This is a genomic window from Cupriavidus sp. 05N38 (assembly GCF_056397345.1).
Window position 1 is genome coordinate 1 of the sequence record NZ_JBFTNF010000009.1, and the last position, 111,669, is coordinate 111,669.

Consider the following 111,669-nt stretch of genomic DNA (forward strand, 5'->3'; position numbering starts at 1 on the left):
GTGCAGATCAGCGACGACACCACCACCGCTATCGGCTGGGCTGGGGAAGTGGGCCATACCGGCATCACCCTGCATTCACCGCATGAGTGGGTGGACTTCAAGCTGATCGAGTCCAAGCCAACGGGCGAAGGCTACGGCAACATCTTCACGACCGCGGCCCAAATGGCTGCGTTCCAGGGCGGCGAGCTGGCGCTCACCGATGCGCAACTCGACGGCTCCATGCGCGAGGTCTTCGCCAGCCTCGATACCATCCCCGATCACCGCCTGACCCTGGGGGAACTGCGGGCTGCCCAGCGCAGCCGCGGCAAGCTCGGCGAGCTATCGCGGCTGATCATTCGCTACCCGAGCGAATGGAAGGCCGACCCGGCGAGCTGGGATGCCTGGGACAAGAACGTGCCGCGCTCAGCCCGGCCCGCGTGGCAGAGCGAGAAGGCGCGGATTGCCAAGCTGGTGTGGTGGGATGCCGTGGCGGGGAGGGTGGAGGGTTTTCCTGTCGATCCGTTTGTGTTTCACATCCATCCCGTGGCAGTGGTTGGGAACTTCATGCGATTTTCTGCAACGCGGCTTTCAGAGAAGGGGATGTGGTTCATTTACAAGCAGGAGTCAACTCCCGGGACTTCAGAGAAACTGCATTGGCCGGGCTGGGCGAGTGGGGTAACGCTAGGGCCCGGTTACGACATGAAAGAGCGCAGCACCTCCAGCATAAAGCGCGACATGGTCGCCATCGGTATTAAGGAATCTACGGCGATTGCAATCTCGGCTGCATCAGGCCTGGGAGGCAGTGAGGCTCTCAAATTTGCCAAGGATAATTCCGCTCTCATTATCCTGACGGAGGCTCAGGAGTTCGCGTTGCTACGTCACGTAGTTCCAGGCTACGAAAACATGGTGAAAACGGCAATTCATGTCGACCTTGATCAAAACGAATTTGATGCCATCACTTCTTATGCTTACAACCCAGGAGATAGTTGGGCAAAGGTTGTATCGTTCATAAATGACGGAAAAATTGAAGAAGCTATGGCGATCATAAGGAAAAATATCTACTCAGGCGGCAAGATTGCTACCGGCCTGGTAAAAAGGCGAGAAGATGAAACAAAGCTTTTTCTTCATGGCGTGTATGAATACCATGGAGCCCCAATAAGCTAGCACAAAACCAATAATGAAACACATACCATCAATCATTTTTTTTGCAAAATTAGTATTATGCGCATTAATTTTTTTCCGCATTTTGATTTTTCCTGCGGCTGCAGGGGGAAAAAAAAATGAGCCAATACCATCAAGCCTCGCCGGAAGATGGGAGGTATCAGAGGTGCACGTAAACATGGAATCCGGACGCACAATGCACTACGGCTGGAACTCTCCGTCGCTCCGATGGAGAATTTTTAATTTTAATGCCAAAAAGATCTCAAGTGACACCTCGGAGGATGTTGTAGCATGCAACAACCCCACTGCAACTCTCAGGCGATTGAGAGTCGACGACCTAATTAAGTTAAGTTTCGGTGGCTACGGGATTAATTCCGGCGACTCTCCTATCAAAGACTATAGATTGGGACTTGCAAATAACCTCAAAGCCGATGTTATCGTAATTCACTGCAAATCTGGAGTATGGAATGGCTCTATCGCTACGCCTCATCTTTCGCCAGACGGGGGGCCTCCTGGATCCTGGCTGTTTCTTCTCAGCAAGAAAAGGATGGTTATGCGCTGGTATGATCAAACAATATTGGTATTGTCGAAGCTCCCCTCCAACGCAAAACCCTCGCCGTCGTTCCATTGCGACAAAACCAAGCTCAATGCGGAGCTCGCGATTTGCCACTCGTTCGAACTTTCCGGCCTCGATAAGAGCATCGCCTTTGGATATCAGTTGCTCGTAGAACAGGAGCGGAGAATTTCAGGTGCCACGACCGAAATACGTCAACAACAACGCTCATGGTTAGAAGAACGTAATGCCTGCGACAAAAACGAAGCATGCATTCTTGCCACCATGAGGGAAAGACTTGAATGGCTCAGATCAAAGGTCCCTTGAGACGGCCGAACCGTAACAATCGTCCTTGTCACTCAGCCTGATAGCCTTCTCATTCGGGCCCAGTACTACGTCGAGTCCTCCGCTAACGGTCCCCCAGCATGCACTGAACGCTATTACTTGCTGAGTCAGAGTGCCGAGGCAGTCAGGCCAATCACTAAGGCCCACCGTTCTTGCACGGCACCAGAGCCTGGCATCAATTAGTCGCCGCCCCTGCATATGAATCCAGCATATTTTTGGAGTTGGCCCCACGAAGCCCGTCGTCCTTGCCGGCTATCGTCATTCCAATTTACGGTGCCGGCGCGGTCGTCAGCAGCGGTACCAATGTCAATTTCAGTGACAGTGCCGTGAGACAGCGGGAATACTGTGCAATAGAAAATTATCGCCATGACGGAAGACACTATCGCAGGATAGTTCGGCAATCGCGTCGACTACACCAAGGTCGAGGTACACCGCGACCAATGGAGGTTGAAAACAGATACTTGTCGACGAAATGTCGCCGCCAGCAGCAATAGCCACGCCCGCGAATTTCTGATTATTCTGATTGAAATGGGTCATCTGATGGCCTATATAGTTCATCTGAAATCCATTGCGAACGGAGAAGAGGAACGTCATGGCAGGATGTGGAAGCCCCGATTGTCTGACCTGCCGCGCCGTGCGGGTTCCCGTACAGCCCACGACAGATCCACCCCCCCGTCTTTGATGAGCAACTGTGGCTGTTAGGCAAAGATGGCGAGCCTGCCCTGTCACTTGCCTTACAGCGTCCTGCTTGATGATGGCAGCAGGCGAACCGGTGTCACTGACAGCAACGGCTGTACCGAACGAATCGTTACGTATCGCCCCAGTTCCATCCTCTCCCTCACGTTGACACCGCCGCTCATTGCGCAAGAGGCAGCATGTTGCGCCACAGAACATGGCGATGGGCGATCAACAGACAGGATATATATCAACAATCAGAGCAACTCGGTCGCAACAACCAATAACAACAATGTAGGGACGTCCAAAGTCACAGTGTCATTGCCGGAAGGTACCGAACGCGGCCTTACCGCGGAAGAAATTGCCATGGCACGTACGGTGTTCGGCAACGGGATTGACTACACCCAGGTCAGAGTTCACCACGGCGGCTGGTGGTTATTCATGGGAAAGCAAGACCCCACAACCGCAGTCACGCCGAACGGGGAGATGTACTTCCCTTCGGCCATTTACCGAGATGACTTCGCAGGCGCCGACGACAGGGGTCGTGCGTTGTTCATGCATGAGCTGGCGCATGTCTGGCAATACCAGATGGGCTATGGCATCAAACGCAATGCCCTCACTGTCACGAGCCGAGGCGCATCCGCCTATGGCTACAGCCTGACACCCACCAGTCGCCTGAGCGACTTCAACATGGAGCAGCAGGGCAACATCATGTCCGACTACTACATGATCTGCATACTGAGGCGGCCACAGCATGCATACAATCCACAGATGAGCTCAGAGTTGCTATACAACGTCATGACGCCCTTCGTGAACCCGCGCGACAAGAGCCACCTCCCGAAATAACCCAAGGCGCCCATGAACATTCATCGCATTGTAGTGAGCTGCCTTTTGGCTGGCGGTCCGGTCGTGAGCCATGCGGATACCTCCCTTTGGCCTCCATCACTGGACATCAAGCAGATGGGAGACATTCCTGTCGCCTGCTTGCCGAAGGAGGCTAGCACGAGCATCGGATTGCAGGTCGCTGCCGTTGCAGAGATAGCCTCAGGCTGGCCACCGAAAGAATGGGCCATTGAGCTAATGCCGGGTATGAAGCCTTTGATCTTGCGTCCCGGCGATTGCGTCTTTTATGGCCGGCCATTGAGAGGCTACAAGGAGATCGGCGGGTCAAAACCACTTGAGGCAGGAAACACGTATGGTTTTGCATTCCGTCAAACCGGGCAGACTGGCAGCAGATACGTTGGCATCTTCTGCGTTCAACCACGCCCTGATGGTCATCGCGTCTTCCTGTCCTACGTAGACCATCCCGACGGAACGACTACGTATCCCGCATGTGGTCGTTACATCGGTAACCCACCGGCCGCCGATGGCATTGTTCCGCCAGATACGCCTCAGCCATAACCAATTCTGCAAGCTCTCAGGGTAATGGGTGATATCGCGAGCCAGGAAGTGTGAGCACCGGATCGTCCTTGCTCGATGCGCCGGCTCGCGACAGCACAACCTCGCCACTAGCGTGCATGGTGTAGCGAATACAATCTCGTGCGGTGGTGGCCACGGGTCATCGAGCAGTCCGAAGGCATCAAAGGCGGTACAGCCTTCAAGGTTCCCTTCAATTTCTCGGGCAAGGGACAGTTCGAGCAGGTCAAGCTCTAGAACCGCGGCGACAAGCACCGACAGCACACCAACAAAAAGCCCCGCGGGTCCATCAACCCGCGGGGCTCCAAAGTTCAAGCGGCCTCTCGACCCAACCGCTCAAACCCAATCGCAAACCTCAATCCGTCGCATACCGGGGCGACCGAGGTCCGAACAGAATGCTCCCCGGATGCCCGGCCGACAGCAGTCGCGTGCTTGTCACGCCGGCTACCTTGTGCCCGGCTTCGGTGACGCTGTTGAGCACCTGCTTGACCGCCGCGGCCACCAGCGCGCCGATCAGCCCGCCGCCGCTGTTGCCCTGATCATCCGTCGCCGACGCGCTGCCGCTCCACAGCGTGGCGCCGGTCTTCAAGTCGACCAGCTTGGCGCTCGCGGTGACGACCGTGATGCTGTTGATGACCACGTACGAGGTGCCGTACTTCGATACCGTGACGTAGAGCGCGGCGTCGGCACCAAAGATCTCGCGCAGCTTGGCCGGTGCGACCTGGTGGATGTCGCCGGGAGTGGTGAGGCCGTTCTGCTTGAAGGTTTCGTCCACCAGCGTCACGGGCAGCACGTAGTAGCCGGACTCTGCCAGCGGGTAGGTGACCTGGGACAGCATGCTGTAGGTCGCCTTCACTTCGGGCGATTCGTTCAGCGGCGGCAGGACCACGATGGAGCGCGGGCGGCTGGCCTTGAACGCGGCGTAGTCGACGTTCTGTCGCGGCGCGGCGCAGCCGGCGGCCAGCACGGTGACCGCCGTGGCGGCAAAAAGGCGTTTGAACATGGGCTTCATTTCTTTTCTTCACCCCGCTTGACGTTCTTCATCAGGAAGTCGACATAGGTGGCCGACTCGGGGAACAGGGTCTTCTCGGTCTGGAATTCCTGCACCATCTGATCGTCTTTGCCGATGTCGGCGTACAGCAGGCCCAGGTGTGCGTGATAGCCCGGCGGCGGCGTGGCGCCGGCGGCCACGATCTTCTGCATGTCGCGCTCGAGCGCTTCGATCTGTGCCTGCTTGGGCTCGCCCTTGAAGTATTGGTAGACCTGGGGCTGGTAGCTTTCCCATTGGTACAGGGTCTTGGGCGACGCGCATCCGGCCAGCAGAACGCTTCCCGTCAAGGCCAGCGCCACCAGGCGCCACGGCCGATACTGCTTTGGCTTTTTGACTTCTTTCACTGCTTCTTCTCCTCTTCGACAATCAGACCGGCTTTACGGATTGCCGGGCTTCCACGCGCCGCTTTCGATGCCGGTGATCAGGTTGGTGACCGCTTCGCGCATGGCGAGGTCGAGCACCTTGCCGTTGAGCGTGGAGTCGTAGCTCTGCGTGCCGCCGAAGCCGATGATTTCGCGGCTGGACAGCGCGTACTCGCCGGCGCCCTGGCTGGAGAACACGACTTCCGAGGTGGTGATGTTGACCACGTTCAGTGCGACCTTGGCGTAGGCCACCTGCGACTTGCCGCGACCGAGGATGCCGAACAGTTGCTGGTCGCCGACTTCCTTGCGGCCGAATTCGGTCACGTCGCCCGTGATCACGTAGTCGGCGCCCTTCAGGCGCTGCGCCTGGCTTTTGATGGCTGCCTCGCGCCTGATCTCTTCCATGTTGTCGCGGTCGAGCACGTTGAAGCGGCTGGTCTGCTGCAGGTGCGTGATCAGCACGGTCTTGGCCTGGCCGCCGAGGCGGTCGATGCCGTCCGAGAACACGCCGCGCATGTAGCTGGAGCGGTTGTCGAACTTGCCCACGGCGATCGGGGTGCGCACGCCGGCGTATGGGCGGCTGGCGCTTTCCACCTTCGCCACGGGGAGCGCGGTCGATGTTTCCGTGGCGCAGCCACCGAGCAGAGCCAGCAGGGCCGCCGCCCCGAGCAGATGCATTGCATTCGCTTTTTTCACTAAGACTTCTCCTATCGATTGCCCCTTGAAACAAGGGATTTCCGCTTTGCGGGCCGGGTGCGGAAATCCAGTCACCCGAAAAGGGTAACGGCAATCGACAAGCAAGTACTCACCCTTCGACGGTTGGGTGTACAAGGGCAACGCGCAGCGCCTGCGGCCGCGCGGCTCTCTGCAAGCTGCGGTGAAATCTCTGCGTCGATCGCCTAGACTGAAGCAGCCATCAAGGCGCAAGCGGGCCGGGCTGCGATGCACCGGGCTCGCGGCCGGCGTGCAGCGTGGCGCCCATGTCTTGAAGACGATACCGATGATGGCCTGCTCGCATGGATGCGTTTTGTAGCAACGACGCGACACGCCGCGACGTGTCGTAAGAGCAGTCTTATGCAACGGACCAACCGAGAGAAAATACTCGTGGAACCTGCAAACCAGTCCAGCCATTCGTGGCTCTGGCTCATCCTGCTGCTCCCCTATATCGCCCTGCTGTGGCTGCCGTTCTACAACGATACGCAGCCTTCGTTCGCGGGCTTTCCGTTCTTCTACTGGTACCAGTTCCTTTGGGTGCCGCTCACCTCGCTGCTGATCTACATCGTCTACCGGTGCGTGAAATGAACGAGGTCCCGCCTGTCGATCCGGTGGCGATGACGGTCTTCGTCGCGTTCTTCGTGCTGGTCACGGTGGTCGGGTTCTTCGCGGCGCGCTGGAAGCGCGGGGACCTGACGCAGTTGCACGAGTGGGGGCTCGGCGGGCGGCAGTTCGGCACGCTGATCACGTGGTTCCTCGTGGGCGGCGATTTCTATACGGCCTACACGGTGATCGCGGTGCCGGCGCTGGTGTATTCGGTGGGCGCGTACGGCTTCTTCGCGCTGCCTTACACGATCATCGTCTACCCGTTCGTGTTCGCGGTGATGCCCAGGCTGTGGCAGATCGCGCATGCGCACAACCACATCACCGCGGCGGACTTCGTGTATGCGGAGTACGGCGGCAAGCTGCTGCCGGCCGCGGTGGCGCTCACCGGCATCGTGGCGACGATGCCGTATATCGCGCTGCAGCTCGTGGGCATGCAGGTGGTGATCAAGGGGCTGGGCGTGACGGGCGAGGCGCCGCTGATCGTGGCGTTCGTGATCCTGGCGCTCTACACGTACACGAGCGGGCTGCGCGCGCCGGCGATGATCGCCTTCGTGAAGGACATCATGATCTATATCGTGGTGATCGCGGCGGTGTGGCTGATCCCGTCCAGACTCGGCGGCTACGGTCACGTGTTCGAGGCGGCGGACCAGTTCTTCCAGGCCAAGGGCGGGGTCACGGGCATCATCCTCCAGCCGTCGCAGTACACGRCGTACGCGTCTCTGGCGCTGGGCTCGGCGCTGGCTGCCTTCATGTACCCGCACACGATGACGGCGGTGCTGTCGTCGTCGTCGGCCGCCACCGTGCGCAAGAACGCCATCCTGCTGCCGGCCTACACGCTGCTGCTGGGACTGATCGCGCTGCTTGGCTACATGGCGATCGCGGCCGGCGTGCACGTGAGCTCGCCGTCGGACGTGGTGCCCACGCTGTTCGGCAAGCTGTTCCCGGCGTGGTTCGTCGGCTTCGCGGCGGCGGCCATCGCGATCAGCGCGCTGGTGCCCGCGGCCATCATGTCGATCGGCGCGGCGAACCTGTTCACGCGCAACCTGTGGCGCCCGATGGTCTCGCCGGACATGTCGTCTTCCGCGGAGGCCTCGACGGCGAAGATCGTCTCGCTCGTGGTGAAATTCGGCGCGCTGCTGTTCATCGTGTTCCTGCCCACGCAGTACGCCATCGACCTGCAACTGCTCGGCGGCGTCTGGATCCTGCAGATCTTCCCCGCGATCGTGTTCACGCTCTACACGCAGCGGATGAACACGTGGGGGCTGCTGGCCGGCTGGGCCGTGGGCATCGTGCTGGGCACGTCGCTGGCCATGTCGCAGGGCCTCAAGCCGGTGTTCGCCATCCACCTGGGCAGCGCCACGTATCCGCTCTATATCGGCCTGATCGCACTGGTGGCCAACATCGTGGTCACGTTCGCGGTGTCGGCGGTGACGCCCGGCCAGCGTAGCGCCGAGCTATAGCGGCTGCAGGTTCTCGTCGCGCAGGCCCACCAGCAGGGCCTGGCCTTGCGGCCCCACGCGGAACTCGCCGTAGCGTGCTTTCCCGAAGCGCGCACCGTGCCCTTCCTGGAAGAAGTAAGCGTCCGTCGAGACCTGCACCTGCACGCCACCCCAGCGCGACGGCACGGTCTGGAAGCGCAGCAGTTGCTCGCCCGCGGCGAGCGGCGCGCCGGCGGTGTGCAGGCGCACCAGGCTGGCCTCGCCGTGCGCATCGCGGCGAACTACCGCGACCTGCTCGCGCTCGGCGGGCAGGCCCTGCCGCTCGCGCGCCGCGCGGATGGCATCGGCGATGGCGAAGTTGAGCGCCATGTAGTCGCCCTGCATCAGCGAGCGCGGATCGACCGGCGCCAGGCGCAGGTAGAGCGTATCGCCGCGCGCGAGCAGGTGTTCCTTGGTACCGATGGCGGCTGCCGCCACCCCGAGCGCGAGCACCCATGCGAGCAATATCCAGCGTTTCATGCCTGGCTCCTTGCGATGCCGCGCCGCAGTCCCGTGCGCAATGCCAGGACGGCGACACCGGCGGCGACCAGCGTGGCGGACTTGGCCAGCAGCGTCCAGTGCAGTGCGCTGTAGTACCAGATAAAGCCGGCGGCGAGCGTGGCCACGGCCAGGCCAAGCCAGGGCAGCGAGCCGCGGCGCAGCGCCAGGCCCAGCGCCAGCACGGCGGCCAGGACTGCCGGGGCACCGGCCAGCAAGGCGGCGAGGAGCGCCGCGCCCGCCACGGCGATCGCGCGTACCGGAGGGCGCAGGCGCAGGCGGCCGCTCTCGGCAAGCACCAAGGCGACGAGCACCACGCCGCACAGCGCGCCGGCCGTCCAGTACGGACCTGCCTGGTGCGCCGCGCCGTCATCGAACAAGAACGCATAGGGCAGGCCCAGGCCTGTCACCACCAGCGCCGCGCTCAGCGCAAACAGCAGGGTGGCATCGGCTGCCGGTTCGAGCCAGCCCTGCCGGCCCGCCGCGCTGAGCCGTCCCTCGGCCCACACGAAGCCGGTCAACAGGGCCAGCGCAAGCGGCGCCAGCCAGCCGAGCGAAAGCGCCATCGACTGCCAAAAGTGGCGCAGACCCGGCGTCATGCCAAGGTGCAGTGCCAGGGCAACGCCGGTCCATGCACCCAGCGCGGCCAGGCAACGATGCAGCCGGTTGGGCATCACGGCGTACAGCACGGCTTCGAGCATTGCCAGCGCCGCCCAGAAGGCAGGCGTCTCCAGCAGGCGGCTGCCGCCGTACGCCTGGCTCGCGCCGAACACCAGCAGCCCTTGCCCGCTGAGGCTGACCGCCAGCGCGAACTGTTCCAGCGCGGTTCCGCTGCGGCGCGCATACAGCACGGCGGCCAGCGCAATCATGGCGGCGCCGCACAGCGCCATCGCCGCGCCGTTGTCGCGCGCGGCCACGAAGACCGAGCCGAGCAGGAAAGCGAGGAAGAAGACCGCGCCCAGCCAGCCGGCCAGGCCCATCAGCAGCCGCACCGCCCAGGGCGTGCGGGCCGGGTCCTGCGCGGGCTGCCCATGCGCCAGCCCGCGCGCTGCGAGGTCTCGCCACAGGACCGTGACGACTTGCCGTTCGTCGCTCATGCCGGCTCTCCTTCGGCGCTGGCGCCGTCATGCTGGCGCCAGGCGCGCAACAGCCAGGTTGCGGCCACGGCGGCCAGGCCGATGATCAGCAGCCCCAGCAGCAGGAAGGCGCCGAATCCGCCATGGCTGACATCCAGCAGCAACCGCGCGACGGCGGCCACCACCACCACGATCAAGGTGAAGCTGGCCATGCTGAGCGCCACCACATCGAAGGCGCGCAGCCGGAACCAGGCCAGCAGCACGGCCGGCGCCAGCAGGGCAAGGCCGAACGCGGCGGCATCGACATGGTCATGCAAGATGCTGCCGAGTCCCAGCCAGCCGGCGTAAGCACAAGCCAGCGCGGCCAGGATGCGCGCGCCGGCCAACCCGCGGAAGCCCTGCGCGGGCCATGCCGCGCACAGCACGAACCACAGCGCCAGTTGTGCCAGCGTGGCGCCAAGCAGGAACAGGGGCGTGCCGCGCCCGCCCTGCATGCCGATCAGCAGTTCGAACATCCCGCCCGCGCCCAGCCGCACGCTGCAGTAGCGCAGCAACGCCACGTTGGCCAGCACGATCACCAGCCACCAGTGCGGCGCAGCGCGCGCGGCCAGCGCCCACGGCACCGCCAGCAGCGCCCACAGCGCAAACAGTTGCCAGGCGTCGGCGCCGGTCTGGTAGACCTGCCCGATCACCGCCAGCAGCACGCCAGCCACCACTTGCGCGCCGCACAGCGCGGCGCGGCCCGCCATATCGCCCGGCGGCCGCAAGAAGGCGAATGCCGCCAGCAAGGTCAGCGCGCCGGCCAGCAGGCCGAAGCGGGCGAATTTGTGCAGGTCCTGCCAGTTGAAGGCGAAGAAGACGATGACGCCGGCACAGAGCAGCGCCGCGCCCAGCGCCAGCAAGGCGCGGTCGAGCCAGTGCCGCCAGGCCGCCGCATCCGGCTCGGCGTGCGACCAGGCCGCGGCCACGCCGTCGGCAGCGATCGCGCCTTGCTCGCGCCAGTGCGCCAGCGCCTGGCGCATGGCGCGCCGGTCTTGCATGCTTTGCATCGAGGATGGCTGCATGGGTGTTCCGTGTGATGGATACGCCAGTGCACTGTAGCAAAGGCGGGGGCGCCTGCGCAGCTTTCGTGCGCATCCTCTGTGCTGCTTTGCGACGGTCCTGCGGGCCGGTATGCTGTGCGTTTTTCCGCATCCGCCCCGCCCGGCGCGCTCCAGACATGACCCTCGGTATCCTCGCCGCCATCCACGACGAAGTCGACGCCCTGGTGGCCGCCATGCGCCACGACGACGCCCGCGCCACCGTGCAGCGCATCGGCATGCGCGATTATCACGTCGGCCAACTGCACGGCCAGCGCTGCGTGCTGGTGCTGGCCCGCATGGGCAAGGTGGCGGCCGCGGCCACCACGGTGACGCTGGTGCGCGAGTTTGGCGTGGACGAGATCGTCTTCACCGGCCTGGCCGGCGGCATCGGGGCGCACACACGCGTCGGCGACGTGGTGGTGGCAGACCGCACGCTGCAGCATGACCTGGATGCCCGCCCCTTCTTCGGCCGGCACGAGGTGCCGCTGCTCGACCAGGCGGAATTCCCGGCCGACGCGGCGCTGACCGCCGAGTTGCGCGCAGCCGTGGAAGGCTATCTGCGCGAAGACCTGCCCAGGACCATCCCCGCGGACGTGCTCGCCCGCTTCGGCGTCAGCGCGCCATCGCTGCATGTCGGCATGATCGCCAGCGGCGACCAGTTCATCGGCTCGCCCGCCGCCGCGGCTGAATTGCGCGAGCGCCTGCCGGGCGTGCTGGCGGTGGAAATGGAAGGCGCCGCAGTGGCGCAGGTCTGCCACGAATATGGCGTGCGCCATGCGGTGATGCGGACCGTGTCGGACCGGGCGGACGATACCGCGCACGTGGATTTTTCCGCGTTTCTGACCAACGTGGCCAGTCATTATTCGGAAGGGGTTTTGGGCAGGTTCCTGAAGAACCGGGAAAAGGGGAATAAGCGAGATTAGGAAGGCAGATAAGGCGCCGGGATTAGTGGAGCCGCGGGTCCGGCAAGCCGGAAAATCCCGCCGCGGGAATCTCGCTCACCGCGCCCTGAACATCCCCCGGATTCCGACCAGTACGCCCGCGCCCAGAATGCCGGCAAACCAGCCGGCCATCTGGCCGTCGGCGAACCAGTGCATGGCGCGGCCGCCGTAGAAGGCAGCGAGCGCGCCGAGTGCCCCGAACACCACGGCGGCCAGCAAACCGACCCGCCCCGAGGGATGCAGCGACCGCGCCGCCAGACCGACCAACACGCCCACAACCAGCGTCCCCAGCATCACTTTTCCCCGATGATCTCGACAGTCGCGCGGTCTTCCCGGCACAAGCGCCGGCCGCGCGTGGTCCCGAGGATACGGTAAACCTGTCCGGGGACGGCCCCGGGCCCTCGCTTCGCCGGCAATTTTCGCGCCGGGCGTTATAATGTAGCCCGGTTCGGCGGCGCAATGCGCCGGAATCCGCCTCGTGGAAACCACGCCGCGGATTTGCCTTTTGAAGCCCGCGCGGCAGCCAGCCTGGAGCATGGCACCCCGCGGGGCCCGCGCCAAAAGACATGCCCTCCACCATGCAACTGCTTGCGATCGGTATCAATCACACTACGGCGCCCGTCTCGCTGCGCGAACGGGTGGCGTTTCCGCTTGAGCAGATCAAGCCGGCGCTGGGCGCCTTGCGCACCCACCTGGCGGGCCGGTCCGGCACCGAGGCCGCGATCCTCTCCACCTGCAATCGCACCGAGATCTACTGCGCCACCGACATCCTGGTCAACGGCGACGAAGGCTTCGATCACACGCTGCGCTGGCTGGCCCAGCACCACAACGTGCCGGCCGGCGAACTGGCGCCCCACCTCTACGCCCTGCCGCAGTCCGAAGCCGTGCGCCATGCCTTTCGCGTGGCCAGCGGGCTGGATTCGATGGTGCTGGGCGAGACGCAGATCCTCGGGCAGCTGAAGGACGCGGTGCGTACCGCCGGCGAGGCGGGCGCGCTTGGCACCTACCTGAACCAGCTGTTCCAGCGCACCTTCGCGGTGGCCAAGGAAGTGCGCGGCCAGACCGAGATCGGCGCGCATTCGGTGTCGATGGCCGCCGCCGCGGTGCGCCTGGCCCAGCGGATCTTCGAAAGCGTTTCGACCCAGCGCGTGCTGTTCATCGGCGCGGGCGAGATGATCGAGCTGTGCGCCACGCACTTTGCCGCGCAGACGCCGCGCCAGATCGTGGTGGCCAATCGCACCGTGGAACGCGGCGAGCGGCTGGCCGAGCAACTGGCCGGACAGGGCCTGACCACCGAGGCGATCCGCCTGTCGGACCTGGGCGCGCGCCTGCATGAATTCGACATCGTGGTGTCCTGCACCGCCAGCTCGCTGCCCATCATCGGTCTGGGCGCGGTGGAACGCGCGGTCAAGCTGCGCCGCCACCGCCCCATCATGATGGTGGACCTGGCCGTGCCGCGCGACGTGGAACCCGAAGTCGCGCGCCTGGACGACGTGTTCCTGTACACCGTGGACGACCTTGGCGCCATCGTGCGCGAGGGCAACGCCATGCGCCAGGCCGCCGTGGCCCAGGCCGAAGCCATCATCGAAAGCCGCGTGCAGAACTTCATGCACTGGCTCGAGACCCGCAGCGTGGTACCGGTCATCCGCGACCTGCAGGCGCAAGGCGAGGCCATGCGCCAGGCCGAGCTGGAACGCGCGCGCCGCATGCTGGCGCGCGGCGACGACCCAGAAGCGGTGCTCGAGGCACTGTCCGGCGCGCTCACCCGCAAGTTCCTGCACGGTCCTACCCACGCACTCAACCATACCCAGGGCGACGACCGCGAAACCCTGCTGCGCCTGGTGCCGGGCCTGTTCCGCCACAGCAGCCACTCCGAGCGCTAGCAGCGCTCTTCGTCCGGCGGTGCGCGTCCTGCGCACTGCCAGCCTTGCCTGCCGTGGCTTCTGGTCCGGGCATGCAATCCCGACGCCGCCCTAGCCGGCATCCGCCTCAACCCAGCTGCGACCCCGCATCATCGCGACCCTGYCCGGATACCCATGAAAGCCAGCATGCTAGCCAAGCTCGACCAACTGGCCGAGCGAATCGACGAAGTCAACGCCCTGCTCGGGCGCGAAGACGCCACCGCCAAGATGGACCAATACCGCAAGCTCACGCGCGAGCATGCGGAGCTGTCGCCGGTGGCCGAGCAATACGGGCAGTACCGCCAGGCGCAGGACGACCTGGCCACCGCGCAGGCGCTGCTGGACGATCCCGAGATGAAGGATTTCGCCGCCGACGAGATCGATGCCGCGCGCGCGCGCCTGGCGGCGCTGGAAATCAGCCTGCAGAAGCTGCTGCTGCCCAAGGACCCCAACGACGACCGCAACCTGCTGCTGGAAATCCGCGCCGGCGCGGGCGGCGAGGAAAGCGCGCTGTTCGCCGCCAACCTGCTGCGCATGTACACGCGCTATGCCGAGCGCCAGCGCTGGCAGGTGGAAGTCATGAGCGAATCGCCCTCCGACCTGGGCGGCTACAAGGAAGTGATCATCCGCATCGCGGGCGACGCGGCCTTCTCGCGCCTGAAGTTCGAGTCCGGCGGCCACCGCGTGCAGCGCGTGCCGGCCACCGAGGCCCAGGGACGCATCCACACGTCGGCGTGCACGGTGGCAGTGATGCCCGAGGCCGACGAAGTGGCCGAAGTCCAGATCAATCCGGCCGACCTGCGCGTCGATACCTTCCGCGCGTCCGGCGCGGGCGGCCAGCACGTGAACAAGACCGATTCGGCCGTGCGCCTGACCCACATCCCCACCGGCATCGTGGTGGAATGCCAGGACGACCGCAGCCAGCACCGCAACAAGGACAAGGCCATGAAGGTGCTGGCCGCACGGCTGATGGACGCGCAACTGCGCGCCGCGCAGGCCAAGGAAGCCAGCACCCGGCGCAACCTGATCGGCACCGGCGACCGCAGCGACCGCATCCGCACGTACAACTTCCCGCAGGGCCGGGTGACGGACCACCGCATCAACCTGACGCTCTACAAGATCGAAATGATCATGGACGGCGACCTGGAAGAACTGCTGTCCGCGCTGGCCGCGGAACACCAGGCCGATCAATTGGCGGCGCTCGGCGAAGACCATTAATGGCGTAAATCGGCAGCGAGGGAGCGGCATTATCGCGGGGCGGGATTACAGCGGCGAGGGGTAATAAACCGGCCCGCCGGAATCAAACTCATACCGCACGGCATAAATCGAGCGGGCCGAGGAAAACCTTTGTATCTGTTGTAAATGCTTGCAACAGCACTAGCGTGACATTTTTCGCTGTCTATAATCCATTTCGACTGAGCCGCCGCGCAAAGGACGGCGTGTCGACCCTCCTACCGGACAAAAGGACAAAATCATGAAAAAAATGCTCGCGCTGTTGATGATCACCGCTGCCCTGGCTGCCTGCAGCAAGAAGGAAGAAGCCCCCGCGACGCCTAGCGCCGACAGCGCCATGCAAAACGCGGCCGAATCCGCCAAGGCCGCCGCCAGCGATGCCGCAGCCGCAGCCGGCAATGCCGCCGACGCCGCCAAGGCCGCTGCCAGCGGCGCTGCCGCCGATGTCTCCGCCGCCGCTGAAAAGGCCAAGGTAGATGCCGGCAACGCAATGCAGCGCGCCAAGGAAGCCTCCAAGGACGCTGTCAACGCCGGCGCCGACAAGGCCAAGGACGCCGTCAACAAGTAATGCCATGCCGCTGCCGGCGGCGGGGCGGGAAAACCGCCCGCTCCCGCAGCGCGGACAAGCGCGTTACACTGCAAACCCCGCCCAGGCGCATGCCGGCGGGGTTTTCGCTTTTATCCCCGGCATATTTCCGCTAGCCAGCCTGCGTCCATGTCCAGCCCCTCCCCGCTAGTCCCGCCCGCCGTCCCGCCCGCCGTCCTGCCCGCAGCCGTCACGGTGCACCAGGCCCTGGCGCTAGCCACCGCAGCCGGCCTGCCGGCGCTGGAGGCGAGGATGCTGCTGACGCACGTGACCGGGCTGACGCGCACGCAACTGATCACGCGCGACGGCGACACGCTGGCGCCGTCCGACCGCGACAGCTTTGCCGGCCTGCTGACGCGCCGGCTCGCCGGCGAGCCGGTGGCCTACCTGCTCGGCGAGCGCGAGTTCTTCGGGCGCATGTTCCGCGTGACGCCGGATGTGCTGATTCCGCGGCCCGACACCGAGATCGCGGTGGAAACCGCGTTGCGGCTGCTGGCACCGCTGCGCGCGCCGCGCCTGCTCGACATGGGCACGGGTTCGGGTGCCATCGCAGTCACACTGGCCTGCGAGCGACCCGACGCCGAAGTCTGGGCCACGGATGTCTCGGCAGGCGCATTGCAGGTGGCGCAAGACAACGCGCGCGCGCTCGGCGCGGCCAATGCGCGCTTCCTGGCCTCGGACTGGTACGCCGCGCTGCCGGCCGGACTGCGCTTCGACTTGATTGTCAGCAACCCGCCTTATATCCCCGCGGGCGATCCGCACCTGACCCAGGGCGACCTGCGCTTCGAACCGGCCGATGCGCTGACGGACCACGGCGACGGCCTGTCCGACCTTGCCGCCATCGTCAGCGGCGCCGCCGGTCGGCTGCATGCGGGCGGCTGGCTGCTGATGGAACATGGCTACGACCAGGGCGAGGCGGCCCGCAGCCTGCTGGCGGCGGCCGGCCTGGGCGACATCTTCACCGCGCGCGACCTCGCCGGCCACGAGCGCTGCAGCGGCGCGCGGCTGCAGCCCGCGTMCGGTGGCGTCGCCTGAAGGCAACGGCCGATTCCGGTAAAATCCATTCCTTGATGGCGTGCACCTCGCATGCCTGCCGATTTCCCGATTGCGGCGTCCGGCGTGGACCGGCCCCGCTCAACCGAAAGAGACATCATGAGTGACGTGCAACAACGGATCGACCAGATCGTCAAGGGCAGCCCGGTAGTGCTGTTCATGAAGGGCACCGCCCAGTTCCCGATGTGCGGCTTCTCCGGCCGCGCCATCCAGATCCTGAAGGCCTGCGGCGTGGACGCGCCCACCACGGTCAACGTGCTGGAAGACGACGGCATCCGCCAGGGCATCAAGGAATACGCCAGCTGGCCGACCATTCCCCAGCTGTACGTCAACGGCGAATTCGTCGGCGGCTCGGACATCATGATGGAGATGTACCAGAACGGCGAACTGCAATCGCTGCTCAAGGCCTGAGCGCGAGATGTCCGCAGCGGGTGATGCAGGTGGCCCCGGTGGTCCGGGTAGCCCGGGGGGCGGCAAGCCGCGGCGCCTGATCGTCGCCATCACCGGCGCCACCGGCGCGGTCTACGGAGTGCGGCTGGTGCAGACGCTGCGCGCCGTGCCCGGCGTGGAGACCCACCTGCTGATCTCGGCCGCGGGCGTGATGAACCTGCAGCACGAACTGGACATGGGCAAGGCCGAAGTCGAAGCCTTCGCCCACGTCGTGCACAACGTGCGCGACATCGGCGCCACCATCGCCAGCGGCTCCTTCGCCGCGCATGCCATGGTGGTCGCGCCCTGCTCCATGCGCACGCTGGCAGCCGTGGCGCACGGCCTGTCCGACAATCTCATCACCCGCGCCGCCGATGTCACGCTCAAGGAGCGCCGCAAGCTGGTGCTGATGGTGCGCGAAACGCCGCTGAACCTCGCCCACCTGCGTAATATGACCGCCGTCACAGAGATGGGCGGCATCATCTTCCCGCCCGTGCCCGGCTTCTACCAGAAGCCCCAGAGCGTGGCCCAGCTGGTGGACCACACCGTCGGGCGCGTGCTGGACCTGATCGACATCCCGCAAACCCTGGCACCAAGCTGGGGCGGCCTCAACGGCCAGGCCTGAGGCCCCGCGCGGGCCGGGGCCCGCTGGCCTCAATGCCAGTAGCGGTAGCGGCGGCCACCGTAGTAGCCGCGATAGCCGTAGTACCCGCCGTAATAGCCCGGCGACACCACGACCGACGGCGCCGCGTACACCGGCGCCGGCGCCACGGCCACTTCGCCGCCGCCATAGCCGTAAGCCGGATAGGCCGGATAGACTGCGCACCCGCCGAGCATGGCGGCACCCGCCACTGCGATCCCAATCATCCACGTTTTCATTTTCATTGTCCTTTGCGGGCAGGTTGTTGCCTGCCCTTAAGAACGTTATACGGGGCTGTTTGGTAATACAGGGTCAATGTGCTGTAACCGTTGTTACGAATGGAAACGGGTTGGTGTCGGTATGTGGGGAATGGGACGGGGCCGGGCAAGCGGCCGCGGCCCCGGTCCGGACCCGATTCGAAGACAAAGCTCAGACCTCGAAACGAATGCCCTGCGCCAGCGGCAACGCATCCCCATAGTTGATGGTGTTGGTGGCCCGCCGCATATACCCCTTCCACGCATCGGATCCCGACTCGCGTCCGCCGCCGGTTGCTTTTTCGCCGCCGAACGCGCCGCCGATCTCCGCCCCGCTGGTGCCGATATTCACGTTGGCGATCCCGCAATCGCTGCCCGAGGCGGACAGGAAGCGTTCCGCTTCGCGCAGCGATTCGGTGAAGATGCAAGACGACAGGCCATGCGCCGCGGCGTTGTTCAGCGCGATGGCCTCCTCCAGCGTCTTGTAGGGCATCACATAGAGAATCGGCGCGAAGGTCTCGGTCAGCATGGTCTCATGCTGGCGGTCGGTCAGCACCAGCGCCGGACGCACGTACTCGGCATTCGGGTAGCGCTCCGCCAGCACGCGTTCGCCGCCGTGCACGACATTGCCATGCTGGCGGCAGCGCAGCAGCGCGCCGGCCATGGCGGCGCCGGCGGCACCGTCGATCAGCGGGCCTACCAGTGTCGACTCGGCGAGCGGATCGCCCACCGGCAGGTTGTTGAAGACTTGCATCAGCCGCGTGGTCACGGCGTCGAACAGATCGGCGTGGACGAAGGCGCGCCGCAGCGTGGTACAGCGCTGCCCGGCCGTGCCGGCGGCAGAGAACGTGATGGCGCGCACGGCCAGTTCGATATTGGCCGAAGGCGCGATGATCGCCGCATTGTTGCCGCCCAGCTCCAGGATGGCGCGCTTGAACTGCCCGGCGCAGGCGATGCCGACCTCGCGGCCCATGCGCGTGGACCCCGTGGCGCTGATCAGCCGCACATCGGCATGGCCGACCAGGTGCTGCCCCAGCGCCTGCGCACCCGCCAGCACGGTGGCGATGCCGGCGTGATGCGGCGCGGCGATCTCCAGCACGCCATCCAGCAGCCCCTGCACGGCCAGCGCGCTCAGCGGCGTCTTCTCCGACGGCTTCCACACCACGCCATTGCCGCACACCAGTGCCAGCGCCGCGTTCCAGGCCCACACCGCAACCGGGAAATTGAAGGCAGAGATCACGCCGCACAAGCCATAGGGATGCCAGGTCTCGCGCATGGCATGCTGCGGCCGTTCCGAGGCGATGGTCAGGCCGTGTAGCTGGCGCGACAGGCCGACCGCGAAATCGCAGATGTCGATCATCTCCTGCACCTCGCCCATCCCCTCCTGCAGGATCTTGCCGGACTCGAGCGCGACCAGCTGGCCGAGATGCTTCTTGTGCTCGCGCAGGACCTCGCCAAAGCGGCGCACCACCTCGCCACGTACCGGCGCCGGCACCAGGGCCCAGCTGGCCTGCGCCGCGCGCGCGCGCTCGATGCGCGCGTCGGCCTCGGCCGCGCTGCAGGCGGGCAGGTGGCCGAAGGCTTCTCCGTCGATGGGCGAGCGCACCGGCAGCGCACCCGCGGGTCCTTCACCCTCGCGCCACGGCGCGGACAAACCGAGGGCCTGCCAGCAGGCCGCGAATTCCCTGGTCTTCATGCCATTGCCTCCTGTAGCGGATGACGCGTGTAGTGTCTGCCGAAACGGTTGGCGAGGAAAGCGTCCAGCGACATCGCCTCCTGCGGCACGAAGCCCGCCTGCGGCAGCGCGCCGCCGGCCACCAGGTCCAGCGCGGTGCAAATGCCCGCGGCGGTGGTGAGCTGGATCGCGTTGACATGGCCGGCGTCGGTGTCGGCCCCGCCGATGCGCGCCGAGAACGAGGCCTGCATCAGGCGGCCGCGCGCGCCCTGGCTGCCGGCGGCATGGCCGGTGGCGTTGGCGAACACGATCACCACATCCTGCTGCGTGGCGGGAATCGCGCTGTCGAAGATCTCGCGCATCCAGTCGCGCCGCTCGCGCAGGCGCAGGTCGTTGAGCAGCAGCTTCATCACCGCGCAGTGGCCCGGATAGCGGATCGACTTGTAGTCCACGTCGCGCGCGCGGCCCGCCAGGGTCTCGGGCAAGGTGCCCAGCCCGCCGGAAGTATTGAAGGCCTCGTACTCGATGCCGTCCAGCGCAAAGCTCTCCAGCCCCTCCAGCGCCGGCACTTCCACCCGGCGCCCGTCGACGATGGCCTCGCASGGATTGCAGTATTCGTTGATCAGCCCTTCCGTGCTCCAGGTCAGGTTGTACTTGAGCGCGTTGCTGGGATAGCGCGGCAGCGCGCCGACCCGCATCTTGAGTTCGAGCAGTTCGCCGCCGTCCTTCAGGAAGCGTTGCGCCAGGTCGTTGCYGACCACGCCGATAAAGCCCGGCGCCAGCCCGCACTGCGGCATCAGCACCGAGCGCGCGCCGGCCGCCAGGCCGCGGATGGCATGCGTGGCGGCCACGTCTTCGGTCAGGTCGAAGTAGTGCACGCCCAGGCTGGCTGCCACCGTGGCCACGCCGAGCGCGGCGTGGAATGGCAGCGCGTTGAGCACCGCGTCGGCGCCTTGCAACAGGGCCGCGCAATCCTCGGCGCGGTCCGGCGCGCCCTGGCGCACGACAATGCCTTGCGGCAAGTCGTCGAGTTGCGCAGGCTCGCGGTCGACCAGGGTGACGCGGTAATCGCCGCTGTCATGGAGCATGACGGCGATGGTGCGGCCGATCTTGCCCGCGCCTAGCACCACCACGCGCAGCGGAACCTGCCGGACAGCGCCGGCGGCATACGTTGCGACGGCGGCACGGCCGGGTGGAATGGGTCTGGTCATGATGTCCCCTGGGTGGCAGTTGTTCGTTCGTCGGTCGTTCGTCGGTCGTTCGTCGGCATAAGCCCATGGCTGAAGTATGGTTGCGGGCACGGTCGGAATGAAGGGACAAGAATGACGAAAACACCGCATAATCGAGCGAATCGACAACGCCGGCAGTCGAAACGGCATCAACGCCAGACCTAGACCAGACCTAGTCCACCGCGAGGCCACCGCGCGCCATGACCGAACTCGACCAGACCGACCGCCATCTGCTCTCGCTGCTGCAGGCCAACGCGCGCGAGAACGCCGCCAACCTGGCGCGCAAGCTGGGCATCGCCCGCACCACCGTGGTGGCGCGCATCGCACGGCTCGAGCGCGACGGCGTGATCGCGGGCTACGGCGTGCGGCTCGGCCAGCAGATGGAGGACAATGCCATCCTGGCCTTCTGCGGCCTGTCGGTCATGCCCAAGACCGCGCCTGCGGTGGTGAAGGCGCTGCAGCGCTTTCCCGAGATCGAGGAGCTGAATTCCGTGAGCGGGCCGGTGGACTACATGGCGGTGATCCGCTGCGACACCCACGCCCGGCTGGACAAGCTGCTCGACGAGATCGGCGCGCTCGACGGCGTCAACCACACCACCACGTCGATCGTGCTGGCGCGCAAGATCGACCGGCGCCGCGCGGCGGGCTGACGGCAAAGGCCCTGCAAAGGCCTGAACTGCCCGGCACGCAGACCAACAACCAGAGGAGAACAGCACGATGAGCAATCGCATCCGAGTCGCCGTGGGCGGCGTGACCGGCTGGGCCGGCGGCGAACTGGCGCGTGGCGTGGCGCATGCGGACGACATGACGCTGGTGGCCGGGCTGTCGCGCGGCGCGGCCGGCCAGACCCTGGCCGAGCTGACGGCGCACAAGGGCACGCCCGGCCTGGCAGTGGCCAGCATCGACGAGCTGGCCGCCGGCAGCTTCGACGTGTATGTGGAGTACACCAAGCCCGACGTGGCCAAGCGCAACATCCTGCAGGCGCTGGCCAAGGGCGCGCATGTGGTGGTTGGCACCTCGGGCTTGTCCGACCAGGACTACGAGGAGATCGACGCCGCCGCGCGCCAGGCCGGCCGCGGCGTGCTGGCCTGCGGCAATTTCGCCATCACGGTGGTGCTGCTGCAGAAGTTCGCCGAGATGGCCGCGCGCCACCTGGAGCACTGGGAAATCATCGACTATGCCAAGGCCGGCAAGGTCGACGTGCCCTCCGGCACGGTGCGCGAGCTGGCCTATCGCCTGGGCCAGGTCCGCCAGGCCGCGCAAACGGTACCGGTCGACCAGGTAAAGGGCCCCAGGGAAACGCGCGGCGCGACCATGTCCGGCAGCCAGGTGCACGCGGTGCGCCTGCCTGGCTACCAGCTCGGCGTGGAGGTGATCTTCGGCGCCGACGGCCAGCGCCTTCACCTCAAGCACGAGGCTGGCGACGGGTCCAGGCCCTACGTCACCGGCGCGCTGCTGGCGATCCGCAAGGTCAGCGGGCTGCAAGGCCTGGTCCGTGGGCTGGACAAGGTGATGGAGGGGCTTTGAGGCCCCGTCCCCTGCCGGCTACCAGCCCTTCTTTTCCACCGGTTTTCCTGCAGGCGCCGCCTTCGGCGCGGAGGCGGCCTGCGGATTGAGCTGCTGCGCCATGGCCGCGTCCTGGCTGGCCATCAGCGCGCGTGCCTGCGGCAGCAGCAGTTCCACCGTGCCGGTGTTCGGGTCTTCGGGTATGGCGTACAGCTCCACCGTCAGCGGACGCTTGGTCCAGCCGGCGTGAATGGTCTTGACGGGCTTGCCGGCCTTGTCCTTGAGCTCCACCGCTTCAGAGCGGAAGGGCTTGCCGTAGCGCGCGGTCAGGCTCTGCACCACGGCCTGCTCGGAGCGCACGCCGTCGGTCGGCACGATCAGGCCCACCAGGGCGCTGCGGTCGACGAAGGCGACCACGTGCGGGCCGTCCATGAAGGCGGGGCGCTTGTCGCGCGGTACGCCGACCTGGCGCATCGTGCCGTCGCCGCGCACTTCCACGCACAGCGCGGTCACGTCCCGGCCGTCCGGCGTGCGCTTGTCGGCGCAATCGGGAAGCGTGGGCAGCGGGCTGCCGATTTCCAGGGTATCCAGCATTGGCGCCAGCGCGTCGGCGCTGTCCTTGGCCGCGGCGCCGGCCAGCGGCGACAGCAGCAGCAGGCTGGCGGCGGCCAGCCCGGCGAGGGGGTATTTCATCCAGACTCCTGAGAAAAGCTGCGGATTGGAGCGCCCCCCGCGCGCGTGGTTCCGCCAGGGGCTAATGCGTCATACGGAGCACCGCGTTGGCCAGCACGGCCAGCAGCAGCACCAGCAGGGTCCACAACAGCAGGCGCGGCACGCGGCTGGGCGGCAGTTGCCGCTGCGGCGAGCGGGCCGTGCGCGCGGTCGTCGTGCGCAAGCGGGTATGGCCGTGCAGGCCGCGCGTATGCCAGACGGTGTCCGGGCCAAGATCGCGCACGGCGGTGCTCTCCCGGCCGGGCGGCCTGGCCGCCTTGTGCGACATGTGCGGCCGCGGGCCCTGCGCGCCGGCCGGACGCCGGGCGCCGGTTGACGGTTGGGTGCCGCTACTGCCGTGCGGTCGTTGCGTGGCCATCTGTGCTCCCCGGTTTGTGGTGCCGGCGCGGATCATCGTGTGCCGCCGGGGCACAGCACCGGACCATGGCCCGGGCGCCGCCAATGGTAAGACAAAGCGGCACCGCGCACCATGTCCCGAACGCGCCTTATGTGGTCTGGGCCACTTTGCGCGTGGCGTCCAGCGCCTCGCGCCGGAATGCATGGGCCACATGGTGGTAGAACGGATTCGGACAGAACTGGCGGGCCACGAAGGAGGCCAATAGCGCTGCCGCCAGCAGGAACACCGTGAGATCCTGCGAACGCGTCATCTCCATCACGATCACGCTGGCGGTGATGGGGGCCTGGGTGGCGCCGGCCAGGAAGGCGGCCATCGACACCAGCGCCAGCACGCGCGGCTCGGCCAGCGGAATGGCGAGGTAGGCCACCACCTGCTCGAGCCCGGCGCCGATGCCCGCGCCGATCGCCAGGCAAGGGGTGAAGATGCCGCCCGGGATGCCGGCGAAGTAAGACACCACGGTCGCCACCAGCTTGGCCAGGCCGAACCAGAGCGTGGGCGGCACATCCCCGTTGATCAGTCCGTTGGCCTGCTCGTAGCCGGTGCCGAAGGTGGCGCCGCCGGTGGACCAGCCGATCGCCGCGGCCACCAGCCCGCACAGGAAGGCCACCAGCACCGGGTGCTCGCCCGGCCACATGCGCAGCTTGCCCGGCAGCAGCCCTTGCACGCCGCCGGTCAGCGCCTTGGCGAACACGCCGCCAAGCACGCCATTGACCAGCGCGCACAGCAGCACCGGCCCCCAGGCGTTGTGCAGGGCGAGGATCGGTGTCTTGACCGCGAAATACGGGTTGTTGCCCAGCAGCGCCAGCGAGAGGAAACCGGCGGTCAGCACGCCCGAGAGCACCAGCCGGTCCCAGCGCACGGCGGTACCGCGCCCGAGCTCCTCGATGGCGAACACCACGCCGGCCAGCGGCGTATTGAAGGCGGCCGCCAGCCCGCCTGCGGCACCCGCGGCAATCAGCGCGTTGGGATGGAAGCCGATGCGAAAGCGCAGCCGTTCCTGGCACCAGCGCCCCCAGCTCAGCATGGCCGCCGCGCCCACCTGCACCGACGGCCCTTCGCGGCCGATCGAGGCGCCGGCCAGCAGGCCGCCGGTGGTCAGCAGCACCTTCCACATCGCCTGGCGGAACGACACCAGCAGCGTCTGCGCCGGCCCGGACGGCGGCAGCGAGAAAGACGCGATGACCTGGGGGATGCCGCTGCCGCGCGCCTGCGGCGCCAGGCGCAGCGTCAGCCAGCGCAGCGCGGCCAGCCCGAACGGCAGCAGCACGAAGGCCAGCCAGGGCGTGGCCCCGGTGAGCTTGTGGTTCCAGCCCAGCGCCAGCTCGGCGACCCAGGCAAAGACCAGGGAGAACAGCGCCACGCAGCCGGCGCCGCACATGAATACGGCATAGCGCAGGGTGGTGCGGGAGATGCGCCACATCTGGCGCGACTTGCGGCCGGCGGCAAGGCGGGCGCGGCGGCGCAGCGCACGCAGGCGGTCGTGCGCCGCATTGGCGTGCGCCTCCGCCCGGGCTTCGGCCCGGGCTTCGCGCACGACGTCCTGCGGCCCGCCCGGGTCCGGGCCCGGACCGGAATCAGGCCGGGAAGGCGGCAGATCTGCTTCGGGACTCTGGTCTGGCGCGGCGTCTTTCATGAAAGCGGCGGTCGGGGCGACAAAACACCGTGAGCGGCCCGCGGGCCGGGCGCATCACGGCGTCCCGGAACTATACGCTTTTCGCCGCGCCGGCTTCAGTCGAGCGAGATATGGTTGGCCTGGATCACGCCGCCCCAGCGCGCGCGGTCCGCGTCCACATAGCGCTGCACCTCGGCGCTGTCGCGCGGGCGCTGGATCACCAGGCCGAGCGCGGCAAAGGTCTGGCGGAACTGCGCGTCGCCGGTGGCCTTGGCCGCCGCTGCCTGCAGGCGTGCGATGGCTTCGGGCGGCGTCTGCGCCGGCACCGCCAGCCCGAACCAGGTGGCCGCCTGATAGTTGGGATGTCCGCTCTCGGCCACGGTGGGCACGTCGGGCAGCACCTCCAGGCGCTCCTTGCTGGTCACCGCCAGCGCCTTGAGCTTGCCGGCCTTGATATGCGGCAGCGAGGTGCTSACCACATCSAYCATCAGCTGCACGTCGTTGGCCAGCAGCGCCGCCAGCGCGGGCGCGCTGCCGTTGTAGGGCACGTGGGTGAGATTGATGCCCAGCTCGGTCTTGAGCATCTCGGTGGCCAGCTGCAGCGGGTTGCCCAGCCCGACCGAGGCATAGTTCAGCTTGCCGGCGTTGGCCTTGGCGTAGCTGGCGAACTCGCGCACGTTGGCGGCCGGCACCTGGGTATTGGTCACCACCACCAGCGGGAGCTCGGCGGCGACCGAGATCACCTTGAAATCGCGCCTGGCGTCGTAGTTGACCTTCTTGTAGAGCATCGGGTTGAGCACCATGCTGGCATTGCTGGCCAGCAGCACCGTGTAGCCGTCGGCCGCGGTGCGCGCCACGCCGGTGGCGGCGATCATGGTGTTGGCGCCCGGGCGGTTCTCCACCACCACCGGCTGCTTGAGTTCGCGGCCCATGCCATCGGCCAGCGCGCGGGCCAGCTGGTCGGCCGAGCCGCCGGGCGTGTACGGCACCACCAGCTTGACCGGCCGGTCGGGAAAGGCGCCGGCCGTGGCCAGCTGCGCGCAGGCCAGCGCGCCCGCGCCGAGCATGGCGCGCCATGCGGGAATCCAGCGTTGCATATCGTCTCCTTGATTGTTTTTTTCCTTGCCGGCGGTGCCGGCTTGTCCTTCTCAGACGCGGCGTGACCGGCCTTCCCAGTACTTGTCGCGCAGGCGGCGCTTGGCCAGCTTGCCGGTGTCGTCGCGCGGCAGCTGCGCCTCCACCACGATGGTGCGCGGCACCTTGAAGCCCGACAGGCGCTGGCGCAGCCACTCGATGATGACGCCCTCCTCCAGGCTGGCGCCCGGCACCGGCTGCACCATGGCGAGCAGGCGTTCGCCGTATTCGTCGTCGGGCACGCCGAACACCACGCAGTCGGCCACGCCGGGATAGCGCACCAGCTCATGCTCGATCTCGGCCGGGTAGATGTTCACGCCGCCGGAGATCACCATGTCGGAGGCTCGGTCGCAGATAAAGAGATAGCCATCCGCGTCCACGTAGCCCATGTCGCCCAGGCTGACCAGGCCGCCGCGGTCGATGGCGCGGCGCGCTTCGTCGTTGTTGCGGTAGCTGAAGTCGGGGTAGGCCGGCTGGCGCACGTAGACCAGGCCGATTTCGCCGGGCGCGCAAGGCTTGCCCTGCTCGTCGAGGATGCGCACCTCGGCCTGGTCGACCGCGCGGCCGGCGGTGCCGGGCCTGGCGGCGGCGTCTGCCGGCGTGGCCACGGTGATCATGCCGGCCTCGCTGGAAGCGTAGGTTTCATGGATGACCGGGCCGAACCAGTCGAGCATGGCGCGCTTGACCTCGGGCGCGCACGGCGCGCCGGTGGAGGCGACGAAGCGCAGCGACGACAGGTCATAGCGCGCGCGCAGCTCGGCCGGTACCTTGAGCATGCGCACGTACATGATGGGCACCAGATACAGCACGTCGATGCGGTGCTTTTCCACCAGCGCCAGCACCTGCTCCGGATCGAAGCGCGCGCACAGCACCAGGCGCTCGCCCATCTGCAGCACGTTCTGGATGAACACACCCGGCGCGCTGTGGTACAGCGGCGCGGCCATCAGCGCGCGGCAGCCGGGCACGATGCCCATGGTCTGCGCCACCACCGAGCGCATGCGCTCGAGCTGCGCGTCCAGCGTGCCCAGCGGCACCGGCGCGCGCAGCACGCCCTTGGGGCGGCCGGTGGTGCCGGAGGTGTAGGCCATGTGGCCGCGCGGCGCCACGCGGGGGCCGTCATAGGGTTGCTGCGCGGCGAGCCAGCCGTCGTAGTCGGTGGCGCCGGCGGGCAAGGCTGTGTCGGCTTCCGCCACCGCCAGCACCTGCACGCCTTCCGGCACCACCGCGCGCACGCCGTCCAGCAGGCCGGCATGGACGATCAGCGCGCGCGCGCCGCTGTCGGTCAGCAAAAAGCGGATTTCCTCGGCGGTGAAGTGCCAGTTGATCGGGCAGTAGTAGGTGCCGGCGATGCGGCAGGCATGCACGATATCGGCGAAGACCGGATCGTTGCGCAGCAGCACGGCGACCACGTCGCCCTCGGCCAGGCCCAGCGCGCGCAGGCCGCCGGCCAGGCGCGCGCCGCGCTCGAGCAATGCGTCGCCGCTGCGGTGGGTGTCTTCGAACCAGAGGTCTGCGGCCATCAGTCGTCTCCTGCTTGCGTGGGGGTGGGGGCGTTCACGGTGCGGTTGGCGCGGTCGGCGGCGTTCTTCGCCGCGATGCGCTCGCGCGCGGCCTGCCACTCGGCATCGCCCCAGCCCAGGTACTGCTTGAAATAGGCGCCGTTGGCGAGGTAGTCGCCGCCGTCCAGCGCGATGGTCTGCCCGTTGATCCAGGAGTTGTCGCGCGCCAGCAGGAAGGCGGCCAGGTTGCCGATGTCCTGCGGCTGGCCGATGCGGCCGGTGGGGTTCTGCCCGCTGAGCTGGTCCTGCTGCGAATCCTGCGGGCGCAGGCGCGAGCCCGCGCCTTCGGTCGGGATCACGCCGGGCGCGATGGCGTTGCAGCGGATGCCGTGGCGGCCCCACTCCACCGCCAGCGACTTGGTCATCGCGTCCACGCCGGCCTTGGACATGGCGGACGGCACCACGAACGGCGAGCCGGTCCAGACCCAGGTCACCACGATCGACAGCACGGAGCCGGGATGGCCGTCGCGGATCCAGCGCTTGCCGACCGCCTGCGTGGTGTAGAAGGTGCCGCGGAAGACAATGTCGGAAATCGCGTGGAAGCCGTTGGGCGAGAGATCCTCGGTGCGGCTGATGAAATTGCCCGCGGCGTTGTTGACCAGGCAATCCAGCGGGCCGTGCGCGGTCCAGATGGTCTCGATCATGGCATCCACGGCGGCGGCGTCGCGGATGTCCACGGCATGGGTCACCACCTTGGCGCCGTGCCGGTCGCGCAGCATCTGCGCTGCCTCGTCGAGCACCGGCAGGCGGCGCCCGCACAGGTGCAGTTCGGCCCCCAGGCCGGCCAGGCGCTCGGCCATGATCAGGCCCAGCCCGGTGCCGCCGCCGGTGATCAGCACGCGCTGCCCGGCGAAAAGATCGTCCTTGAACATCTTGTCTCCTGTTTGGCCCCGCGCATGCCTGACCGGCGGGGAAAGCACACTGTAGCCCCGTCATGCGGCATCGACAATTCCCGCTCCCCGACTCACAATGTTGCGCCATATGTGACAATCCTCCATGGAATCCCGGATGGACCTGAACCTGATCCAGGCTTTCGTCGACATCGTCGAAGCCGGCAATTTGTCCGAGGCCGGCCGCCGGCGCGGCGTCACGCGCTCGCAGGTCAGCCGTCAGCTGCGCGAACTCGAGCACCAGGCCAACGCCCAGCTGCTGCGCCGGACCACGCGCCGGCTGGAGCTGACCGAGCCGGGCCACGCGCTCTACCAGCACGGTTTGCGCATCCTGCAGGAGGTGGCTTCGGCCCAGGCCGAGATCGACAGCCTGGGCAAGACCCTGCGCGGACATGTGCGCGTGAGCGTGCCGACCGGGCTGGGCGACACCTTCATCGCGCCGCTGCTGCTGGAGTTCGCCGGGCAGCACCCTGGCATCTCGCTGCGCGTGTTCTTCGCCAACCGCGTGGTGGACCTGATCGCCGCGGAAATCGACGTGGCCCTGCGGGTCACCTCGAAGCCGCAGCTGGACCACGTGGCGCGCGACGTCTGCGCGATCGACTGGCAGCTCTTTGCCGCGCCCGCCTACCTGGCCCGCTGCGGGACGCTGCGGGCGCCGGCGGACCTGGCGCGCTGCCAGTTCCTGTGCCCGCCCTATGCCGCGCGCCGCTTCGTGCTCACGCTGGACCGCGGCGAGCAGCGCGAGCAGGTGGCGCTGGTGCCGCACCTGCAGTCCGAGCATTTCCCCTTCCTGATGCGCGGCGTGCGCGACGGCCACGGCGTGGGCCTGCTGCCGGTCTACGCCGCCTGGGAGGACATGCGGGACGGCCGGCTGGTGCGGGTGCTGCCCGAATGGAACGCCGAAGGCCTGGGCAACCGGCTCTACATCATCACCACGCCCAACCTCCACCCGTCCATGGCCACGCGCGCCCTGATCGACTTCCTGCGCGAGCGGATCCCGGCGCTCGACGTGTTCGCCGCCGGGGGCGGCGGGCCGCCTTCCTGATCCGCCGCGCGCGGCGCGGCGGGAAAGGCACTGCGGGAAATCCGGCAAGCTTTCAAATTGCAAGTTAATATGCGTGGAACTGGCTTGCAAAACGAAAGCTACGGTGCGGATCCGATCCCGCCGACCCGCAAGCCGCATGGAGAAGACAAGGAATATGGGACACACAGACTTTGCCAGCATGCCTTGCCCGATTGCCCGCTCGATGGCGGTGCTGGGCGAGCGCTGGGCCATTCTCTTGCTGCGCGAGGCGTACTACGGCAGCACGCGTTTCGACGAATTCCAGCGGCACCTGGGCATTGCGCCCAACATCCTGAGCGCACGCCTGAAGACGCTGGTCGAGCACGACATGCTCGAGCGTGTGCCTGTGCCCGACAGCACGCGGCACATGTACCGCCTGAGCGCGAAGGGCCGTGACTTCTTCCCGGCATTCGTGGCGCTCAAGGCCTGGGCCGACCGCTGGATGAACGACGAGCGCGGCCCGATGACCTTGTTGCTGGACAAGCACACCGGTGAGGAGATCAAGGCGCATGCGCTGACGCRCGCCGATGGCCGCGCGCTGACGCTGGACGATCTTCGCGTGGCGCCTGGCCCGGCCGCCAACGGCTACCTGCGCCGCCGCTTCGGCGAGGCGGACCACGCGAAGGGCGAAGCGCAGACGAGCGCAACGGTGGCCGGCGATGCGTGAAGCGCAAGCCAACCCGCTGGCTGCAGCGGTACTCGCATCCGCCGCATCCGCCGCATCAGCCGCATCCGTCGCGGCTGCCGGCGCGCCCGCCCTGCAACCGCCGTTGCGCGAGTTGACGCGCCGTATCCTGGTGCTGGCCGCGCCCACCAGCCTGATCGCCCTCCTGCAGGCCACCGCGCAACTGATCGAAACCTGGCTGGCGGCGCGCCAGGGCACGGCGGCACTGGCCGGCTGGGCAGTGGTGCTGCCCTTCGCGCTGTTGCTGCAGCAGATGTCCACCGGCGCCATGGGCGGCGGCGTGGTCGCCGCCATCGCGCGCGCGCTCGGCGCGGGCAAGCGCGACGAGGCTTCCTCGCTGGTACTGCATGCGCTGATCATCGCGCTCACCGCGGGCCTGGTGTTCGCCGTGACGCTGGCCGGTTTTCCGCGCGGCATCCTCGGCGCGGTGGCCGGGCAGACCGCCGCCGACGCGGCCGCCACCTACGCGATCTGGCTGTTCGGCGCCGGCGCCGTGCCGGCCTGGCTGGCCAACACGCTGGCCTCGGTGCTGCGCGGCGGTGGCCGCCATGCGCTGGCGGCGCGCGTGCTGTCGCTGATGTGGATCGCCTTCCCGGTGCTGGCCTGGGCGCTGGCGGAGCCGGCCGGCATGGGCCTGGCGGGCATCGGCGCGGCGCTGGCCACGGTGTCGTGGGCAGCGGCCCTGGCGATGGCCGCCGTGGTGCTGCGCGGCGGTGCGGGCTTCGCGCCCACGCTGCGCGTGCGCCCGTCGCGTGCGCTGTTCGGTCGCATCCTGTCGGTGGGGCTGGTGGCCTGCCTGCTGGCCTCGGTCGCCAACCTGACCACCATCCTGGTGACGGCGCAATTGCGTCACTACGGCACCGCGGCGGTGGCCGCCTACGGCATCTCCGCGCGGCTCGAGTTCCTGATGATTCCGCTGGCCTTTGGCGTGGGCTCCGCGCTGACCGCGCTGGTGGGCCGCGCAGTGGGCGCGAACGACTGGACCACCGCGCGCCGCACCGCATGGGCCGGAGCCTTGCTGGCGCTGGCGGTGGCCGGCGCGGTGGGGGCTGCGGTGGGGCTGGCGCCGGCCGCCTTTGCCGGGCTCTTCACCAGGGATGCCGAAGTCGCGGGCATCGCCGCGCGGGCCTTGTCCTGGGTGGCGCCGGCCTTCGGCGGCTTCGGCCTGGGCATGGCGCTGTACTTCGCTTCGATGGGCGCGGGCCGCATGGGCTGGCCGGTGGCGGCCGGGGTCTCGCGCATCGCGCTGGCCGCCGGCGGCGGCTGGGTGCTGGCCAACATGGCCGGCATGGGGCTGGACGGGCACTTTCTTGGGGTGGCGCTGGGCATCAGCGCCTACGGCGTGGTCACCGCCTTCGGCGTGCGCGGCGGGAGCTGGGCGCCGCGCTGAATGGCGCGCCGCGCCGGGCCATTCAGGCTTTTTCTTGCAGGCGATGCGGGGGCATTCGGCAAGCGGGCCGGCGCGGCGCACGATGTGGACAATTCCCGGCTCGCCCTTGAATCTGCGCTCGCCCAGCCTCACCTAGTGAGTTCGCGCGCGGCGCACTGCGACGGCACGGACCGGGCATGGCGATGACGGCGCCGATGGCGGCACTGATGCCCGCCAAGGCGGCCCGGCAATGCGCGCAGCGGCTCCCCGGACCCGGCATGCGCCGGATCCGCCTCTCACTCCCTGGAGGTGGCATGCCCCCTCGCACCACCGTTTTCGTGGCCGCCCTCGTGGTCGGCTTGCTGCATGGCTATATCGGCCTGCGCCTGCTGCCCGACCTGCCGGTGGCCTTCGCCTTCAAGGCGCTGGCCGTAGCCTGGCTGGCGCTGTCCTGGCCCCTCATTCCCGCCGGCCTGCTGGCGCGGCGCCTGGACCAGCCCTGGTCCGACGCGCTCACCTGGGTGGGCATGCTGGCGATGGGCTTCTTCTCCTCGCTGCTGGTGCTGACGCTGGCGCGCGACGTGCTGCTGCTGGCCAGCGCCGTCACCGGCTGGCACCCTGCCTGGCTGCTGCCGCGCACGGCCGCCGCGGTGCCGGTGCTGGCGCTGGTGGTCACGGCGCTGGGCTTCTTCAACGCACGCCGGCTGGCGCAGGTGGTGGACGTGGAGGTGCCCATCGCCGGGCTGCCCGACGCGCTGCACGATTTCACCATCGTGCAGATCAGTGACATCCACGTCGGTCCCACCATCAAGCGCCCCTACCTGGAGCGCATCGTGGCGCGCGTCAACGGCCTGAATCCGGACGCCATCGCCATCACCGGCGACCTGGTCGACGGCACCGTGCGCGAGCTGGCGGCGCACACCGCGCCGCTGGGCAGCCTGCGCGCGCGCCACGGCACCTACTTCGTCACCGGCAACCACGAGTACTACGCCGGCGCCGATCCCTGGATCGCCGAACTGCGCCGGCTGGGCCTGCGCGTGCTGATGAATGAACACGTGGTGATCGGGCAGGACGAAGAGGCCCTGGTGCTGGCCGGCGTGACCGACTATACCGCCCACCGCTTCGATGAAAGCCATCGCAGCGACCCGGCTCGCGCGCTGGCCGGCGCCCCGGCCGTGGCCGCTGCGCGCGTGCTGCTGGCGCACCAGCCGCGCACCGCGCAGGCCGCCTCCGACGCGGGCTTCGACCTGCAGTTGTCCGGCCATACCCACGGCGGGCAGTTCTGGCCCTGGACGCTGTTCGTGCCGATGCAGCAGCCTTACGTTGCCGGGCTCAAGCGCCATGAGGCGATGTGGGTCTATGTGAGCCGGGGTACCGGCTACTGGGGGCCGCCCAAGCGCTTCGGCGCGCCGTCGGAGATCACGCGGCTGCGGCTGGTGCGCAAGTAGGCGCGGCCGGGCAATCGAAGAAACGAAAAAGGCCTCGCATTGTGCGAGGCCTTTGTGCTTGCGGCGACGGTGGCTTGTCGATGGCTGTCGCCCCGCTCCCGTTTATCGGAGCGGGGCGACAGCCGTGCCTTCGATACGCCAGTCTCAGCGTGCGATCGGCTTGTAGCGGATACGCTTGGGCTTGGCGCCTTCCTCGCCCAGGCGGCGCTTCTTGTCCGCCTCGTATTCCTGGTAGTTGCCGGGGAAGAACTCCACGTGCGACTCGCCTTCGAAGGCCAGGATGTGGGTGGCGATGCGGTCCAGGAACCAGCGGTCGTGGGAAATCACCATCACGCAGCCGGCGAATTCCAGCAGTGCGTCTTCGAGCGCGCGCAGGGTTTCCACGTCGAGGTCGTTGGACGGTTCGTCGAGCAGCAGCACGTTGCCGCCGGCGATCAGCGTCTTGGCCAGGTGCAGGCGGCCGCGCTCACCACCGGAGAGCGTGCCCACGTGCTTCTGCTGGTCCGAGCCCTTGAAGTTGAAGCGGCCGATATAGGCGCGCGACGGCGTTTCATAGCGGCCCACGGTAAGCACGTCGGCGCCGCCGGAGATTTCCTCGAACACGGTCTTGCTGCCGTCCAGCGCGTCGCGGCTCTGGTCCACGTAGGCCAGCTTCACGGTCGGGCCGACCTTGATCTCGCCGCTGTCCGGCGTTTCCTTGCCGGTCAGCATGCGGAAGAAGGTCGACTTGCCGGCGCCGTTCGGGCCGATGATGCCGACGATGGCGCCGGGCGGCACCTTGAAGCTGAGGTCGTCGATCAGCAGGCGGTCGCCGTAGGCCTTGCTCACGCCGTTGAACTCGATCACCTCGTTGCCCAGGCGCTCACCCGCCGGGATGAAGATTTCCTGGGTTTCGTTGCGCTTCTGGTATTCCTGGCTGTTCAGTTCGTCGAAGCGGGCCAGACGCGCCTTGGACTTGGCCTGGCGGCCCTTCGGGTTCTGGCGTACCCACTCCAGTTCCTTGTGCAGCGCTTTCTGGCGGGCCGACTCGCTCGACTCTTCCTGCTTCAGGCGCGCTTCCTTCTGGTCCAGCCAGGAGCTGTAGTTGCCCTTCCAGGGAATGCCGTGGCCGCGGTCCAGTTCCAGGATCCACTCAGCCGCGTTGTCGAGGAAGTAGCGATCGTGGGTCACCGCCACCACGGTGCCGGGGAAGCGCGTGAGGAACTGTTCCAGCCAGTCCACCGATTCCGCATCCAGGTGGTTGGTGGGTTCGTCGAGCAGCAGCATGTCGGGGCGCGAGAGCAGCAGGCGGCACAGCGCCACGCGGCGCTTTTCGCCGCCGGACAGGTTGCCCACCTTGGCGTCCCATGCCGGCAGGCGCAGCGCGTCGGCGGCGATCTCCAGCTGCAGCTCAGCGTTGTTGCCGTCGCTGGCCGAGAGAATGGCTTCGTACTTGGCCTGCTCGGCGGCCAGCGCGTCGAAATCCGCGTCCGGCTCGGCATATGCGGCATAGATCTCGTCGAGCTTCTTGCGCGCTTCGAACACGCCGCCCAGCGCCGCTTCCACGGACTCGCGCACGGTCTGCTCGGGGTCGAGCTGCGGCTCCTGCGGCAGGTAGCCGATATTCAGGTTGGGCATGGGCGTGGCTTCGCCCTCGATCTCCTTGTCGATGCCCGCCATGATCTTCAGCACGGTCGACTTGCCCGAGCCGTTCAGGCCCAGCACGCCGATCTTGGCGCCCGGGAAGAAGGACAGCGAGATGTCCTTGAGGATGTGACGCTTGGGCGGAACGATCTTGCCCACGCGGTTCATCGTGAATACGTACTGTGCCATGCGAATCCGATGGAATTGAGATAACCGGTCAAGTGTAGCAAAGCCGCTCCGGCCCCGGCCCGCCGGGACGGCCATGACGGTCTTTTCGGGCCGTTTTTCAGGCCCGTGGCGCGGCCGTCAGGGCGCGGGTCGCGCGCGCCGGCGCGCGCGGGTCAGGCTGGAGGTCAGGCGGCGGTAGGCGATATCCATATGCCGCTGCATGGCCGCGCGTGCCAGTTCGGGGTCCTTGCCGCGCAGCGCCGCCAGCACTTCGCGGTGCTCGGCGATCGCCTGGGCCCACACCTCGGGCGTCTCGAAGTGGCTGTGCAACTGATCGAACAGCGCGCCCAGGCGCAAATCGAACAGCCGCCGGACCACGCCCGCCAGCACGCTGTTGCCGGTGGCTTCAGCCACCCGCACATGGAACAGGCGGTCGGCGTCGAGCGGCTTGATGCCGGCGGCGGCATCCTCCGCCATCTGCTCGATCGCCCGCTCGATCGCATCGAACTGGGCCTTGCGCCCCGTGCGCGCGGCCAGCGCGGCGACCTCGCCCTCGACCAGCGCGCGCGCGCGGATCAGTTCGAGCGGSCCTTCCTCGCCGGACAGGTCAAAGCCGCCATTGGCGGGCGACGGCGGCGCGCAGACATAGATGCCCGAGCCCATTCGCACTTCGATATAGCCTTCGACCTCGAGCGCGATCAGCGCTTCGCGCAACGACGGGCGGCTCACGCCGAGCTGCACCGACAGGTCCCGCTCGGCCGGCAGGCGCGAGCCCACGGGGAACTCGCCTGCCAGGATGAGCGCACGCAGCTGGTTGCTGATCTGGCGGTAGAGCCGTTGCGGTTCGATCGATTGGATAGGCATGGACAAGCGGACCGGGTGGCCTGGGACGAAGCATCAGGGCGCGGATTATACGCTGGCGGTTCCCTCCGGCCGGCGCCCTTCAGCCAGCCAGCGGCGCGGGGAACGGCACCCCGTGGCGGGCCGCGCAGGCCCGCAGCGCGGGGGCAATGGTCGGATACAGCAGCACGCCCTCGCGCAGCTGGCGTTCGCGCAGCGCCAGACCGCGATCGCCCGGCATGCGCACGGCGGCCACGCCGGGGCGCGGCGGGTTGCGCCGGCAGGCTTCGCCGATCCAGTCGGCCTGGCGCAGGAAATCCGCCAGTCCGCCAAAGGCATCGGGGTCATAGAGCGCGATAAACACCGTGGCGCCCCAGCCATCGCCGCGCGCGGCGTCGTCGGCGCGGCCGCGGCCGGCCAGCGCGCCGGTCAGCGCCTCGACCAGCAAGGCCAGGCCGAATCCCTTGTGCCCCGCCTCCAGCCCGCCCAGCGGCAGGATGGTGCCGGGCGGACTTGCCGCGAGCACGGCCGGGTCGCGGCTGGCATGGCCCTGCGCATCGAGCATGCAGGCCTGCTCGTATTGCTGGCCGGCCTGATGCAGGCGCGCGCTCATGCCATTGGTGACGAGCGAAGCCGAGATATCCACCAGGAAGGGCGTGGTGGACGTTGGAATGCCGGCGGCGATCGGGTTGGGCGTGAACACGGCGCGCGTGCCGCCGTGCGGCGCCACGCTCTGCACCGACGGATCGGAACTGGAGAGCAGCATCATGAAGCCCTGGCCAGTGGCACGCAGCAGGTAGCTGGCCAGGCAGGCGATATGGTGGCTGCGCCGGATCACCAGGGTGGCGCTGCCGTACTGGCGCGCGCGTGGCACCAGCGCATCGATGCCCTGCGTGACCAGCCACGGCCCCGGCAGGCGCCGCCCGTCCCACAGCAGCGAAGGGCCGCGGTCCGCCAGTGTCTCGGCCATGCCGCCGCCGGCCATGGTGCCGTTTTCGATTTCCTTCAGGTAGGGCGCCAGCAGGGCCAGCCCGTGGGTATCGTGGCCCAGCAGGTCACCGTCGACCAGCACCTCGGCCACGGCCTGGGCCGGTGCGGCCTCCATGCCCGCGGCGCGCAGCAGCGCGCTGGCGAAGCCGGTGAGCGCGGACGGGTTGTAGCGTTCGGAGGCGTTCATCAGTAAGTGGCCCGGCCGCCGGAGATGTCGAACACGGCGCCGGTCGAGAAGGAACACTCGGACGATGCCAGCCAGGACACCAGTGCCGCCAGCTCCTCCACCTTGCCGAAGCGGCCCATGGGGATCCTGGACAGCATGTAGTCGATATGCTGCTGCGTCATCTGCGCGAACATGCCGGTCTGCACCGCCGCCGGCGTGATGCAGTTCACGGTGACGCCGCTCTGCGCCAGTTCCTTGCCCAGCGATTTGGTCAACGCCATGACGCCGGCCTTGGATGCACTGTAAGCCGAGGCATTGGGGTTGCCCTCCTTGCCCGCCACCGAGGCGATGGTGACGATGCGCCCGTAGCCGCGCGCGCGCATCTGCGGCGCCAGCGCACGGCAGCACAGGAAGGTGCCGCGCAGGTTGATCTCCATGACGCGGTCCCACTCCTCCACCGGATACTCCCAGGTGGTGGTGTTGGCGCCGGTGATGCCGGCGCTGGTGACCAGGATATCGACGGCGCCCGCCGCGCGCAGCGTGGCATCGCGCGCTGCGTCGACCTGGTCCGCCTTCGCCACGTCGACGCAGAGCAGATGAGGCCGTGCCTTGCCGAAGGCCGCGCCCGCCGCCTCCAGCGCCGCGGCATTGCTGTCCCACAGGCTGATGCTGGCGCCGCCTTCGGCAAGGCGCTGCGCGACAGCCAGCCCGATGCCCGCCGCGCCACCGGTGACGACCGCGTGACGACCTGAAAAATCGTATCGATTGCGCTCCGGCACGTCGTTCCTCCTGGATTACCCTGGGTTGCGCCAAGGGCGGCTCGCGCGGCCAGATTGGTTTGACCAGTTGGCCAGTGCGCGGAAGGTCCGCTGGATTCTAGGCAGCACATCGGCGAAAGTCCAGGTGCAATTCGGGCCGCCGCCCCGATTGCGTCGCCGCTCCCGACGCGCGTCATTGGTAATACCAGTTTACCTGTTGAAGCTCCTGAACTAGACTGCGCTCACTCGGCATGCGCAGCCGCAAGGCAGCGGCTGTCGTGCGCATCCGTATCTGCATTGCACAATAAAAGCAGGCATCGGCAGTCACGACAGCAAGGCGCTTGTCGTTGCTGCGCGGGTGCCGCAGAACGCAGGAGACCCGAGTGAACGACGAAAAGCCGCCGGCGCCCCCGAAACCCCCGATGCGCCGCAGCCAGGCCTGGTTCGGCCGCCTAGACCGCGACGGATTCATCTACCGCTCGTGGCTGAAGAACCGCGGCATCCCCCACGATCAGTTCGACGGCCGCCCCGTCATCGGCATCTGCAACACCTACTCCGAGCTCACGCCCTGCAACTCGCATTTCCGCACGCTGGCCGAGCAGGTCAAGATCGGCGTGTGGGAAGCCGGCGGTTTCCCGCTCGAGTTCCCGGTGATGTCGCTGGGCGAGACCATGCTGCGCCCGACCGCGATGCTGTTCCGCAACCTCGCCAGCATGGACGTGGAGGAATCCATCCGCGGCAACCCCATCGATGGCGTGGTGCTGCTGATGGGCTGCGACAAGACCACGCCGGCGCTGATGATGGGCGCGGCCTCCTGCGACCTGCCCACCATCGGCGTCTCGGGCGGCCCGATGCTCAGCGGCAAGTTCCGCGGCGGCGAGCTCGGCTCYGGCACCGATGTCTGGAAGATGTCGGAAGWGGTGCGGGCCGGCCAGATGTCGCAGGAAGACTTCTTCGAGGCCGAGAGCTGCATGCACCGTTCGCATGGCCACTGCATGACCATGGGCACCGCCTCGACCATGGCCAGCATGGTCGAGGCCCTCGGCATGAGCTTGCCCGGCAACGCCGCGATTCCCGCCGTGGACGGGCGCCGCAACGTGCTGGCGCGCGCCTCGGGCCGGCGCATCGTCGAGATGGTCAGGGACAACCTGGTGATGTCGCAGATCCTGACGCGCCCGGCCTTCGAGAATGCGATCCGCGTCAACGCCGCCATCGGCGGCTCGACCAACGCCGTGATCCACTTGCTGGCCATTGCCGGACGCATCGGCGTCCAGCTCGGCCTGGACGACTGGGACAGCATCGGGCATGAGCTGCCATGCCTGCTCGACCTGCAACCGTCCGGGCGCCACCTGATGGAGGATTTCTACTATGCCGGCGGCCTGCCGGCGGTAATCCGCGAACTGGGACCGGTGCTCGCGCGCGACACGCTGACAGTCAACGGCAAGACGCTGTGGGACAACTGCAAGGACGCGCCCAACTGGAACCGCGAGGTCATCCTCGCCTTTGATGCGCCCTTCAAGCCCAGTGCCGGCATTGCCGTGCTGCACGGCAACCTGTGCCCCGATGGCGCGGTCATCAAGCCCAGCGCCGCCACGCCGGCGCTGCTCAGGCACACCGGCCGCGCGGTGGTGTTCGAGGACAGCGAGCATATGCACCAGCGGCTCGAYGACGAAACCCTCGACGTCGACGAAAACTGCGTGCTGGTGCTGAAGAACTGCGGCCCGCGCGGCTACCCCGGCATGGCCGAGGCCGGCAACATGCCGCTGCCGCCCAAGCTGCTGYGCAAGGGCATCACCGACATGGTGCGGGTCTCCGACGCGCGCATGAGCGGCACCGCCTACGGCACGGTGGTGCTGCACGTGGCCCCCGAGGCCGCGGCCGGCGGCCCGCTCGCACTGGTGCAGGACGGCGACCTGGTGGAGCTCGACGTGGCCGCGCGCAAGCTGCACCTGCATGTCGGCGATGAAGAGCTGGCGCGCCGGCGTGCAGCCTGGCAAGCGCCCCCGCTGCCGATGACGCGCGGCTGGACCCGGCTCTACGTCGAGCACGTGCAGCAGGCCAACCTGGGCGCCGACCTCGACTTCCTGGTGGGCAGGAGCGGGGCCGGCGTGCCCAAGGACAATCACTGAGGCATCGCCACCGAGACGCGAGCGAGCACAACGATGAAAATCCTGATCACGGACTACGATTTCCCGGATGTGGATCTCGAACAGGCGCTCTACCGCGACGCCGGCATCGAGGTCGTCACCGCGCAGTGCCGCAGCGAGCAGGATGTGATCGACGCCGCGGCGGGCTGCCAGGGCCTGCTGGTGCAATACGCGCCGGTCAATGCACGGGTGTTCGCCGCGCGCCCGGAGATCCGCGTGGTGAGCCGCTACGGCGCCGGCTTCGATACGGTGAACACCGCGGACGCGCGCGCGCACGGCATATGGGTCGGCAACTCGCCGGACTATGGCGTGGGCGAGGTGGCCACCCATGCGCTGGCGATGATGCTGTCGCTGCTGCGGCACATTCCCTTCTACGACCGCGACGTCAAGGCCGGCACCTGGCATTTCGGCAGCGCCGGCGAGCTACGGCGGGTCGGCGACATGACGCTGGGCATCCTGGGCCTTGGCCGCATCGGCAAGCGCATGGCGCATATCGGCCGCAACAGCTTTGCCCGCGTGATCGCATGCGACCCCTACCTGATCGACGGCGACTTCCCGCCCTATGTACAGCGCGTGGACCAGGAGACCCTGTTCGCGCAGGCCCACGCCATCTCGCTGCACGTGCCGCTGAACGATGAAACGCGCGGCATGGTGGGCGCCGCGCTGCTCGATCGCATGCAGCCCGGCGGCGTGCTGGTGAATACCGCGCGCGGGCCCGTGGTCGACATCGACGACTTGCTGGCGGCGCTGGACTCGGGCCGGCTCGACGGCGCCGCACTGGATGTGCTGCCGGTCGAACCGGCCGCCGACGCACGCCTGCTGCGCCATCCGCGCGTCGTGCTGTCGCCGCATGCGGCCTTCTACTCGACGGTGGCGGAAAAGGAATTGCGGCGCAAGGCCGCGCAGAACCTGGTCGACTGGGCCGTGCGCGGCCGCCCGACCTATGTGGTGGTGGCAGGCAGCTAGCTGGGCTGCAGGCAGGCCCCGACAAGAGCGGTAACCGGAGACACGAGGCATGGCATCGGTACAGATTCGAGGCGTCGAGAAGGTCTTTGGCGGCACCCAGGTCATCCGCGGCGTGGACATCGACATTCCCGATGGCCAGTTCACCGTGCTGGTCGGGCCGTCCGGATGCGGCAAGTCCACCTTGCTGCGCATGATCGCGGGCCTGGAGGAGATCACGACCGGCGAGATCGCCATCGGGGACCGGGTGGTCAACCAGTTGCCGCCCAAGGAGCGCGACATCGCCATGGTGTTCCAGAACTATGCGCTCTACCCGCATATGACGGTCTACGACAACATGGCCTTCTCGCTCAAGCTGGCCAAGGCGCCGCGCGAGGAGATCAAGCAGAAGGTGGACAAGGCCTGCGCCATCCTCGGCCTGGGCGCGCTGCTGGAGCGCTATCCCCGCCAGCTCTCGGGAGGCCAGCGCCAGCGGGTGGCGATGGGGCGTGCGATCGTGCGCGACCCGCAGGTGTTCCTGTTCGACGAGCCGCTCTCCAACCTCGACGCCAAGCTGCGCGTGCAGATGCGCGCGGAGATCAAGGAGCTGCACCAGCGCCTGCGCACCACCTCGGTCTACGTGACGCACGACCAGATCGAGGCCATGACCATGGCCGACCAGATCGTGGTGATGCGCGACGGCCGCGTGGAGCAGCGCGGCAAGCCGCTTGAGCTCTACGACCGGCCCGACAATCTCTTCGTGGCCGGCTTCATCGGCTCGCCGGCGATGAACTTCGTGCCAGGCACACTGCGCCGCCAGGGCGGCACGGCCACGGTCGAGTTTGCCGACGGCAGCCGCGTGCCCGCTCCCGCGCGCCTGGACAACAGCGCCGGCACCGACGGCCAGCGCGTGATCTACGGCGTGCGTCCGGAGCACCTGGACCTGGGCCCGCCCGGCCAGGGCCTGCCAAGCCGCGTCGCGGTGGTGGAGCCCACCGGTGCCAACACCGAGGTCTACTCGCGCTTCTGCGAGACCGAGTTCATTTCGATCTTCCGCGAGCGCCACAACTTTGCCGCGGGCGACATCCTGCACCTGGTACCCGACCACCAGCACACCCACCTGTTCGATGCCGATTCGGGCCAGGCGCTGTTGCGGTACGACGCGCCGCCGCCGGCGGGCGACCAGGGAAACAGGCATGACCAGCACGGGGCAGAACCCCTGACCACGGAGGAGACAAAGCAATGAGCACGACGACCCGCTTCACCAGACGCGATTTCCTGGCATCCACGGCTGCCGTGGCTGCCACCACGGCGCTGGGCGGACATGCCTTCGCCGCCCCGGCGCCGTTGCAGTACAAGCCGGAAGCCGGCGCCAAGCTGCGCGTACTGCGCTGGAAGCGCTTCGTGCAGGGCGACGAAGACCTGTGGAACGCCAACACGAAGAAATTCACCGAGCTGACCGGCATCGAGGTACGCGTCGACAACGAAGGCTGGGAAGACGTGCGGCCCAAGGCCGCGGTGGCGGCCAGCGTGGGCAGCGGCCCGGACATCATCGTCGGCTGGTTCGACGACCCGCAGCAGTACCCCGACAAGCTGGTCGACCTGTCCGACCTTGCCGGCTACCTGGGCGGCAAGTATGGCGGCTGGTACGACGTGTGCCGCAAGTACGGCACCCATAACGGCAAATGGATCGGCCTGCCGCTGGGCGTGGTCGGCAATGCGCTGGTCTATCGCGAGAGCCACGTCAAGGCTGCCGGCTTCGACACCATTCCCAAGGACACCGCCGGTTTCCTCAAGCTCTGCCAGGGCCTCAAGGCCAAGGGCACGCCCTGCGGCTTCGCGCTCGGCAAGGCGGTCGGCGACGGCAACAACTGGGCGCACTGGCTGCTGTGGTCGCACGGCGGCATGCTGGTCGACACCAAAGGCAAGGTGGTGGTCAATTCGCCCGAGACCTGGGCCGCGCTGGAATACGCCAAGCAGCTCTACGCCACCTTCGTGCCCGGCACGCTGTCATGGCAGGATCCGTCGAACAACAAGGCCTTCCTCGACGGGCAGGTCAGCCTGACCGCCAACGGCATCTCGGTCTACTACGCGGCCAAGAATTCCAAGGAGCCCAAGTTGCAGGAGATGGCGCAGGACATCCAGCATGCGCACTTCCCCATCGGCAACTCCGGCAAACCCACCGAGCTGATGCAGATCACGCAGATGATGCTGTTCAAGTACTCCAAGTACCCGAACGCGGCGAAGGCCTACCTGCAGTTCATGATGGAGCCGGAACAGTACAACCCGTGGATGGAGGCCGCCATCGGCTACGTCAGCCAGCCGCTCAAGGCTTACGAGGCCAATCCGATCTGGACCGTCGACCCCAAGCACACCGTCTATCGCGACTCCGCCGCGCTGATGCTCGACAACGGCCACGCGGGCCCGCTCGGCACCGCCTCGGCGGCATCCATGGCGGACTACATCGTGGTCGACATGGTGGCCGAGGCAGCCAGCGGCTCCAAGACCCCCAAGGAGGCAGCGGCGCGCGCGGCGCAGCGTGCCACGCGCTACTACAAGGCCTAGCGCTCGCCGGCGCTTGCCGCGCGGCATCGCCCGTGGCTAGCTCCCGCCCCCCGCCGCGCGGGGGAGGGAGCGAGGCAGCGTGCAGCTGGGCACGCCGGGCAAGCGGCGGCCACATGAAACCAGGCCCCTGGGACAAGGAGCTCCGATGGAACAAGGCATCGACAAGGCAATTGCCACGCCACGGCGGCCACCGCCGCGCGCACCCATGCTGTCCAGGCTGATGAACCACCGGCATGCGCTCGGCATGCTGTTCATGCTGCCGACCGGGCTGTTGCTGCTGCTCTTCCTGACTTATCCGCTCGGGCTTGGCGTCTGGCTCGGCTTCACCGACACCAAGATCGGCGGCGCCGGCGAATGGATCGGCCTGGCCAACTACGACTACCTGGTTGGCGACTCGCTCACGCAGCTGGCGCTGTTCAACACGATCTTCTACACCGTGGTGGCGAGCGTGCTGAAGTTCGTGCTGGGCCTGTGGCTGGCGCTGCTGCTCAACAAGAACCTGCCGTTCAAGTCCTTTTTCCGCGCCATCGTGCTGCTGCCGTGGATCGTGCCGACGGCGCTGTCCGCGCTGGCCTTCTGGTGGATCTACGATGCCCAGTTCTCCGTCATCAGCTGGACCCTGGTCAAGCTCGGCCTGATCGACCGCTATATCGACTTCCTGGGCGATCCCTGGCTGGCCCGCTTCTCCACCATCGCCGCCAATGTGTGGCGCGGCATTCCCTTCGTCGCCATCTCGCTGCTGGCCGGGCTGCAGACCATCTCGCCCACGCTGTACGAGGCGGCATCGATCGACGGCGTCACACCCTGGCAGCAATTCCGCTATGTCACGCTGCCGCTGCTCACGCCGATCATCGCGGTGGTGATGACCTTCTCGGTGCTGTTTACCTTCACCGATTTCCAGCTGATCTATGTGCTCACGCGCGGCGGCCCGCTCAACGCCACCCACCTGATGGCCACGCTGTCCTTCCAGCGCGCGATCTCGGGCGGCTCGCTGGGCGAAGGCGCGGCGATCGCCACCATGATGGTGCCCYTCCTGCTGGCGGCGATCCTGTTTTCTTACTTCGGCCTGCAACGGCGCGGCTGGCAACAGGGAGGCGACAAATGAAAGCGACCACCGCGCCCGAGCAACAGGGCATGGACTACCTGCAGTCGCTCCCGCGGCGCTGGGTGACGATCTACATCCCGCTGGGCATCTTCGTCTTCGTGCTGCTGTTCCCCTTCTACTGGATGGCCATCACCGCCTTCAAGCCGGACGGCGAACTGCTGATGGGCACCGCCAACCCGTTCCTGGTGATCGCGCCAACCCTGGCGCACTTCAAGAAGCTGCTGTTCAACACGCCGTATCCGGCCTGGCTGCTCAACACCGTGATCGTCTCCACGGTTTCCACCTTCGCCTCGCTGGCGGCCAGCGTGCTGGCCGCCTACGCCATCGAGCGGCTGCGCTTCCAGGGCGCCAAGCAGGTCGGCCTGGCCATCTTCCTGGCCTACCTGATCCCGCCCTCGATCCTGTTCATCCCGCTGGCGTCGATCGTGTTCCAGCTCGGCCTGTTCGATACGCGCTGGGCACTGATCCTGACCTATCCGACCTTCCTGATCCCGTTCTGCACCTGGCTGCTGATGGGCTACTTCCGCTCGATCCCCTATGAGCTGGAAGAATGCGCGCTGATCGACGGCGCCACGCGCTGGGAGATACTGGTCAAGATCATCCTGCCGTTGGCGGTGCCGGGCCTGATCTCGGCCGGCATCTTCGCCTTCACGCTGTCGTGGAACGAGTTCATCTACGCGCTGACCTTCATTTCCTCGTCCGAGGTGAAGACGGTGCCGGTGGGAATCGTCACCGAGCTGATCGAGGGCGATGTCTACCACTGGGGCGCGCTGATGGCGGGCGCCCTGCTGGGTTCGCTGCCGGTGGCGCTGGTGTATTCCTTCTTTGTCGAGTACTACGTGTCGGGCATGACCGGGGCGGTCAAGGAATAGGCGCGGGTGGCAGTGGCAGGCAATGGCAGGCAATGGCACGCAATCGCACCGGGCAGGCTAAAATGCGGCCTGCCCTGCCGCGCACGCCGCGGCGCCATTTGACACCGTTGCCCCCAGGCAACCGCTTCGCCACCCCGCCCGATGAGCAAACCCGCCCGCACGCTTACCTTCAAGTGCACCAAGTGCACCAAGCCCGTCACGCTGTTTCTGCAGAAAACGTCGGCCTGCTCGCATCTCCAGCCCTACCAGGGCTGGTGCAAATGCGGCGAACTGATGCGCCACGCTACCGGAGAGCAGGACGCCGTCCAGGCTTTCGTGGCGACCGGCGAGATCAGCCACCACCATCACCACCATCACTAAGCCACGGTGAGCCAAGGCAGCAGCCCCGCCTTCGCCGGCAATACCTGGCGCCCCGGCGCCAAGGATCCGCTGCGCTTTCTCGGCGGCTATCCGCCGGACGTGCTCGAACAGGTGCGCCAGATGGTGGCAGCCAACCGGCTCGGCGATCACCTGAGCAAGAAATATCCCGAACGCCACGCCATACAGACGGACCGCGCGCTGTACGAATACACCGGTGAGCTGAAGCAGGACTTCCTGCGCAGCGCGCCGCCGCTGCACAAGGTGGCCTTCGACGCCAAGATCGACACGGTGCACCGCGCGCTCGGCCTGCACACCGCGATTTCGCGCGTGCAGGGAGGCAAGCTCAAGGCCAAGAAGGAAATCCGCGTGGCTTCGGTATTCAGGCAAGCGCCGCCGGAGTTCCTGCGCATGATCGTGGTGCACGAGCTCGCGCACCTGAAGGAAAGCGATCACGACAAGGCGTTCTACCGGCTCTGCGAATACATGGAGCCGGCCTACCACCAGCTCGAGTTCGACACGCGGCTGTTCCTGGCATGGCGGGAGCTGGAGCCCGCGCAAGACTAACTAGCCGGCCACGGCCGCTGTCTTGCAGTAGCTTCCCTGCGCCGCCACCCGGTGCCGCATGCACACCTGCACCTCGCCCGCGGGCGCAGCCGCTTCCACCAGCGCGGCAAGACGCGCCAGCACAAGGTCCGCCATCGCGGCCTGCACCGGCGCCATGGCCAGCCCGACAGCGCTGCCGCCACGGCATTCGTCAAGGTACTGCGCAAGGTCGTCGGCGCCGATGGCGGCTATCTCACGCTGACCTGAGACTTTGCGGACGCCGGCCTGGCATGCGCCACAGGCCGACCCAATTAACAAACATGATTTGAAATTGATAGCGATATGACTATGTTTATCAATTTCAGATTGAATTCTATAGTGAGGACAACACCAACCGCGCCATCGCATTCACCGACACGGAGACCTCCGATGAAAACCACCCTCCTCGCCGCCGCGCTGGCCACCGCCGCATTGCTCTCGCTCTCACAGAACGCCACCGCCGCCAAGCAGGCCGATGAACTCGTTCGTCCGCAGCACGTGGCCGAAGCCGCCAGGCAGCCAGCCAACGCCGCCGTGCTGCTGGCCGCGCGCCGCTACGCCACCTTCTGGAACACCGGCGACGAGCGCTACGCCAGGCTCGCGCTCGACCCCGGCTTTACCGACCGCACGCTACCGCCCGGCCGCGAGCAGGGATTGCCGGGGCCGCTGCAGGCGTCGAAGGGATTCCGCACCGCCGTGCCGGACCTGAGCGCGCAGATGGAAGACGTAGTGATCGCCGGCGACCGCGCCGCGGTGCACCTGCGCTTTCGCGGGCATTTCACCGGGCAGTTCGGCAACGCCAAGGGACAAGGCCAGGCAATCGACTTCCAGGCCTTCGACCTGTACCGCGTGGCTGGCGGCAAGATCGTGGAGAACTGGCATCTGGAGGACAACCTCACGCTGCTCAAGCAGATGGGCGTGAACCAGTAGTGGTGACTTCGGGCGGCTACTTCGCCGCCGATACCCGCCACACGACGTTGCCCACATCGTCCGCCACCAGCAACGCGCCGCCCTTGTCGATAGCAACGCCAACGGGCCGTCCTTGCGCATCGCCGTCCTTGGTGAGGAAGCCCGTCAGCACGTCGACCGGCGCGCCGGCCGGCCTGCCGCCGGAGAACGGCACGAAGATCACCTTGTAGCCGCTATGCGGCTTGCGGTTCCACGAACCGTGCTGGCCGACGAACATGCCGTCCCTGAACCGCGCCGGCAGCGTATTGCCGACAGACGAGGCCAGGCCGAGCGATGCCGTGTGCGGGCCGACGGCGTAGTCGGGCGCGATGGCCCTGGCTACCATCTCCGGCCGCGGCGGCTTTACGCGGACGTCTACATGCTGGCCGTAGTAACTGAATGGCCAACCGTAGAACGCGCCGTCCTTCACCGAGGTGATGTAGTCCGGCACCAGGTCGCTGCCGATTTCGTCGCGCTCGTTCACCGAAGTCCATAACGCGCCGCTGACCGGCTCCCACGCCATGCCATTCGGGTTGCGCAGGCCGCTGGCGAAGACGCGGTGCGCGCCGGTCCCGGGATCGACCTCCCAGATGGCGGCGCGCCCCTCCTCCACGTCGATGCCGTTCTCGCCCACATTGCTGTTTGAGCCCACCGTGACATACAGCTTGCTGCCGTCCTTGCCGGCGATGACGTTCTTGGTCCAGTGATGGTTGATCGGGCCAGCCGGAAGGTCCACCACCTTGACGCCGGGCGCGGTGATTTCGGTCTGGCCCTGCTGATAGGGAAAGCGCAGCACCGCGTCGGTATCGGCCACGTAGAAATCGTTGCCGACCAGCACCATGCCGAACGGCGAATTCAGGTCCTTGAGAAAGACCGAGCGCGTATCGGCCACGCCATCGCCATTGGTATCGCGCAGCAGCGTGATGCGGTTGGCGCTGGGCACGCCCGCGCCCGCGCGTTTCATCACCTGCGTCATCACCCAGCCCCTGACGCCCCTCGCGTCATCCGGCTTGGGCGGTGCGTTGGTTTCCGCCACCAGCACATCGCCGTTCGGCAGCACGTAGAGCCAGCGCGGATGATCGAGCTTGTCGGCGAACGCCACCGTGGCCATGCCCTGCGCAGCGACCGGCTTTGCGCCATCCACCCAGCCCCGGGCGGGCGCGATGTTCACGGTGGGCAGCATCGTCTTGTTGGGCGGCGGCAGCTCTGGATTCACGCCCGTGCCGGCCGAAACCGGCAAGGTTGCCGAATCGCCGCAGGCGGCCAGGCAAGCCACCATCAATACGCACAAGGACAAGGCCGGCAAGCGCTGCAAAAGCATGATGGGCTACCCCGCAATGGAAAGACTGAGCGCCCGCGATGCGAAGCCGCAGGCGATAGCGAAACCACGCCGGCCCGTGCGAAAGCCGGGCCGGCGGACGCATCCATATTCACTATAGGGGCAGCGGACTGGCCGTACTGTCAGCCAAACCGCAGGCGCGCGTAGGACAACGACGGCGGCCGCATCATCACCGCGTGCCCCTCACGCGCCACGCCATTCAGTCGCAGGCGTAGCGGAACGCGCCATCCAGGTCCACCGGCAGCACCCGCGTGCGCAGGTGAGCGGCTTTGGAGGAAACGGATTTGAGGGCGGCTTCCGGGCAGCGCTCAAGTGAACTTGCCCCGCCTAAGCTAGCCAGATTGCATGACCAGAAGACAGGCCGCCGGAGCTTGCCCCTATCCGACCAGTTCGCGATGCAATGCCACGTATTCCTGGGCGAGCTTGTGCCGCGGGTCCAGGTAGATCATCGGCCTGGCGTGCTGATGGGATTCGCGGATCTTCACCGACGAGGACAGGCGCGAGCCCAGCACCGGCAAACCTTCGCTCACCAGTTCGTCCACCAGCTGCTGGGGCAGGCTGGCGCGCGGCTGAAACTGATTGATCACGATCCCCTCCACTTCCAGCGCCGCATTATGGTCCTGCTGGATCTCCTTCACGTTGTCCAGCAGCGTGTACAGGGCGCGGCGGGAAAAGTCGTCGCAGTCGAATGGAATCAGGCAGCGCTCGACGGCAATCAGGGCCGAGCGGGTGTAGAAGTTCAGTGCCGGCGGCGTATCGATATAGATTGCATCGTACGTATCCAGCTCGTTCAATGCATCGCGCAGCTTGTAGATCTTGTAGCGCGATTCGAGCTTGCCATGCAGCGCATCGAGATCGGGGTGCGCCGGCATCACGTCGAGATTCTCGAACTGTGTCGAATGCACGAAGGAAGAGAACTCAACCGGCTTGAAGCTGTAGGTCAGGGCGGTCTCGAAGAAATCCGCCACCGTCGGGGTCGCTTCGCCGGCCTGCTTGCCGAGCAGATACTGGCTGGAATTTCCCTGCACATCCAGGTCGATGACCAGGGTGCGCAAGCCTTCGCTGGCACTGATTGCCGCCAGGTTGCACACAATGGTCGACTTCCCAACACCGCCCTTCTGATTGAATACGACGCGCCGCATTTGCCCTCCCCCGTGGAATTCTCCCGACTGAAGGCAAGAGCTTACCGTCAGGCCGCTCGTTGTGCCTGCACTGCAGCATCAAGATTCGACTTGATTGTGGGGCGCGCTTCCGTGGGCGGGCCGGCAGCGTCACTTCGTTGCGGACCAGGACGACTCCAGCAGAATGCCGGAAAGCTTCGGCTGCTTCTGGTGACGACCCATTTTTCACCCGCCCTTCTTTCGTTTGTATTGCCGGCTGGACAGGGCTTTACGGCTGGATTTGATAGATATTACACAAGGTGTTAAATATGGTATCCGTGGTCGTCGGTTGGATTGACATGGATGGTGGGGTCATCAAGAATGACTCATCGCCGAAACAACGGTGATCGGGTTTAGCAGCCTGAAACGTCCAAGGCGGACAGCCGCGCCATGCGGCTATCTTTTCGTCCGCGATGCCCTCGCACGTCCATACCATGGGCGGGCCTGGGTGGGGAGCCTCCGGGCTCGCCGGCATCCTTGGACACCGGTCTGCTAACCCGCCCTGTGCCCGCCCACCCCGTTTAGCAGCGGAAGGCGGGTGAAACCCTGTCCAAGGAGGCTGCAAATGCCTGTTGTTTTCGCTCGTGCTGAGCAAACGCAGATCCAACGCAAATCCTGTTCGCTGCAAGCATTAGTTCGTGAGGAGGGGACTCATGACTGAGCAGGCCGAAACGACGCTAGCACCAATCGGGCATATGCAGCGTGACCTGTTGGCCGAGTTGCACGGCCTTGCACTATGGAAAGAGGATTCTGCAGCAACGCGTATCCACGAGATCGTCAGTCAGTTGATAGCGATCGAGGAGCAAGTACGAGGCAATGTCCTTGAGCAATGCGATCGACTTCTGCAAGTCAGCGCGGCAATACGGTTGATGTTGACGCTCCTGGATCAGGACGATGCGGCATGCGCCGAGCCCTCGGGGTTGCACTGCATGCTCTCGCTGCTAAAGAGTCGACTCGACTCGGCAGTTGATGGCGTGCAGGGGATGTATTGAGGACCAGGTGATGCCTCGGTGATGCCTCAACGGTCAGCCCCTGAAAAAACACCTTGCCCGGCGACCACGCACTTCCTAAGTGAGCGCGAGCCTGCAAAACGAAAACGGCCCCCAATCGCTTGGAGGCCGTTTTCAAATTCTGGTGCCGGCTGCAGGACTCGAACCCGCCACCTGATGATTACAAATCAACTGCTCTACCTGATGAGCTAAGCCGGCATGTTTGGTGCAGACAGCGATTCTACTGCATGCGGCGCGAAATGACGATGCCTTGATGCAGCCTGCGCCGTACTTACTTCACCACCTTCAGCGAAGGCTTCTTGGCGCCGATGCGCGAGACCGGCGGCGGCGTGGGTTCGTCGTCGCCGTTGTGGCCTTCGGTAGTGTCAGCCGTGACCGGGGATTCGCTTTCCACCGTTGACAGCTTGGGTGGCGGGTTGTTCTCGCGTTCCGTGGCGGCCTGGGTGTCGGGCACGCTGCGCTCCACCGGGAAGGCCATGCCCTGGCCGTTCTCGCGGGCGTAGATGGCGAGCACGTTTTCAATGGGTACGTCGATCTTGCGGGAGACGCCGCCGAAGCGCGCGCTGAAGCCGATCCATTCGTTGCCCATGTCCAGGCCGCTGGTGGCGTCGAAGCTGACGTTGAGCACGATTTCGTTGTTCTTGACGAACTCGCGCGGCACGCTGGTGTTGGCGTCGACGAAGACGGCGATGTATGGCGTGAAGCCGTTGTCCGTGCACCACTCGTAGATGGCGCGGATCAGGTAGGGCTTGGTGGAGGTTTCAGGCATTGGGCTTCCAGTGGCGCGGGGCGCGTTCCGGGCGGCCCGAAGCGGTGCGCCTCGGGCCGGGGGGCCGGTTTAGCGGCGCATCACCTTTTCCGACGGGGTGAGCGCTTCGATGTAGGCCGGGCGGCTGAAAATGCGTTCGGCGTACTTCAGCAGCGGCGCGGCGTTCTTCGACAGCTCGATGCCGTAATGATCCAGGCGCCACAGCAGCGGGGCGATGGCGACGTCGAGCATGGAGAACTCTTCGCCGAGCATGTACTTGTTCTTGACGAAGATCGGCGCGAGCTGGGTCAGGCGGTCGCGGATGGAGGCGCGGGCACGCTCGTGGTTCTTCTCGGCGGCCTTGCCCTTTTCGTTTTCGAGGGCGTAGACGTGCGTGAAGAGTTCCTTTTCGAAGTTGAACAGGAACAGGCGGGCGCGGGCGCGCTGCACCGGGTCGGCCGGCATCAGCTGCGGGTGCGGGAAGCGCTCGTCGATGTACTCGTTGATGATGTTCGACTCGTACAGGATGAGGTCGCGCTCGACCAGGATGGGCACCTGACCGTAGGGGTTCATCACCGAAATGTCTTCCGGCTTGTTGAACAGGTCGACGTCACGGATCTCGAAATCCATGCCCTTTTCGAACAGGACGAGGCGGCAACGTTGGGAGAACGGGCAGGTGGTGCCCGAATACAACACCATCATGGTTGGATTCCTTTGAAGCGGGGTCGATTGGCTGGATCGGTATTCTGGCAGAACCGCTATGCAGAAAGCAAATTAGATGATATTAAATCACTTTTGTGCGTGATTTTGGCGGGTAAATGCGCTTTGTATGGCACTTTTGCCATTATCGGCAAGCGATCCATTCAAGCGAAAAGGGCTGGGGCGAACGTCGGTTTCGCGACGCCCGCGCCAGCCCCCTGCCCCTTCGGGGCTTGCGCCCCTCGGGCTTTACTGCCGATTACTTGATGTCCTTCCAGTACGAGGCGTTCAGGCGCCAGGCAAAGACGGTGAACACGCCGAGGAACATCAGCACCCACACGCCGAGGCGCTTGCGCTGGTTCTGGGCGGGCTCGGCCATCCAGTCGAGGAAGCCGACGAGATCGGTCACGGCCTGGTCGTACTCGATCGTGCTCAGCTTGCCCGGGGTGACCTGCTCGAAGCCGGCGAACTTGTGGACCTTCTCGCCGTGCTCTTCGACTTCGGCGAACTTGGCGGCGCGCTGGCCCTGCAGCTCCCACAGTACGTGCGGCATGCCGACGCTCGGGAACACCAGGTTGTTCCAGCCCGTGGCGCGGTTGTCGTCGCGGTAGAAGGTGCGCAGGTAGGTGTAGAGCCAGTCGTCGCCGCGGGCGCGGGCGATCACCGACAGGTCCGGCGGGGCCGCGCCGAAGAAGGTCTTGGCTTCCTTCGGCTGCATGGCGATGGTCATCATGTCGCCGACCTTGTCACCACTGAACAGCAGGTTCTGGCGGATCTGGTCGTCGGTCAGGCCGATGTCCTTGAGGCGGTTGTAACGCATCATGGACGCGCCGTGGCAGTTCAGGCAGTAGTTCACGAACAGCTTGGCGCCGCGCTGCAGCGAGGAGAGATCGCTGGTCTGCACGGGTGCCGGCTCGAGGGGGTAGCCCCCTTCGCTGGCCATGGCGGGCGCGGCGGCAAAGCAGGCGCCGGCCAGCGCGAGAATCGAAAGCAGCTTTTTCATCGTGTGTCCTTGTGCTTTTGTCGGGGTTCGTCCGGTCTCAGTGCGGGTGGAACGTCACGCGTTCCGGCACGGGCTTGAACTGGCCGACGCGGCTCCACAGCGGCATGGTCAGGAAGAAGGCGAAGTACAGCAGGGTGCCAAGCTGCGACACCTTTTCACCCACCGGCGACGGGGGCATGACACCCAGGTAGCCGAGCACGATGAACACCACCACGAACACGCTCAGGATGGTCTTGTGGAAAGCCGGGCGATAGCGGATCGACTTCACCGGCGAGTGGTCCAGCCACGGCAGGAAGAACAGGATCACCACCGAGCCGCCCATCACCAGCACGCCCCAGAACTTGGCGTCGATGAAGTAGAAGCCCACGGCCAGGATCACGGCGATGGCGAGCGCGCCAACCTTGATGCGGGCATCCTTGCTGCRCAGGAACACCATGCCCAGCAGCACCGCGAAGAACACCCACAGGATCGGCAGGAAGTTCGAGGTGGTGGCACGCAGCATCGAATAGAACGGCGTGAAGTACCAGACCGGCGCGATATGCGGCGGGGTCTTGAGCGGATCGGCCGGGAAGAAGTTGTTCGACTCCAGGAAGTAGCCGCCGACCTCCGGGAAGAAGAAGATCACCGCGGAGAAGATCATCAGGAAGCCGCCCACGCCCAGCAGGTCATGCACCGAGTAGTACGGGTGGAACGGGATGCCGTCCAGCGGGATGCCGTTCTCGTCCTTCTTGGCCTTGATCTCGACGCCGTCCGGGTTGTTCGAGCCCACTTCGTGCAACGCGATGATGTGCGCGACCACCAGGCCCAGCAGCACCAGCGGCACGGCGATGACGTGGAAGGAGAAGAAGCGGTTCAGGGTGGCGTCGCTGACGACGTAGTCGCCACGGATGAACAGCGACAGGTCCTGGCCGATCACGGGAATCGCCGAGAACAGGTTCACGATCACCTGGGCGCCCCAGTACGACATCTGGCCCCACGGCAGCAGGTAGCCCATGAAGGCTTCGGCCATCAGGCACAGGAAGATCAGGCAGCCGAAGATCCAGACCAGTTCGCGCGGCTTGCGGTAGGAGCCGTAGAGCAGGCCGCGGAACATGTGCAGGTACACGACCACGAAGAAGGCCGAGGCGCCGGTGGAGTGCATGTAGCGCACCAGCCAGCCCCAGGGCACTTCACGCATGATGTATTCCACGCTGGCGTAGGCCACGGGAATGCCGGCGGCGTTGAGCGTGCCGTCGGGCTTGTAGTTCATCACCAGGAAGATGCCGGTGACGATCTGGATGACCAGGACAAGCAGCGCCAGCGAGCCGAAGAAGTACCAGAAGTTGAAGTTCTTCGGTGCGTAGTACTTGGAGAGATGGTCTTCCCAGAGCTGCGTAGCGGGGAAGCGTGCGTCGATCCAGCCCAGCAGGCCAGTCGTCTTGACTTGTTTTTCGGCCGCCATGGTCAAGCGTCTCCTTTTTCATCCTTGCCGATCACGATCTTCGTGTCGGACAGGAACTGGTAGGGGGGTACGTCAAGGTTTTGCGGGGCCGGCTTGTTCTTGAACACGCGGCCAGCCAGGTCGAAGGTCGAACCGTGGCAGGGGCATAGGAATCCGGGGTCGGAACCGAGCTGGGGATTGGAGCCGGCGCCGAAGGGGCCGGAGGGCGAGCAGCCCAGGTGGGAGCAGATGCCCACCACGACCAGGAGGTCCTTGTGGTCGGCGCGCGAGCGGGTTTCGTTCTTGCAGTACTCGGGCGTCTTCATGGTGAAGGGCACGTCCGAGTTGGGGTCGGCGACTTCGGCATCGGTCTTCTTGAGCGACGCGAGCATTTCCTCGGTGCGCTTCAGAATCCAGACAGGCTTGCCACGCCATTCCACGGTCATCATTTCGCCCGGCTTCAAGGCGCTGATATCAGCCTCGACTGGTGCTCCGGCTGCCTTGGCTTTCTCTGACGGCGCGAACGTGCTGACGAACGGCACTGCGACCGCCACGCCTCCGATGCCGCCAGCGACTGACGTCGCAATCAACCAATTGCGGCGACCCTTATCCACGTTCTTCACGTTTTGCTGGTCACTCATTCCAAACCCCAGGGGATGTCAAATTAGATTTTGCGTCAACCGTAAATTGTACCTTAGGCACATGAGGCATTGAAAGGCGCAGAGTTACTCACGTTCGCGCGATAATCGGACAGAAATCAGCTATGTGGCCTGCAGGCTTGCGTTACGGGCAGTGATGCGGCAGGCTTTTGTCCTGACGACCGTTCAAACCAAGCAACAGAGGGAGAAAAGCATGGGGATGATCTCGGAGTTCAAGACCTTCGCAATGCGCGGCAATGTGATCGACCTGGCCGTGGGCGTGATTATCGGCGCGGCGTTCGGCAAGATTGTCGATTCGGTGGTGAACGACCTGATCATGCCGGTGGTCGGCCGCATCATCGGCAAGCTCGACTTCTCCAATATGTTCGTCGCGCTATCGGATCCGCCCGCGGGCGTGCCGCACACGCTCGATGCCCTGAAAAAGGCCGGCGTGCCGGTCTTTGCCTACGGCAACTTCCTGACCATCCTGGTCAATTTCCTGATCCTGGCCTTCATCATCTTCATGATGGTGCGCGCCATCAACAAGCTGCGCGCCGAAGAGCCGAAGGTGGAAGCGCCTGCGGCCACGCCGGAAGACGTGGTGCTGCTGCGCGAGATCCGCGACAGCCTGAAGGCGCGCCAGGCCTGAGCGCGCAAGGCCCGGGTGGCGGGCGCATGCCGCGCCCCGCCGCTGTCAGACCGGGTTCGGAATATCGATGAAGGTATGGCGCAGGCCGAACTGCTGCGCCAGGTGCTCGCCGAGCGAGCGGATGCCGTAGCGTTCGGTGGCATGATGCCCGGCCGCCAGGTAGGCCACGCCGCTCTCGCGCGCGAGATGGGTGGTCTGCTCGGAGATCTCGCCGCTCAGGTAGGCATCCACGCCGGCTGCCACGGCACCGTCGAAATAGCCCTGGGCACCGCCGGTGCACCAGCCCACCGTGCGAATCATTTGCTCGGGATCGCCGATGGCGAGCGGTTCACGCTCGAGCACGCCGCCCACGTGGGCGGCCAGCGCGGCGAGCGGCATGGGTTGCGGCAGGGTGCCGGTCCAGCCGAGCTGGTCGTCGCCAAATCGACCGGTGGGTGTAAATCCTAATTGCAAGCCGAGCTGGGCGTTATTGCCGAATTCCGGATGATTATCGAGCGGCAGGTGATAAGCCAGCAGGTTCACATCGGCCCCGAGCAGGCGTTTCAGGCGGGCGTGTTTTTGGCCGATTACGCGGGCGTCTTCGTTTTTCCAGAAATAACCGTGATGAACCAAAATGGCATCGGCACCCGCCTCGATGGCGGCTTCGACCAATGCCAGGCTCGCGGTCACGCCGGTGACGATATTTTCCACTTCAAGGCGGCCTTGCACTTGCCATCCGTTCGGGCAATAGTCTTTGTATCGAGGGACCTGAAGCAGGTCGTTCAAGTACAATTCAAGATCTTTTGTTTTCATTTTCTGCCCAAACTCCAATATGTTGCGCCGATTCTGGCTGTTCTTTGCTCAGGCTGTCACCGTCGTGCTGGCCGTGTGGTTCGTCGTGGCCACGCTAAAACCGGAATGGCTGCAACGCGGCCGGGTGGCCGTGCAATCCGGGTCGCCGATCGTCGCGCTGAAGGAGGTGGTGCCCAACATTGCGGGTTCCTCGGCGCAGGGCTCCTATAGCGACGCGGCGCAGCAGGCGATGCCGGCGGTGGTGAACATCTTCACCAGCAAGAATGGCAGCAAGCGCACACCCAACAACCCGCAGGCGGAAGATCCATGGTTCCGGTTCTTCTTCGGCGACCGCCTCCCGGAACGGCAGGAACCGGTATCCAGCCTCGGCTCGGGCGTGATCGTCAGCGCGGAAGGCTACATTCTAACCAACCACCATGTGGTGGACGGCGCCGATGAGATCGAGGTGGCCCTCACCGACGGCCGCAAGGCGAATGCCAAGGTGGTTGGCTCGGATCCGGAAACCGACCTGGCCGTCCTGAAGATCACGCTGAAGGACCTGCCCGCGATCACGCTGGGCCGGATCGAGAACGTCAAGGTTGGCGACGTGGTGCTGGCCATCGGCAACCCGTTCGGCGTCGGCCAGACCGTGACCATGGGCATCGTGTCGGCGCTGGGCCGCAGCCACCTGGGCATCAACACCTTCGAGAACTTCATCCAGACCGATGCTGCCATCAACCCGGGCAATTCGGGCGGTGCGCTGGTCGATGCGCAAGGCAACCTGCTGGGCGTCAATACCGCCATCTATTCGCGCTCGGGCGGCTCGCTGGGCATCGGCTTCGCCATTCCGGTGTCGACCGCGAAGCAGGTGATGGAATCGATCATCTCCACCGGCACGGTGACGCGGGGCTGGATCGGCGTGGAACCGCAGGACATGACGCCGGAGATCGCCGAGTCGTTCGGGCTCGAAGCCAAGGAAGGGGCCCTGATCGCCGCCGTGGTCCAGGGTGGCCCGGCCGACAAGGCCGGCGTGAAGCCGGGCGATGTGCTGGTCTCCGTCGATGGCCAGACCATCACCGACACTACCGCTCTGCTCAATGCCATCGCCCAGCTCAAGCCGGGCGCGGAAATCAAGATGAAGGTGGTGCGCCGTGGCAAGCCGATCGAGCTGGCAGTCATGATCGGCAAGCGCCCCCCGCCGCCGCGCCGCGCGATGCCGCTCGATGAGGAGGAATAAGCCGCCGCGCAGCCGCGCCCGCCCGGCCTGAGCCTTGCCTGACCCCGCCTTTCGTGGCGGGGTTTTTTGTTTCCGGGGTGGCAGTGCTGGCTGCGCTTGCCGATGCCGGCTTCGGCGCATTGAAGCCGCGAAAGCGTACCCGGTGCTGCGCTCACGGCAGTCCCGGCGGCTACGTGAACGAAATCGCGCAAAAGCTGTGCATCGAAGCCGGGAGCGACGCGCGGGCCCGGGAAGCAGCCGGCTGCGCAAGAGCGATTGAGCGCCACGGCCGGCCCCTCCCGCCTGGCCGGCATGCCATCCAGGCCGCCACGCTGTCCGCCGGCGCTGGCCCATGGGTAGTCAGCTTGCACGATACGGGAATGCGCCCTGCCCCGTCGCGAAGCCGGACAAAGGCGACAGCAGACAGCCGTGCCCCGGGCGCCAAAAACAAAACGCCGGCATCCTTGCGGATGCCGGCGTTTTGAGTTCAAGCCAATCTAGAGCGAGCTTACGCCCGCGCTAAATTAGAACTTGTGGCGAACACCAACGATGCCGCCGAACTGGTTGCCACCAGTTTGGACGGTCGGACCAGACGTAATTTGGTCGTTGAAGCCATTCACGCTCAGAGCCGAATTGCCACCCTTGTTGAGGATGTACGTAGCCGAGGCGTACAAGTCGGTACGCTTCGACAGCGCGTAGTCGGCGGTCGTCACGAACTGCCACGGGTTAGCCTTGGCGTTACGCAGGTTCTGGTAGTAAGCGGAGCCCGACAGCGAGAAAGCCGGGGTCAGCTGATAGCCCAGACCAACCCAACCCAGGTTCGAGGCGGTGTTCAGCACGCCGGAAGCACCCGGCAGGGCCACGTTGTTGTAAGCGTGAGCGTAGCGGTAGCCAGCGTAGACCTTGGCCGGACCGAATGCGTAGGTGCCAGCGATGGTCGCGCGACGGATCAGCTGATTGCCGTTGTTGAGAGTTGCCGTCGAGACGTTCGATTGGTCATAAGCAGCACCAACCGAGAACGGGCCTGCAGCGTAGCTCGCCAGGAAGCCGTACTCGCGGCCGTTGGTGAAGTTACCCGCAACCTCTTGGTTGTTGTTGTTGAAGCTGTAGAAGGCCGAAGTGGTCAGGCCACCGAAAGTGCCGGTGTACTTGACGGTATTGTCGGCGCGGGCAGCGAATTCCGGAGCCGTCGCGGTAATGCTGTAACGGGTCGAAATGGCCATCGGATCATAGATCAGGCCGAAATCATAGAACGTGGTCTGCTGGCGGCCCAGGGTCAACGTGCCGTACTGGCTCTGCAGGCCGACGTAGGCGTTACGGCCGAACAGACGATTGCCTTGAGCCGAAGTACCGTTGTCAACGTTGAAGCCGCTTTCCAGGACGAAAATGCCCTTCAGGCCGCCGCCCAGGTCTTCCACGCCACGCAGGCCCCAACGCGAACCGGACTGGTTGCCCGACTGCAAGGCAAACAGGTTGTGGTTGCCGTTGGTAGTTGCGTTCTTGTTGGTGTATTCAATACCAGCGTCAACAACGCCGTACAGGGTCACGCTCGATTGGGCATACGCACCACCAGCGGCCAGGGCAGCGACAGCGGCTGCAAACAGTTTCATCTTCATATCGACACTTTCCTTGTCAACTGATTGGGAAATCTTGGCTTGCCCAAGTGCTTGGGCGACGCATTTACCTCACGTCTGCTGCGTATTATGGGTCAGCCCCCCCGGCCGCCAGAAGGCTTTTTCGTCGTAAACCGTGGATTGCGGGGGATTTTGTTGTGATGTCGCAACAGCCTGGAAGCGCATTTTCACCGTTTTGGTGCAAAAGTTGCGCCCCCAAGCTTTGCTTCCGAAGCGGTACGCGTTCTCAGTCCGCCTGCGCTTCGCTGGCTGCCGGGTCTGCCGCGACGGGTCGCGAGGTGAAGCGGGCCATGATCAGTCCCAGCTCGTAAAGTGCTACCAGCGGCACGGCCAGCAGCAGTTGGGACAGCACATCGGGCGGTGTCACCACGGCGGCGATCACGAAGGCGCCGACGATCACATAGGGGCGGATCTGCTTGAGCTTTTCCAGCTCGACCACGCCAAAGCGCACCAGCACGATCACCACCACGGGCACCTCGAAGGTAATGCCGAACGCCAGGAACATGGTCATGGCGAAGCTGAGGTATTTATCGATGTCCGTCGACATCTCGGCCCCCAGCGGGGCGTTGTAGTGCGCCATGAAATGGAACACCGTGGGGAACACCAGGAAGTAGGCGAAGGCCACGCCGCAGATAAACAACAAGTAGCTGCTGCTGACCAGCGGGACAATCAGCCGCTTCTCATGCTGGTACAGGCCGGGCGCGACAAACTGCCAGATCTGGTACAGCACCCATGGCAACGCGACCAGGAAGGCCACCAGCAGCGTGACCTTCATCGGCACGAAGAACGAGCCGGTCACGTCGGTGACGATCATCCTGCCGCCCTTGGGCAGCGACTCCATGAGAGGCCGGGCGAACAGGTTGAAGATATTCGGTGCCCAGTAGACCAGGCAGACGAAGACCAGGATCACGCCGGAGGCAGCCTTGACGATGCGCGAGCGCAGCTCCACCAGGTGAGAGATGAAGGTTTCCTGCTGGCCTTCGTCCTGCGGGTCTTGGGGATCTTGGGAACGGGAGTCGCTCATGGCGTGGACCGCTCAGCCCGGCGGGCTGGCATCGAAAAATCGGTGACAAAATCGGCGATGTTACGCCGGCGCGGAGCGCATGTCGGAGCGCAAGTCCGAACGCACGACAGCGACAGCCGGCCGGGTACCGGCGTGTTGGCAGACCCGGTCATGCTCAATCGAAGAAAGAGCGTGCGGGACCGGTGGCGGGACGGTGGCGCTTGACGCGCGCGGCGCCGGATTGCGCCCATACGCGGACATTGTGCTGGCGCTTGAACCACAGCGGCCGCGCGCCTTGCTTGACGCGCCAGCTCTTGCGGCCGTTATGGAGCTTGTGCGCCGTATCCCAGGAAGGCACATAGCCGCTGTCCACGGCCGCCCCGCCCGGCGCGGTGCCGGCATCGGTGCCGGACAGCGCATCGTTGAAGGACTGGGTGTGCTCGTGCACTTCCTTGTGGATGGTGCGCTCGACATCGCGCGCGGCATCCTCGAACTCCGTGCGCATCTTGCGCAGTTCGTCGAGTTCGACCTCGCGGCTGACTTCCGCCTTGACGTCGTTGATATAGCGCTGCGCGCGGCCGACCAGGGCGCCGACCGTGCGCGCCACTTTCGGCAGCCGCTCGGGACCGATCACCACCAGCGCCACCGCGCCGATCAGTGCAAGCTTGGAAATGCCGAGATCGATCATGCGAGCGTCGAAAGGGAGGTGCCGCCGCCAAGTCCCGTGGCGCGCGGGACCTCACGCAGGCTTGGCACTGCTGGCGGGTGGGATGACATCGGATGAGCCGGCAAGGATCGCATCGCGCTTACTGCTGGCGCGACTTTTCCTTGGCTTCCACGTCGATGGTGGTGCTGTCGCGCAGTTCCTTGGCCGGCGCGGCTGCCGCGGCGTCTTCGCCATTGGGGTCCTTCATGCCGTCCTTGAAGCCCTTCACGGCGCCGCCCAGGTCCTGGCCGATATTGCGCAGTTTCTTGGTACCAAAAACCAGCATGACGATCACCAGCACGATGAGCCAGTGCCAAATGCTAAACGAACCCATTTTCTGCTCCTGATGAAGCCGGGGGCGGCGCCTTGCCACCCCGGCTCGTTGTTCCGTCACTGAAGGCCATGCCGGGCGACGGTTGCCGGCATGGCGTCTGACCGTGGACGTCCGGCCCGCGGTCCTGCATGGTTTGGCTGCAAGCCTGGCGCGACGCCGGTCCTCAGGACCTGGGCGTCGGGATCAGGGCAGCGGCACCTTCCACTGGTTGCGCGGGCCGCCAAGTACGTGCAGGTGGAGGTGATAGACCTCCTGCCCGCCATCCGGGCCGGTATTGATCACCGTCCGGAAACCGTTCCCGCAGCCTGCAGCACGCGCCAACTCCGGCACCTTCAACATCATTCTAGCAAGCACAGCGCTCTCGCCGGTTCCGCAATCGGCCAGCGAATCGACATGCGCCTTGGGGATAACGAGGAAGTGTACCGGGGCTTTCGGGTGGATATCGTGGAAAGCCAGCATTTCGTCGTCTTCGTAGACCTTGTTCGACGGAAGCTCGCCGGCCACGATCCGGCAGAAGATGCAATTTTGCTTTGAATTCATGAAAATTTCATTGCGTGCCGCAAATCGAGCCGCGCAGTGCGCCACGAGGCGCCCCCGCCGCGGCCTGCCAGGAACCGATCGGCGAAGCCGCCGGCCACCCATAATATAGCGCACAGTGCACACAGCTTATGCGTGAGCTTGCGCAGGCTGGCGAGCCGGTCGGCATCCGATGCGTGCGCCGCACCGCTCCCGCCGCGTTCCTGCCGCGATATCCTCAGGTTCAGGCGCCGGGCTCGCGGCGCGCCTTTTCCTCGAGCCCGGACAGCCCTTCGCGGCGCGCCAGCTCATTGACCACGTCAGCCGGTTCCAGCCCGAAGCGCGCCAGCAGGACCATGCTGTGGAACCACAGGTCGGCCACTTCGTAGACCACCTTGCCGACGGCTTCCTCGCCCAGCCCGGCGGCGCGCGCGTCCTTGGCCGCCATCACGGTCTCGGTGGCTTCCTCCCCGATCTTCTTCAGGATGGCGTCGTCGCCCTTGTGGAAGAGGCGCGCCACATAGGATTTGTCGGGATCGCCGCCATTCTCGGGCTTGCGCGATTCCAGCACCGCAGCCAGGCGCGCCAGCACGTCGGTGCTGCTTGCTTGCGTGTCGCTCATGGCTTGGCCGCGTAGATGGTGGACGGATCTTTGAGCACCGGTTCCACGGTCTGCCAGTCGCCGTTGTCGGTATCGCCCTCGAACTTCTGGAAGAAGCATGAGTGCCGCCCGGTGTGGCAGGCGATGCCGTCGTTCTGCGTGACCTTGAGCAGCACCACGTCTTCGTCGCAGTCCAGGCGGATCTCGTGGACCTTCTGCACGTGGCCGGACTCTTCGCCCTTGTGCCACAGTCGCTTGCGCGAACGCGACCAGAACACCGCCTCGCCAATCTCCACGGTGCGCTGCAGCGCCTCGCGGTTCATGAACGCAAACATGAGTACATCGTTCGAGCCGATTTCCTGGACGATCACCGGCACCAGGCCGTTATCGTCCCACTTAACCTTGTTGAGCCACTTCTTTGCCATGTCGGTTCGCCGTGTTCCAGATTTCAGATCCGCACCGGAATGCCCTCGCGGGCCATGAATGCCTTTGCCTCGCCAACGGTGTGCTCGCCGTAGTGGAAGATGCTGGCGGCCAGTACCGCGTCGGCACGGCCCAGCTTGATGCCGTCGGCCAGGTCCTGCAGCCCGCCCACGCCGCCGGAGGCGATCACCGGGATCGATACGGCGTCGCTGACCGCGCGCGTGAGTTCCAGGTCGAAGCCGCTCTTGGTGCCGTCCCGGTCCATGCTGGTGAGCAGCAGTTCGCCCGCGCCGCGCGCGGCCATCTCGCGCGCCCATGCCACGGCGTCCAGTCCGGTGGCCTTGCGCCCGCCATGGGTGAAGACTTCCCAGCGCGCCGGCTCGCCTGGCGCCGAGCTGCGCTTGGCGTCGATCGCCACCACGATGCACTGCGAGCCGTAGCGCGCGGTGGCATCCGACACCAGCTGCGGGTTGGCGATGGCCGAGGAGTTGACGCTGATCTTGTCCGCGCCGGCATTGAGCAGGCGCCGCACGTCTTCCACGGCGCGCACGCCGCCGCCCACCGTCAGCGGGATAAAGACCTGGGAAGCAACCGCCTCGATGATGTGCAGGATCAGGTCGCGGCCGTCGCTGGTCGCGGTGATATCGAGAAATGTGATTTCATCGGCGCCTTGCTCGTCATAGCGGCGGGCGATCTCGACCGGGTCGCCCGCGTCGCGCAATTCGACGAAGTTGACACCCTTGACCACCCGCCCGTTGGTCACGTCGAGGCAGGGGATGATACGTTTGGCTAGCATGTGATTCCTTGCCCGCCACGGCGCCTGCACGTGCGGGCGCCGGTGGCTGCAATTGTCGCGCGGGAGGCGCGTTGTCTTACTGCTCGGCGCCGAGCTTGTCGGCAAGTGCCTGGGCTTCGGCGAAATTGAGATCGCCCGAATAGATCGCACGGCCGCAGATCACGCCTTCCACGCCATCCTTCTGGACACGGCACAGGCGTTCGATATCGGCAAGGTCGGACAGCCCGCCGCTGGCGATCACCGGAATCGTCGCCGACTGCGCCAGCTTGACAGTGGCATCGATGTTGATGCCCTGCAGCATGCCGTCGCGGCCGATATCGGTGTAGATGATGGCTTCCACGCCGTAGTCCTCGTACTTGCGCGCGAGGTCGGCGACTTCGTGGCCCGTCAGCTTGCTCCAGCCATCGGTGGCGACCTTGCCCTCGCGGGCGTCCAGGCCCACGATGATATGGCCGCCGAACGCCGTGCAGGCATCCTTGAGGAAGCCGGGATTCTTGACCGCGGCCGTGCCGATGATGACGTAGGACAAGCCGCCGTCGAGCCAGCGCTCGATGGTGTTCAGGTCGCGGATGCCGCCCCCCAGCTGGATCGGGATCTCATCGCCCACCTCGGCGATGATGGCCTTGATGGCAGCTTCATTGCGGGGCTTGCCSACGAACGCSCCRTTGAGGTCKACCAGGTGMAGGCGCCGYGCGCCCTGRTTCACCCAGTGACGTGCCATGGCGGCGGGATCTTCGGAAAAGACGGTGGCCTGGTCCATGTCGCCTTGTTTGAGGCGTACACATTGACCGTCCTTCAGGTCGATGGCCGGAATGAGCAACATAAGCGTGAAGAGCGTTTGATTGAAAGAGAAGAAAGATGAGCCTAGGCCAGCATGGCCGTTCGGCCCGGTCCCGGTAAAGTCACTATATGAGGATCAGGGATTCCAGTGCACGAAGTTCCGGTAGATCTGCAAGCCCATGGCGGCGCTTTTTTCAGGGTGGAACTGCGTAGCGAAAATATTATCGCGCGCCACCGCGCTCGTAAATACGACTCCGTACTCGGTCTCGCCGGCAATATGCGCCGGATCCTGCGCATGCACGAAATAGCTGTGCACGAAATAGAACCAGCTCTCGTCGGGTATCCCTGCCCACAACGGATGAGAGCGGGCCTGCCGCACGCGGTTCCAGCCCATCTGCGGCACCTTGAAGCGCGAGCCGTCCGGCTGGGTCATCCCCTCCAGTTCGAAGCGGATCACCTCGCCGGGCAACAGGCCCAGGCACGGGGTGCTGCCGCCGGCCGTCCTACTTTCCTTGCTCAGGTCGAACAGCATCTGTTCGCCAACGCACACTCCCAGCAGCGGCTTGCTGGCGGCGGCCTCGATCACGGCCTCCTGCAAACCCGATGCGCCGAGCGCGGCCATGCAGTCCGGCATGGCTCCCTGGCCCGGCAGCACCACGCGGTCCGCCGCGCGGATCGCCGCGGGGCGGTCCACCACCTGCACATCCGCCTCCGGCGCCGCGGCACGCAAGGCCTGCGCCACCGAGCGCAGGTTGCCCATGCCGTAATCCACAATTGCTATGGTAGTCATGATTTCAAAACAGGCAACAATGTCTTCAGCCCGTCCACAATGAATTCTACGGCCAGCGCCGACAGGATCAGGCCCATCAGCCGCGTGCCGATATTGATGCCGGTGCGCCCGATCACGCGGGCAATCGGGTCAGCGGCGCGGAACGTCATATATACCACTGCGCCGAGCGCCAGTCCGATCCCGACCAGGATCAGCAACTGGTACCAGTGCTGCGTCTTGCCAGCGTAGACGATTACCGTGCTGATCGAACCGGGTCCGGTCAGCAGCGGCAGCGCCATCGGCACCACCGCGACGCTGGCCTTGGCTTCGGCTTCATCTTCCTCCTCCGGCGTCGCCTTGGTGCGGCCGGTCTGGGCATTGAGCATGTTCATGGCCATCATGATCATGATCAGGCCGCCGCCCACCTGCAGCGAAGCCACCGAGATATTGAAGAACTCGATGATCTGCTGGCCCAGCAAGGCGGAGATACCCACCACGATCGCCACCGAAATGGACGCGATCTTGATGGTGTGCAGCTTTTCCTGCTCGGTCTGCTGGTTGGTCAGGCTGATAAAGAACGGAATCGCCCCGATCGGGTTGATCAGCGCCAGCAGCGAGATGAACGACTTGAGCGTATCCATCGGGTTGGGCCTGGGCCGTTGGTCTGGCGTGAATGGCGCACGGATATCGTACGCGTCTCGCGCCAAGGTCTGCATCGGGTACCGCGTTGACCGGAGGTTATCGCAGGCAACGCTTAGCTTGCCGGCGCGCGCGGGTGGCGGCGCCGGCCGGATTCAGCCTACCAGGGTGCCCTTGGTCGACGGGATTGTATTGCCCGCGCGCGGGTCCATCTCCACCGCCATGCGCAGTGCGCGGCCGAACGCCTTGAACACGGTCTCGCACTGGTGGTGGGCATTGATGCCGCGCAGATTGTCGATATGCAACGTGACCGCGGCATGGTTGACGAAGCCGCGGAAGAACTCGATGGTGAGGTCCACGTCGAAGCTGCCCACGCGCGCGCGGGTGAACGGCACGTGGAACTCCAGGCCGGGGCGGCCGGAGAAATCGATCACCACGCGCGACAGGCATTCGTCCAGCGGCACGTAGCTGTGGCCGTAGCGGGTGATGCCCTTCTTGTCGCCGATGGCCTTGGCGACGGCCTGGCCAAGCGCGATGCCGACGTCTTCCACCGTGTGGTGGTCGTCGATATGGGTATCGCCGGTGGCTTCGACTTCGAGGTCGAACATGCCATGGCGGGCAATCTGGTCCAGCATGTGGTCGAGGAACGGCACGCCGGACGCCAGCTTCTGGCGGCCGGTGCCGTCGAGATTCAGGGAAACGCGGATCTGCGTTTCCGAAGTATTGCGGGTGACCTCTGCAACACGCATGGTGTTAATCCTGCAACGCCGCGGCAAAGGCGGCGAGAAATTGCGCGTTCTCTTCGGGAGTGCTGACCGTGACGCGCAGACAATTGGCCAGCAACGGGTGCATTTTACCCACGTTCTTGATCAAAACCTTGCGTGCGAGCACGCCTTCGAACACCCGCGCGGCGTCGGGCACGCGCACCAGCAGGAAATTGGCGTCGCTGGGGAACACCGTCACCCCGGGCATGGCGGCCAGCGCGGCGGCCACGGTGGTGCGTTCGGCGCGCAGCTGCGCGGCCTGCTGGTCGAGCACGTCCACGTGCTCCAGCACGAACAGCGCCGTGGCCTCGGTCAGCACGTTGACGTTGTACGGCGGGCGCACCTTGTCGAACTGCGACAGCCATGCCGGTGCGCCTGCCAGGTAGCCCAGGCGGATGCCGGCCAGGCCCAGCTTGGATACCGTGCGCATCACCAGCAGGTTGCCGAACTCGGCCAGGCGCGGCATCCAGGTGTCCTGCGCGAACGGCTGGTAGGCCTCGTCCACCACCACCAGGCTGTGGCTGACCTCCCCCTGCGCGGCACGCACGATGGCTTCCATGTCGGATGCATCGAACAGGTTGCCGGTCGGATTGTTCGGGTAAGCCAGGTAGACAATGGCGGGCTGGTGCTCGGCCATGGCCGCCAGCATGGCGGCGCGGTCCAGCGTGAAGTCCGCGTTGAGCGGCACCCCGACGAACTCGAGCCCGGCGAACTGCGCCGACATGGCATACATGACGAAGCCCGGCACCGGCGCCAGCACCTTGGCGCCGGGCCTGGCCACGGCCAGCGCGAGGATGCTGATGAGCTCGTCCGAGCCGTTGCCCAGCAGCACGTCCATGCCGGCCGGCACCTGCATCACCGTCTTCAGGCGCGCGCGCAGCGCTTCGCTGCTGGGCACCGGATAGCGGTTCAGCGCCACCTCGGCCAGGCGCGCGGCCAGCTGCCCGCGCAATGCGTCGGGCAGGGTGTAGGGGTTCTCCATGGCGTCCAGCTTCACCAGACCGTGCGAATCCGCCACATGGTAGGCGCCCATGGCGCGTACGTCGTCACGGATGATGCGTTCGATCAGGGAAGGCTGCACGGCTGACATTGGATTTACCTCTGAGTGAGTGTCGGTGAAACGGTTGGTGGCTGCGGGTGGCCGGCGGCGGGCATCCCGCCCGCCGGCCACCCGGCCTCAGTTACCTCAGTTGCGCCTGAGGCGGTACTCCGCGCTGCGCGCGTGGGCCTGCAGCCCTTCGCCGTAGGCCAGTTCGGCGGCGATCTGGCCGAGCATCTGCGCGCCGTGCTCGCTCACCTCGATCAGGCTCGAGCGCTTCTGGAAGTCGTATACGCCCAGCGGCGACGAGAAACGCGCGGTGCGCGAGGTGGGCAGCACATGGTTGGGGCCGGCGCAGTAGTCGCCCAGCGATTCGCTGGTGTAGCGCCCCAGGAAGATGGCGCCGGCGTGGCGGATCCGCTCGGCCCAGTGGCGCGGGTTCTCGGCGGAAATCTCGAGGTGCTCGGGCGCGATCGCGTTGGCGATCTCGCAGGCCTCGTCCATGTCGCGCACGCGGATCAGCGCGCCACGCCCGGTCAGCGATGCCCGGATGACATCGCGGCGCGGCATGCTGTCGAGCTGGCGGCGGATGCTCAGCTCCACTTCGGCCAGGTAGTTGGCGTCCGGGCACAGCAGGATGGACTGCGCCAGTTCGTCGTGCTCGGCCTGCGAGAACAGGTCCATCGCCACCCAGTCCGGGTCGGTGGTGCCGTCGCAGATCACGAGGATTTCGGACGGGCCGGCAATCATGTCGATGCCGACGGTGCCGAACACGCGGCGCTTGGCGGCGGCCACGTAGGCGTTGCCCGGCCCGACGATCTTGTCTACCTGCGGCAGCGCGGCGGTGCCGTAGGCCAGCGCCCCCACCGCCTGCGCGCCACCGATGGTGAACACACGGTCCACCCCGGCGATCTGCGCCGCGGCCAGCACCAGTTCGTTGCGCACGCCGCCCGGCGTGGGCACCACCATGATCACTTCCTTGACGCCGGCCACGCGCGCCGGAATCGCGTTCATCAGCACGGACGAGGGGTAGGCAGCCTTGCCGCCCGGCACATAGATGCCGACGCGGTCCAGCGGCGTCACCTTCTGTCCCAGCACGGTGCCATCCGACTCGGTGTACTCCCAGCTATGGCTGCCGCACTCGATCTTCTGCTTCTCGTGGTAGCCGCGCACGCGTGCCGCCGCGGCCTCCAGCGCCGCGCGGCGCTTGGGCTCGAGCTCTTCGAGTGCGGCTTCCAGCTCGGCCTGCGAGATTTCCAGCGCGGCCATCGAAGCGGCTTCGACGCGGTCGAAGCGCTGCGTGTATTCCAGCACCGCGGGGTCGCCGCGGTCCTTCACGTCGGCCAGGATCTGCGCGACGGCGCGCTCGATGGCTTCGTCCTCGCCCGCCTCGAAGGCCAGCACCTGGCGCAGTTCGGTGGCGAAGCCCGGCTCGGTCGAATCCAGCCGGCGGATTACCAGGTTTTCCATAGCGTTCTCGTTCATGACTCCATTCCCCGGGTCCATGCCCTAGTCCTTTCCATGCCGCTCACAGCCTCAGGCCAGCGCGGCGGAGGCCCGCTCAAACGCGTCGAGGATCGGGGCCAGCCGCTCGCGCTTGAGCTTCAGGGCAGCCTGGTTGACCACCAGGCGCGACGAGATCTGCGCGATCTCCTCCACTTCGACCAGGTTGTTGGCACGCAAGGTCCCGCCGGTGCTGACCAGGTCGACGATGGCGTCGGCCAGCCCCACCAGCGGCCCGAGTTCCATCGAGCCATACAGCTTGATCAGGTCCACGTGCACGCCCTTCTTGGCGAAGTGCTCGCGCGCGGTCTGCACATACTTGGTCGCCACGGCCAGCCGCGCGCCCTGGCGCACCGCACTGGCGTAGTCGAAGCCGGCCGAGGTCGCCACCGACATGCGGCACTTGGCGATATTCAGGTCGATCGGCGCGTAGAGCCCGGCCATGCCGTGCTCCATCAGCACATCCTTGCCCGCCACGCCAAAATCGGCCGCGCCGTACTGCACGTAGGTCGGCACGTCGGAGGCGCGCACGATGATGACGCGCACGTCCGGATCGGACGTGGGCAGGATCAGCTTGCGGGAAGTTTCCGGATCCTCGGTCACGTGGATGCCGGCCGCCTCGAGCAAGGGCATGGTTTCGGTGAAGATCCGGCCCTTGGAAAGGGCCAGCGTCAACTGGGTCGGGGAGGGGCTCATCTGTGTCCTTGTTCTGGCTCTCTTGTCGGGCGCGTGGCGTGCGCTTGCGCTCAGGCGATGCGGCGGATCTTGGCGCCCACCGCCGACAGCTTGTCTTCCATGCGGTCGTAGCCGCGGTCGAGGTGATAGATGCGGTCGATCACGGTCTCGCCCTCGGCCACCAGGCCGGCGATCACCAGGCTGGCGGAAGCGCGCAGATCGGTGGYCATCACCTTGGCGCCCGACAGCCTGGGCACGCCGGTGACCACCGCGGTATTGCCTTCGACCGCGATGTCGGCGCCGAGCCGGCCCAGCTCCTGCACGTGCATGAAGCGGTTTTCGAAAATGGTCTCGGTGATGCGCGCGACGCCGCCAGCGATGCTGTTGAGCGCCATGAACTGCGCCTGCATGTCGGTGGGGAACGCCGGATACTCGGCGGTGCGGAAGCTCACCGACTGCGGGCGCTGACCCATCCGCAGGCGAATCCAGTCCTCGCCGGTCTCGATGGCGGCGCCCGTTTCGCGCAGCTTGTCCAGCACGGTGTCGAGGATGCCCGGCGAGACGCCGCGCAGCACCACGTCGCCCAGCGTGGCCGCGGCCGCGCACAGGAAGGTGCCGGCCTCGATGCGGTCGGCGATCACCGAATGGCTGGCGCCGTGCAGGCGCTCCACGCCCTGCACCACCAGGCGGTCGGTGCCGATGCCTTCGATGCGGGCGCCCATCTTGACCAGCAGGCGCGCCAGGTCGGTCACTTCCGGTTCGCGCGCGGCATTCTCCAGCACGGTCTCGCCTTCGGCCAGGGTGGCGGCCATCAGCAGGTTCTCGGTGCCGGTCACGGTAATCATGTCGGTCACCACGCGTGCGCCCTTCAGGCGCCTGGCGCGGGCGTGGATGAAGCCATGCTCGATGGTGATCTCGGCGCCCATGGCCTGCAGGCCCTTGATGTGCTGGTCGACCGGGCGCGCGCCGATGGCGCAGCCGCCGGGGAGCGAGACGCGCGCCTCGCCGAAGCGCGCCACCAGCGGACCGAGCACCAGGATCGAGGCGCGCATGGTCTTCACCAGTTCGTACGGCGCTTCGGGCGAATTGACGTCAGCGCCGTTCAGGGTGACGCGCGCGCCGTCCTGCTCGGCCTTCACGCCCATCTGGCGCAGCAGCTTGAGCGTGGTGCGTACGTCCTGCAGGTTAGGCACGTTGTCGAGCGATACGGTGTCGGCCGCCAGCAAGCCCGCGCACAGGATCGGCAGCGCGGCATTCTTGGCGCCCGAGACGCGGATCTCGCCTCGCAGCGGGCCATTGCCCTGAATCTCGAGTTTGTCCATCTTTTCTCGTTTCTGGCCGGTGCACAACACAAGCTGGCGTCCGGCGTCGTTCGTCACGTTCCGTTGCAGCGCGCCAAGGCGCACGGCCACGGGATCTGGTACCCGCGGGCCGCCCGCGCCGGGCGGCCCTGTTTGTCACGTCCGGCCTGTCGGGCGGCCAGCTTGTCTGTGCGGTGGACGCGGCCTTACTTGGCCTCGCCCGCCTGCGCCTGCCATTCGGCCGGCGTCAGCGTCTTCATCGAGAGCGCGTGGATCTCTGCGCGCATGCGGTCGCCCAGCGCGGCGTAGACCTGCTGGTGCCGCTGGATCAGGCGCTTGCCGTCGAACTGGGCGCTGACGATGGTGGCGAAGAAGTGCTGGCCGTCGCCCTCCACTTCGAGGTGTTCGCAGGACAGCCCCTGGGCGATGTAGTCCCTGACTTGTTGCGGTGTAGGCAGCATGATGTGTATTGGCGTTGGTTCGCGTGCGGGTCCGTGGCGGGTCGGCGTCAGGCGGCGTTCAGTGGCGTTCAGTGGCGCAGCTTGTAGCCGCTCTTGAGCATCCGCAGCGCAATGGCCGCGAGCACCACGAAGGCGGTGCCCACCACCGCCAGGCTGAAGGTCGGCGCAATGTCGGAGACGCCGAAGAAGCCGTAGCGGAAACCGTCGATCATGTAGAAGAACGGGTTGGCGTGCGACACCGCCTGCCAGAACGGAGGCAGCGAGTGAATGGAATAGAACACGCCGGACAGGAAGGTGGCCGGCATGATCAGGAAATTCTGGAAGGCCGCGAGCTGGTCGAACTTCTCGGCCCAGATGCCCGCGATCAGCCCCAGCGTGCCGAGGATCGCCGCACCCAGCAGCGCGAACACCACGATCCAGCCGATATTGGCGAAATGCAGGTTGGCGAACCACGCCGTCACCAGCAGCACGCCCAGGCCCACGGCCAGGCCGCGCACGATCGACGCCACCACGTAGGCGCCGAACATCTCCCAGTGCGACAGCGGCGGCAGCATGATGAACACCAGGTTGCCGGTGATCTTGGACTGGATCAGCGAGGACGAACTGTTGGCGAACGCGTTCTGCAGCACGCTCATCATCACCAGGCCCGGCACCAGGAAGGCGGTGTAGCTGATCTGGTCGTACACCTTCACGCGGTTCTCCAGCACATGGCCGAAGATCAGCAGGTACAGGATCGCCGTGAGCACCGGCGCGGCCACGGTCTGGAAGCTGACCTTCCAGAAACGCAGCACTTCCTTGTAGAGCAGCGTGCGGAAGCCCACCAGGCCACCCACCGCCATCGGCGTCAGGTGCGCGTTGATGGCGTCCCGCCCGCCGTCGAATTCGGTCGGCATCTTCATGCTGCGGCCTCCACTGCCGTATCCGGCAGCGCACCCGGCATATGGCCTTCGCGTCGCATGATCTGCACGAACACGTCTTCCAGGTCTGCCTTGTTGATTTCCATGTCTTCGATCTCGCAGCCAGCTTCGCGGCAGGCGGCCAGGATGGGCTCGACCGCCGGATAACCCGACAGCCGCAGCCGCACCGCGCGCTCGCCCGGATTGGCGGGCATGCGCAGCGGCTCGAGCGCGGCCGGCAGCGTGCCCCTGGACAGCGTCAGCGCCAGTTGCAGCCCGGCGAACTGGTTCAGCAGGTTGCTGGTGCGGTCCAGCGCCACCACCTCGCCGAACTTCAGCATGGCGATGCGGTCGCACAGCGCCTCGGCCTCTTCCAGGTAGTGCGTGGTGAGGATGATGGTGTGGCCTTCGCGGTTCAGCCGCGAAATGAACTTCCACAGCGTCTGGCGCAGCTCCACGTCCACCCCGGCGGTCGGCTCGTCGAGCACGATCACGGGCGGGCGGTGCACCAGCGCCTGCGCCACCAGCACGCGGCGCTTCATGCCGCCGGAGAGCTGGCGCATATTGCTGTCGGCCTTGTTGGTGAGATCCAGGTTGGCCATGATCTCGTCGATCCAGTCGTCGTTGCGGGTCAGGCCGAAATAGCCCGACTGCAGGCGCAGCGTCTCGCGCACCGTGAAGAATGGATCGAAGACCAGCTCCTGTGGCACCACGCCCAGCATGCGGCGCGCCAGGCGGTAGTCGGATACCACGTCGTGGCCAAGCACGCTGACGCTGCCCGAATCGGCGCGATTCAGCCCGGCGAGAATGGAAATCAGCGTGGTCTTGCCCGCGCCATTGGGGCCGAGCAGGCCGAAGAATTCTCCGCGCTCGACAGTGAAGCTGACGCCCTTGAGCGCCTGCAGGTTGCGGTAGCGCTTGCGAACGTCGGTGAGTTCGATGGCTTTCATGGCCGGATACTGTTTGGCAGGCGCTGCGGGCTGTCGGCTCGCGCGCCGGCCTCCTTGAAATGGCGGGGACCGCCTGGGTGCTTCGACCGGTTCTTGCGTCTGCTCCGGGCCTTTTGCGCCGGAACGGTCGAACAACCCGGAATTATAGGGGATGCGGGGGCAGTCCCGCTCTGAGCACGAGGCGTGGCGGCTGCCATCGCCCGGGCATCGCAGTGGCAGGTGCCGCCTCGGCGGCCTGCCATGGATGCCGGTTCAATGTCGGTGGGAAGCGGTGTGCGGCGCGCCGGCGCCGGCCTGGGGCGCCAGTTCCAGCAAGGAATCGACGCCGTACAGCGCGGCCAGCTGGGCCAGCTGCGGCGGTACGCCGACAAAGGACAGCGCCTGGCCGCGGCCGGCGGCGTCGCGCTGCCACGCCAGCAACACGGCCACTGCGGCGGAATCGACCTGCGTCAGCGCGCTGCAATCCACCCTGGCCTCGCCCTGGGCCAGGCGAGCCAGTCCGTCACGCAGCACGGTGGCGGCGTTCCGGTTGGTCAGCGAGGTGTCGAGCGAGAGCATCTGGCAGGATTCGGGATGTCGGCGGTCGAAGCGGTATGCGCGCTTCCGGCGTGGAAAAACGCGCCCGCCGGTCGGACGGGAGCGTTCATTGTAAAACACTTCGCCCACTCATGCTGCGCCGCAACCTGCCATTTGCGCAGGCTGCAAGGCGCGCATCTCAGTTCTTCGCGTTGGCCAGCTGGCGATTGCGGTCCTGCAGCGTCTTGATCACGCCGTCCACGCCCTGCTGGCCGACGATGGTGTTGAAGCTGCCCTTGTAGGCCTCGGTCAGCCAGGCACCCAGCACATTGATGTCATAGACCTTCCAGCCCTGCGGCGTCTTCTCGAGGCGGTAGTCCAGCTGGATCGGCTCGCCCTTGTTGATGACCTGGGTGCGGATGGTGGCGTCGGTGTCGTCCGCCGTGCCGCGGTACGGGCGGAACTGCACCTGTTGGTCCCGGATCTGCGCGATCGCGCCCGAGTAGGTACGGATCAGCAGGGTCTTGAATTCGTCAGTGATCTGCTTTTGCTGCTCCGGCGAGGCCTTGGACCAGTTGCGGCCCATGGCGATCTGCGTCGTCCTCTGGAAATCCGCGTTGGGCAGGATCTTTTGTTCAACCAGCGCGGAGATCTTGCCGATATTGCCGGCCTGCATGTCCTTGTCCGTCTTGACAGTCGCCATCACGTCGTTGACCACGGCCTTGACGAGGCCATCGGGTGTGCTGGCATCCTGCGTCTGGGCATGGGCAGCCCCGGCAAAGGCAGCTACGGCGAGAAAAGGCAGCAACAGTCGCTTGATCATCATCTTCGTCCTTCCTTATCAAATCAAACGCAAGAATCGCCGCGGCGCGGCAACCTGCGCAATCCGGCTTCAAGTGCCGGTAGTGGCCCTGCCCCGGTTGGAGCGAGGCGGGCCGGGGGAGTTCGTGACACCAGAGCTTCCGGCGCCACATTCAAACAATTTGTTGCAGCGCTCACAGCCGCGTCACGTCGTCACGCGCCGGCGAGCGGGTAGCGGCTCAGCGGCCGAAGCGGATGCCCCCCGGCATCTGCACGGGCGGCGTAGGCAACGACTGATTTTCCTGCTGGGAGTCGGCCGGTGGCGCCGAAGGCTCGCCCTCCTCTTCGCTTTGCGGAGGATTGCCGTCGTAGATCTGGTACTCGCGGCGCTGCAGGTAAGCGTCGCGCAGGAAAGTGTACTTGTCGAGCGCGGCCTCTTCGATCAGGTTGGATGCGCCCAGCAGCGAAGCGCGCGTGCTGACGATGCGCACCCCGGTCAGCGTATTGCGCGCCCACACCGGATCCAGATAGGCCAGCGGGTCCATCTGGCGGTCCACCAGCATGCCGACGGTATCGCGCACCGTGCTCGGCCCGAACAGCGGCAGCACCAGGTATGGGCCGGAAGGCACGCCCCACACGCCGAGGGTCTGGCCGAAATCTTCCTTGTATTTCGGCAGGCCGGCCGGCGTGGCGATGTCGATCAGGCCGCCGAGGCCCAGCACGCTGTTGATCGCCACGCGCATGGTGTCTTCCGCGGCGCGCGCGGGCTTGCCCTGCAGCAGGTTGTTGACGGCGGAGTAGACGTCGCTGACGTTGGAGAACGCGTTGTCGATGGCGGTGCGCACCGGCGACGGGATGAAGTCGGCGTAGAGCTGGCCGACCGGCTTGAGCACGCCCTTGTCAAAGTCTTCGTTGATGCGCGAGACCTCGCGGTTGAAGGGCTCGATAGGGTCCTTCGGGTTCGCTGTCGGGCCCGTCGCGCACCCCGCCATCAACAAGGCGGCCGCAGCCGCCGTCAACCACTTCTGTCCCCCGCGCCACCACGCAGGGACACCTTTGCCACTCATTTCAACCCCCCTGCGGGGGCGCTGGCCGCACTCCCGCCCGCGTTGTTGCCACCGGCACCTGCGTCCGCGGCCTTGTTATACAGGAACTGCCCGATCAGGTTTTCCAGCACCACGGCAGACTGCGTCATGGTGATGCGCGCGCCCTCGGCCAGCATGGCCGTGTCGCCGCCCGCCTCGAGGCCGATGTACTGCTCGCCCAGCAAGCCCGAGGTGAGGATCTTGGCCGAGGTGTCCTTGGGAAACTGGTAGCGCTTTTCCAGGTTCATCAACACGGTGGCCTGGTAGGTCTTGTCGTCGAAGCGGATGTCCACCACACGGCCCACCACCACCCCGGCGCTCTTGACCGGCGCGCGCGGCTTGAGGCCGCCGATGTTGTCGAAGCGCGCCTGCACGGCGTAAGTGTCCTGGAACGACAGCGAGCTCATATTGCCGGCCTTCAGCGCCAGGAACAGCAGCGCGACAAAGCCCGCCACCACAAACAGACCAACCCAGAAATCGAGGGTATTTCTTTTCATCTCTCGTCTCTTCTTCAAGTACAGCGCCCTCGGCAATGGCCGTGGCGGCTCAGCTGAACATCAGCGCGGTCAGCAGGAAATCCAGTGCCAGCACGGCCAGCGAGGCAATCACCACGGTACGCGTGGTGGCGCGCGACACGCCTTCCGGCGTGGGCTTGGCCTCGTAGCCCTGGTACAACGCTATAAACGTCACCGCGATGCCAAAAATGAAGCTCTTGATCACACCATTGAGCACATCGGCACGCACATCCACGCCGCCCTGCATCTGCGACCAGAACGCGCCGGCATCCACGCCGATCATCTGCACGCCGACCACATAGCCGCCCAGGATGCCCACCGCGCTGAAAATCGCGGCCAGTACCGGCATGGCCACCACGCCGGCCCAGAAGCGCGGCGCGATGACGCGCTGGAGCGGATTCACCGCCATCATCTCCATCGCGGTGAGTTGTTCGCCGGCCTTCATCAAGCCGATTTCGGCAGTCAGCGAAGTGCCGGCGCGCCCGGCGAACAGCAACGCGGTCACCACCGGCCCCAGTTCGCGCACCAGCGACAACGCCACCAGCAGCCCGAGCGCCTGCTCGGAGCCGTAGCGGTTGAGCGTGTAGTAGCCCTGCAAACCCAGTACGAAACCGACAAACAGCCCCGATACGGCAATGATCACCAGCGACAGGTTGCCGACGAAAAAGATCTGGTCGCTCACCAGGCGAAAGCGCCGCAGCAGCGCCGGCGACATGGCCAGCACCGTGAAGAACATGCGCGTGGCGTGGCCCAGCCCGCCCACGGACTTCCGCACGGCGGCGCCGATATTCGTGAAGAATCCCATCATCGGGCGGCCCCGCTGGTGAAGTCATCGGCCAGCGAAGGCCCGGGATAGTGGAACGGCACCGGGCCGTCGGCCTCGGCATGGACGAACTGGTGCACGAAGGGATCGGTCGAGGCGCGCAGCGCGTCCGGCTCGCCTTCGGCGGCGATGCGGCCGTTGGCGATGAAATAGACGTAGTCCGCGATCTGGAAGGTCTCGTTGACGTCGTGCGAGACGATGATGCTGGTGGCGCCGAGCGCGTCGTTCAGGCTGCGGATCAGGCGTGCCGTCAGGCCCAGCGAGATCGGGTCGAGCCCGGCGAAGGGCTCGTCGTACATCAACAGGGCGGGATCGAGCGCGATCGCTCGCGCCAGCGCCACCCGGCGCGCCATGCCGCCGGAGATCTCGGAGGGCATCAGGTCGCGCGCGCCGCGCAGGCCGACCGCGTTGAGCTTCATGAGCACAAGGTCGCGGATCATCGACTCGGGCAGGTCGGTATGTTCGCGCAAAGGGAAGGCAACGTTGTCGAATACCGTCAGATCGGTGAACAACGCGCCGAACTGAAACAGCATGCCCATCTGGCGGCGCACCGCGTACAGGCCGTTGCGGTCAAGCGCGGGGATATTGGCACCGTTGAAGAGGATTTCACCCTTCTGGGGCCGCACCTGGCCGCCGATCAGGCGCATCACGGTGGTCTTGCCGCAGCCGGAGCCGCCCATCACGGCCACTACCTTGCCGCGCGGGAAGCGCATGCTGAGGCCCGACAGAATAGGCGTGCCGCCCGCCGCATAGGCGAAGTCGACAGCGTTGATCTCGACGAGGTTTGAGGCGGATTCGGTCACGTTTGCACCGTTTTGGCAGTCCGCCATTATAAGGGCTACTACCTAGCACTGCCCGGGCCGGTGTGGCGCAATCCACATCCATTGACCGCAAATAATTGTTTCATCACTTTTTGCGGTTAAAGCAATGTTCGAGACACTTTCGACGGGACGATCTAGGGCTCCGTCGGTCCGCCCGCCTGCCGCAGGATCACCTGCCACTGGATCGACTCCGAACGGATGGCGGTGGCAAACGCTTCCGGCGAATCCCGCAACGGGGTCAGCCCCGCCGCCAGCAGGCGGTCCCGGACCTCGCGCTCGGCCATCACGGCGTCCAGTTCGTCGGCGAGTCGCGCGACGATGGCGTGCGGCGTCTTGGCCGGCGCCATCACGCCGAACCAGGCCCCGGCGCCATAGCCATCGAGGCCGGACTCCTGCAACGTGGGCACGGCCGGCGCCAGTTGCGAGCGCGCCATGCCCGTCACGCCCAGCAGGCGCAGGTTGCCATTCCGGATATGGGCTTGCACGGCGGCAAAAGAGCAGAAACAGGCACTGACGCGGCCAGCCAGCATTTCCTGCACCACCGCGCCCTCCCCCTTGGCCGTCACCAGCGGCACGCCGTTCGGCACGCCGTGCACGGCGTATTCCGCGTACAGGTGGGAAGGGCTGCCGGCCTGCCCGGAGCCGTAGCTATAGGACGCGGGGCTGGCCTTGACCGCGCTCAGCCACTGCTGCGCCGTGCGCATCGGCAGGCGCGCGTCGATCACCAGGAACAACGGCATGGTGGCCACCCGCGCGACCGGGGTGAAATCGCGCACCACATCGTAGGGCACCGGCTCCAGGCCCGGCTGGATCAGCATGGTGGCCTGGTGGAACAACAATGTATGGCCATCGGAACTGGCCTTGGCGACCAGGTCGCCGGCCGTGGTGCCGCCAGCGCCGGGCCGGTTGTCGACATCGACCGGCACGCCCAGGCGCACCGACAGCCGCTCGGCCAGCATGCGCGCCACGGCGTCCGGCACGCCGCCCGCCGGGAACGGCACGACCAGGCGCACCGGGCGCACGGGAAAGGAGATCGGTCGGGTGAAGGCAGCGGGCGTGGCGGACGGCGGCGGGACTGCCGGCCGCGCCAGGCAGAGGCCGGCGGCGCCGGACAACAGCCCGCCCAGGCAAAGCGCCAGGACGCGCGCGGCGAAGCGCTGCAGGGCCGGCACGCGCCGCGCCGGCAAAGAGGGCACAGCGGCCCCGGCGCGCAAGCTGTGCCGGAGGTGCTGCAGACAGGCCGGCCATGCGGCGGGGTGAAGCAACTTCGCCTTACCTCGCCAAAGCCGCGGAAAAATGCGCACTTCGGACATCAATTCCTCCGAGCCACGGGCGTTGCCGGTGACATATGGGTCGGCTGAAAAGGGGATGAGCGAGGCAGTCTTTGTTCTAATTGTTCGGTTCATTCTACGAACAATGCCCTGGGCCGCACAGACCACGTTAACCATAGCCGGGACAACCCTGTGCGCGTCCCGCGGACCCGCGCCGTCAGCGGGAATCCGGGCAGGGACGCCGTCTATAATCGCCCGCCATGAACGAAATGATCCTGCGGCCGATGAGGGCCGCCGACCTGCCCGCGGTGCTGGAAATCCAGGCGCTGTGCTATCGCGGCGCGTTGCACGAATCCCGCGCGGCACTGGCCAGCCGGCTGGCACTGTCGCCGGCCACGTGCTGGGTGGCGGCGTCAGCGGACCGGCAGGAAGCGCCGGCCGCCTACCTGTTGACGCATGCGTGGCCGCAGGACAGCCTGCCGCCGCTGGACGGCATGCTGGCAAGGCACTGGGAAGACGGCGGACTGACCTGGTTCGTGCACGACATGGCGGTGGCGCCGGCGGGCCAGGGACACGGCCTGGCGCAGCGGCTCTACCAGGCGGCACGCGCTGCGGCGCTCGATGCCGGACTGCGCTCTTCGCGGCTGGTGGCCGTGCAATCGGCCGCTGCCTGGTGGGCGCGACTCGGCTACCGGCAACTGGCACCGGCGAGCGCCGCGCTGTCCGCCAAACTGGCCGCCTATGGCGACGACGCGGTATTGATGGGCTGCACGCTGCCGCCCCGCTGACCGCCGGGCCGGCCCAGCACATAAAAAACCCGCCCGGCTTGCGCGGGGCGGGTTGTTGCCGGCTGCCAGCCGGCGCGTCAGAGCCTTCGCGGACTCAGCGCGGCAGTTCGGAGTGTCCCATCAGGAACGCATCCACCGAGCGCGCAGCCTGGCGGCCTTCGCGGATGGCCCACACCACCAGCGACTGGCCACGGCGCACGTCGCCGGCGGCGAACACCTTCGCCACGTTGGTGTGGTAGGCGCGCTCGCCTTCGGTCGAAGCGCGGGCGTTCTTGCGTGCGTCGGTGTCCACGCCGAAGGCGGAGAGCAGCGAACCCACCGGGTTGGTGAAGCCCATCGCCAGCAGGACGAGGTCGGCCTTGAGGATGAACTCGCTGCCGGGCACTTCCTGCATCTTGCCGTCCTTCCACTCGACGCGGCAGGCCTTCAGCGCGGTGATCTTGCCATTCTCGCCGACGAATTCCTTGGTCGCCACCGACCAGTCACGCTCGCACCCTTCGTCGTGCGACGACGAGGTGCGCAGCTTGATCGGCCAGTACGGCCACACCAGCGGCTTGTTCTCTTCTTCCGGCGGCTGCGGCAGCAGCTCGAACTGGATGATCGATTCGGCGCCGTGGCGGTTCGAGGTGCCGACGCAGTCCGAACCCGTATCGCCGCCGCCGATCACGATCACGTGCTTGCCGTCGGCGCGCATCGGGTTGGGCGCGTCACCGGCGACTTCCTTGTTCTGCGGGATCAGGAATTCGAGCGCGTAGTGGATGCCGTCCAGGTCGCGGCCCGGCACCGGCAGGTCGCGCGGCACTTCCGAGCCGCCGGCCAGCACGACAGCGTCGAACTGGTCCTGCAGCGCCTGCGCCGAAATGGTTTCACGCGCGTAGTTCAGGATGCCGGCCGGCAGTTCGCCGTCGGTCACCATCACGCCGGCGCGGAAGGTCACGCCTTCGGCCTGCATCTGCTCGATGCGGCGGTCGATCAGCGTCTTCTCCATCTTGAAGTCGGGGATGCCGTAGCGCAGCAGGCCGCCGATGCGGTCGTTCTTCTCGAACACGGTCACGTCGTGGCCGGCGCGCGCCAGTTGCTGGGCGGCAGCCATGCCGGCGGGGCCGGAGCCGACCACGGCCACGGTCTTGCCGGTCTTGTGCCTGGGCGCCTGCGGCGCGACCCAGCCTTCTTCCCAGGCCTTGTCGATGATCGCGTGCTCGATCGACTTGATGCCGACCGGCAGTTCGTTGATGCCCAGCGTGCAGGCCGCTTCGCACGGTGCCGGGCAGATGCGGCCGGTGAACTCGGGGAAGTTGTTGGTCTGGTGCAGCACTTCGATCGCCGACTTCCAGTCCTGGCGGTACACCAGGTCGTTGAAGTCAGGAATGATGTTGTTGACCGGGCAGCCGTTATTGCAGAACGGGATGCCGCAGTCCATGCAGCGCGCGCCCTGGATCTTCGCTTCGCTGTCGGACAGCGCGAAGACGAATTCCTTGTAGTGCTTCACGCGCTTGGTTACGGGCTCGTAACCTTCGTTCTGGCGCGGAAATTCGAGAAAGCCAGTCGCCTTACCCATGTTGCGTCCTTGGTCTTGCTGCGCGGCACCGGCGCATGCGCCGGCCCCGCTGTGAGGTCAGTATCTTGTGAGCCGGCGGCGCAGAGAGCGCCGCCGCCCATGCTTGGTCGGGCCCGCGGGCCCCGCCTGTCTAGCTCAGGCCGCGATGGCTTCGCGGTCGCTGTCGCGGGCTTCCTGTTCCTTCGCGTACATCTCGCCCAGGGCGCGCTTGTACTCGGTCGGGAAGACCTTCACGAACTTGCGGCGCGTCGTGGTCCAGTCGGCCAGCAGTTCCTTGGCGCGTTCCGAGCCGGTGAAGCGGAAGTGCTGCTCGATCAGGCCCTTGAGGATGGCCTCGTCGAGCTGGCGCTTGCCGCCGACCTTGTGCCAGGAAGCGGGCGACTGGCCCTTCTCCTGGTCCGCGGAGGCCAGCACGGCTTCGAGCGCGACCATCGAGGTGTTGCAGCGCTTGTCGAACAGGCCGTCCTCGTCGTAGACGTAGGCCACGCCGCCCGACATGCCGGCCGCGAAGTTGCGCCCGGTGCCGCCCAGTACCACCACGGTGCCGCCGGTCATGTATTCGCAGCCATGGTCGCCGGTGCCTTCCACCACGGCGGCGGCACCCGAGTTGCGCACCGCGAAGCGCTCGCCGGCCACGCCGTTGAAGAACGCTTCGCCGGCGATGGCGCCGTACAGCACCGTATTGCCCACGATGATGTTGCGGGTGGGGTCGCCGCGGAACTCGTGCGGAGCGCGCACGATCACGCGGCCGCCCGACAGGCCCTTGCCCACGTAGTCGTTGCCGTCGCCCACCAGGTCCAGCGTCACGCCGTGCGCGAGGAAGGCGCCGAAGGACTGGCCGGCGGTGCCTTGCAGCTGGATGTGGATGGTGTCGTCGGGCAGGCCTTCATGGCCGTACTGCTTGGCCACCACGCCCGACAGCATCGCGCCGACGGTACGGTTGACGTTCTTCACCGGCTGGATGAACGACACGCGCTCACCCTTGTCGATGGCCGGGCGCGCCTTGGCGATCAGCACGTGGTCCAGCGCCTTGCCGGCCTCGAGCGACAGGCCGTGGTCCTGGCTGTCGGTGTGGAAGCGCGGCAGCTCGGCGGGGAACGGCGCCTGGTAGAACACGCGGGCGAAGTCGAGGCCGCGTGCCTTCCAGTGTTCGATGCCGGGCTTGGTGTCGAGCAGGTCGGCGCGGCCGATCAGCTCGTCGAAGGTGCGGATGCCCAGTTGCGCCATGATCTCGCGGGCTTCTTCGGCGATGAAGAAGAAGAAGTTCACCACGTGCTCGGGCTTGCCCTGGAATTTCTTGCGCAGCGCCGGATCCTGCGTGGCCACGCCCACCGGGCAGGTGTTCAGGTGGCACTTGCGCATCATGATGCAGCCTTCGGCCACCAGCGGCGCGGTGGCGAAGCCGAACTCGTCGGCGCCCAGCAGCGCGCCGATCACCACGTCGCGGCCGGTCTTCATCTGGCCGTCGGCCTGCACGCGGATGCGGTTGCGCAGGCCATTGAGCATCAGGGTCTGCTGGGTTTCGGCCAGGCCGAGTTCCCACGGCGTGCCGGCATGCTTGATCGACGACAGCGGCGAGGCGCCGGTGCCGCCGTCATGACCGGCGATCACCACGTGGTCGGCCTTGGCCTTGGCCACGCCGGCAGCGACGGTGCCCACGCCCACTTCGGACACGAGCTTGACCGAGATGTCGGACGCCGGGTTGACGTTCTTCAGGTCGTGGATCAGCTGTGCCAGATCCTCGATCGAGTAGATGTCATGGTGCGGCGGCGGCGAGATCAGGCCGACGCCCGGCACCGAGTAACGCAGCTTGCCGATGTAGTCCGAGACCTTGTGGCCAGGCAGCTGGCCGCCTTCGCCGGGCTTGGCGCCCTGCGCCATCTTGATCTGGATCTGGTCGGCCGAAGCCAGGTATTCGGCGGTCACGCCGAAACGGCCCGAGGCGACCTGCTTGATCTTCGAGCGCAGCGAATCGCCCGCCTGCAGTTCCAGGTCGCGCACCACGGCTTCCGGTCCCAGCAGCGACTGCATCGTATCGCCCTGCTTGATGGGGATGCCGCGCAGTTCGTTGCGGTAGCGCTTCTCGTCCTCGCCGCCTTCGCCGGTGTTGGACTTGCCGCCGATGCGGTTCATCGCGACGGCCAGCGTGGCGTGGGCTTCGGTGGAGATCGAGCCCAGCGACATGGCGCCGGTGGCGAAGCGCTTGACGATTTCCTTGGCGGGTTCCACTTCCTCGAGCGGAATCGCGCGGGTCGGATCGACCTTGAACTCGAACAGGCCGCGCAGCGTCATGTGGCGACGGCTCTGGTCGTTGATGATGTTGGCGTATTCCTTGTACGTCTGGTACGCGCCGCGGCCGTCGTCGGCACGCACCGCGTGCTGCAGCTTGGCCACCGAATCCGGGGTCCACATATGCTCTTCGCCGCGGATGCGGTAGGCGTACTCGCCGCCGGTCTCGAGCATGGTGTCCAGCACCGGGTTGTCGCCGAAGGCGTCCTGGTGCAGGCGCAGCGCTTCCTCGGCCACTTCGAAGATGCCGATGCCTTCGACGTTCGACGCGGTGCCGTGGAAGTACTTCTGCACGAGTTCGCGCGACAGGCCGATGGCTTCGAAGATCTGCGCGCCGGTGTACGACATGTAGGTGGAGATGCCCATCTTGGACATCACCTTCTGCAGGCCCTTGCCGATCGCCTTGACGAAGTTCTTGACCGCCTTCTCGGGCGAGAGGTCGCCGGACAGGCCTTGCGCCATGTCGGCCAGCGTCTCCATCGCCAGGTACGGGTGCACGGCTTCGGCGCCGTAGCCGGCCAGCAGGGCGAAGTGATGCACTTCGCGCGCGGTGCCGGTTTCCACCACCAGGCCGGCCGAGGTGCGCAGGCCCTTCTCCACCAGGTGGTGGTGGATGGCCGAGGTCGCCAGCAGCGCGGGGATGGCCACGTGCTCCGCATCGACGCGGCGGTCCGACACGATCAGGATGTTGTAGCCCGAACGCACGGCATCCACGGCTTCCGCGCACAGCGAGGCCAGGCGGGCTTCGATGCCTTCCTTGCCCCATGCCTGCGGATAGCAGATGTTCAGTTCATACGTACGGAACTTGCCGCCGGTGTAGTGCTCGATGTTGCGGATCTTGGCGATGTCCTTGAAGTCCAGCACGGGCTGGGACACTTCGAGGCGCATCGGCGGGTTGATGTTGTTGAGTTCGAGCAGGTTCGGCTTCGGGCCGATGAACGACACCAGCGACATCACCATGTTCTCGCGGATCGGGTCGATCGGCGGGTTGGTGACCTGGGCGAACAGCTGCTTGAAGTAGTGGTACAGCGTCTTGTTCTTGGACGAGAGCACGGCCAGCGGGCTGTCGTTGCCCATCGAGCCGGTGGCTTCCTCGCCGGACAGCGCCATCGGCGCCATCAGGAACTTGACGTCTTCCTGCGTGTAGCCGAAGGCTTGCTGGCGGTCCAGCAGGCGCGCGTCGGGCTTCTTCTCGGCGGCCACGTCCTCGGGCTTGGCGTCGAGCTCGTCGAGCTTGATGCGCACGGCGTCGATCCAGCTCTTGTAGGGCTTGGCGTTGGCCAGGTTGTCCTTGAGCTCCTTGTCGTCGATGATGCGGCCCTGCTCCATGTCGATCAGGAACATCTTGCCCGGCTGCAGGCGCCATTTCTGCACGATGCGCGACTCGGGGAACGGCAGCACGCCGGCTTCCGAAGCCAGCACCACGACGTCGTCCTCGGTCACGTAGAAACGTGCCGGGCGCAGGCCGTTGCGGTCCAGCGTGGCGCCGATCTGGCGGYCGTCGGTGAAGCAGATCGCGGCGGGGCCGTCCCACGGCTCCATCATGGCGGCGTGGTATTCGTAGAACGCGCGGCGGTTGTCGTCCATCAGCGTGTGCTGTTCCCAGGCTTCCGGGATCATCATCATCATCGCGTGGACGAGCGGGTAGCCCGCCATCGTCAGCAGTTCGAGGCAGTTGTCGAACGAAGCGGTGTCCGACTGGCCGGGATAGATCAGCGGCCACAGCTTGGGCAGGTCGTCGCCCAGCACCGGCGACGAGATCGCGCCGGTTCGCGCGTTGACCCAGTTGACGTTGCCCTTGACCGTGTTGATTTCGCCGTTGTGGGCGACCATGCGGTAGGGGTGGGCCAGTTCCCAGGCCGGGAAGGTGTTGGTGGAGAAGCGCTGGTGCACCAGGGCCAGGGCCGAGACGGCGCGCGGGTCCTGCAGGTCGAGGTAGTACTCGCCGACCTGGTTGGCCAGCAGCAGGCCCTTGTACACCACCGTGCGCGCCGACATCGACGGCACGAAGTATTCCTTGCCGTGCTTGAGCTTGAGCGCCTGGATGGCGTGGCTGGCGGTCTTGCGGATCACGTAGAGCTTACGTTCCAGCGCGTCCGTGGTCATGATGTCGCGGCCGCGCCCGATGAAGATCTGGCGGATCACCGGTTCCGTGGTGCGCACGGTCGGCGACATCGGCATATTGCAATCCACCGGCACATCGCGCCAGCCGAGCACGACCTGGCCTTCCAGGCGCACGGTGCGCTCGAGCTCCTGCTCGCAGGCCAGGCGCGAAGCGTGTTCCTTCGGCAGGAAGATCATGCCCACGCCGTACTCGCCCGACGGCGGCAGGGTCACGCCCTGCTTGGCCATCTCTTCGCGGTAGAACTGGTCGGGGACCTGGATCAGGATGCCGGCACCGTCGCCCATCAGCGCATCGGCGCCGACCGCGCCGCGGTGGTCCAGGTTTTCCAGGATCTTCAGGCCTTGCTGGACAATCTCGTGGCTCTTCTTGCCCTTGATATGGGCGACCATGCCGACGCCGCATGCGTCTTTTTCATTGGCGGGGTCGTACATGCCCTGGGCTTGCGGAAGCGAGGTGGGCGCGTGCGCGGCGACGGCAGACTCTGCGGCCTGCGCCATCGTTTGCTTCGGTTGGGATTGCGATTGGTCCACTGGCTTGATTCCGGTGAGGGCTGCGCAGCCAGCAAGGCAGGCCGGAACGGGGACCGCACTCTGCCACCTGGGCCGGCCGGAACCGGGAGCGGGATGACGAGAGGACAAGCGGGGCCGCAGCGGCGTACGCAAGCGTGACGCGCCGCACAATGAATGTGGGTGGAGCAACTATAAAAGAATCGTCCCAGTCCCGCAAAAAAAATAAACGGGGTCAGATCATAATTAATCCCGCACCACAACGGGGATGGTGATTATTTGGGGACAGGTTATTTTTTGGTGCACCGCAAGGCGTTTTGTGAGGCGATCGCCCCTTGCCCTGCGCAGCGGGTGTCCGCGCTTACGCAGACCCGGGTTCGGCCTCCCCACCCCCGGCGCCACGACCGGCGGGCCGGCCCTTCGGCAGCGGTTGCACGCGCCGGCTGCCCTGGCGCTCCAGTTGTGCCAGGAAAGCCGCGTCACCAAGCGGCCAGCCGCTGTGGGCGTGGCTGCGCAGCGTCGCCAGCGTCATCGAAGACAAGCCCTCGGCTGCCACCGTGCGATAGTTCGACTGGCGCTCGAACGGTGTATTGCCGAGAGCCCAGTATGCGGAGTGATCGCTTACCAAAGGACTGGCCTCGATGCCGGCGTGATGGCGGTAGCTGCTCCAGCGATCGCCATCCGGCGCGACCACGTMGCCCGCGCGTACCGCATTGCCTTCCACGTACAGCATCGCCTGCAGCATCCAGGCGGCGGGATCGAACACCGCCGAGCGGAAGCGGCCATCCCAGAGGGTGCCGGTGCGGCCGGCGGCGCGGTTGAAATAGCGGGCATAGCGGCGCCCGACCGCCTGCATGGTCAGGCTCAGCGAGTCGGCATGACGCGGGGTGGCCACCAGGTGCACGTGGTTGGGCCGCAGGGCATAGGCATGGATGGCGAGATCGTGTTCGCGCGCCGCCATGCGCAGGCAATCCAGGTAGTGCAGGTAATCGTCGGGACAGAGAAAAACCGGCTGGCGGTTGTTGCCGCGTTGCAACACGAGGGCCGGCAGGCCTGCGGGCGAAAAACGAGGGAGTCGGGCCATGATCGGGGGCGGGATTCGAAGCGGACGCCCTGCCGGACCAGTCGCCGGGGGGGGCGCAAAAACCCGATGATAGCCCAGACGCAGCTTGATCCGTCCCCATTTCATTGGTGGGGCTGCCGCCCCGACGGCGCGCCCTGGCCAGGCTGGCTCAGCCGGCGCCCTCGTGGACCGCGAAGATGCGGCGATGCTCGCGGATCGCGTAGCGGTCGGTCATGCCGGCGATGTAATGCGATATCAGGCGAGACTGGTCGCGGCCTTGCCCGGCCTGGTATTGCGGCGGCAGCAGGCGCGCATCCGCCATGAACACGTCGAACAGGTCGGTGATGATGCGCTGCGCCTTGGCCGACATGCGCATCACCAGGTAGTGCCGGTACAGATGGCGGAACAGGAAACGCTTGAGTGTCGCGGCCTCCTCGCGTACCGCGGCGCTGAAGGCGACCAGCGGGCCGGCAGCGCGCACCGCGTCGATATTGCGCGGGTTGGCCGCGGCGATATTGTGGCTGGTGGTCTCGATCAGGTCGACGATCAGGGTATTGATCATGCGCCGGACGGTCTCGTTGATGGCGCGCCGGCCATTGATGCCGGGGAACGCGGCCATCGCCTCGGCGCGGTGGCGGGCCCACATCGGCACCTCGTCCATCTGTTCGAGCGTGAGCAGGCCGGAGCGCAGGCCGTCGTCGATATCGTGGTTGTTGTAGGCGATCTCGTCGGCCAGGTTGGCCAGCTGGGCTTCCAGCGACGGCTGCGTGCCCTCCATGAAGCGCCGGCCCAGCTCGCCCAGCGCCGACGCATTGACGCGCGAGCAATGCTTGAGCACACCTTCGCGCGTCTCGAAGGTCAGGTTGAGACCGTCGAAGCCGCCATAGCGCTCTTCCAGCTCGTCCACCACCAGCAGGCTCTGCAGGTTGTGCTCGAAGCCGCCGTGATTCTTCATGCAAGTGTTCAGCGCATCCTGCCCGGCGTGGCCGAAGGGCGTGTGGCCGAGGTCGTGSGCCAGCGARATGGCYTCGACCAGRTCCTCGTTSAGCCGCAGGTTGCGGGCGATCGAGCGGGCAATCTGCGCCACTTCGAGGCTATGCGTGAGCCGGGTGCGGAACAGATCACCCTCGTGATTGACGAATACCTGGGTCTTGTACTCCAGCCGGCGAAAGGCCGTGCTGTGAATGACCCGGTCGCGGTCGCGCTGGAATTCGCTGCGCGASGACGACGGCGGTTCGGCGTGCACSCGTCCGCGCGWSTGSGCGGAGCGGGCAGCRTARGGGGCGAGATGGCTTTCGAGGTCGGTCATGCGGCATCCGGTCGGCATCCGGCCAGAGCGTGCGCGCCGGCCGGGGTTGCGAGGCACAACCGATCGCGTCAGGCGACCGGCGCCTCGGTAGGAGGCCTGAGCACCGCGTGCTGCAGCGTGGCGCGCAGGTCGGAATCCGGAACGGTGGTGATGAAGGCTTCGCCMAGCTTCYTSAGCAGGATGAACTTGACGCTGCCKGCTTCCGCCTTCTTGTCCACTTTCATCAGTTCGATGTAGCGGTCCGTGCCGAGCTCCGGGGCCACCACCGGCAGCATGGCCGCACGCGTGAGCTGCACCAGGCGCGCACGCGTCTCGATATCGATGAAGCCGAGCCGGTGCGACAGGTCTGCCGCCATCACCATGCCGCAGCCCACGGCTTCGCCGTGCAGCCACTCGCCGTAGCCCATGCCCGCCTCGATGGCATGGCCGAAGGTGTGGCCGAAATTGAGGATGGCGCGCAGGCCGCCCTCGCGCTCGTCCTGGGCCACCACGGCGGCCTTGATCTCGCACGAGCGCTGCACGGCCAATGCCATCGTGTCCGGGTCGCAGGCATTGAGCGCGCGGATATTGCGCTCGATCCAGCCGAAATACTCCGCATCCGCGATGGCGCCGTGCTTGATCACCTCGGCCAGGCCGGCGGCCAGTTCGCGCTCCGGCAGCGTGCGCAAGGTGTCGATATCGGCAATCACCGCGTTGGGCTGGTGAAAGGCGCCGATCATGTTCTTGCCCAGCGGGTGGTTGATGCCGGTCTTGCCGCCCACGGAGGAATCCACCTGCGCCAGCAAGGTGGTCGGCATCTGCACGAAGGGCACGCCGCGCATATAACAGGCAGCGGCAAACCCGGTCATGTCGCCCACCACCCCGCCGCCGAGGGCGACCAGCGTGGTCTTGCGGTCGGCGCCCGCGGTCAGCAGCGCGTCGAAGATCAGGTTGAGCGTTTCCCAGTGCTTGAAGGCCTCGCCGTCAGGCAGGGTCACCGTGCGCACGGTCTTGCCGAGCGCGGCCAGCGTGGCCTCGACCCGCGCCGCGTAGAGCGGACCGACGGTCTCGTTGGTGACGATGACGGCATGCTGCCCACGCACGTGGGGACGCAGCAACTCGGCCTGGTCGAGCAGGCCGGTACCGATATGGATGGGGTAGCTGCGCTCCCCCAGGTCGACTTCAAGGGTGATCATCGTGATCCTGGTCCTGCACCGGTAGTGTGTCGGCGTCCGTGCCGTCGTCCCGTCCGGGTTCGCCGGGTTCGCCCGGCTCCCCGGGCTCCTCGGGCTCTTCCGCGGACACGCTGAAACCGGCCATTTCAAGTTGCATCAACACCATATTAGCAAGCTGGGCCACCGAGGGCTTGCCGGTTTCGATGATGAAATCCGCCACCTCGCGGTAAAGCGGGTCGCGCTCCCCATAGAGCGCTTCGAGCCTGCCCTTGGGGTCCGCGGTCTGCAGCAGCGGGCGGTTGCGGTCGTGGCGCGTGCGCAGCCACAGGTCGTGCGGACTGGCGCGCAGGTAGACCACGGTGCCGCGCGCCTTCAGGTGGGCGCGGTTCTCCGGGCGCAGCACCGCGCCGCCGCCGGTGGCCAGCACGATGCCGCTGCGCTGGCTCAGCTCGTCGATCATGTGTGCCTCGCGGTCGCGGAAGCCGGCTTCGCCCTCATGCTCGAAGATGATCGGAATCCGCACGCCGCAACGCGCCTCGAGTTCGTGGTCCGAATCGAAGAAGGGATAGTTCAGGCGCCGGGCCACGGTTCGGCCGACGGTGGTCTTGCCGGCACCCATCAGGCCAACAAAGAAAAGGTTCGGGCGGGTGACTGTCACTGGCGTATCGGGCGGAAGCCGGGTCTCTGGCCGGCCACCGCAGTGGAAAACAGCGTCATCTTCTTATGTCGGAGCATTCCGGGCAAGTGGCAGGAAACGCGCTTGCGGCGGCCCACCCCTCGACCTGCCCCGCTCCCGCGCCCGCCAGCCCGGGCAATAAAAAGGCCGCATCGCGAGCGATGCGGCCTGCCAGTCTACTGCATCCGGCGTATCCGGCGTAGTTCGGGCCTATTTCAGCGAGACGCTCTCGTTGAGCACGCGCGGCGTCAGGAACACCAGCAGCTCGGTGCGGTTGTTGACCTTGGCGCTGTCCTTGAACAGATTGCCCAGGATCGGGATGTCGCCCAGGAAGGGCACCTTGTTGACGTTGGTGGTCTCGGTCTGGCTGTAGATGCCGCCGATCACCACCGTGCCGCCGTTCTCCACCAGCACCTGCGTCTGCACGTGCTTGGTGTCGATGGCGAAGCCCGCAGTGGTCTGGATGCCCACGCTGTCCTTGTTGACGTCCACGTCCAGCAGCACATTGCCTTCGGGCGTGATCTGCGGCGTCACTTCCAGCTTCAGGTTGGCCTTGCGGAACTGCACGGAGGTGGCGCCGCTGGAGGTGGCCGCCTGGTAGGGCAGCTCGGTGCCCTGCTCGATCAGCGCCTTGATATTGTTGGCGGTGACCACGCGCGGGCTGGAGATGATCTTGCCCCGTCCGTCCGCCTCCAGCGCCGAGAGCTCGAGCGCAAGGAAGCGGCCGGCGGTGTTGCTGAACAGGCTCACCGCCACCGAGCTGGGATTCACGCCATTGATCGCCGCCGCCGGCAGGCTCAGCGCCGGGGAGTTGTCCCAGGTGCCGGCCTGCGAGATCGGGTTCGTGACGGGGCTCAGCACGTTGGTAATCGAGTTACCCACGGCCGAACCACTCGTCTTGGACGCAAATCCGAGACGGACCCCCAGGTTGCGGCTGAAGGTGTCGTTGGCCTCGACGATGCGCGCCTCGATGATGACCTGGCGCACCGGGATGTCGATCTTGCCAAGGAAGTTCTGCACTTCTTCGAGCTTGATGGCGATATCCGACACGAACAGCTGGTTGGTGCGGGGATCRGCCGTCAGCGAACCGCGCTTGGACAGCATGCGCGTCGTGCCGGTCGTCAAGCCACCCACGCCACCAAGCGGGGTAATGCTGGACATGGCTCCGGCACCTGCACCGGCACCCACACCGCCAGCAGCGGCCAGTCCGAGCAGCATGCGGCGCACATCCTCCGCGCGCTGGTAGTTGAGCTGGAACACCTGGCTGCGAATCGGTTCGAGATCATTGATCTGCTGCTGCGACTCGAGCTCGAGCTTTTCCTTGGTGGCCAGCTCGGCCTTGGGTGCCACCCACAGCACATTGCCGTTGCGGCGCGAGGCCAGGCCCTTGGCGTCCAGCACGATCTGCAGCGCCTGGTCCCAGGGCACATCCTTCAGGCGCAGCGTCAGGTTGCCCTGCACGCTTTCGCTGGTGATGATGTTGAGGTTGGTGAAGTCGGCGAACACCTGCAGCAGCGAGCGGATATCGATGTTCTGGAAGTTCAGCGAGAGCCGTTCGCCGCGGAAGCCCGCGCCGCTGATCAGCTTGGCCGGATCCTCCTTGACCGGGCGTACCTCGACCACGAACTGCGTATCGGTCTGGTAGGAGCTGTATTCCCAGTTGCCGCGCGGCTCGATCGTCAGGCGCGTGTTGCCGCTGTTGTCGCCGGCGCGCATGCCCTGCACCGGCGTGCCGAAATCGCTGACATCGTAGCGCCGGCGCAGGCCGTCGGGCATGCCGGTGTTGAGGAAGTCGACCACCACGTTCTGGCCCTGCTGCGCGATATTGATGCCGGAATCGCGCGAGGACAGGTCCACCACGATGCGGCCCGCGCCGTCCGGGCCACGGCGGAAATCGATATTGCGCACGGTGGGCCGGTTGGCGGCCATCTGCGACGCCTGCGCCGAGCTCGGCGCGAAGGTCGGCGCCGCCGGGCGCGAGCTCTGCGCCACGTTGTCGAGCAGCACCACGAACTGGTTGCCGCGGACTTCGGTGCGGTAGCTGGCCACGCGCGCGAGATCGAGGACCACGCGCGTGCGGTCGCCGATCTGCACCACGTTGGCGCTCTTGAGCAGCTTGCCGCCGAAGTCGTACTGCGCGCGGCCCGGCGCAAAGCCGGTATCGAGGAAGTCGATGGCAAGCTTGGGCGGGTTCTGCGTGGTGAAATCCGCCGGCTTCTGCGCGAGCGGCCCCGCCATCTCGACCGTGAAGACGGTCTGCTCGCCCAACGCGGTGGCGTCCACGCGCTTGACCGCGTTGCCTGTCGTCGATTGCGCCATCGCTGCCGGCGCGGCCAAGGCAAGCATCATCACCGCGGCGCCCGCAAGCGCCCGGTACCAGCGACCCATGATCATGCCGACCCCTCCAGCTTCAGGCTGGTGATTTTCTCTTTCCACTCGGCTACCCCTTCCCGGACCAATTCGCGCAACACGATCTCCTGATCGTTGATGCGGACCACCCGGCCGTAGTTCTGGCCGAGATACTGCCCCACCTTGACGTGGTGGATCTTGTTGTCTACCTGCACGACGCCATATGTGTCGCCACTCTTCTTCATGGCGCCCAGCATCTTGAAGTTTTCCAGCGGGTAGTCCTCCAGCGGCTCTCGCCGCCGGCCGGACTCCGGCGATTCGGACAAGACCCGGTTGAGGTCGCCGATCTTGTTCTGGGCAAACGGCTCGGGCGCGCTGCGGCCGGCGTAATCGCGCGGCACATAGGGCTTGGGCTCGGGCAGCGGCGCGGGCGGCGGCGCCTTGGCGGCGCGCGCCTGTGCCATCCACTGGCGCAGGCCGTCCTCGTCGCTGGCCCCGCACGCCGCCAGCAGCGCGGCACCCAGCAGCGCACAGGCGCAGGCGCGCACGCATGAAGCCTGGATCGCTGGCATCATTTCTTGGCTCCCGCGGCATTCTTGGCCGCTGCCGCGGTCGCTTCCGCCTTGCGCTGCGCCGCCTGTTCGTCGGCATCGAGCGCGCGGTAGGCCATGGCAACGGCCTCCATCGCCAGCCCGCCGTCCTTGCCCGTGGTGAACTGCAGCCCCTGCATCGACACGATGCGAGACAGCGCGGCCACGTCGGCGTTGAACTGCGCCACGTCGTGATAGCGGCCGGTGACCTTCAGGTTGACCGGGATCTCGGCGAAATAGGGCTTCATCACGGCAGCCTGCGGCTTGAACAGCTCGAACTGCAGGCCGCGCGCCACGCCGGCATGGTTGACGTCCGCCAGCAGCGCGTCCATCTCGGTCTTGTTCGGCAGCTGGCGCTCGACCAGCGCTACGCGCTGCTCCACTTCCGCCTTCTGCTTGCGCAGCGCATCCAGGTTGGCGACCTGCCCCACCTTGCTCTGGTAGGACGCTTTCAGGCTTTCCTGCTCGGCGTGCTTGCGATCGAGCTCGTCGAGCTTGCCGCTCAGGTAGAACTGCCAGCCCAGCACCAGCACCAGCACCGCCGCCAGGACCGCGAACAGCACACGCGGCGCGGCCGGCCAGGTTTCGGGCTCGTTGAGATTGAGGCCGCGGAACTGCGCGGTGAGGTCGTTCAGCGTGGCCAGCGAGATTTCGGAATTGAGTGCCATGGTCAGCCCTTCCCGCCCTGGGCGCCTTGCGCCGCAACACCGCTGGCGGCGCCGGCCTTGCCGTTCTTGCCGCCCTTCGCGTCATCCGGCGTCTCTGGCGCGCGGTAGGCAAAGCGCATGGAGAAGTCGAACAGGCGCCGTTGCTCGCGCAGGTTGTTGGTCATCATCACGGCCTTGGATTCGACCAGCTCGGCCTTGTCCAGCCAGTCCACCAGGCTGAAGTTGCGCAACAGCTCCGACACGCGCTCGTTGGACTGGGCGATGCCGGTCACGGTAAAGGCATCGCCGGTCTGCTTGAGGGTGGTCAGGTAGACGCCCTCGGGCACCTGGCGCACCAGTTCCTCGAGCAGCTGCACGGGCCGGTTGCGTTCGTTCTGCAGGCCTTCGATGGCCTTCTGGCGCTGCAGCAGTCCTTCGATGTCCTTGCGCAGCGAATTGACTTCGCGGATCTGCAGGTCCAGGCGGCTGTTCTCGACGGTGAGCACCTGGTTCAGCCCGGCCACCGCTTCGACGCGGCTGTCGATGTACAGGCCGCCAAGCAGCACCACCAGCGCGCCGGCCCCGGCCGCGCAGCCGAGCAGCGTGTAGACCTTCTTGCGGCGCGAGGCCTTGCGGGCCTCGTGGTACGGCAGCAGGTTGACTGTCGGGATCGTGTTGGTAGGCATGCGGCTTTCCTCGCTGGCTTACTGCAGGCCGCGCAGCGCAAGCCCGGCGCTCACGATGTAGGCCGGCAGGTCGCGCTGGAGATAGCGCTCGTTGACCTTGCCGGCAGTCATCATGTTGGCGAACGGGTTGGCCAGCGTGGTGGTGATCTCGGTCTGCTGCTCGATCGCGGCCTGCACGCCGACCAGCGAGGCATGCCCGCCGGAGAGCAGGATCTCGTCGACCCGGCCGATGCTCGACGCAGACAGGAAGTTGCGCACGGCGCCCTGCACCTCGACCGCCAGCGCTTCCAGCGAAGGCCTGAGCAACTGGGTGCGCCACGATTCGGGCAGCGTGTTCTTGCGCTTCTTGATCTCGGCCTTGAGCGCGTCCAGCGTGAACATGCGCGCCGCGCTCTGGGTGAGCTGGTCGCCGTAGCTGTTGAGCGGCTGCTCGTAGAGCTCTTTCCAGCCCTGGTAGAAAATGGCCTTGGAACGGCTGCCGCCGAGGTGGATGACGGCCACCACGGGCAGTTCCTTGGCATCGGTCTCGCTGAGGTCGGGCTTCACGCCCAGCATCTGCACCACCGAGCGCTGCACGGCGTATTCCTCGACGTCCATCACGTGCGGCTTGAGCCCCGCCATCTCGGCGGCGGTCACGCGTTCCTGCACGCGGTCGCTGTTGGCAGCGGTCACGCGCACGCCGATGCCGCCCTCGGTCTCGCTGGGACCGATCACGGCGAAGTCGAAATTGACGGCCTGGGAGGGGGGATAGAGACGGTGCGCCTCCGATTCCACCTGTACGTAGAGTTCATCCTCGGACAGGTTGTCCGGGAGGCTGACGGTTTGCGATTCCGTCAGCATCGAAGGCACGCCGAGCACAACCTCCTTGCCGCGAATCCCGGCCTTGCCGAGCGCTCGCTTCAGGGCGATGCCCACCGCTTCGATATTGACCACGTTGCCATCGGCAACGGCATTGCGATCCAGCAACTCGCTGGCGCATTTTTCCAGCCGATAGTCGGTCTTGCCACTGCCCACGGACAGCTCGACTACCTTCACGCTGGACGACCCGATGTCCACGCCGACCGTCGTACGGCGCAACAACCCCGACAAGATACCTCGCCGCAAGGTGACCCCCTGACCGTTGAACTCGCCTTGGCTTGCTAGCTCTAATTTGGCGAGTCTGTTTTGTTTCTTGGATGAAACGTTTTGCTCTTTTAGTTGATGGATTCTCACAAAAACGTGGGGCGCTTGCAATGTGCCGGTTTGACCACGATTGCTTTTCGTGAGCACCCCACATAAAGCGTTGTCAAAATCCCACGGAACCCCGCCGCCCCTGCGCTCCGCCCCTCGCCGCGTTTCATGCAGATCTAAATCGCATTACATCTTGTAACAGCCCGATAGCGACGCTCGCGCCACAGCACGTCCGGAGCACCCAATCCCCGGAGATATAATCCCCGGCACCTCTAACTAGGTATTTCCCTTATGGCCACAGCACAACAGAAGCCGTCCCTGCCCGCCCGCCGTCCGATCTGGATGCGGGCAACCTTTTGGGTACTGGGCCTGCTGGTGGCCGGCATCGTGGCGGTGGCGCTGCTGCTCGGATACGCATTGCTGGTGGCGGCACCGAACCTGCCCTCGCTCGACACCATCACGGATTACCGCCCCAAGATCCCGCTGCGCATCTACACGGCCGACAACGTGCTGATCGGCGAGTTCGGCGAGGAACGCCGCAATTTCGTGCCGATCGCCGAGATCCCGGACGTCATGAAGAAAGCGGTGCTGGCCATCGAGGACGACCGCTTCTACGAACACGGCGGCGTGGACTTCGTCGGCGTGCTGCGCGCCGGCCTGGCCAACCTGCGCGGCGGGCTGTCGCAAGGTGCGTCCACCATCACCATGCAGGTGGCGCGCAACTTCTTCCTCTCCAGCGAGAAGACCTATACCCGCAAGCTGTATGAAATGCTGCTGGCCTACAAGATCGAGGCCAACCTGTCGAAGGACCAGATCCTCGAGCTGTACATGAACCAGATCTACCTCGGGCAACGCGCCTATGGCTTCGCCAGCGCGGCCCGGGTGTACTTCGGCAAGTCGATCAAGGACGTGACGCCGGCCGAGGCCGCCATGCTGGCGGGCCTGCCCAAGGCGCCCTCGGCCTACAACCCTGTGGTCAATCCCAAGCGCGCCAAGGTGCGCCAGGAATACATCCTGCAGCGCATGCGCGACCTGCGCTACATCACGCCCGAGCAATATGACAAGGCCATCCACGAAGAGCTGAAAGTGCGCGGCGAGGGCAACGAATTCTCCACCCACGCCGAATACGTGGCCGAGATCGTGCGCCAGCTGATGTACGCGCAATACCGCGAGGAAACCTACACGCGCGGCCTGACGGTCTACACCACGCTCAACAAGCAGGACCAGGACGCAGCCTACGAGGCGGTGCGCTCCGGCATCATGAACTACGAGCGCCGCCACGGCTACCGCGGCCCCGAGGCCTTCATCGACCTGCCCTCCGGCGCCGACGAGCGCGAGCAGGCCATCGACGACGCGCTGCTGGAACACCCGGGCAGCGACGACCTGCGCTCCGCCGTGGTCACCAGCGTGTCCGCCAGGCAGGTCACCGCCACGCTGCTGTCGGGCGAAGTCGCCACCATCGAAGGCCAGGCGCTGCGCTTCATCGCGCCGTCTCTGGCGGCCAACGCGCAGCCCAAGGCCAAGATCCGGCCCGGCGCCATCATCCGCGTGACGCAGGACGAAAAGGGCGCGTGGTCGGTGACGCAGCTGCCCGAGGTCTCGGCGGCCTTTATCTCGCTCAACCCGGAAGACGGCGAGATCCGCTCGATGGTGGGCGGCTTCGACTTCAACCGCAACAAGTTCAACCACGTGACGCAGGCCTGGCGCCAGCCCGGTTCGAGCTTCAAGCCGTTCATCTACTCGGCCGCGCTGGAGAAGGGATTCTCGCCCGCCACCGTGATCAACGACGCCCCGATCTCGATCGCCGACAACGGCGGCCAGGTGTGGGAGCCGAAGAACTACGACGGCAAGTTCGAGGGCCCGATGACCATGCGCCGCGCGCTGGCCAAGTCCAAGAACCTGGTGTCGGTGCGGATCCTGCGCGCCATCGGCACCCAGTACGCCCAGGACTACATCACGCGCTTCGGCTTCGAYGCCGACAAGCACCCGGCCTACCTGCCGATGGCGCTGGGCGCGGGCAGCGTCACCCCGCTGCAGATGGCGGGCGCCTACTCGGTGTTCGCCAACGGCGGCTACCGCGTCAATCCCTATCTGATCCACAAGGTGGTCGACGCGCGCGGCAACGTGATCTCCGAGACCAAGCCGCAGCGCGCCGGCGCGGACGCGGTTCGCGTGCTCGATGCACGCACGGCGTTTATCGCCGATTCGATGCTGCGCGAAGTGGTGCGCTCCGGTACGGCCAACAGTGCCAAGCAACGCCTGGGCCGCAACGACCTGGCCGGCAAGACCGGCACCACCAACGACGCCGTTGACGCCTGGTTCGCCGGCTACACGCCCAAGCTGGTGGCGATCGCATGGATGGGCTACGACCAGCCCAAGAGCCTGGGCGTGCGCGAAACCGGCGGCGGCCTCGCGCTGCCGATCTGGGTGGGCTATATGGGCAAGATGCTCAAGGGCGTGCCCGAGATCCCCGAGCGGCAGGCGCCCGAGGGCGTGGTCATGGTGGCCGGCGACTGGACCTTCGAAGAAAATGCCGGCGGCGCCGGCGTGGCTTCGGTGGGGCTGGGCGATCCGTGGCCCGGCAAGCCGGACGAGAGCTCGCAGTCCCCGGCTGACGTGGAAGGCGAGAAGAAACGGATCCTGGAGATGTTCGGCGGCGGCGGCTGAGCCGCGCCCGACGGGATCGTTCCGTATCAGTGCTATCAGTGCCGGCGTTCGCCAGGACGCCGGCACACAGCACTCAGACCAGCTTCAGCTTCACCCCGGCCTGCTGGCTCACGTAGTCCGACAGCGCCGCATACAACTCCCCTCCCCCGCGCGTATCCAGCCATTGCCGGCCATCATGGCGGAAATGGAAGCCGCCCGAACGCGCCGCCACCCACAGCTCCTGCATCGGCGCCTGGCTGTTGACGATGATCTTGGAACCGTCTTCGAATTCCAGCTCGATCAGGTTGCCGGCGCGGTTGATTTCGATGTCGGCATCGGCCGCGTCGGCGGCCGATTCCACCGCGCTCTCCAGCCTGTCCAGCTCTTGCTGGGCCAGGGCCAGGAACTCGCTTTCACTCATGGGGGGCATGCTAAACTCCAAGACCGCCCGGCCAGCGCCACTCGCGTGTCGCCCGGCCGGTAGCGTGTTGAATCAAGTTTCGTATTTTCGTTGGTCCCGCCAGCCCGGGCCCCGCTGCGGGGACGGGTCGGGACGACTCTTCTAGGACGACCCGATGTTGCGTCGTGTTGCGATTGTATCGGCGATTGCCGCCAGCCTTGCGATGCCCCTGCTCTCGGGATGCGGCATCCGCGGCCCGCTGACGATGCCCCGGCCACCGGCCGCGCCGGCCAAGCCGGCCGTGCCGGACCCCGGCCTGGGCAATCCGAGCTTGCCGAACGTGCCCAGTCCCGCCCCCGCGGCGCCCGCCCCGGCCACCGATACCGCGCCGGCCCCGGCCGCCACCCCCACCGCCAAGTAACCATGACCGCCTTCTTCCATCGCCACGACGGCGCGCTTGCCGTCGAGCACGTACCGCTCGCGCGTATCGCTGCCGAATACGGCACCCCCACCTATGTGTACTCGCGCGCCGCGCTGAGCGCCGCCTACCAGGCTTACGCCGCGGCGTGCCAGGGCCGCCGCGCGCGCGTGCAGTACGCCATGAAGGCCAACTCCAACCTGGCCGTGCTGCAGGTCTTCGCCAAGCTCGGCGCAGGCTTCGACATCGTGTCCGGGGGCGAGCTGCAGCGCGTGCTGGCGGTGGGCGGAGATCCGCGCAAGGTGGTGTTCTCGGGCGTGGGCAAGACCGCCGCCGAGATGGAACTCGCGCTGTCGCACGACGTGCTGTCGTTCAACGTGGAATCGATCCCCGAGCTGGACCGCCTGAACGCCGTGGCCGGCCGCATGGGCAAGCGCGCGCGCGTGTCGCTGCGCATCAACCCGGACGTGGACGCCAAGACCCACCCGTATATCTCCACCGGCCTGAAGGGCAACAAGTTCGGCGTGGCCTTCGAGGACGTGCTGCCGACCTACCGTGCCGCGGCCGCGCTGCCGCACCTGGAAGTGGCCGGCATCGACTGCCACATCGGCTCGCAGATCACCGAGGTCTCGCCCTACCTGGAAGCACTGGACAAGGTGCTGGACGTGGTCGAGGCGCTCGAGCGCGAAGGCATCAAGCTCGAGCACATCGACGTCGGCGGCGGTCTCGGCATCACCTATGACGACGAGACTCCGCCGGACATCACCGGCTTCGCCCGCACCCTGCTCGACCGCGTGGCCGAGCGCGGCCATGGCCATCGCGAAGTGCTGTTCGAGCCGGGCCGCTCGCTGGTGGGCAATGCCGGCGTGCTGCTGACGCAGGTGGAATTCCTCAAGCCGGGCGCGGCCAAGAACTTCTGCATCGTCGACGCGGCCATGAACGACCTGGCGCGCCCCGCCATGTACGAGGCCTACCACCGCATCGAACCCGTGCAGTTGCGCGAAGCGGCACAGGTCGCGCCCGTGACCTACGACATCGTCGGCCCCGTGTGCGAATCCGGCGACTGGCTCGGCCGCGACCGCGCGCTGTCGGTGCAGCCGGGCGACCTGCTGGCAGTGATGTCGGCCGGTGCCTACGGCTTCGTCATGAGCTCCAACTACAACACCCGCCCGCGCGCGGCCGAGGTGATGGTCGACGGCGACGACGTGCACCTGGTGCGTGGCCGCGAACGCGTGGAAGACCTGTTCCGCGACGAGCGCCTGCTGCAGGGCTGACCCACTCGCCCGCCGGCCCGCGCCGCTTGGCGCACCAGGGCTGGCGCGTGGTGGTGGCCGACAGCGCTATCTCTGACGCCCGCCGTCTGGCTGGGTGCGTGCGTGCCTCAGCGGCGTGCCGGCTGCGGCGCCGGCCTGCGCCACCACCACCAGACCCGCATGGCGAGCAGGACGAACACCACCGCGGCGTAGATCGATACCGTGCCGAAATCGTGCTTGCCCGCCTTGTGCCACCAGAAGTGCAGGATGCCCAGCACCACAATGGCGTAGATGGAGCGATGCAGCCATTGCCAGCGCTTGCCGCCCAGGCGCCTGACCATGGCGTTGGTCGAGGTGGCCGCCAACGGCACCAACAGCACGAAGGCGGCAAACCCCACCGTGATGAACGGACGCTTGGCGATGTCCTTGATCATGTAGGCCACGTCGAAGCCCCGGTCCACGGCAAGCCACAGCAGGAAATGCTGCAGCCCGTAGAAGAAGGCGAACAGGCCTAGCATGCGCCGCAGGCGGACCAGCCAGTTCCAGCCGCTCAGCCGCCGCAGCGGCGTCACCGCCAGCGTGGCGCACAGCATCACCAGGGTCCACGTGCCGGTCGAGCGCGTGACGAACTCAAGCGGGTTGGCGCCGAACTGACCGGTGAAGCCGAGCAGCAGCAGGCGCAGGAAGGGCAGCAGCGCCAGCAGCCACACGGCCGCCTTGACGGCGCGCACGCGGCCGGGAGCCAGGCCCGCCTGACCCGCTTGCCCGGCCCGGCGCGCGGGACGCGCCCCAGGCGCCGCGACGCGCGGCGGGGACAAGTCCGGCGTCGCCATCAGAAGAACTTCCTCAGGTCCATGCCCTGGTACAGCGACGCCACCTGCGGCGCGTAGCCGTTGAACGGCAGCGTCTTGCGCTTGGGTGCGAACAGGGCGCTGAAGCCGCCACCGCCCTTGTCCTCGCCGATGCGGCGCTCGGTGGCCTGGCTCCAGCGCGGATGGTCCACTTCCGGGTTGACGTTGGAATAGAAGCCGTATTCCTGTGCCGCGGCCAGGTTCCAGCTGGTGCTGGGCTGCTTGTCGACAAAGCGGATCTTGACGATGGATTTGGCGCTCTTGAAGCCGTATTTCCACGGCACCACCACGCGCACCGGCGCGCCGTTCTGGTTGGGCAGCACCTCGCCATAGAGGCCGAATGCGAGCAGCGTCAGGGGATGCATGGCCTCGTCCATGCGCAGGCCCTCGGTGTACGGCCAGTCAAGCACGCGGCTGCTGACGCCGGGCATCTGCTTCTTGTCGTCGAGGGTGACGAATTCCACGTACCTGGCCCCGGCCTGCGGCTCCACGCGGCGGATCAGCTCGGCCAGCGAATAGCCGCTCCACGGGATCACCATCGACCAGCCTTCGACGCAGCGCAGGCGATAGACGCGCTCCTCCAGCGGCATCAGGCGCAGCAGTTCGTCGATATCGTAGACCTTGGGCTTCTTCACCAGGCCTTCGACGGCGACCTGCCACGGCCGCGTGCGCAGGGTGCCGGCATTGCGCGACGGATCGGACTTGTCGGTGCCGAATTCGTAGAAATTGTTGTACGTGGTGATGTCCTCGTACGACGTGCGCTTTTCCGGCACCACGTAGGCGTTGTTGGGCGTCGCCGGCAGCTTCTGCCCGTGTGGCGTCTGGGCCAGCGCCCGGCGCGAGAACCAGGGCGTGAGCGTGCCCCCGACGGCACCTGCCGCCGCCATTGCCATCAGGCGCCGACGGGCATCGAAGACGCCGCGCGGCGTGATCTCGCTGGCGGCGATATCGTCGCCGCGCAGCCATTTTGGAGAGGGAATCAGCATCGTTATGGTTCCTCGTTGCATGCTTGTTCGCGCACACCTGCCCACGGGAGGCCGCCTGCGCGATCGGATCTCATGCTCAGTCGCTTGGTGCGGACGAATCCTGACAGCTTTTTCGCGTCCGCGTCGGCGGGCTCAGCCGCCCTGGTACTGGTGGTACACGGCTTGCGCGAGCGCCAGCAACGCGGCACGCCCGAGCGGGCCGGCCAGGGCGAAGCCGAGGTCGCGGTCCACCCAGTAGAACGCCGTGGTGCCGGGGGTGCCGGGCAGGCTCTCCAGCCGGAAGGCGGTGTCGGGGGTGCCGGACGCCATGTGCCGCAGCTGCAACGAGACCCGGTTGCCGTCATCGGCCTCGTACATGAGGATGGCGGACGGGCCGCCTTCGGCCACGCCCAGGCGCCCGCCGATCAGGCGAAAGCCCTGGGCACGCAGGTCGGGCACGCGCAGCGGCGCGCCAAGCCGCTTGGACAGCCAGGCGACCAGGTGCGTCTCGTCCACCGCGGCAACCTCGACCGGATGTCGCACCTCGGGCGCGTAGACTACGTGGCTGGCCAGCGCATCGCGCGCGAAGCGCTCGACCGAAGGCGTCCTGGCGGCGAGGACATCGGCACGCCCATGGGCCAGCCAGCCGGCCGCGCCGCCGATCGCCAGCGACGCCAGGCTCGCGGCCAGCGCCATGCCCCAGCCCGCCATGCGCCGTGCCGGCCCGGCGGCGCGGCCTTGCAGCCTCGGGGGCAGCGCGCGCAGGGGCACGGCTTCATTGAGCACGCCATCCAGCGCGGCGTGCAGCTCTCCGGTCTGGCGGCGCCATGCGCTGACCCGCGCGGCGGCCTCGGGATGGGCCGCCAGGAACGCTTCCACCTCGGCGCGGCGGGCCGGGTCGAGCTGGCCGTCCGCATAGGCGTGGAGATCGGTTTCGCTGATCGGGGACATCACTTGACTCGCTGCAGACCATGCACGCCACCGGCGGCGCCGGCGTGTGGCGCGGCCGGGCTGCCATCGAGCAGCTCGCGCATCTGCTCGCGCGCGCGCGCCAGGCGCGACATCACCGTGCCGACCGGCACGCCCAGCAATTGCGCCGTCTCGGCATAGGTGAACTGCTCCAGGCCAACCAGCAGCATCACCGCGCGCTGGGCTTCGGGCAGGCGGGCGAGCGCCCTCTCCAGGTCCAGCCCGAGGGCGGGTCCGGGCGCAGCACTGGGTACGTCGGGAAGGGTGTCGGCAAAGGTCACGAGATCGGCACGCCGGTAAGCATTGATGCGCAGCCTGTGCATCATCGTCAGCAGCCAGGACAGCAACCCGTCGGCGCCGTCGCCCCACCAGGCGCCGGTGCGCAGGCGAAAGCGCCAGCGGTAGCGCAGGGCGCGCTCCAGCGTGTCCTGCACCAGGTCGTCGGCGCTCGCCGCGTCCCCGGTCAGGCCGCGCGCGTGGCGCCGCAGGCGCGGCGCCAGCGCGACCAGCTGGCGGTCGAAGCCGTCCATGCCCTCAGGCTGCACGCGCCGCGTTCAGGGCGTGGCGACGTGCCAGACGTTGTTGAAGTTGTCGCCAGTGCGGTCGCCCGGCTTGGCATCCTTGGCGAAGCGGTACAGCGGCTTGCCGCGGTAGGCCCACTGCTTGGAACCATCGTCGCGCGTGATGATGGTGTAGCTGCCCATGGCGCTGGTGCCCGGCGAGGCCATCAGCGGCGGCCAGTTGGTGGAGCAGGCGCCGTTGCACACGCTCTTGTCGCCGCCGTCGCGATCGAAGGTATAGAGCGTCAGGCCTTGCGGATCGGTCAGCGCACCGTTGGCGACCTTCACCGTGGGCGGCATATTGCCGCCGCCACCGCCCATGCCACCCATGCCCGAACAGGCGGACAGCAGTACGGCGGAGCAGGCCAGGGCGAGCGCGGCAGGACGTGACAGCGAAGTCAGGGACGGGAAAGCGGAAAGACGGGAACGGGCCATGATGGGTGTCTCCATGCGATTGCGATGCGGCGCCGCCAGCCGGCGCCGTCCCTTCAGTAAACACCGGATGTGACGACTTTATTCCATATGGGCGAAAAAAAACCCGCCGGGTTCTCGGCGGGCTTTCTTCTTGCAGCGCAGCATCCGGATCAGAGTTCGCCGTAGCTATGCAGGCCGGAGAGGAACATGTTGACACCAAGGAAGGCGAAGGTCGTCACCAGCAAGCCCACCAGCGCCCACCACGCCGCCATCGTGCCGCGCAGGCCCTTCATCAGGCGCATGTGCAGCCAGGCCGCGTAGTTGAGCCAGACGATGAGCGCCCAGGTCTCCTTCGGATCCCAGCTCCAGTAGCCGCCCCAGGCCTCGGCCGCCCACAGCGCGCCGAGGATGGTGGCGATGGTGAAAAAGGCAAAGCCCACGGCGATGGCCTTGTACATCACATCGTCCAGCACTTCGAGCGCGGGCAGGCGCTCGGCGAGGATGCCGTGCTGCTTGAGCAGGTACGCCACCGAGACCATCGCAGCCAGGGCGAAGGTGCCATAGCCGATGAAATTGGCGGGCACGTGGATCTTCATCCACCAGCTCTGCAGCGCGGGCACCAGCGGCTGGATCTCGCTGGCGTCGCGGCTGACCGTGTACCAGAGCAGGAAGCCGACCGCGGCCGACACCACCAGCATCACGAACGGCCCGAGCGCGCGGGTGGCGTAGTGGCCTTCGTAGTACAGGTAGAACAGCGAAGTGATCAGCGTGAACAGCACGAACACTTCGTAGAGGTTGGAGATGGGAATGTGGCCGATGTCGGCGCCGATCAGGTACGACTCGTACCAGCGCACCAGCATGCCGRTGAAGCCCAGCACCACCGCCGCCCACGCCATCTTGCTGCCGATCTGCAGGCCGGTCTCGGCGCGCGCCAGCAGGCCGCCCCAGTAGAACAGCGTGGACAGGAACACCAGCGCGCTCATCCACAGGATGGCCGACTGGCTCGACAGGAAGTACTTGAGGAAGAAAGCCTGCTCGGCACGCGCGAGCTGGCCGTGATAGAGCTGGATGGCGAACAGCGACAACACCGCCAGTGCCACCATCAGCAGCCGCAGCGGCTTCCAGTGCCAGCCCAGCAGCGCAAAGGTGGGCACCGCGGCGATCAGCACGCCCTTGTCGTAGACGTTCATCCACTCGCCGTAGCGCGTGAGCGCGAAGCCCGCCCCCACTGCCAGCAACAGCGCGAACAGCCAGTCGGCCCATCCCAGCCGGCGCAGGAAGGACGGTTCCAGGTAAGCCTGGTCGGCACCGTCTGCGGCACGTGCGGGCGCGCTCGCCGGCATCGCCGTCCTGGCCTGATTCACATTCGAAGACATAGTGGTTCCTGCTTGATTGCGGGGGCTGGCCTCGTTCAATGCGTGGCCGGCTTGCCCTTGCCGGCGTCGCCGGCGTCAACTGCATCACCTGCGCTGCCGGCTGCCCTGCCGACGTCATCGCGCAGGGCGGCAAATTCCTTCTCGAAATCCAGCGTTCGGCGCTGGGTGGACATGGCCATCAGCACGTGGCTGGCTGCGCCCTGCCCGTCTTTGCCGTCCCCGGCGGCCTCGGTATCCGCCGCCGCGGCGCCCCGATCCTTGACCCAGACCCAGACCCGGCGCTCGCGGATGTAGAACATCGAGAACACGCCCAGCACCAGCAGCAGACAGCCAAGATACACGATGTTCTTTCCTGGTGCACGGGTCATCTGGAACACGCTGGCCTTGACCTCGGTGAAGTCGTCGAGCTGCAGGAAAACCGGTGCCGTGTAGAAGAAGCCGTCGGACAGGGCGTTGATCGCCTGCTGCAGGAAAGCGCCGCTCTGGGCACTGTTGGGCACGACCGGCAGCTTGTCCTGGGCGCGCGCCAGCTGCCACAGCTCCCACATCGCGCCATTGAGGATCTTGAGCAGGACGTCGGCCGCCTTCTGCTGCTCGGCCGGCGGCACCGACTTCTCCAGGAACCCGGCGATGGCGGTGAAGCCGCCCGGCGGCGCCTGCGGATTGCTGCGCGCGGCGCCGGCAAACAGGTCGAGCGCGCGCAGCGCGCTTTCGGCCAGCTGGCCGCGCAGGGTCTCGCGATCGGCGCCCGGCATCGAGGCGAGCGCGAAGCGGCGCGCCGCCTCGCCGCGCAGCGCGCGGTCCTGCAAGGCGGCGCGCAGGCGCATCCAGTCCGCCACGCTGTTCTGCTCGTCGGCGGGAATGCGCAGGTAGCGGAACGGCTCGCTGGGCGAGTCGCGCATGCCGGCCAGGAAGACCGTCTGGCCGTCCAGCTGCACCGGCACCATGTAGTTGTTGAACTCGCGCGCCTGGCCGTTGCGGTCGCGCAGCTTGTACTGCACCGACGGGCCCACGTTGCGCAACTCCTTCGCGCGCTCGGGATTGACGGCCGAGCCGAGGTKGGATTCGAGCTTCTCATTGAACGACTTGCGCGCCACGCCGCGTGCGTCGGGCTTGCCGGAGGCGTCGGTGACGTTCTCGATATTCATCAGGCGGAAGTCGCTGAACTCCACCGTGAGGCCCTCGGCATCCGCGGCGCTGCCGGTACCGGCGAGCGGCGTGTTGGCACCCACGGTGCCGGCGAAGGCGAAGGTCTTGTCGCTGCCGCCCTGCATCGGGTAGCCGACGAATTTCAGCCTGGAGCCGCCGTCCTCGAAGCTCGACTGGTAGATGGCCACGCCATCCACCACCAGCGGCTCGTTGACCTTGACCGTGGCCTCGGTGCGGCGGCCGGTGGCGCGGTCGGTGATGATCACGTCGGAGGCGAACAGCTTGGGCATGCCGGTCGAGTAATGCTCGACCGTGAATTTCTTCAGCGTGATATTGAACGGCAGGTCCTGCACCAGCGCGCCGTCCGCGATATTGAGGATGGCGGTGGACACCGTCGAGCCTTCCGGCACGAAGGCATTGCCGCGGAAGCCCGGATTGTTGACCGACAGGCGGTGCTGCGGCGGGATGTCGTTGATCACGGCATTGCCGCTGATCGGCGTCTTGCCGCCGAACCACATCTGCGCGCGGATCAGCATGTCGCCGTCGAGCAGGCCGCCGATGCAGATCACCACGATGGCCGTATGCGCGAGGATATAGCCGAGCTTGTTGGCCGCGCCCGCCTTGGCGGCCAGCAGGGTGGCGCCCTCATGCGGCACGGTCTTGATGCGGTAGCCCCGGTTGGCCAGCAGCGCGGACAGGCGCGCCACCGCGTCGGCGCGCGGCCGGCCGGYATCGAACTCGGCGCGGTGATGGAAGGCACGCAGGCTGCGCTCTCGCACATGGTCCTTCCACGAGCGCATGTCGTTGACCATCTTGGGCGCGTTGCGGGTCAGGCACAGCGAGGTGGAGATCACCAGGAAGGCCAGGATCAGAAGGAACCACCAGGAGCCGTAGACCTTCTGCAGCGACAGCGTGTGGAACAGGTCGGCCCAGAACGGCCCGAACTGGTTGACGTAGTTGGGATACGGCTCGTTTTGCTTGAGGACCGTGCCCACCACGCTGGCGATGGCGATCACCGTCAGCAGCGCAATGGCGAAACGCATCGACGACAGCAGCTCCACCGCGTCGCGCAGCAGGCGGTGGGAGGTCTTCAGGTGCAGTCCTGAGGTGGAAGCGCTCGACATATGCAGTGTGGCCCTGGGCCATCAAATAAAAAGAGGGTGGACTTGCTCGCGCAGGCCACCCTCTTCGATTGCTGCCGGCCGCTTGCTTGCGCCGGCGCGGAACGACTTGGTGAGGTTGTTTTCAGGGAGAAGCCTGGCGACAGTACCGCAGGCGCGGCCAGCAGCGCAATGACGCCAGGGTTTCGTCTGAACTGACCTCTCAACGCACGCCGGCGACGTAGTCGGCGACAGCCTTGATCTCGGCGTCCGACATCTTGGCGGCGATCGTGGTCATCACGGAATTGTTCTTGCGCGTGCCCTGGCGGAACGCGACGAGCTGGGCCTCGGTGTACTCGGACCACTGGCCGCCGATGCGCGGGTACTGGGCCGGGATGCCGGAGCCGTTGGGGCCGTGGCAGGCCGCGCAGGCCGGCACGCCCTTGGCGGCGATGCCGCCACGGTAGATCTTCTGGCCGGCTTCGATGGTGTCCTTGTTCTTGGCGGTGGCGGGCTTCAGGGCCTGCTTGGCCAGGTAGGCGCCGACGTCCTTCATTTCCTGATCGGACAGGGCGGCCGCGTACGGCGACATGATGGCGTTGCTGCGGCTCTTGGCCTTGAAGTCGTCGAGCTGCTTGTGGACGTATTCGGGATGCTGGGCGGCCAGCTTCGGATTGGCGGCGCCGCCGCTGTTGCCGTTGGCGCCGTGGCAACTCAGGCAGGCGGGCACATTGCGATCGGGGGCACCTTGCGTGTACAGCGTTTCGCCCTTGGCCGGGTCGGCCTTCGCGGCGGGCTGCTCGGCTGCAGATGCCAGACCCGTCATGGCGGTTGCAGGCAGAGCCAGCGCCACGACAGCCAGAAGTTTCGCAATGCGGTTCATTCGCACACCTTGTCTGAATTGTTTTGAATTCCACGGAGCACGCCGTTCAGCCCCCTGCCCGCGGTGAGGACGCGCAGGACTGGGACTTTGACATCGGAAATTCATCACGACGGCCGCCCGGCCGCCTGAACAGACAACGCCCAGACGCGACCCGGATGGCGCCACGCCCGTGCGAACGAATCGATCGGATGTGGCGGACCGTGCGAATATCCAGGTAGCAGACCCCCGGCCCTTGCTTGCCTCGCTGTGCCGGCGCCGGTTCTTGGCGCCGCCGCAACGAGACCGGAACTGAGAGGCCGCGCTACCACGATGGAACGGACACGCAAGGCTTCCCTCCTGAAATGACGCGGGCCAAGGATGCCACGCGTCACCCAATCGGGAGGCCGTTAACCGCGTTATTGTACAATAAATCGTGTGCCGGATAGAGGATGTGCGCGCCGCGACGCGGCCCGACGTCACCCCCGGCCAATCAGGCGGCATATGTGCCGCCCGCCTCACTCACATCGGCGCGATCACGCCGGCAGCTCCAACGTCTCGCGCCCAGCTGCCGCCGACCCGCCTCATTGCCCACGCGCATGTCCCTCCTACATCAGGCCCGCTTCTTCGTCACCGTCAACCACCTGCGCGACCTGCCTGCCACGGCGGTGCCGGAAGTGGCCTTTGCCGGCCGCTCCAATGCCGGCAAGTCGACCGCCATCAATATCCTGTGCAACCAGAAGCGGCTGGCCTTCTCTTCGCGCACGCCGGGCCGCACGCAGCACATCAATTATTTCTCGGTGGCGCCCGTCAAGGCGCCGGATCCGCTGGCCTTCCTGGTCGACCTGCCCGGCTACGGCTACGCACAGGTATCGGGCTCGGCCAAGTTCCACTGGCAGGGGCTGCTCAGCGACTACGTCCAGACCCGCACGCAACTGGCCGGGCTGGTGCTGATGATGGACGCGCGCCGGCCGTTTACCGACCTGGATTGCCAGATGGTGGAGTGGTTCCTGCCCACCGGCCGCCCGATCCACGTGCTGCTGACCAAGGCGGACAAGCTGACCAACAGCGAGAATGCCCAGGCCTTGCGCGAAACGCGCAAGGTGCTGGCCGGCTACGCCGAACAGCTCGACACGCCGGTGCCGCTGACCGCGCAGCTGTTCTCCAGCCTCAAGCGCCGCGGCATCGAGGAAGCCCAGCGCGTGGTGGCCGGGTGGATGGCGTTGCCCGAGGCGCAACCGCCGGTGGCGCCCGGCACGGAGCCCGCGCCTGCCGAAGGCGCGCCCGGCCTCGCCACGGAATAGGCTCCGGCGCGTACCCGCCGCTGCGCAAACCGCGCCCGCGCGCGGCGGCGAGGCGACAAAAACGCAAGGCAAAAAAAACCCCGTTGCAAGCAACGGGGGCGAACTTTCCCGCCGGTTGAAGGCGGGTACCCGCTCAGGGAGGAGTAGCGGGGGACGCTGCATCACGCAAGCGCAACACAGAGTGTCCGCGAGTATGATAGCGGGCACGATCAAAAGTTTAGTTTTTCTTTCGGAGCGGCCTGCTCGAGCACTCGCCAGCCAATCGCGGCCGGCGGCGCGGCCACTCCCGCCATTCCTTCCGATCCCTCATCCTCAAGCCATGTCCACTTTCCCCGAGTACCGTCCACGCCGCATGCGCCGCGATGACTTCTCGCGCAGGCTGATGCGCGAAAACCGCCTGTCGCCGGACAACCTGATCTACCCGGTTTTCATCCTCGACGGCCAGAACCAGCGCGAAAGCGTGGCGTCCATGCCGGGCGTGGAGCGCGTCTCGGTGGACCTGCTGCTGCCGGTGGCAGAGGACTGCGTCAAGCTGGGCATCCCGGTGATCGCGCTGTTCCCGGTGATCGACCCGGCGCTGAAGACGCCGGACGGCATCGAGGCCACCAACGCCGAAGGCCTGATCCCGCGCGCCGTGCGCGCGCTGAAGGACCGCTTCCCCGAACTCGGCGTGCTGACCGACGTCGCGCTGGATCCGTACACCAGCCACGGCCAGGACGGCGTGCTCGACGACAACGGCTATGTGATCAACGATGTCACGGTCGAGATCCTGGTCAGGCAGGCGCTCACGCAGGCACAGGCCGGCGTGGACATCGTGGCGCC

General features: G+C 66.5%; 112 protein-coding genes and 1 tRNA gene (1 of these 113 only partly in view). 38 read left to right on the top strand and 75 right to left on the bottom strand.

The window, feature by feature from the left end:
* The 4 genes from AC1DK4_RS08480 to AC1DK4_RS08495 form a co-directional block, all read left to right on the top strand.
* Window positions 1-1,143 (top strand): glycoside hydrolase family protein (locus AC1DK4_RS08480; protein WP_441649732.1); only part of this gene is annotated, 1,143 nt, incomplete at its 5' end.
* A 13-nt stretch (window positions 1,144-1,156) separates the two neighbouring features.
* Entirely contained in the window at window positions 1,157-2,020 is an 864-nt protein-coding gene (locus AC1DK4_RS08485; RefSeq protein WP_441618160.1) for a lysozyme inhibitor LprI family protein, read from the top strand.
* Between the two features lie 726 nt (window positions 2,021-2,746).
* Window positions 2,747-3,559, top strand: coding sequence for an eCIS core domain-containing protein (locus AC1DK4_RS08490; protein WP_441618158.1), 813 nt, complete (start codon window positions 2,747-2,749; stop codon window positions 3,557-3,559).
* Window positions 3,560-3,571: 12 nt separating this feature from the next.
* A complete protein-coding gene (locus AC1DK4_RS08495; RefSeq protein WP_441618157.1) occupies window positions 3,572-4,114 on the top strand; it encodes a hypothetical protein in 543 nt (180 codons plus the stop codon).
* Window positions 4,115-4,484: 370 nt separating this feature from the next.
* Here AC1DK4_RS08495 and AC1DK4_RS08500 read toward each other — a convergent pair whose 3' ends face one another.
* The 3 genes from AC1DK4_RS08500 to AC1DK4_RS08510 are packed head-to-tail and all read right to left on the bottom strand — an operon-like array spanning window position 4,485 to window position 6,220.
* Window positions 4,485-5,141 carry a DUF799 domain-containing protein gene (locus AC1DK4_RS08500; RefSeq protein ID WP_441618155.1) on the bottom strand — a complete coding sequence of 219 codons (657 nt, stop codon included), beginning with the start codon at window positions 5,139-5,141 and terminating at the stop codon, window positions 4,485-4,487.
* Window positions 5,138-5,524 carry a DUF4810 domain-containing protein gene (locus tag AC1DK4_RS08505; protein WP_441618153.1) on the bottom strand — a complete coding sequence of 129 codons (387 nt, stop codon included), beginning with the start codon at window positions 5,522-5,524 and terminating at the stop codon, window positions 5,138-5,140. The genes AC1DK4_RS08500 and AC1DK4_RS08505 overlap by 4 nt, the downstream gene beginning before the upstream one ends.
* Before the next feature lie 33 nt (window positions 5,525-5,557).
* Entirely contained in the window at window positions 5,558-6,220 is a 663-nt protein-coding gene (locus AC1DK4_RS08510) for a CsgG/HfaB family protein (protein WP_441618184.1), read from the bottom strand.
* 426 nt (window positions 6,221-6,646) lie between these two features.
* Between AC1DK4_RS08510 and AC1DK4_RS08515 the strand changes: the two genes are divergently transcribed.
* Complete coding sequence (locus AC1DK4_RS08515) at window positions 6,647-6,844, top strand: DUF3311 domain-containing protein (RefSeq protein WP_441618151.1); 198 nt, start codon at window positions 6,647-6,649, stop codon at window positions 6,842-6,844.
* Window positions 6,841-8,322, top strand: coding sequence for a monocarboxylate uptake permease MctP (gene mctP, locus AC1DK4_RS08520; RefSeq protein ID WP_477131472.1), 1,482 nt, complete (start codon window positions 6,841-6,843; stop codon window positions 8,320-8,322). Before AC1DK4_RS08515 ends, mctP begins: the two co-directional genes overlap by 4 nt.
* Here the strand turns inward: mctP and AC1DK4_RS08525 are convergent.
* Genes AC1DK4_RS08525 through AC1DK4_RS08535 form a run of 3 tightly spaced genes read right to left on the bottom strand, consistent with a single transcriptional unit; the run spans window position 8,317 to window position 10,963 of the window.
* Window positions 8,317-8,820, bottom strand: a complete 504-nt coding sequence (locus tag AC1DK4_RS08525) for a GDYXXLXY domain-containing protein (protein WP_441618148.1) — start codon at window positions 8,818-8,820, stop codon at window positions 8,317-8,319. The genes mctP and AC1DK4_RS08525 overlap by 6 nt on opposite strands.
* Window positions 8,817-9,935 (bottom strand): DUF4401 domain-containing protein, encoded by a 1,119-nt coding sequence (locus AC1DK4_RS08530; protein WP_441618146.1) that lies wholly within the window; start codon window positions 9,933-9,935, stop codon window positions 8,817-8,819. The genes AC1DK4_RS08525 and AC1DK4_RS08530 overlap by 4 nt, the downstream gene beginning before the upstream one ends.
* The gene (locus AC1DK4_RS08535; protein WP_441618144.1) at window positions 9,932-10,963 is read right to left on the bottom strand and encodes a DUF2157 domain-containing protein; all 1,032 of its coding nucleotides are present in this window, start codon (window positions 10,961-10,963) and stop codon (window positions 9,932-9,934) included. Before AC1DK4_RS08535 ends, AC1DK4_RS08530 begins: the two co-directional genes overlap by 4 nt.
* 170 nt (window positions 10,964-11,133) lie before the next feature.
* On the opposite strand from AC1DK4_RS08535, the gene AC1DK4_RS08540 reads away from it, so the two are divergent.
* Entirely contained in the window at window positions 11,134-11,919 is a 786-nt protein-coding gene (locus AC1DK4_RS08540) for a 5'-methylthioadenosine/adenosylhomocysteine nucleosidase (RefSeq protein WP_441618142.1), read from the top strand.
* Window positions 11,920-11,994: 75 nt separating this feature from the next.
* Here AC1DK4_RS08540 and AC1DK4_RS08545 read toward each other — a convergent pair whose 3' ends face one another.
* Window positions 11,995-12,231 (bottom strand): hypothetical protein, encoded by a 237-nt coding sequence (locus tag AC1DK4_RS08545; RefSeq protein ID WP_441618140.1) that lies wholly within the window; start codon window positions 12,229-12,231, stop codon window positions 11,995-11,997.
* Window positions 12,232-12,515: 284 nt separating this feature from the next.
* Here AC1DK4_RS08545 and hemA point away from each other — a divergent pair, with 284 nt between their 5' ends.
* The 6 genes from hemA to AC1DK4_RS08575 all read left to right on the top strand — a co-directional run bounded on the left by hemA (window position 12,516) and on the right by AC1DK4_RS08575 (window position 17,764).
* Complete coding sequence (gene hemA, locus AC1DK4_RS08550; RefSeq protein ID WP_441618182.1) at window positions 12,516-13,820, top strand: glutamyl-tRNA reductase; 1,305 nt, start codon at window positions 12,516-12,518, stop codon at window positions 13,818-13,820.
* A 153-nt stretch (window positions 13,821-13,973) separates the two neighbouring features.
* On the top strand, window positions 13,974-15,056 hold the full coding sequence (prfA, locus tag AC1DK4_RS08555; RefSeq protein ID WP_441618138.1) for a peptide chain release factor 1: 1,083 nt from the start codon (window positions 13,974-13,976) through the stop codon (window positions 15,054-15,056).
* Window positions 15,057-15,312: 256 nt separating this feature from the next.
* Window positions 15,313-15,639, top strand: a complete 327-nt coding sequence (locus AC1DK4_RS08560) for a hypothetical protein (protein ID WP_441618136.1) — start codon at window positions 15,313-15,315, stop codon at window positions 15,637-15,639.
* A 147-nt stretch (window positions 15,640-15,786) separates the two neighbouring features.
* Entirely contained in the window at window positions 15,787-16,692 is a 906-nt protein-coding gene (gene prmC / locus AC1DK4_RS08565) for a peptide chain release factor N(5)-glutamine methyltransferase (RefSeq protein ID WP_477131473.1), read from the top strand.
* A 117-nt stretch (window positions 16,693-16,809) separates the two neighbouring features.
* Complete coding sequence (grxD, locus tag AC1DK4_RS08570; RefSeq protein ID WP_441618132.1) at window positions 16,810-17,121, top strand: Grx4 family monothiol glutaredoxin; 312 nt, start codon at window positions 16,810-16,812, stop codon at window positions 17,119-17,121.
* 7 nt (window positions 17,122-17,128) lie between these two features.
* Window positions 17,129-17,764, top strand: coding sequence for a UbiX family flavin prenyltransferase (locus tag AC1DK4_RS08575; RefSeq protein WP_441618130.1), 636 nt, complete (start codon window positions 17,129-17,131; stop codon window positions 17,762-17,764).
* Window positions 17,765-17,793: 29 nt separating this feature from the next.
* On the opposite strand, the gene AC1DK4_RS08580 is transcribed toward AC1DK4_RS08575, so the two are convergent.
* From AC1DK4_RS08580 to AC1DK4_RS08590, 3 genes are all read right to left on the bottom strand, one after another.
* Window positions 17,794-18,006: a hypothetical protein gene (locus AC1DK4_RS08580; protein ID WP_441618128.1), complete on the bottom strand. Its 213-nt coding sequence runs from the start codon at window positions 18,004-18,006 to the stop codon at window positions 17,794-17,796.
* Between the two features lie 202 nt (window positions 18,007-18,208).
* On the bottom strand, window positions 18,209-19,729 hold the full coding sequence (gene amaB / locus AC1DK4_RS08585) for an L-piperidine-6-carboxylate dehydrogenase (protein ID WP_441618126.1): 1,521 nt from the start codon (window positions 19,727-19,729) through the stop codon (window positions 18,209-18,211).
* Window positions 19,726-20,919: a saccharopine dehydrogenase family protein gene (locus AC1DK4_RS08590; protein WP_477131474.1), complete on the bottom strand. Its 1,194-nt coding sequence runs from the start codon at window positions 20,917-20,919 to the stop codon at window positions 19,726-19,728. The genes amaB and AC1DK4_RS08590 overlap by 4 nt, the downstream gene beginning before the upstream one ends.
* Window positions 20,920-21,137: 218 nt before the next feature.
* Between AC1DK4_RS08590 and AC1DK4_RS08595 the strand changes: the two genes are divergently transcribed.
* Together AC1DK4_RS08595 and dapB are read left to right on the top strand one after the other, a co-directional pair.
* Window positions 21,138-21,587: an Lrp/AsnC family transcriptional regulator gene (locus AC1DK4_RS08595; RefSeq protein ID WP_441618122.1), complete on the top strand. Its 450-nt coding sequence runs from the start codon at window positions 21,138-21,140 to the stop codon at window positions 21,585-21,587.
* Between the two features lie 67 nt (window positions 21,588-21,654).
* Window positions 21,655-22,464, top strand: coding sequence for a 4-hydroxy-tetrahydrodipicolinate reductase (gene dapB, locus AC1DK4_RS08600; RefSeq protein ID WP_441618120.1), 810 nt, complete (start codon window positions 21,655-21,657; stop codon window positions 22,462-22,464).
* A gap of 18 nt (window positions 22,465-22,482) precedes the next feature.
* Here the strand turns inward: dapB and AC1DK4_RS08605 are convergent, their stop codons facing one another.
* The 6 genes from AC1DK4_RS08605 to AC1DK4_RS08630 all read right to left on the bottom strand — a co-directional run bounded on the left by AC1DK4_RS08605 (window position 22,483) and on the right by AC1DK4_RS08630 (window position 28,749).
* Window positions 22,483-23,136, bottom strand: coding sequence for a hypothetical protein (locus AC1DK4_RS08605; RefSeq protein WP_441618118.1), 654 nt, complete (start codon window positions 23,134-23,136; stop codon window positions 22,483-22,485).
* A gap of 61 nt (window positions 23,137-23,197) precedes the next feature.
* On the bottom strand, window positions 23,198-23,533 hold the full coding sequence (locus AC1DK4_RS08610) for a hypothetical protein (protein WP_441618116.1): 336 nt from the start codon (window positions 23,531-23,533) through the stop codon (window positions 23,198-23,200).
* A gap of 127 nt (window positions 23,534-23,660) precedes the next feature.
* Entirely contained in the window at window positions 23,661-25,205 is a 1,545-nt protein-coding gene (locus AC1DK4_RS08615) for a chloride channel protein (protein WP_441618114.1), read from the bottom strand.
* A gap of 95 nt (window positions 25,206-25,300) precedes the next feature.
* Entirely contained in the window at window positions 25,301-26,281 is a 981-nt protein-coding gene (locus tag AC1DK4_RS08620; RefSeq protein ID WP_477131475.1) for a Bug family tripartite tricarboxylate transporter substrate binding protein, read from the bottom strand.
* A gap of 51 nt (window positions 26,282-26,332) precedes the next feature.
* Entirely contained in the window at window positions 26,333-27,838 is a 1,506-nt protein-coding gene (locus tag AC1DK4_RS08625) for an acyl-CoA synthetase (protein WP_441618110.1), read from the bottom strand.
* Window positions 27,838-28,749, bottom strand: a complete 912-nt coding sequence (locus tag AC1DK4_RS08630) for an SDR family oxidoreductase (protein ID WP_441618108.1) — start codon at window positions 28,747-28,749, stop codon at window positions 27,838-27,840. Before AC1DK4_RS08630 ends, AC1DK4_RS08625 begins: the two co-directional genes overlap by 1 nt.
* Window positions 28,750-28,885: 136 nt before the next feature.
* Here AC1DK4_RS08630 and AC1DK4_RS08635 point away from each other — a divergent pair, with 136 nt between their 5' ends.
* The 4 genes from AC1DK4_RS08635 to AC1DK4_RS08650 all read left to right on the top strand — a co-directional run bounded on the left by AC1DK4_RS08635 (window position 28,886) and on the right by AC1DK4_RS08650 (window position 33,332).
* A complete protein-coding gene (locus tag AC1DK4_RS08635; RefSeq protein WP_441618106.1) occupies window positions 28,886-29,812 on the top strand; it encodes a LysR family transcriptional regulator in 927 nt (308 codons plus the stop codon).
* Window positions 29,813-29,966: 154 nt separating this feature from the next.
* Entirely contained in the window at window positions 29,967-30,497 is a 531-nt protein-coding gene (locus AC1DK4_RS08640) for a winged helix-turn-helix transcriptional regulator (protein WP_477131476.1), read from the top strand.
* Window positions 30,490-31,905 carry an MATE family efflux transporter gene (locus tag AC1DK4_RS08645; protein WP_441618102.1) on the top strand — a complete coding sequence of 472 codons (1,416 nt, stop codon included), beginning with the start codon at window positions 30,490-30,492 and terminating at the stop codon, window positions 31,903-31,905. The genes AC1DK4_RS08640 and AC1DK4_RS08645 overlap by 8 nt, the downstream gene beginning before the upstream one ends.
* Window positions 31,906-32,198: 293 nt before the next feature.
* Entirely contained in the window at window positions 32,199-33,332 is a 1,134-nt protein-coding gene (locus AC1DK4_RS08650; RefSeq protein ID WP_441618100.1) for a metallophosphoesterase, read from the top strand.
* 144 nt (window positions 33,333-33,476) lie between these two features.
* Here the strand turns inward: AC1DK4_RS08650 and ettA are convergent, their stop codons facing one another.
* The 4 genes from ettA to AC1DK4_RS08670 all read right to left on the bottom strand — a co-directional run bounded on the left by ettA (window position 33,477) and on the right by AC1DK4_RS08670 (window position 37,898).
* Window positions 33,477-35,144 (bottom strand): energy-dependent translational throttle protein EttA, encoded by a 1,668-nt coding sequence (gene ettA / locus AC1DK4_RS08655; RefSeq protein ID WP_441618098.1) that lies wholly within the window; start codon window positions 35,142-35,144, stop codon window positions 33,477-33,479.
* Window positions 35,145-35,261: 117 nt separating this feature from the next.
* The gene (locus tag AC1DK4_RS08660; RefSeq protein WP_441618096.1) at window positions 35,262-35,987 is read right to left on the bottom strand and encodes a FadR/GntR family transcriptional regulator; all 726 of its coding nucleotides are present in this window, start codon (window positions 35,985-35,987) and stop codon (window positions 35,262-35,264) included.
* Window positions 35,988-36,066: 79 nt separating this feature from the next.
* Window positions 36,067-37,140 (bottom strand): Ldh family oxidoreductase, encoded by a 1,074-nt coding sequence (locus AC1DK4_RS08665; protein WP_441649733.1) that lies wholly within the window; start codon window positions 37,138-37,140, stop codon window positions 36,067-36,069.
* Window positions 37,140-37,898 carry an SDR family NAD(P)-dependent oxidoreductase gene (locus tag AC1DK4_RS08670; protein ID WP_441618093.1) on the bottom strand — a complete coding sequence of 253 codons (759 nt, stop codon included), beginning with the start codon at window positions 37,896-37,898 and terminating at the stop codon, window positions 37,140-37,142. The genes AC1DK4_RS08665 and AC1DK4_RS08670 overlap by 1 nt, the downstream gene beginning before the upstream one ends.
* Window positions 37,899-38,299: 401 nt before the next feature.
* Between AC1DK4_RS08670 and AC1DK4_RS08675 the strand changes: the two genes are divergently transcribed.
* From AC1DK4_RS08675 to AC1DK4_RS08720, 10 genes are all read left to right on the top strand, one after another.
* Window positions 38,300-40,006 carry an IlvD/Edd family dehydratase gene (locus AC1DK4_RS08675; protein WP_477131489.1) on the top strand — a complete coding sequence of 569 codons (1,707 nt, stop codon included), beginning with the start codon at window positions 38,300-38,302 and terminating at the stop codon, window positions 40,004-40,006.
* 33 nt (window positions 40,007-40,039) lie between these two features.
* Window positions 40,040-40,990, top strand: a complete 951-nt coding sequence (locus AC1DK4_RS08680) for a C-terminal binding protein (RefSeq protein ID WP_441618091.1) — start codon at window positions 40,040-40,042, stop codon at window positions 40,988-40,990.
* Between the two features lie 49 nt (window positions 40,991-41,039).
* Window positions 41,040-42,212, top strand: coding sequence for an ABC transporter ATP-binding protein (locus AC1DK4_RS08685; protein WP_441618089.1), 1,173 nt, complete (start codon window positions 41,040-41,042; stop codon window positions 42,210-42,212).
* On the top strand, window positions 42,209-43,531 hold the full coding sequence (locus AC1DK4_RS08690) for an ABC transporter substrate-binding protein (protein WP_441618087.1): 1,323 nt from the start codon (window positions 42,209-42,211) through the stop codon (window positions 43,529-43,531). The genes AC1DK4_RS08685 and AC1DK4_RS08690 overlap by 4 nt, the downstream gene beginning before the upstream one ends.
* A 205-nt stretch (window positions 43,532-43,736) precedes the next feature.
* A complete protein-coding gene (locus AC1DK4_RS08695) occupies window positions 43,737-44,636 on the top strand; it encodes a carbohydrate ABC transporter permease (RefSeq protein WP_477131490.1) in 900 nt (299 codons plus the stop codon).
* A complete protein-coding gene (locus tag AC1DK4_RS08700) occupies window positions 44,633-45,508 on the top strand; it encodes a carbohydrate ABC transporter permease (protein WP_441618085.1) in 876 nt (291 codons plus the stop codon). Before AC1DK4_RS08695 ends, AC1DK4_RS08700 begins: the two co-directional genes overlap by 4 nt.
* 141 nt (window positions 45,509-45,649) lie before the next feature.
* Window positions 45,650-45,868, top strand: coding sequence for a hypothetical protein (locus AC1DK4_RS08705; protein WP_441618084.1), 219 nt, complete (start codon window positions 45,650-45,652; stop codon window positions 45,866-45,868).
* A 69-nt stretch (window positions 45,869-45,937) separates the two neighbouring features.
* Window positions 45,938-46,432 (top strand): M48 metallopeptidase family protein, encoded by a 495-nt coding sequence (locus AC1DK4_RS08710; protein ID WP_441618176.1) that lies wholly within the window; start codon window positions 45,938-45,940, stop codon window positions 46,430-46,432.
* Window positions 46,433-46,483: 51 nt separating this feature from the next.
* Window positions 46,484-46,678, top strand: a complete 195-nt coding sequence (locus AC1DK4_RS08715) for a hypothetical protein (protein ID WP_441618082.1) — start codon at window positions 46,484-46,486, stop codon at window positions 46,676-46,678.
* A gap of 162 nt (window positions 46,679-46,840) precedes the next feature.
* Window positions 46,841-47,380 carry an ester cyclase gene (locus tag AC1DK4_RS08720; RefSeq protein WP_441618081.1) on the top strand — a complete coding sequence of 180 codons (540 nt, stop codon included), beginning with the start codon at window positions 46,841-46,843 and terminating at the stop codon, window positions 47,378-47,380.
* Between the two features lie 16 nt (window positions 47,381-47,396).
* On the opposite strand, the gene AC1DK4_RS08725 is transcribed toward AC1DK4_RS08720, so the two are convergent.
* Both AC1DK4_RS08725 and AC1DK4_RS08730 read right to left on the bottom strand, forming a co-directional pair.
* A complete protein-coding gene (locus AC1DK4_RS08725) occupies window positions 47,397-48,719 on the bottom strand; it encodes a PQQ-dependent sugar dehydrogenase (protein WP_441618080.1) in 1,323 nt (440 codons plus the stop codon).
* A gap of 395 nt (window positions 48,720-49,114) precedes the next feature.
* Window positions 49,115-49,879: a ParA family protein gene (locus tag AC1DK4_RS08730; protein ID WP_441649734.1), complete on the bottom strand. Its 765-nt coding sequence runs from the start codon at window positions 49,877-49,879 to the stop codon at window positions 49,115-49,117.
* Window positions 49,880-50,550: 671 nt separating this feature from the next.
* On the opposite strand from AC1DK4_RS08730, the gene AC1DK4_RS08735 reads away from it, so the two are divergent.
* On the top strand, window positions 50,551-50,889 hold the full coding sequence (locus tag AC1DK4_RS08735; RefSeq protein ID WP_441618076.1) for a DUF1484 family protein: 339 nt from the start codon (window positions 50,551-50,553) through the stop codon (window positions 50,887-50,889).
* Between the two features lie 140 nt (window positions 50,890-51,029).
* Here AC1DK4_RS08735 and AC1DK4_RS08740 read toward each other — a convergent pair.
* The 6 genes from AC1DK4_RS08740 to petA all read right to left on the bottom strand — a co-directional run bounded on the left by AC1DK4_RS08740 (window position 51,030) and on the right by petA (window position 55,418).
* Window positions 51,030-51,105 (bottom strand) — tRNA-Thr (locus AC1DK4_RS08740).
* 73 nt (window positions 51,106-51,178) lie between these two features.
* Entirely contained in the window at window positions 51,179-51,676 is a 498-nt protein-coding gene (locus AC1DK4_RS08745) for a ClpXP protease specificity-enhancing factor (protein WP_441618074.1), read from the bottom strand.
* Between the two features lie 69 nt (window positions 51,677-51,745).
* Window positions 51,746-52,357, bottom strand: a complete 612-nt coding sequence (locus AC1DK4_RS08750; protein WP_441618072.1) for a glutathione S-transferase N-terminal domain-containing protein — start codon at window positions 52,355-52,357, stop codon at window positions 51,746-51,748.
* Window positions 52,358-52,613: 256 nt separating this feature from the next.
* On the bottom strand, window positions 52,614-53,357 hold the full coding sequence (locus AC1DK4_RS08755; RefSeq protein WP_441618070.1) for a cytochrome c1: 744 nt from the start codon (window positions 53,355-53,357) through the stop codon (window positions 52,614-52,616).
* A 37-nt stretch (window positions 53,358-53,394) separates the two neighbouring features.
* On the bottom strand, window positions 53,395-54,798 hold the full coding sequence (locus tag AC1DK4_RS08760; RefSeq protein ID WP_477131477.1) for a cytochrome b: 1,404 nt from the start codon (window positions 54,796-54,798) through the stop codon (window positions 53,395-53,397).
* A gap of 2 nt (window positions 54,799-54,800) precedes the next feature.
* Window positions 54,801-55,418, bottom strand: a complete 618-nt coding sequence (petA, locus tag AC1DK4_RS08765) for a ubiquinol-cytochrome c reductase iron-sulfur subunit (RefSeq protein ID WP_441618066.1) — start codon at window positions 55,416-55,418, stop codon at window positions 54,801-54,803.
* Between the two features lie 211 nt (window positions 55,419-55,629).
* Here petA and mscL point away from each other — a divergent pair, with 211 nt between their 5' ends.
* Entirely contained in the window at window positions 55,630-56,064 is a 435-nt protein-coding gene (gene mscL, locus AC1DK4_RS08770; RefSeq protein ID WP_441618064.1) for a large conductance mechanosensitive channel protein MscL, read from the top strand.
* Window positions 56,065-56,109: 45 nt separating this feature from the next.
* On the opposite strand, the gene AC1DK4_RS08775 is transcribed toward mscL, so the two are convergent.
* On the bottom strand, window positions 56,110-56,856 hold the full coding sequence (locus AC1DK4_RS08775; protein ID WP_441618062.1) for a Nif3-like dinuclear metal center hexameric protein: 747 nt from the start codon (window positions 56,854-56,856) through the stop codon (window positions 56,110-56,112).
* Window positions 56,857-56,875: 19 nt separating this feature from the next.
* Here AC1DK4_RS08775 and AC1DK4_RS08780 point away from each other — a divergent pair, with 19 nt between their 5' ends.
* Window positions 56,876-58,072 carry a Do family serine endopeptidase gene (locus tag AC1DK4_RS08780; protein WP_441618060.1) on the top strand — a complete coding sequence of 399 codons (1,197 nt, stop codon included), beginning with the start codon at window positions 56,876-56,878 and terminating at the stop codon, window positions 58,070-58,072.
* 503 nt (window positions 58,073-58,575) lie between these two features.
* Here the strand turns inward: AC1DK4_RS08780 and AC1DK4_RS08785 are convergent.
* From AC1DK4_RS08785 to AC1DK4_RS08910, 26 genes are all read right to left on the bottom strand, one after another.
* Window positions 58,576-59,667, bottom strand: coding sequence for a porin (locus AC1DK4_RS08785; RefSeq protein WP_441618058.1), 1,092 nt, complete (start codon window positions 59,665-59,667; stop codon window positions 58,576-58,578).
* A gap of 244 nt (window positions 59,668-59,911) precedes the next feature.
* Window positions 59,912-60,709, bottom strand: a complete 798-nt coding sequence (gene tatC / locus AC1DK4_RS08790) for a twin-arginine translocase subunit TatC (protein ID WP_441618056.1) — start codon at window positions 60,707-60,709, stop codon at window positions 59,912-59,914.
* Between the two features lie 154 nt (window positions 60,710-60,863).
* Window positions 60,864-61,376: a Sec-independent protein translocase protein TatB gene (gene tatB / locus AC1DK4_RS08795; RefSeq protein WP_441618054.1), complete on the bottom strand. Its 513-nt coding sequence runs from the start codon at window positions 61,374-61,376 to the stop codon at window positions 60,864-60,866.
* Between the two features lie 118 nt (window positions 61,377-61,494).
* Window positions 61,495-61,728, bottom strand: a complete 234-nt coding sequence (gene tatA / locus AC1DK4_RS08800; protein ID WP_441618052.1) for a Sec-independent protein translocase subunit TatA — start codon at window positions 61,726-61,728, stop codon at window positions 61,495-61,497.
* A 183-nt stretch (window positions 61,729-61,911) separates the two neighbouring features.
* Window positions 61,912-62,268, bottom strand: coding sequence for a histidine triad nucleotide-binding protein (locus AC1DK4_RS08805; RefSeq protein WP_441618051.1), 357 nt, complete (start codon window positions 62,266-62,268; stop codon window positions 61,912-61,914).
* 220 nt (window positions 62,269-62,488) lie between these two features.
* The gene (locus AC1DK4_RS08810; RefSeq protein WP_441618049.1) at window positions 62,489-62,866 is read right to left on the bottom strand and encodes a phosphoribosyl-ATP diphosphatase; all 378 of its coding nucleotides are present in this window, start codon (window positions 62,864-62,866) and stop codon (window positions 62,489-62,491) included.
* The gene (gene hisI, locus AC1DK4_RS08815) at window positions 62,863-63,270 is read right to left on the bottom strand and encodes a phosphoribosyl-AMP cyclohydrolase (RefSeq protein WP_441618047.1); all 408 of its coding nucleotides are present in this window, start codon (window positions 63,268-63,270) and stop codon (window positions 62,863-62,865) included. The genes AC1DK4_RS08810 and hisI overlap by 4 nt, the downstream gene beginning before the upstream one ends.
* A gap of 23 nt (window positions 63,271-63,293) precedes the next feature.
* Window positions 63,294-64,064: an imidazole glycerol phosphate synthase subunit HisF gene (gene hisF / locus AC1DK4_RS08820; protein ID WP_441618045.1), complete on the bottom strand. Its 771-nt coding sequence runs from the start codon at window positions 64,062-64,064 to the stop codon at window positions 63,294-63,296.
* Between the two features lie 76 nt (window positions 64,065-64,140).
* Window positions 64,141-64,887: a 1-(5-phosphoribosyl)-5-[(5-phosphoribosylamino)methylideneamino]imidazole-4-carboxamide isomerase gene (hisA, locus tag AC1DK4_RS08825; RefSeq protein WP_441618043.1), complete on the bottom strand. Its 747-nt coding sequence runs from the start codon at window positions 64,885-64,887 to the stop codon at window positions 64,141-64,143.
* Between the two features lie 93 nt (window positions 64,888-64,980).
* On the bottom strand, window positions 64,981-65,634 hold the full coding sequence (gene hisH, locus AC1DK4_RS08830) for an imidazole glycerol phosphate synthase subunit HisH (protein WP_441618041.1): 654 nt from the start codon (window positions 65,632-65,634) through the stop codon (window positions 64,981-64,983).
* Window positions 65,631-66,254 carry a MarC family protein gene (locus AC1DK4_RS08835; RefSeq protein WP_477116335.1) on the bottom strand — a complete coding sequence of 208 codons (624 nt, stop codon included), beginning with the start codon at window positions 66,252-66,254 and terminating at the stop codon, window positions 65,631-65,633. Before AC1DK4_RS08835 ends, hisH begins: the two co-directional genes overlap by 4 nt.
* A 153-nt stretch (window positions 66,255-66,407) precedes the next feature.
* Window positions 66,408-67,001, bottom strand: coding sequence for an imidazoleglycerol-phosphate dehydratase HisB (gene hisB, locus AC1DK4_RS08840; protein WP_441618037.1), 594 nt, complete (start codon window positions 66,999-67,001; stop codon window positions 66,408-66,410).
* A 4-nt stretch (window positions 67,002-67,005) separates the two neighbouring features.
* Complete coding sequence (gene hisC / locus AC1DK4_RS08845) at window positions 67,006-68,106, bottom strand: histidinol-phosphate transaminase (RefSeq protein WP_441618035.1); 1,101 nt, start codon at window positions 68,104-68,106, stop codon at window positions 67,006-67,008.
* A 96-nt stretch (window positions 68,107-68,202) separates the two neighbouring features.
* Entirely contained in the window at window positions 68,203-69,540 is a 1,338-nt protein-coding gene (gene hisD / locus AC1DK4_RS08850) for a histidinol dehydrogenase (RefSeq protein ID WP_441618033.1), read from the bottom strand.
* A gap of 51 nt (window positions 69,541-69,591) precedes the next feature.
* Window positions 69,592-70,254, bottom strand: coding sequence for an ATP phosphoribosyltransferase (hisG, locus tag AC1DK4_RS08855; protein ID WP_006159652.1), 663 nt, complete (start codon window positions 70,252-70,254; stop codon window positions 69,592-69,594).
* A gap of 50 nt (window positions 70,255-70,304) precedes the next feature.
* Window positions 70,305-71,555, bottom strand: a complete 1,251-nt coding sequence (gene murA, locus AC1DK4_RS08860; RefSeq protein WP_477131478.1) for a UDP-N-acetylglucosamine 1-carboxyvinyltransferase — start codon at window positions 71,553-71,555, stop codon at window positions 70,305-70,307.
* A 185-nt stretch (window positions 71,556-71,740) separates the two neighbouring features.
* Entirely contained in the window at window positions 71,741-71,995 is a 255-nt protein-coding gene (locus tag AC1DK4_RS08865; RefSeq protein ID WP_441643370.1) for a BolA family protein, read from the bottom strand.
* 68 nt (window positions 71,996-72,063) lie between these two features.
* Window positions 72,064-72,834 (bottom strand): ABC transporter permease, encoded by a 771-nt coding sequence (locus tag AC1DK4_RS08870; RefSeq protein WP_441618174.1) that lies wholly within the window; start codon window positions 72,832-72,834, stop codon window positions 72,064-72,066.
* A gap of 56 nt (window positions 72,835-72,890) precedes the next feature.
* The gene (locus AC1DK4_RS08875; RefSeq protein WP_441618027.1) at window positions 72,891-73,841 is read right to left on the bottom strand and encodes an ABC transporter ATP-binding protein; all 951 of its coding nucleotides are present in this window, start codon (window positions 73,839-73,841) and stop codon (window positions 72,891-72,893) included.
* A 252-nt stretch (window positions 73,842-74,093) separates the two neighbouring features.
* Window positions 74,094-74,507, bottom strand: a complete 414-nt coding sequence (locus AC1DK4_RS08880; protein ID WP_441643371.1) for an STAS domain-containing protein — start codon at window positions 74,505-74,507, stop codon at window positions 74,094-74,096.
* Window positions 74,508-74,556: 49 nt separating this feature from the next.
* Window positions 74,557-75,180: an MlaC/ttg2D family ABC transporter substrate-binding protein gene (locus AC1DK4_RS08885; RefSeq protein ID WP_441618172.1), complete on the bottom strand. Its 624-nt coding sequence runs from the start codon at window positions 75,178-75,180 to the stop codon at window positions 74,557-74,559.
* A 217-nt stretch (window positions 75,181-75,397) separates the two neighbouring features.
* A complete protein-coding gene (locus tag AC1DK4_RS08890; protein WP_441618023.1) occupies window positions 75,398-76,225 on the bottom strand; it encodes an MlaA family lipoprotein in 828 nt (275 codons plus the stop codon).
* On the bottom strand, window positions 76,222-76,740 hold the full coding sequence (gene mlaD / locus AC1DK4_RS08895) for an outer membrane lipid asymmetry maintenance protein MlaD (protein WP_441618021.1): 519 nt from the start codon (window positions 76,738-76,740) through the stop codon (window positions 76,222-76,224). Before mlaD ends, AC1DK4_RS08890 begins: the two co-directional genes overlap by 4 nt.
* A gap of 49 nt (window positions 76,741-76,789) precedes the next feature.
* On the bottom strand, window positions 76,790-77,566 hold the full coding sequence (gene mlaE / locus AC1DK4_RS08900) for a lipid asymmetry maintenance ABC transporter permease subunit MlaE (RefSeq protein WP_441618019.1): 777 nt from the start codon (window positions 77,564-77,566) through the stop codon (window positions 76,790-76,792).
* Complete coding sequence (locus AC1DK4_RS08905; protein ID WP_441618017.1) at window positions 77,563-78,384, bottom strand: ABC transporter ATP-binding protein; 822 nt, start codon at window positions 78,382-78,384, stop codon at window positions 77,563-77,565. Before AC1DK4_RS08905 ends, mlaE begins: the two co-directional genes overlap by 4 nt.
* 152 nt (window positions 78,385-78,536) lie before the next feature.
* Window positions 78,537-79,574 carry a Bug family tripartite tricarboxylate transporter substrate binding protein gene (locus AC1DK4_RS08910; protein WP_441618015.1) on the bottom strand — a complete coding sequence of 346 codons (1,038 nt, stop codon included), beginning with the start codon at window positions 79,572-79,574 and terminating at the stop codon, window positions 78,537-78,539.
* Window positions 79,575-79,933: 359 nt separating this feature from the next.
* Between AC1DK4_RS08910 and AC1DK4_RS08915 the strand changes: the two genes are divergently transcribed.
* A complete protein-coding gene (locus AC1DK4_RS08915; protein ID WP_441618013.1) occupies window positions 79,934-80,461 on the top strand; it encodes a GNAT family N-acetyltransferase in 528 nt (175 codons plus the stop codon).
* 94 nt (window positions 80,462-80,555) lie between these two features.
* Here the strand turns inward: AC1DK4_RS08915 and AC1DK4_RS08920 are convergent, their stop codons facing one another.
* The 11 genes from AC1DK4_RS08920 to pilM all read right to left on the bottom strand — a co-directional run bounded on the left by AC1DK4_RS08920 (window position 80,556) and on the right by pilM (window position 96,502).
* A complete protein-coding gene (locus AC1DK4_RS08920; RefSeq protein ID WP_441618011.1) occupies window positions 80,556-82,019 on the bottom strand; it encodes a glutamate synthase subunit beta in 1,464 nt (487 codons plus the stop codon).
* Between the two features lie 135 nt (window positions 82,020-82,154).
* Complete coding sequence (locus tag AC1DK4_RS08925; RefSeq protein WP_477131479.1) at window positions 82,155-86,930, bottom strand: glutamate synthase-related protein; 4,776 nt, start codon at window positions 86,928-86,930, stop codon at window positions 82,155-82,157.
* Window positions 86,931-87,300: 370 nt separating this feature from the next.
* Entirely contained in the window at window positions 87,301-88,023 is a 723-nt protein-coding gene (locus tag AC1DK4_RS08930; protein WP_477131480.1) for a transposase, read from the bottom strand.
* Between the two features lie 148 nt (window positions 88,024-88,171).
* A complete protein-coding gene (locus tag AC1DK4_RS08935) occupies window positions 88,172-89,329 on the bottom strand; it encodes a deoxyguanosinetriphosphate triphosphohydrolase (protein ID WP_477131481.1) in 1,158 nt (385 codons plus the stop codon).
* A 50-nt stretch (window positions 89,330-89,379) separates the two neighbouring features.
* Window positions 89,380-90,486 (bottom strand): 3-dehydroquinate synthase, encoded by a 1,107-nt coding sequence (gene aroB / locus AC1DK4_RS08940; RefSeq protein ID WP_477131482.1) that lies wholly within the window; start codon window positions 90,484-90,486, stop codon window positions 89,380-89,382.
* A complete protein-coding gene (locus tag AC1DK4_RS08945) occupies window positions 90,473-91,084 on the bottom strand; it encodes a shikimate kinase (RefSeq protein ID WP_441618170.1) in 612 nt (203 codons plus the stop codon). The genes aroB and AC1DK4_RS08945 overlap by 14 nt, the downstream gene beginning before the upstream one ends.
* 267 nt (window positions 91,085-91,351) lie before the next feature.
* Window positions 91,352-93,535 (bottom strand): type IV pilus secretin PilQ, encoded by a 2,184-nt coding sequence (locus AC1DK4_RS08950; RefSeq protein WP_441618002.1) that lies wholly within the window; start codon window positions 93,533-93,535, stop codon window positions 91,352-91,354.
* Window positions 93,532-94,062 carry a pilus assembly protein PilP gene (locus AC1DK4_RS08955; RefSeq protein WP_441618168.1) on the bottom strand — a complete coding sequence of 177 codons (531 nt, stop codon included), beginning with the start codon at window positions 94,060-94,062 and terminating at the stop codon, window positions 93,532-93,534. The genes AC1DK4_RS08950 and AC1DK4_RS08955 overlap by 4 nt, the downstream gene beginning before the upstream one ends.
* The gene (locus AC1DK4_RS08960) at window positions 94,062-94,748 is read right to left on the bottom strand and encodes a type IV pilus inner membrane component PilO (RefSeq protein WP_441618001.1); all 687 of its coding nucleotides are present in this window, start codon (window positions 94,746-94,748) and stop codon (window positions 94,062-94,064) included. The genes AC1DK4_RS08955 and AC1DK4_RS08960 overlap by 1 nt, the downstream gene beginning before the upstream one ends.
* Before the next feature lie 2 nt (window positions 94,749-94,750).
* Entirely contained in the window at window positions 94,751-95,413 is a 663-nt protein-coding gene (locus AC1DK4_RS08965) for a PilN domain-containing protein (RefSeq protein ID WP_441617999.1), read from the bottom strand.
* Window positions 95,414-95,431: 18 nt separating this feature from the next.
* On the bottom strand, window positions 95,432-96,502 hold the full coding sequence (gene pilM / locus AC1DK4_RS08970) for a type IV pilus assembly protein PilM (protein WP_441617997.1): 1,071 nt from the start codon (window positions 96,500-96,502) through the stop codon (window positions 95,432-95,434).
* A gap of 372 nt (window positions 96,503-96,874) precedes the next feature.
* Here pilM and AC1DK4_RS08975 point away from each other — a divergent pair, with 372 nt between their 5' ends.
* Window positions 96,875-99,250, top strand: a complete 2,376-nt coding sequence (locus tag AC1DK4_RS08975) for a penicillin-binding protein 1A (RefSeq protein ID WP_441617994.1) — start codon at window positions 96,875-96,877, stop codon at window positions 99,248-99,250.
* Window positions 99,251-99,323: 73 nt separating this feature from the next.
* On the opposite strand, the gene cyaY is transcribed toward AC1DK4_RS08975, so the two are convergent.
* Entirely contained in the window at window positions 99,324-99,659 is a 336-nt protein-coding gene (cyaY, locus tag AC1DK4_RS08980) for an iron donor protein CyaY (RefSeq protein ID WP_441617992.1), read from the bottom strand.
* A 145-nt stretch (window positions 99,660-99,804) separates the two neighbouring features.
* On the opposite strand from cyaY, the gene AC1DK4_RS08985 reads away from it, so the two are divergent.
* Together AC1DK4_RS08985 and lysA are read left to right on the top strand one after the other, a co-directional pair.
* Window positions 99,805-100,050, top strand: a complete 246-nt coding sequence (locus tag AC1DK4_RS08985) for a hypothetical protein (RefSeq protein ID WP_441617990.1) — start codon at window positions 99,805-99,807, stop codon at window positions 100,048-100,050.
* A gap of 2 nt (window positions 100,051-100,052) precedes the next feature.
* Complete coding sequence (gene lysA, locus AC1DK4_RS08990) at window positions 100,053-101,321, top strand: diaminopimelate decarboxylase (protein WP_441617988.1); 1,269 nt, start codon at window positions 100,053-100,055, stop codon at window positions 101,319-101,321.
* 107 nt (window positions 101,322-101,428) lie between these two features.
* Here lysA and msrQ read toward each other — a convergent pair whose 3' ends face one another.
* The 8 genes from msrQ to AC1DK4_RS09030 all read right to left on the bottom strand — a co-directional run bounded on the left by msrQ (window position 101,429) and on the right by AC1DK4_RS09030 (window position 109,567).
* Entirely contained in the window at window positions 101,429-102,133 is a 705-nt protein-coding gene (gene msrQ, locus AC1DK4_RS08995) for a protein-methionine-sulfoxide reductase heme-binding subunit MsrQ (protein WP_441617986.1), read from the bottom strand.
* Window positions 102,133-103,137 (bottom strand): protein-methionine-sulfoxide reductase catalytic subunit MsrP, encoded by a 1,005-nt coding sequence (gene msrP, locus AC1DK4_RS09000; protein WP_441617984.1) that lies wholly within the window; start codon window positions 103,135-103,137, stop codon window positions 102,133-102,135. The genes msrQ and msrP overlap by 1 nt, the downstream gene beginning before the upstream one ends.
* A gap of 132 nt (window positions 103,138-103,269) precedes the next feature.
* On the bottom strand, window positions 103,270-104,067 hold the full coding sequence (locus AC1DK4_RS09005) for an anti-sigma factor family protein (RefSeq protein WP_441617982.1): 798 nt from the start codon (window positions 104,065-104,067) through the stop codon (window positions 103,270-103,272).
* A complete protein-coding gene (locus tag AC1DK4_RS09010) occupies window positions 104,067-104,615 on the bottom strand; it encodes an RNA polymerase sigma factor (protein ID WP_441617980.1) in 549 nt (182 codons plus the stop codon). Before AC1DK4_RS09010 ends, AC1DK4_RS09005 begins: the two co-directional genes overlap by 1 nt.
* Before the next feature lie 24 nt (window positions 104,616-104,639).
* Window positions 104,640-105,080, bottom strand: coding sequence for a COG4315 family predicted lipoprotein (locus AC1DK4_RS09015; RefSeq protein WP_441617978.1), 441 nt, complete (start codon window positions 105,078-105,080; stop codon window positions 104,640-104,642).
* 149 nt (window positions 105,081-105,229) lie between these two features.
* Window positions 105,230-106,402 (bottom strand): c-type cytochrome biogenesis protein CcsB, encoded by a 1,173-nt coding sequence (ccsB, locus tag AC1DK4_RS09020; RefSeq protein ID WP_477131491.1) that lies wholly within the window; start codon window positions 106,400-106,402, stop codon window positions 105,230-105,232.
* A gap of 68 nt (window positions 106,403-106,470) precedes the next feature.
* Window positions 106,471-108,708 (bottom strand): cytochrome c biogenesis protein ResB, encoded by a 2,238-nt coding sequence (locus AC1DK4_RS09025; RefSeq protein WP_477131483.1) that lies wholly within the window; start codon window positions 108,706-108,708, stop codon window positions 106,471-106,473.
* A gap of 199 nt (window positions 108,709-108,907) precedes the next feature.
* Window positions 108,908-109,567 carry a c-type cytochrome gene (locus AC1DK4_RS09030; protein ID WP_441617974.1) on the bottom strand — a complete coding sequence of 220 codons (660 nt, stop codon included), beginning with the start codon at window positions 109,565-109,567 and terminating at the stop codon, window positions 108,908-108,910.
* Window positions 109,568-110,142: 575 nt separating this feature from the next.
* Here AC1DK4_RS09030 and yihA point away from each other — a divergent pair.
* Complete coding sequence (gene yihA / locus AC1DK4_RS09035; protein ID WP_441649735.1) at window positions 110,143-110,847, top strand: ribosome biogenesis GTP-binding protein YihA/YsxC; 705 nt, start codon at window positions 110,143-110,145, stop codon at window positions 110,845-110,847.
* Between the two features lie 319 nt (window positions 110,848-111,166).
* On the top strand, window positions 111,167-111,669 hold the 5' portion of the coding sequence (gene hemB, locus AC1DK4_RS09040; protein WP_441617969.1) for a porphobilinogen synthase. 490 nt of this gene lie beyond the right edge of the window; 503 of the gene's 993 nt are visible here — the first part of the coding sequence; it begins with the start codon at window positions 111,167-111,169; its stop codon lies beyond the right edge, outside the window.

What these genes read in the sequence shown, in the direction of transcription:
- AC1DK4_RS08485 (WP_441618160.1), top strand. Translation starts at nt 1,157, where the DNA reads ATGAAACACATACCATCAATCATTTTTTTTGCAAAATTAGTATTATGC.
- AC1DK4_RS08490 (WP_441618158.1), top strand. Translation starts at nt 2,747, where the DNA reads ATGGCGAGCCTGCCCTGTCACTTGCCTTACAGCGTCCTGCTTGATGAT.
- AC1DK4_RS08495 (WP_441618157.1), top strand. Translation starts at nt 3,572, where the DNA reads ATGAACATTCATCGCATTGTAGTGAGCTGCCTTTTGGCTGGCGGTCCG.
- AC1DK4_RS08500 (WP_441618155.1), bottom strand. Translation starts at nt 5,141, where the DNA reads ATGAAGCCCATGTTCAAACGCCTTTTTGCCGCCACGGCGGTCACCGTG.
- AC1DK4_RS08510 (WP_441618184.1), bottom strand. Translation starts at nt 6,220, where the DNA reads ATGCATCTGCTCGGGGCGGCGGCCCTGCTGGCTCTGCTCGGTGGCTGC.
- AC1DK4_RS08525 (WP_441618148.1), bottom strand. Translation starts at nt 8,820, where the DNA reads ATGAAACGCTGGATATTGCTCGCATGGGTGCTCGCGCTCGGGGTGGCG.
- AC1DK4_RS08530 (WP_441618146.1), bottom strand. Translation starts at nt 9,935, where the DNA reads ATGAGCGACGAACGGCAAGTCGTCACGGTCCTGTGGCGAGACCTCGCA.
- AC1DK4_RS08535 (WP_441618144.1), bottom strand. Translation starts at nt 10,963, where the DNA reads ATGCAAAGCATGCAAGACCGGCGCGCCATGCGCCAGGCGCTGGCGCAC.
- AC1DK4_RS08540 (WP_441618142.1), top strand. Translation starts at nt 11,134, where the DNA reads ATGACCCTCGGTATCCTCGCCGCCATCCACGACGAAGTCGACGCCCTG.
- AC1DK4_RS08545 (WP_441618140.1), bottom strand. Translation starts at nt 12,231, where the DNA reads ATGCTGGGGACGCTGGTTGTGGGCGTGTTGGTCGGTCTGGCGGCGCGG.
- hemA (WP_441618182.1), top strand. Translation starts at nt 12,516, where the DNA reads ATGCAACTGCTTGCGATCGGTATCAATCACACTACGGCGCCCGTCTCG.
- prfA (WP_441618138.1), top strand. Translation starts at nt 13,974, where the DNA reads ATGAAAGCCAGCATGCTAGCCAAGCTCGACCAACTGGCCGAGCGAATC.
- AC1DK4_RS08560 (WP_441618136.1), top strand. Translation starts at nt 15,313, where the DNA reads ATGAAAAAAATGCTCGCGCTGTTGATGATCACCGCTGCCCTGGCTGCC.
- grxD (WP_441618132.1), top strand. Translation starts at nt 16,810, where the DNA reads ATGAGTGACGTGCAACAACGGATCGACCAGATCGTCAAGGGCAGCCCG.
- AC1DK4_RS08575 (WP_441618130.1), top strand. Translation starts at nt 17,129, where the DNA reads ATGTCCGCAGCGGGTGATGCAGGTGGCCCCGGTGGTCCGGGTAGCCCG.
- AC1DK4_RS08580 (WP_441618128.1), bottom strand. Translation starts at nt 18,006, where the DNA reads ATGATTGGGATCGCAGTGGCGGGTGCCGCCATGCTCGGCGGGTGCGCA.
- amaB (WP_441618126.1), bottom strand. Translation starts at nt 19,729, where the DNA reads ATGAAGACCAGGGAATTCGCGGCCTGCTGGCAGGCCCTCGGTTTGTCC.
- AC1DK4_RS08595 (WP_441618122.1), top strand. Translation starts at nt 21,138, where the DNA reads ATGACCGAACTCGACCAGACCGACCGCCATCTGCTCTCGCTGCTGCAG.
- dapB (WP_441618120.1), top strand. Translation starts at nt 21,655, where the DNA reads ATGAGCAATCGCATCCGAGTCGCCGTGGGCGGCGTGACCGGCTGGGCC.
- AC1DK4_RS08605 (WP_441618118.1), bottom strand. Translation starts at nt 23,136, where the DNA reads ATGAAATACCCCCTCGCCGGGCTGGCCGCCGCCAGCCTGCTGCTGCTG.
- AC1DK4_RS08610 (WP_441618116.1), bottom strand. Translation starts at nt 23,533, where the DNA reads ATGGCCACGCAACGACCGCACGGCAGTAGCGGCACCCAACCGTCAACC.
- AC1DK4_RS08615 (WP_441618114.1), bottom strand. Translation starts at nt 25,205, where the DNA reads ATGAAAGACGCCGCGCCAGACCAGAGTCCCGAAGCAGATCTGCCGCCT.
- AC1DK4_RS08625 (WP_441618110.1), bottom strand. Translation starts at nt 27,838, where the DNA reads ATGGCCGCAGACCTCTGGTTCGAAGACACCCACCGCAGCGGCGACGCA.
- AC1DK4_RS08630 (WP_441618108.1), bottom strand. Translation starts at nt 28,749, where the DNA reads ATGTTCAAGGACGATCTTTTCGCCGGGCAGCGCGTGCTGATCACCGGC.
- AC1DK4_RS08635 (WP_441618106.1), top strand. Translation starts at nt 28,886, where the DNA reads ATGGACCTGAACCTGATCCAGGCTTTCGTCGACATCGTCGAAGCCGGC.
- AC1DK4_RS08645 (WP_441618102.1), top strand. Translation starts at nt 30,490, where the DNA reads ATGCGTGAAGCGCAAGCCAACCCGCTGGCTGCAGCGGTACTCGCATCC.
- AC1DK4_RS08650 (WP_441618100.1), top strand. Translation starts at nt 32,199, where the DNA reads ATGCCCCCTCGCACCACCGTTTTCGTGGCCGCCCTCGTGGTCGGCTTG.
- ettA (WP_441618098.1), bottom strand. Translation starts at nt 35,144, where the DNA reads ATGGCACAGTACGTATTCACGATGAACCGCGTGGGCAAGATCGTTCCG.
- AC1DK4_RS08665 (WP_441649733.1), bottom strand. Translation starts at nt 37,140, where the DNA reads ATGAACGCCTCCGAACGCTACAACCCGTCCGCGCTCACCGGCTTCGCC.
- AC1DK4_RS08680 (WP_441618091.1), top strand. Translation starts at nt 40,040, where the DNA reads ATGAAAATCCTGATCACGGACTACGATTTCCCGGATGTGGATCTCGAA.
- AC1DK4_RS08685 (WP_441618089.1), top strand. Translation starts at nt 41,040, where the DNA reads ATGGCATCGGTACAGATTCGAGGCGTCGAGAAGGTCTTTGGCGGCACC.
- AC1DK4_RS08690 (WP_441618087.1), top strand. Translation starts at nt 42,209, where the DNA reads ATGAGCACGACGACCCGCTTCACCAGACGCGATTTCCTGGCATCCACG.
- AC1DK4_RS08700 (WP_441618085.1), top strand. Translation starts at nt 44,633, where the DNA reads ATGAAAGCGACCACCGCGCCCGAGCAACAGGGCATGGACTACCTGCAG.
- AC1DK4_RS08705 (WP_441618084.1), top strand. Translation starts at nt 45,650, where the DNA reads ATGAGCAAACCCGCCCGCACGCTTACCTTCAAGTGCACCAAGTGCACC.
- AC1DK4_RS08720 (WP_441618081.1), top strand. Translation starts at nt 46,841, where the DNA reads ATGAAAACCACCCTCCTCGCCGCCGCGCTGGCCACCGCCGCATTGCTC.
- AC1DK4_RS08725 (WP_441618080.1), bottom strand. Translation starts at nt 48,719, where the DNA reads ATGCTTTTGCAGCGCTTGCCGGCCTTGTCCTTGTGCGTATTGATGGTG.
- AC1DK4_RS08730 (WP_441649734.1), bottom strand. Translation starts at nt 49,879, where the DNA reads ATGCGGCGCGTCGTATTCAATCAGAAGGGCGGTGTTGGGAAGTCGACC.
- AC1DK4_RS08735 (WP_441618076.1), top strand. Translation starts at nt 50,551, where the DNA reads ATGACTGAGCAGGCCGAAACGACGCTAGCACCAATCGGGCATATGCAG.
- AC1DK4_RS08745 (WP_441618074.1), bottom strand. Translation starts at nt 51,676, where the DNA reads ATGCCTGAAACCTCCACCAAGCCCTACCTGATCCGCGCCATCTACGAG.
- AC1DK4_RS08750 (WP_441618072.1), bottom strand. Translation starts at nt 52,357, where the DNA reads ATGATGGTGTTGTATTCGGGCACCACCTGCCCGTTCTCCCAACGTTGC.
- AC1DK4_RS08755 (WP_441618070.1), bottom strand. Translation starts at nt 53,357, where the DNA reads ATGAAAAAGCTGCTTTCGATTCTCGCGCTGGCCGGCGCCTGCTTTGCC.
- petA (WP_441618066.1), bottom strand. Translation starts at nt 55,418, where the DNA reads ATGAGTGACCAGCAAAACGTGAAGAACGTGGATAAGGGTCGCCGCAAT.
- mscL (WP_441618064.1), top strand. Translation starts at nt 55,630, where the DNA reads ATGGGGATGATCTCGGAGTTCAAGACCTTCGCAATGCGCGGCAATGTG.
- AC1DK4_RS08775 (WP_441618062.1), bottom strand. Translation starts at nt 56,856, where the DNA reads ATGAAAACAAAAGATCTTGAATTGTACTTGAACGACCTGCTTCAGGTC.
- AC1DK4_RS08780 (WP_441618060.1), top strand. Translation starts at nt 56,876, where the DNA reads ATGTTGCGCCGATTCTGGCTGTTCTTTGCTCAGGCTGTCACCGTCGTG.
- AC1DK4_RS08785 (WP_441618058.1), bottom strand. Translation starts at nt 59,667, where the DNA reads ATGAAGATGAAACTGTTTGCAGCCGCTGTCGCTGCCCTGGCCGCTGGT.
- tatC (WP_441618056.1), bottom strand. Translation starts at nt 60,709, where the DNA reads ATGAGCGACTCCCGTTCCCAAGATCCCCAAGACCCGCAGGACGAAGGC.
- tatB (WP_441618054.1), bottom strand. Translation starts at nt 61,376, where the DNA reads ATGATCGATCTCGGCATTTCCAAGCTTGCACTGATCGGCGCGGTGGCG.
- tatA (WP_441618052.1), bottom strand. Translation starts at nt 61,728, where the DNA reads ATGGGTTCGTTTAGCATTTGGCACTGGCTCATCGTGCTGGTGATCGTC.
- AC1DK4_RS08805 (WP_441618051.1), bottom strand. Translation starts at nt 62,268, where the DNA reads ATGAATTCAAAGCAAAATTGCATCTTCTGCCGGATCGTGGCCGGCGAG.
- AC1DK4_RS08810 (WP_441618049.1), bottom strand. Translation starts at nt 62,866, where the DNA reads ATGAGCGACACGCAAGCAAGCAGCACCGACGTGCTGGCGCGCCTGGCT.
- hisI (WP_441618047.1), bottom strand. Translation starts at nt 63,270, where the DNA reads ATGGCAAAGAAGTGGCTCAACAAGGTTAAGTGGGACGATAACGGCCTG.
- hisF (WP_441618045.1), bottom strand. Translation starts at nt 64,064, where the DNA reads ATGCTAGCCAAACGTATCATCCCCTGCCTCGACGTGACCAACGGGCGG.
- hisH (WP_441618041.1), bottom strand. Translation starts at nt 65,634, where the DNA reads ATGACTACCATAGCAATTGTGGATTACGGCATGGGCAACCTGCGCTCG.
- AC1DK4_RS08835 (WP_477116335.1), bottom strand. Translation starts at nt 66,254, where the DNA reads ATGGATACGCTCAAGTCGTTCATCTCGCTGCTGGCGCTGATCAACCCG.
- hisB (WP_441618037.1), bottom strand. Translation starts at nt 67,001, where the DNA reads ATGCGTGTTGCAGAGGTCACCCGCAATACTTCGGAAACGCAGATCCGC.
- hisC (WP_441618035.1), bottom strand. Translation starts at nt 68,106, where the DNA reads ATGTCAGCCGTGCAGCCTTCCCTGATCGAACGCATCATCCGTGACGAC.
- hisD (WP_441618033.1), bottom strand. Translation starts at nt 69,540, where the DNA reads ATGAACGAGAACGCTATGGAAAACCTGGTAATCCGCCGGCTGGATTCG.
- hisG (WP_006159652.1), bottom strand. Translation starts at nt 70,254, where the DNA reads ATGAGCCCCTCCCCGACCCAGTTGACGCTGGCCCTTTCCAAGGGCCGG.
- AC1DK4_RS08865 (WP_441643370.1), bottom strand. Translation starts at nt 71,995, where the DNA reads ATGCTGCCTACACCGCAACAAGTCAGGGACTACATCGCCCAGGGGCTG.
- AC1DK4_RS08870 (WP_441618174.1), bottom strand. Translation starts at nt 72,834, where the DNA reads ATGGCGGTGGGTGGCCTGGTGGGCTTCCGCACGCTGCTCTACAAGGAA.
- AC1DK4_RS08875 (WP_441618027.1), bottom strand. Translation starts at nt 73,841, where the DNA reads ATGAAAGCCATCGAACTCACCGACGTTCGCAAGCGCTACCGCAACCTG.
- AC1DK4_RS08885 (WP_441618172.1), bottom strand. Translation starts at nt 75,180, where the DNA reads ATGATCAAGCGACTGTTGCTGCCTTTTCTCGCCGTAGCTGCCTTTGCC.
- AC1DK4_RS08890 (WP_441618023.1), bottom strand. Translation starts at nt 76,225, where the DNA reads ATGAGTGGCAAAGGTGTCCCTGCGTGGTGGCGCGGGGGACAGAAGTGG.
- mlaD (WP_441618021.1), bottom strand. Translation starts at nt 76,740, where the DNA reads ATGAAAAGAAATACCCTCGATTTCTGGGTTGGTCTGTTTGTGGTGGCG.
- mlaE (WP_441618019.1), bottom strand. Translation starts at nt 77,566, where the DNA reads ATGATGGGATTCTTCACGAATATCGGCGCCGCCGTGCGGAAGTCCGTG.
- AC1DK4_RS08915 (WP_441618013.1), top strand. Translation starts at nt 79,934, where the DNA reads ATGAACGAAATGATCCTGCGGCCGATGAGGGCCGCCGACCTGCCCGCG.
- AC1DK4_RS08920 (WP_441618011.1), bottom strand. Translation starts at nt 82,019, where the DNA reads ATGGGTAAGGCGACTGGCTTTCTCGAATTTCCGCGCCAGAACGAAGGT.
- AC1DK4_RS08945 (WP_441618170.1), bottom strand. Translation starts at nt 91,084, where the DNA reads ATGGGTGCCGGCAAGACCACCGTCGGCCGAACCGTGGCCCGGCGCCTG.
- AC1DK4_RS08955 (WP_441618168.1), bottom strand. Translation starts at nt 94,062, where the DNA reads ATGCCAGCGATCCAGGCTTCATGCGTGCGCGCCTGCGCCTGTGCGCTG.
- AC1DK4_RS08960 (WP_441618001.1), bottom strand. Translation starts at nt 94,748, where the DNA reads ATGGCACTCAATTCCGAAATCTCGCTGGCCACGCTGAACGACCTCACC.
- AC1DK4_RS08965 (WP_441617999.1), bottom strand. Translation starts at nt 95,413, where the DNA reads ATGCCTACCAACACGATCCCGACAGTCAACCTGCTGCCGTACCACGAG.
- cyaY (WP_441617992.1), bottom strand. Translation starts at nt 99,659, where the DNA reads ATGCCCCCCATGAGTGAAAGCGAGTTCCTGGCCCTGGCCCAGCAAGAG.
- AC1DK4_RS08985 (WP_441617990.1), top strand. Translation starts at nt 99,805, where the DNA reads ATGTTGCGTCGTGTTGCGATTGTATCGGCGATTGCCGCCAGCCTTGCG.
- lysA (WP_441617988.1), top strand. Translation starts at nt 100,053, where the DNA reads ATGACCGCCTTCTTCCATCGCCACGACGGCGCGCTTGCCGTCGAGCAC.
- msrQ (WP_441617986.1), bottom strand. Translation starts at nt 102,133, where the DNA reads ATGGCGACGCCGGACTTGTCCCCGCCGCGCGTCGCGGCGCCTGGGGCG.
- msrP (WP_441617984.1), bottom strand. Translation starts at nt 103,137, where the DNA reads ATGCTGATTCCCTCTCCAAAATGGCTGCGCGGCGACGATATCGCCGCC.
- AC1DK4_RS09005 (WP_441617982.1), bottom strand. Translation starts at nt 104,067, where the DNA reads ATGTCCCCGATCAGCGAAACCGATCTCCACGCCTATGCGGACGGCCAG.
- AC1DK4_RS09010 (WP_441617980.1), bottom strand. Translation starts at nt 104,615, where the DNA reads ATGGACGGCTTCGACCGCCAGCTGGTCGCGCTGGCGCCGCGCCTGCGG.
- AC1DK4_RS09015 (WP_441617978.1), bottom strand. Translation starts at nt 105,080, where the DNA reads ATGGCCCGTTCCCGTCTTTCCGCTTTCCCGTCCCTGACTTCGCTGTCA.
- AC1DK4_RS09030 (WP_441617974.1), bottom strand. Translation starts at nt 109,567, where the DNA reads ATGAACCGCATTGCGAAACTTCTGGCTGTCGTGGCGCTGGCTCTGCCT.
- yihA (WP_441649735.1), top strand. Translation starts at nt 110,143, where the DNA reads ATGTCCCTCCTACATCAGGCCCGCTTCTTCGTCACCGTCAACCACCTG.